Origin of the sequence: Streptomyces sp. NPDC057682 (assembly GCF_042799575.1) — a bacterium.
Classification (GTDB): Bacteria; Actinomycetota; Actinomycetes; order Streptomycetales; family Streptomycetaceae; genus Streptomyces.
The window spans coordinates 377,726-473,771 of the sequence record NZ_JBHVIN010000006.1; the positions used below are offsets into that span (position 1 = coordinate 377,726).

Sequence of the window (96,046 nt, forward strand, 5' to 3'; positions counted from 1 at the left end):
GCCGGTCCGGGCCCCGCCGCGCATCGGGCCGCCGCCGCCCGCGCCCGGCGCGCCGCCGGCGGGCGCCGCGGCCGCGGCCCGCGGCGCTTCCCGTCCGGTCGTCCTCGTCGATGCCGGCAGCGCCGCACCCCGTGGCGCGGTGGTCCGCGCCCCCACGCGCGCGCCCCACCTCTGTTGCCAGGTCATGCACGGCACCCGCGAGGGGGGACGGAGCATGTGACTGGTCCATGGCCTGCCGACTAGCCCTTCTTCGGGCGGGGGGTCGGAGGCGAGAGGAGCAGCGCGGAACCGCCGCCGAGGAGGGCGAGGTACGCGCACTCACGCGAGTCCCGGTAGAAGCCTTCGGCCTCGCCCGGGTTGAGGGCCTCGTCGAGGTCCAGCTCGATGTCGGTGGCAGTGGTTTCCGTGGTGTACATGGTGGTGCCCCGTCCTGTAGGAAATGGGGGTTGCCGTACGTTCCGAGTGGAATCCACGGAATGCGCCTCCGCAAATCGAAGGGCCCGGAACGTGGAGTTCTTCATTCAATTGAATGATGAATTCAGAACTCCGCGACAAGGCGCTGACCTGGGATGAACGCCCATTCCTCTCATCGGACAGGGGGTAGTGCGCGGGGCGCATTCAGCGTTTCCCGGCGCACTACCGACAGGTCCTTCAGAGCCGCTCGATGATGGTGACGTTGGCCTGGCCGCCGCCCTCGCACATGGTCTGGAGGCCGTAGCGTCCGCCGGTGCGCTCCAGTTCGTGCAGGAGCGTCGTCATCAGCTTGGTGCCGGTGGCGCCGAGCGGGTGGCCGAGCGCGATGGCGCCGCCGTTGACGTTGACCTTCTCCGGGTCGGCGCCCGTCTCCTTCAGCCAGGCCAGCACCACCGGGGCGAAGGCCTCGTTGATCTCCACCAGGTCCATGTCGTCGATGGACATCCTGGCCTTCTTCAGCGCGTACGCCGTGGCCGGGATGGGCGCGGACAGCATCCGGATCGGGTCCTCGCCGCGCACCGAGAGGTGGTGGATCCGGGCCCGGGGCGTCAGCCCGTGCTCGGCCACGGCCCGCTCGGAGGCGATGAGCAGCGCGGAGGCCCCGTCGGAGACCTGGGAGGAGACTCCCGCGGTCAGCCGGCCGCCCTCCACGACGGGCTTGAGTCCGGCCATCTTCTCCAGCGAGGTGTCGCGGCGCGGCCCCTCGTCCACGGTGACGTCCCCGTAGGCGACGGTCTCTCGGGCGAAACGCCCCTCGTCGATGGCGCGCAGGGCCCGCCGGTGCGACCGCAGGGCGAAGTGCTCCATGTCCTCGCGGCTGATCCCCCACTGCTCGGCGATCAGTTCGGCGCCGTGGAACTGGTTGACGGGGGCGTCGCCGTAGCGGGCCCGCCAGCCCTCGGAACCGGCGTACGGGCCCTCGGTGAGGCCGAGGGGTTCGGCGGCCTGCCGGCTGGCGAAGGCGATGGGGATCATCGACATGTTCTGGGTGCCGCCGGCGACGACCAGGTCCTGGGTGCCGGACATGACGCCCTGGGCGGCGAAGTGGACGGCCTGCTGGGAGGAGCCGCACTGCCGGTCGACGGTGGTGCCGGGCACCTCCTCGGGCAGGCCCGCGGCGAGCCAGGCGGTGCGGGCGATGTCGCCGGCCTGCGGGCCGACGGTGTCCAGGCAGCCGAAGACCACGTCGTCGACGGCGGCCGGGTCGATGCCGGAGCGCTCGACCAGCGCCTTGATGACATGGGCCCCGAGGTCGGCGGGGTGGACGGCGGACAGACCGCCCTTGCGGCGGCCGACCGGGGTGCGGACGGCTTCGACGATGTAGGCCTCGGCCATGACTGCTGCTCCTTGGATGAGGGGTGGTGAGGGCGGGGTCAGATGCGTGCGGTGATGCCGGAGAGCACCATCGACAGGTACTGCCGGGCGATCTCCTCCGGGCTGTGGGTGCCGCCGGGGCGGTACCAGGAGGCGGCGACCCAGACGGTGTCGCGCACGAAGCGGTGGACGAGCCGGACGTCGAGGTCGGCACGGAAGGCGTGTTCGGCCACACCGCGCTCCAGGGTGCGCAGCCAGGCGTTCTCGAACTTGTGCCGGGAGTCGGCGAGATGGGCGAAGCGCGGCTGCGCGGCCAGGTGTCGGAACTCCTTCTGGTAGATCGCGACCGCGGGTCCGTGCCGGTCGATCTGGCGGAAGGACTGGGTGACGAGTCCGGCGATGGTCTCCCTCGGTCCGAGCCGGGCGGCGAGCACGGTGTCGTAGCCGGTCCACAGCTCGTCCAGGAAGGCCGTGAGGATCTCGTCGAGCATCGACTCCTTGGAGTCGAAGTGGTAGTAGAGGCTGCCGGCGAGCAGGCCGGCCTCGTCCGCGATGCGGCGGACGGTCGTGGCGTTGTATCCCTGGGCGGCGAACACCCCGGCGGCGGTGGCGAGGAGTTCGGCGCGTCGCTCGGCGTTGGGGGTCGGGGTGATCGCCGTCACGCCCTCTGGCTGCTGACGGAGACGGTCTCCCCCGTCATGTACGAGGAGTAGCCGCTGGCCAGGAAGACGATGACGTTGGCGATCTCCCAGGGTTCGGCGTAGCGGCCGAAGGCCTCGCGTTCGGTGAGTTCGGCGAGGAGTTCGGGGGTGGTGACCTTCACCAGGTGGGGGTGCATGGCCAGGCTCGGGGCGACGGCGTTGACGCGGACACCGAAGTCGGCGGCCTCCAGGGCGGCGCAGCGGGTCAGGGCCATGACGCCCGCCTTGGCGGCGGCGTAGTGGGCCTGGCCGCGCTGGGCGCGCCAGCCGATGACGGAGGCGTTGTTGACGACGACGCCTCCGGCGGCACGGTCCTTGAAGTGGCGCAGTGCGGTGCGGGTGCAGCGGAAGGTGCCGTTCAGGGTGACGTCGAGGACCTTGGTCCACTCCTCGTCGGTCATGTCGACGAGGTCGGCGGTGCCGCCGAGTCCGGCGTTGTTGACGACGACGTCGAGGCCGCCGTGGCGTTCGACGGTGAGGGCGAACAGGGCGTCGACCTGGTCCTGGTCGGTGACGTCGCAGGCCAGCGCGGCGACACGGTCCGCGCCGAACTCCTCGGCGAGGGCGTCGGCGCTCTGCGAGAGGCGGCGCTCGTGGGCGTCGGAGATGACGATCCGGGCGCCCTCCTCCAGGAACCTGCGGGCGGTGGCCCCGCCGATTCCGGCGCCCGCGGCGGCGGTGATCACCGCGGTGCGTCCGTCCAGGAGGGAGTGGCCCGGCACATAGGGCGGCTGGGTGGTCACGGGCGGATCTCCTTGGGCAGGCCGAGGACGCGCTCGGCGATGATGTTGCGCTGGATCTCGTTGGATCCGGCGTAGATGGTGTCGGAGCGGGAGAAGAGGAACAGCCGCTGCCAGTCGTCCAGTTCGTACGGGGCCGCCGGGGCGGTCATGCCGCCGGCGCCGAGGACCGCCATGGCCAGTTCGCCGAGTTCGCGGTGCCAGGTGGCCCAGAAGATCTTGCCGATGGACGCCTCGGGCCCGGGGGCTCCGGCCGCGACGCCGTCGAGCATGCGCAGGGCGTTGCAGCGGATGGTCTCCAGGCCGGTCCACGCGCGGGCCAGGCGGTCGCGGATCAGCGGATCGTCGGCGGCGCCGTTGCTGCGGGCCACGTCGATCAGGGTCTCCAGCTCGCGCCGGAAGCCGACCTGCTGACCGAGCGTGGAGACACCGCGCTCGAAGCCGAGGGTGGCCATGGCGACCTTCCAGCCGTCGCCCGGCGCCCCGACCACATGGTCCGCGGGGGTGCGGGCCCGGTCGAAGAAGACCTCGTTGAACTCCGAGGTGCCGGTGAGCTGCTGGATCGGCCGGACCTCGACCCCGTCCTGGTCGAGCGGGACCAGGAGATAGGAGAGTCCGGCATGGCGGACCGATCCGGGTTCGGTCCGGGCGACGACGAAGCACCACTGGGACTCGTGGGCCAGTGAGGTCCAGATCTTCTGTCCGGTGACGACCCAGTCCCCACCGTCCCGTTCGGCCCGGGTCCGCACATTGGCGAGGTCGGAACCGGCGTCGGGCTCGCTGTAGCCCTGGCACCACAGCTCCTCCGCGGCGACGATCGGCGGCAGGAACCTGGCCCGCTGCTCGGGGGTGCCGAAGGCCACCAGGGTGGGCCCGAGGAGCTGTTCGCCGATGTGGTTGACGCGGGCGGGCGCGTCGGCCAGGGCGTACTCCTCGTGGAAGGCGACCTGCTGCTCGATGGTCGCGCCCCGGCCGCCGTACTCCTCGGGCCAGCCCACACAGGTCCAGCCCTCGGCCGCCATGTGCCGTTCCCAGGCGAGCCGTTCGGCGAAGGCCTCGTGCTCGCGGCCGGGTCCGCCGCGGCCCCGCAGGCCCGCGAAGGCACCCGTGAGGTGGGCGGCCAGCCAGCCGCGGATCTCGGTGCGGAACTCCTCGACGCTGCTCATGGGGGTACGTTAATCTACCAAACACTTGTTAGGGAAGGAGGGGCCGATGTCCGCTGCCCCCGACGAACCGGTGCGCTACGAGAAGCGGGGCCCGGTCGCGATCGTGACCATGAACCGGCCCGCGTACCGCAACGCGCAGAACTCCGCGATGACCTACGCCCTGGACCGGGCGTTCTACCGCGCGGCCGACGACGGCGAGGTGAAGGCCGTCGTCCTGGCCGGTGCCGGCGAGCACTTCTCCGCCGGCCACGACATCGGCACCCCCGAGCGCGACGCGCATCTGCCGTTCGAACGCCGGGCGGGCCTGTGGTGGGACCACTCCGACAAGGAGGGCGCGGAGAGCCGCTTCGCCCGGGAGTCCGAGGTCTACCTCGGCATGTGCCGCCGGTGGCGCGAACTGCCGAAACCGCTGATCGCGTCCGTGCAGGGCGCCTGTGTGGCCGGCGGGCTGATGCTCGCCTGGGTCTGCGATCTGATCGTCGCCTCCGAGGACGCCTTCTTCGCCGACCCGGTGGTCCGCATGGGCATCCCCGGCGTCGAGTACTTCGCCCACCCCTGGGTGATGCCTCCGCGCATCGCCAAGGAGTTCCTGTTCACCGGGGACCGGATGAGCGCCCGGCGGGCGTACGAGGTGGGCATGGTCAACCGGGTGGTGCCCCGGGCCGAACTGGCCGGGCACACCGAGGAACTGGCCCTGCGCATCGCCGAGATGCCGCGCCTGGGCCTCGCCCTCACCAAGCGCGCCGTCAACCAGGCCGAGGACCTCCAGGGCCTGCACACCGGCATGGACTCGGTGTTCGGCCTGCACCACCTGGCCCACGCGCACAACGCCGAGACCGCGCCCGACGCGCTCGGCGGCATGGACATCCGGGCGATGAAGAAGGCGAGCGGCTGATGGACCTGGCATTCGACGCGGCCGACGAGGCGTTCCGCTCCGAGGTGCGGGCCTGGCTTGCCGCGCACGTACCTGCCTCCCCCCTGCCGTCCCTGGAGACCGCCGAGGGCTTCGCCGCCCACCGGGAATGGGAGGGCGTGCTGGCCGGTGACCGCTGGTCGGTGGTCTCCTGGCCCGAGGAGTTCGGCGGGCGCGGCAGCTCCCTGCTGCACTGGATGATCTTCGAGGAGGAGTACTACGCCGCCGGCGCGCCCGGCCGGGTCAGCCAGAACGGCATCAACCTGCTGGCCCCCACCCTCTTCGAGCACGGCAGCGCCGAACAGCGCGCCCGGGTGCTGCCCCCGATGGCGCGCGGCGAGGTCATCTGGGCCCAGGCCTGGTCCGAGCCGGAGTCCGGGTCCGATCTGGCCTCGCTGAGGTCGCGCGCGGTGCGCACGGAGGGCGGCTGGCTGCTGAGCGGTCAGAAGACCTGGTCGTCGCGGGCCGCCTTCGCCGACCGGGCCTTCGGCCTCTTCCGCAGCGACCCGGACGCGGACAAGCCGCACCGGGGACTGACGTATCTGATGTTCCCCCTGGACGCCGAGGGGGTGACGGTCCGGCCGATCGGCCGGCTGGACGGCAAACCGGCCTTCGCCGAACTCTTCCTCGACGAGGTGTTCGTCCCCGACGAGGACGTCATCGGCGAGCCCGGCCAGGGCTGGCGGGTGGCCATGAGCACCACCGGCAACGAACGCGGGCTGACCCTGCGCAGCCCCGGCCGGTTCACCGCCGCGGCCGACCGGCTCACCGCCCTGTGGCACGCGCACGGCGACCCCTCGGACACGGCGCTGCGCGACCGGGTCGCCGACGCGGTGATCGGGGCCCGCGCCTACCGGCTGTTCTCCTATGCGGGCGTCTCCCACGTTCTGCACGGCGAGGGCGGGCCCGCCGGGGCCGCGTCCAGCCTCAACAAGATCTACTGGTCCGAACTGGACATCGCGCTGCACGAGACGGCGCTCGATCTGCTCGGCCCGTACGGCGAACTCGCCGACCACGCCGCCGAATCGCCCGCCGGCGGCGGCTGGGCGGAGGGCTACACCTTCTCCCTGGCCGGGCCCGTCTACGCCGGCACCAACGAGATCCAGCGCGACATCATCGCCGAGCGGCTGCTCGGCCTGCCGAAGGGACGCCGGTGATGCGCTTCTTCCCCGACGCCGAGCAGCGGGAGTTCGTCCGCTCCCTCGACGCCCTGCTGACCTCCGCCGGCACCCCGGCCGTGATCCGGTCCTGGGCCGCCGGAGACCACGCACCGGGCCGGGACCTCTGGACCCGGCTGGCCGGGGCGGGGGTGTTCGCCCTGGCGGTGCCCGAGAAGTACGACGGATTCGGACCCCTCCCCGTCGAACTGGCCCTCGCCTTCGAGGTGCTGGGCCGGCACGCCGTGCCCGGTCCGCTGGTCGAGACGGTGGCCGCCGCCGCCCTGCTGGACCGGCTCGGCGACGACGGCGAGGCCGCCGCGCGGCTGCCCGGCATCGCGGCCGGCACCGCGCTCGTCTCGCTCCGCCCGGCCGGACCCGGCCCGTACGCCCTGGACTCCGACGCGGCGGACACCGTCCTCGTGGTGGAGGGCGACACCCTGCTCCTGGCCGAGGGGATGGGGCCGGTACAGCCCTCGGCCGATCCGGCGCGGCGGCTCGCACGGCCCACGGGCGGCACGGTCCTGGCCACCGGGCCGTCGGTGACGGCCGCCGCCGCGCACGCGGCCGACGTCGCCGCGCTCGCCACGGCCGCCCAGTGCCTGGGGCTCGGCCGGACCCTGCTGGCCCGCACGGTCGCCTACGTCACCGGGCGCACCCAGTTCGGCGTGGCGATCGGCTCGTTCCAGGCGGTCAAGCACCGGCTGGCGGACACGCTGCTGGCGCTGGAGTTCGCCGAACCGCTGGTGCGGGGCGCCTCGCTGGCGCTCGCCGCCGGGGAGCCGGACGCCGGACGGGACATCGCCGCCGCCAAGGTCACGGCCGGCGAGGCCGCCTACGGGGCGGCCCGCGCCGCGCTCCAGCTGCACGGCGCCGTCGGCTACACCGATGAACTCGACCTGTCGCTGTGGATCCGCAAGGCCCGGCCGCTGCGGGACGCCTGGGGCACCCCGGCCGCGTGCCGGGCCCGCGTCCTGGCCCTCTGACCGCATGCCGAAGGGAGCAGCCCGATGAGACTGACGCAGGAGCAGGACGAACTGCGCGCCGCCGTGCGCGCGGTACTGGAGCAGCACCCGGGCAACGCCGCCTGGAAGCCGCTGGCCCGGCAGATCGGCGCGGCGGGACTGGCCGTGCCCGAGGAGTACGGCGGGGCGGGCGGCGGCGCCCGGGACGTGCACGTCCTGATGGAGGAGCTTGGCCGCGGCCTGAGCCCGCTGCCCTTCCTGGGCTCGGCGGTCCTCACCGCCGGGGCGCTGCTGTCCTCCGGGGACGCGGCGGCGTGCGCGCGGCTGCTGCCGGGCCTCGCCGAGGGCACCTCGGCCGGCACCCTGGCCTGGGCGGAGGAGGGGTCCTGGGAGACCGGGGCGGTCCGTGCCTCGGCGGTGCCGGGGCCGGACGGGGCCTGGCTGCTGACCGGGACGAAGGAGCACGTCCTGGACGGGCCGGAGACCGGGGTGCTCCTGGTCGCGGCCCGGACCGGGGCCGGGGTGTCGCTCTTCGAGGTGGCGCCCGGCGCCGCCGGGGTGCGCCGGGAGCCCGTCGTCACCATGGACGCCACCCGGGCGCTGGCACGCTGGGTGCTCGACGGTGCCGAGGCGCGGCTGCTGGGCACCGACGGCGACGGCGGACGCGTCCTGGAGCACGTACGGGACCTGGCCTGCACGGCCCTGGCGGCGGAGCAGGTGGGGGCGGCGGAGCGCTGTCTCGAACTCACCGTCGCCTACGCGCGGGACCGGGTGCAGTTCGGCCGGCCCATCGGCTCCTTCCAGGCCGTCAAGCACCGGCTGGCGGACGCCTACGTCCTGGTGGAGTCGGCGCGTTCGGCCGCGCTCGGTGCCGCGTTCGCGGCGGACGAGGACCCGGGCGCGCTGCCGCGGGCCGCGGCCGTCGCGAAGTCCGTGTGCTCCGAGGCGTTCTCGGCGGTGGCCGGCGAGACGATCCAGCTGCACGGCGGGATCGGGATCACCTGGGAGCACGACGCCCACCGCTACTTCAAACGGGCCCACGGGACCGGCGAGCTGTTCGGCCCGCCGGCCCTCCACCGCGCCCGGCTCGCCGACGGGCTCGGACTCGTCGCGGCGCGCTGACGCCCACCCCCGTTCCCGACAGAGAGGCTCCTTCACCATGGACATCGGCACCCCGCTGGACTTCACCGGGCGCGTCGTCCTGGTCACCGGCGGCACGAAGGGCATCGGTGCCACCATCGCCACGGCGTTCCTGGCGGCGGGCGCGGACGTGGTCGTCTGCGGGCGCTCCGCCCCGAAGGCCCTGCCCGAGGCGGCGGGGCGGCGCGCCGTCCTCGTCCCGGCCGACGTGCGCGATCCGGCGGCGGCCGGGGCGCTGGTGGACGCGGCCGTGGAGCGCTTCGGCCGCCTCGACGTGCTCGTGAACAACGCGGGCGGCTCCCCCGACGCGGACGCGGCGACCGTCTCGCCGCGTTTCGTGGAGAAGATCGTGGCGCTCAACCTCCTCGCCCCGTTCTATGTGGCCCAGGCCGCCCACCGGGTGATGGCCGGTCAGGACGGCGGCGGCTCGATCGTCAACATCGGCAGCGTCTCCGCGCACGACCCGCAGCCCGGGACCGCCGCGTACAGCGCCGCCAAGGCCGGACTGCTGGGCCTGACGAAGGCCCTGGCCCTGGAGTGGGCCCCGGCCGTCCGGGTCAACCACATCACGACGGGGCTGATCCGCACCGAGAGCGCGGCGTCGGTCTACGGCGCGGACGGCGGTGCCTCGGTGGCTGCGGTCGTCCCGATGGAGCGGATGGCGGTGCCCGGCGATGTGGCGGGCGCGTGTCTGTTCCTGGCGGGCGGACTGGCCGCGTACGTCAACGGGGCGGACCTCGCGGTGCACGGCGGCGGGGAGTTCCCGGCCCGCTATCTGGCGGCGAAGTCCGCCGACGGGGCGGTGTAGCCACCGCCGGACCCACCGCCCCCCGGCCGGTCCGGAGGGGGTTTTCCCCCGGCCGCGTCGACCGGGTGGCCCGATGGTGACGGGCCACCCGGACTCCTAGCGTCGTGCGCGTACCCCCGCCCGAACAGAGGAGCACGATGCGCGTCATCCGTCCGGCCACCCTGGGCCTCGGCCTCGCCTGTTTACTCGCGGGCGGCCTCCCCGCGTCCGCCGTCTCCGCCGAACCGGCCCGCCCGTCCCTGGTCTGGGGGCCCTGCTCACCGCAGCAGACGGAGTTGCGGGACGCGGGCGCCCTCTGCACGAAGGTGACCGTGCCCCTCGACCACGCCGACCCCGGGGGCCCGTCGATCGAGATCGCCGTCTCGCGCGTCGCGGCGACGGGGGCGCCCGGAAAGCGCCGGGGCATCCTGCTGTCCAACCCGGGCGGCCCCGGCGGCACGGGCCTGGCCCACACCCTGTATCTGCGGCCCGCGTTGGGGAGGGCCGCCGAGAACTACGATCTCATCGGCTTCGATCCCCGCTTCCTCGGCGAGTCCACGCCCGTCACCTGCGCCCCCGCCTCTCCCGCGCCCGCCCCCGGGCCCACCACGTCCCGGCGCGCCGAGTTCGACCGGTCCGTACGCGACGCCCGGGACACCGCCCGCCGCTGCCGGGAGCACGGTGACAACGCCCGGCTGCTGCCGCACGCCACCACCCGGGACGTCGCCCGCGACATGGACGCGATCCGCGCCGCGCTGGGCGAGCCCAGGCTCTCGTACTACGGCGTCTCGTACGGCGCCGATCTGGGCGCCGTCTACACCCAGATGTTCCCCCGCCGCGCCGACCGGATCGTCCTGGACTCGTCGACGGACCCCGCCGCCACCCAGTACGAACTGTTCCAGCGGGCCGGCCGCCCCTTGGAGGACGGGCTGGACGACTGGGCCAGGTGGACCGCGCGGCACGACGCGGTCTACCGGCTCGGCACCACACCCGCCGAGGTCCGCGCCCGGGTCCAGCGGCTGCTGGACGGGGCGGAGCGCCGGCCGGTCGTGGTCTCCGGTGTGCCCCTCACGGCACCGCTGGTGCGCCTGGTGCTGCGGCAGTTCGTGCAGCACACGGAGTACGACCCGGCGCTGGCCGCCACGGTCCGCGACCTGATTGACGCCGCGGCGGGCCGGCCGGTCGAGCCCGGACCGGACCTCGCCGCGATGCTCGGCCTGCTCTCCTCGCCCGACCTGGCGGACAGCATGCTCGGCGGGGCGCTCTTCATGTGCGGTGACCGGGGCTGGCCCGCCGGGGGCTGGCCGAAGGACCCGGAGACGTACTGGCGGAACATGGAGCGCAGCCGCGCGGACCAGCCCGTCTTCGGTCCGCTCGTGAACGGGATGACCGCGCCCTGTGCCTTCTGGACGAGCACGTCCCGCGAACCCGCCACGGTGATCGGCAACGGCGTGGACGTGCTGATGCTCCAGGCCCGGTACGACAACAACGTCCCGTACGAAGGGGCCCTGGCCCTCCACCGCCGGCTGACCGGCTCGCGGCTGGTCACGGCGGACATCCGGTCGCACGGCGTGTTCGGCCGGGGGCTCGACGGCCTGACGCCCATCCCCTGCGCCGACCGGGCCGTCGTCGCCCATCTGCGCGACGGCACGCTCCCCGCGTCCGACACGGTCTGCCCCCGGACCGAGGTGGTCCGGTGATCAGCCGACGCGGAAGCCTGGCCGGCGCGGCCGCCCTGCTCACCGGGGCGTCGACCGCCCCGGCCGCCGCGAACGGGCAGCGCGGGGGCGCCGGTGCGCGGAGCCGTCTCCAGCACGACGTGGACGCCGTCCTCGCCACCGGTGCCACCGCCGTCCTCGCCGAGGTGCGGGACGCGACCGGCCGGACGACGGCACGGGCGGGGCGCGCCGATCTGTCCGGACCGGCGCGCCCGGTGCCCCCGGACGCGTACTACCGCCTGGGCAGCGACACCAAGACGTACACGGCCGTGCTGGTCCTCCAGCTGGTCGCGGAGGGACGCCTCTCGCTCACCGACACCGTCGAACGGTGGCTGCCCGGCGCGGTGCGGGGCGCGGGGAACGACGGCCGCCGGATCACCGTGGCGCATCTGCTGCGGCAGACCAGCGGGCTCAACGACTACCTCGCCGTCTCCCCCGACGCCGCCGACGCCTTCACCCCGGACGGTTACCGCCGCGCCCGCTTCCGCTGCACCGCCCCCGCGGAGCAGCTGACGGCGGCCGTGTCCCGGCCCCCGCTCTGGCTGCCGGACGCCGCGCACCCCGAACGGGAGCGGCGCTTCGGGTACTCCAACACCAACTACGTGGTGGCCGGTCTGCTCGTCGAGCGGGTCACGGGCCGTTCCTGGGCCGAGGAGCTCCACGACCGGATCATCGAACCGCTGGGCCTGCGCCACACCCTGACCCCGGGCACCTCGCCCTATGTCCCGGAGCCCACCGCCACCGCGTACACCTGGTTCCCGGACGCCGACCGGCCCACCGACACGACCCTGGCGTCCGGCGGATGGGCGGACGGCGGGGTGATCGGCACCACCCGTGACCACACCGCCTTCCTGCGCGCGCTGATGGGCGGCCGGCTGCTGGGCCCGGCCCAGCTCGCCGCGATGAAGGAGACGGTGCCCGCCGACGACTGGATCGGGGTGCCCGGGGTCCGCTACGGGCTGGGCATCGCCTGGCGCCCGGTGGCGGGCAGCCGCGAGGGCGTCTGGTTCCACGGCGGTACGCATCTGGGGGCGGTGTCCGAGAGCGGGGTGACGCCGGACGGGTCGCGGGCCGTGGCCTGTGCGGTCTTCACCCTGCGCATGGGCGATCCGGCGCAGGACGCCCAGGACGCGGCCGGGCGGCGGCTGGTCGACCGGGCGCTGACGGGGCGCTGAACCGGACCCGGGCCGGGGCACCGCCGCTGGTGACGGGTGCCCCGGCCTCGGGTTATCCCCACCTCTGTTCCACCAGCGGTCGCCATGGTCCGGGCCCGGCGTGATCCGTAGCGTCGGGGTCATCGGCTCGGCGGATCACGAGAGGACGGACATGAGGAAGCGCGGCGGCGAAGGACGGCGGACGGACGAGGGGCCGGAGGCCCGGGAGGCCTCGGCGCCCGCCGTCGAACTGCGCGGGGTGCGGCGGCGGTACGGGCGCGGCTCCGGTGCGGTGCACGCCTTGGCCGGCATCGATCTGGTCCTGCCGCGCGGCACGTTCACGGCGGTGATGGGCCCGTCCGGGTCGGGCAAGTCCACGTTCCTCCAGTGCGCCGCCGGGCTCGACCGGCCCTCCGAGGGCTCGGTGCGCCTCGGCGGTACGGAGATCACCGGCATGGGCGAGACCCGGCTGACCGAGCTCCGCCGCAGCCGCGTCGGCTTCGTCTTCCAGGCGTTCAACCTGCTGCCGTCGCTCACCGTGGAACAGAACGTGCTGCTGCCCATGCGCCTGGCCGGGCAGCGCCAGGACCGGCGCCGGGCGGCCGATGTCCTGGCCCGGGTCGGGCTCGCCGACAAGGCGCGGCGCCGCCCCGGCGAGCTGTCCGGCGGCCAGCAGCAGCGCGTGGCCGTCGCCCGCGCCCTGGTCACCGACCCGGACGTGATCTTCGCCGACGAGCCGACCGGCGCCCTCGACACCGTCACCGCCGCCGAGGTCCTCGGTCTGCTCCGGCAGGCCGTCGACGCGCTCGGGGCCACCGTCGTCATGGTCACCCACGACCCGGCGGCGGCCGCCTGGGCCGACCGCGTGCTGTTCCTCGCCGACGGTGCCCTGGCCGGCTCGCTCGACCGTTCCCCGGCCGAGCGGATCGCGGCGCGCATGGCCACGCTCGCCCACCGCTCCGGCCCGCTCGCGGGGGTCGCGGCATGAGGTTCGGCCCCAACGGACTGGCCCGCGCGGCCGTCCGCTTCAAACCCGCGTCCTTCGCGGGGACCTTCGTCGCGCTCATGATGGCGGCGCTGATCGTCTCGGCCTGCGGCATCCTCCTGGAGACGGGCGTCCGCGCGTCGGTGCCGCCCCAGCGGTACGCGGGAGCGCCGGTCGTCGTCGCCGCGGACCAGTACGCCCGTCTCGTCACGGGCAGCGGTGACAGCCGGTCGGAGTCGGCGGTGCCGCTGCCGGACAGGGCCCGGGTGGACACCGCGCTGGCCGGGCGGGCGGAGCGCGTGCCGGGGGTCGCCGCGGCCGTTCCCGACCTCACCTTCCCGGTGCGGCTGGGCGAGGGCGCGCTGACCGGCCACGGCTGGGGCTCGCATCTCTTCACCGGGACCTCGCTGACGTCCGGCACCGCGCCCCGGGCGGGCGAGGTCGTGCTGGACGCGGCGGCCGCACGCGCCGCGAAGGCCGGTCCCGGGGACACCGTCACCCTCGAAACGGCGGCCGGGCGGGCGGACTTCCGCGTCTCGGGGCTCGCGGCCCCGGGTCCGGGCGAGACGGCCGAGGGGCCGACGGCCTGGTTCTCCGACGCCCGGTCGCCCGCGCTGGCCGGTCATCCGGGCCGGGCCGACGCGATCGCCGTCCTGGCTCAGGACGGTGGCTCCGCCGAGCGGGACACCGGTCTCGCCGCCGGGGTGCGCAAGGCGCTCGCCGGCACCGGGGCCGAGATCCGCACCGGTGACGGCCGGGGCGCCGTCGAGAACAGCGGACTGGCCTACGCGGAGGAGACGCTCACCGGTCTCGGCGGATCGTTCGGCGGGATCGCCGCACTGGTCGCCGTCTTCACGATGTCCGGCACCGTCGCGCTCTCCGTCGCCCAGCGCGCCCGGGAGTTCGCGCTGCTGCGGGCGATCGGGGCGACACCGCGCCAGATCCGCCGCGCGGTCGCCTGCGAGGCGCTGCTCGTCGCACCCCTCGCCGGGCTGATCGGCTGTCTGCCGGGGATCGGGCTCGCGCACTGGTGGTTCGGGCAGTTGAAGGAGCGCGGCGCGGTCCCGGACGCCGTGGAGCTGCGCGTCTCGTGGATCCCGCTCGTCGTCGCCGTCTCGGCGGGGCTGGTGACCGCGCTGGCCGCCGGCTGGGCGGCCGGTCGCCGGCCCGCGCGGATCAAGCCGGGCCGGGCGCTGGCCGAGGCCTCGGTGGAGCGGTCGCGTCCCGGCGTGATCCGTACCCTCATCGGGCTCGGCGCCCTCGTCGGCGGCGCGTTCTTCACGGTCTTCGCCGCCCGTTCGGCCGGGGACGACGCCGCGAACGCCGCACTCGGTGTCGTGATGCTGTTCATGCTCGCCGTCGCCCTGCTGGGCCCGCTGGTGGCACGGCTGTGCGCCGCGCTGCTCGGGCTCGCCCTGGACGCCCGCGGCGACGCCCCGGCCACGCTGGCCGCCGCCAACTCCCGTACGAACGCCCGCCGGCTGGCCTCCGCGATCACACCGATCGTGCTGGCCACGGCCTTCGCCTCGACGCTCACCTTCATGCACACGAGCGAGAGCCGCGTCGCGGCCGGACAGGTGCGCGCGGGCACGACGGCGGACCATGTCGTCACCCACCCCGCCGGGCTGTCCGCCGACGCCGTCGGCCGGGCCGCCCGCACGCCCGGTGTGCAGGCCGCCGTGGGCTTGCTGGACACGCAGGTGCTGGTGCCCGTCGGATCGGGCGGTGACCGCTGGCTGCAGGGTGCGGCGGCCCAGGGGGTCACCGGGTCCGGTGCCCTGCTCGGGCGGGTGCAGGACCTCGATGTGCGCGACGGCGGCCTGGACCGGATCGGCGCGGGACGGATCGCCGTCGACCGGATGCTCGCCCGGTCGGCCGGGGTGGAGGTGGGCGACCGGCTGCCGATGTACCTCCCCGACGGCACCCGGACCAGCCCCGAGGTCGTCGCGGTGTACGGCAGGGGCATCGGGCTGGCCGCCGTCACGATGGACCGGGCCGCGCTGGACGGACACGTCACGTCCGGCTTCGCCACCACGCTCCTGGTACGGGGCGGGGACGCGAAGGCCCTCGCCCCGCTGGGCACGGTCACGGACGCCTCCGGCTACGCGGTGGGGACGACGGCCGACCGCGAACTCAACGCCTGGGCCAACTACACGATGGCCGCGGTACTCGGCGGCTTCGCCGCCCTCGCCGCCGTCAACACCCTCGTGATGACCGTTCTGGACCGCCGCCGCGAACTCGGCATGCTCCGCCTCGTCGGCGCCACCCGGCGTCAGGTGATGGCCATGCTCCGCTGGGAGGGCCTGCTGGTGGCGGTGGCCGGCCTCGCGCTGGGCACGGCCATCGCCGCGGCCACCCTGTTCCCGATGGTGCGCGGTCTGACCGGGGAGTCCCCGTACGTCCCGCCGCTGGTGTACGGGTCCTTCGCCGCCGCCGCGGTGGGGCTCTCGCTCCTGGCGGTCCTGCTCCCGGCGCGCGGCGCGCTCCGCGCCCGGGAGGGCTGAGGGCTCAGACCAGGTTGTCCTCGACGGTGAGGCCGAAGGCGCCGCGCCCGTACATGGCCAGGGCCCGCTCCACGTCGTTGGCGACGTGGACACTGCCGGCGTGGGCGTCGCGCCAGGCGCGTTCGACGGGGTTGCCGCGCCGCAGGGCGTTGCCGCCGGCCGTCTTGAAGAGCAGGTCGATCGCGGCGACCGCCCGTTCGGTGCCCCGGACCTGGTCGCGCCGGGTGCGCAGCCGCAGTTCCATGGGGATCTCGTCGCCGGCCGCGGCCAGTTCGTACAGCTCGTGCAGATTGCGGTCCATCTGGAGGACGGTGGCGTCGATGTCGGAGGCGGCCCGAGCGATGGCGACCTGGGCGAAGGGGTCCTCGGTGAACCGCCCTCCGCCCAGGCTGAGCCGGACGCGCTCCTTCATCCGGGTCACGTACGAGGCGTAGCCGCCGGACACCGCCCCGATCACCGGGGCGGTCACGGCGCAGGTGAACACCGCGCCGAACGGCAGCCGGTAGAGCGGCCCGGGGTTGATCTGCTGGCCGGGCACCTTCAGCCGGGCCTGCTCGTAGTTGCGGAGCACCCGGTGGGCGGGGACGAACGCCGATTCGACGAGGATGTCGTTGCTGGCGGTGCCGCGCAGCCCGACCACGTCCCACATGTCCTCGATCCGGTAGTCGGAGCGGGGCACCAGCACGGTGAGGAAGTCCACCGGCCGGCCCTGGGCGCCGGTGACGAGGGCGCCCAGCATCGCCCAGCCGGCGTGCTCGCAGCCGGAGGAGAAGCTCCAGCGGCCGGTGAGCCGGTAGCCGCCGTCGACCGGTTCGAGCCGTCCGACCGGGGCGTACGCGGAGGAGATCCGGGTGTCCGGGTCCTCGCTCCACACCTCTTCCTGGGCCTCCTGCGGGAAGAGGCCGAGCTGCCAGGCGTGGACGCCGAGGACCGACGCCACCCAGCCGGTGGAGCAGCAGACGGCGGCGAGCGCCCGGACCACCTCGTAGAACCGGACCGGATCGGCCTCCAGCCCGCCGTAGCGGGCGGGCTGGAGCATCCGGAAGACTCCGGCGCCGGTCAGCTCGCGGATGGTGGCGTCCGGGATCCGCCGCTGCTCGTCCGTCGTCCCGGCCCGCTTCTCGATGGCCGGCAGCAGTGCGCGTACCTTCTCCAGGACCTCGTCGCTCATGGTCCGTCCTTCCTGCCTCGTGTCAGTGCGTCCGCAGGGCGGACTTGTCCACCTTGCCGGTGGCGTTGCGCGGAAGGGTCTCGACGACCACGACCTCGCGGGGGACCTTGAAGTTGGCGAGCCGGTCACGGCAGTGGCCGGTCAGCTCGTCCGGGCGGGTCCCGGCGCCCGGACGGAGGGTCACGTACGCCCGGCCGACCTCGCCGAGGCGGGGGTCGGGCACCCCGATCACGGCGGCCTCGGCGACCGCGTCGTGTCCGGCGAGCACCTGTTCCACCTCGGCCGGGTACACGTTGAACCCGCCGACGACGAACATGTCCTTGGACCGGCCGGTGATCATCAGGTTGCCCCGGTCGTCGAGCCGGCCGACGTCCCCGGTGTCCAGCCAGCCGTCGGCGTCGAGGGCCGCGGCGGTGGCGGCCGGGTCGTCGAGGTAGCCGAGCATCACGTGGTAGCCGCGCACCAGGATCCGGCCGTCGCGTCCGGCCGGGAGGGGCTGCCCGTCCGCGTCGGCGATCCGGACCTCGGTGCCGTCGATCGGGCGGCCGGCCGTCAGCGCGACGGTCTCCGCGTCGTCGTCGGCGGAGCAGACGGTGACGGTGCCGCAGGTCTCGGTGAGCCCGTACGCGGTGAGGACCTCGGGGAAGAGTTCGGCGCGCATCCGCCGGACGAGGGCGACCGGGACGACGGAGGCGCCGGTCACCGCGAGCCGGAGCGAGGAGAGGTCGTGGCGGTCGCGGCCGGGGGCGTCGAGCAGTTCGGTGTAGATCGTGGGCGGTCCCGGGAGCACGGTGATCCGTTCGTCCTCGACGGCGCGCAGCACCCGTTCCACGTCGAAGACCGGCTGGAGGACCATGGTGGCGCCGCGCAGCAGGCAGGCGAGCACCCCCGCCTTGTAGCCGAAGCAGTGGAACAGCGGGTTGACGACGAGGTAGCGGTCCCGACCGGTGACCCCGGTGCGTGCGCTCCAGGCGCGGTACGTCGTGAGGTTCTGCCGGTGCGTGGTGAGCGCGCCCTTGGGGCGGCCGGTGGTTCCGGAGGTGAAGAGCAGGTCGGAGGGGTCGTCGGGGCGGACCGCCCCGGCGCGGGCGCGGGCCTCCTCGTCCGTCACCGCCCCGCCCCCGCGCAGGAAGTCGTCCCACGGCAGGATGCCGGGGCGCTCGACGGCGTCGAGCGTCACCACGTGCTCCAGCGCGGGCAGTCCGGGCACCGGGCCGCCGTCCCCGGCGGGCCCGTCCCCCGCGCCGAGCAGCGCGAGGTAGTCCTTGCCGAGGAAGCCGTTCTCGACGAACAGCAGCCGCACCCCGCCGCGTTCCAGGAGCCAGCGGGTCTCCTCGCCCCGGTAGCGGGTGTTGACGGGGACGAGCACCGCCCCGGCCGAGGCGGCGGCGAGTGCGGCGACCACCCAGCGGTGGCCGTTGGGCGCCCAGACGGCGATCCGGTCGCCGGGGCGGACGCCGAGCGCGATCAGGCCCTTCACGGCCTCGTGCACATGGTCGCGCAGGTCCGCCCAGCCGAGCCGGACCCCGCCGTCCACGACCGCGTCCCGGTCGGGGTGGCGGTGGGCGGCGCGGGCGAGGGCGGCGGGGACGGTGAGGGGGTGCTCGTTCTCGGTCTCGCTCATCTGCTCTCCGGGAGGGACGGGCCGCGCGCGGGGCGCCGGGCCGGGGCGGCGGGGGCCGTTCAGGACGACGGGGGCAGGAGGCGCCTGGACGCCTCGTGGGCGCCGAGCACCAGGTCGGCGCGGGGGAATCCGCTGCGCTTGACCGCGGCCCCGTCGTTGCCGCCGGCCACCAGGACGGGGCCGTCGGCGAGGTGGGCGAGCCCTTCCCGGGCGACGTCGTCCGGTTCGGCGACGTTCAGTCCGGGCAGGTCCATCCGGAGTCCGGCGCGTTCCATGGCGGGGGTGCGGGTCACGCCGAGGACCAGTTCCAGGACGTGCACGCCGTGCGGGCGCAGCTCCAGCCAGAGGCCCTCGGCGAAGACCCGGCTGAAGGCCTTGGCGGCGGAGTAGACGCTGATCTGCGCCTGGCCGAGGTAGCCGGAGAGCGAGCCGACGAGCACGATGCCGCCGCGGCCGCGTTCCTTCATCCGGGCCCCGAAGTGGTGGGTGAGGGCGAGCTGGGCGGTGATGTTGAGGTCCAGGACGCCCTGGACGCGGTCCAGGTCGCCGGTGACGAACTCGTGGCCGTAGCTGTTGGCGCCCGCGTTGAAGATCAGCAGCCCGACCTCCAGGTCCTCGGTTGCGGCGCGAACGGCGTCCGGGGCGGCGGGGTCGAGCAGGTCGAGGGCGAGGGTGCGGACCTCGACGCCCCGCGTGCGGACCCGTGCGGCGGTCTCCTCCAGGGGGCCCGGCTTGCGGGCGATCAGGACGAGGTTGATCCCGGCGTCCGCGAGCTGTTCGGCGAACGAGGCGCCGACCCCTTCGGATCCTCCGGCGACGACCGCCCACGGCCCGTACACGCTCTTGTCGACCATCAGGTCCCTCTCTCGTTCCTCGGTGGTTCCGGCCGGCGGTGCGGCGACGGTAGATCGGTGCCCGGGGGCGGCGCCGCCGGGCATCCCACTGGCCGGGACGCGGCGGACGCACCCCGGACCAGGAGGTTTCAGCGGTGGCCCGCGGCGCGTTCGCGCATGTCGCGCACGGCCAGCGAGGCGAAGACCATGGCGGTGCCCAGGGGCACGCCGGGGCCCGGGTAGACCCGGCCGGTGAAGGAGGCGCTGGTGTTCCCGGCCGCGTAGAGCCCCTCCAGCGGCCGTCCTGCGGTGTCCAGGACGCGGGCGCGGGCGTCGGTGCGCAGCCCGCCCTTGGTGCCGAGGTCGGCGAGGACGATCCGGGCGGCGTAGTAGGGCGGCCGGTCGACGGGGACCAGGCAGGGGTTGGGGCCGGTGGCGCCCCGCCGGTCGGCGAAGAACAGGTCGTAGGGGTCCTCGCCGCGCCGGTGGTCGAGGTCCTTGCCGTCGGCGGCGAATCCGTTGAAGCGGGTCACGGTGTCGGTGAGGGCGTCGGCGGGGACGCCGATGAGCGCGGCGAGCTCGGGCAGGGTGTCGGCGCGGACCCAGGTGCCGGCGGCGAGCTGGGCGGCGGGGTCGCAGGGCGGCACGGTGATGGCGGGCAGGGCGCCGCCGTGCCGGGAGTCGAAGACCAGGTGGACGACGGTGTCCTCGGCCGCGGCGGCGATGGCCCGGCCCATCCGGTCGTAGGGCAGCGACTCGTTGGCGAACCGGCGCCCTGAGGCGTCCACGGCCAGTCCGCCGCGCAGTCCGAGGGTGAACGCGGCGGAGCCGTCGGGCAGTTCGGTGCCGGGGCACCACCAGGCCTCGTCCATGAGCGCGGTGGCGGCGCCGGCTTCGACGGCGGCGTTCAGGAGTTCGCCGGTGTTGGTGCCCCGGGGGGCCATGGTCCAGGCGGCCCGGCCGGGTACGCCGTGCGCGGTGCGCAGGGCGTCGTCGCCCTCGAATCCGCCGGCGGCCAGCAGCACACCGTGCCGGGCGCGGAGCCGGACGGTGCCGCCCGCGGTGCGGGCCTCCACTCCGGTGATCCGGCCGTCCTCGGTGACCAGGCCGGTGACGTGGTGGCCGGTGCGCACCCGGGCGTTCCCGGTGCGGGTGGCGGCCAGCAGGAGGCGGCCGATCAGGGCGCGGCCGGCGGACAGGGGCGCGTCGGGGTGGTCCTGTCCGGCCCGGTCCCGGTCGACCGCCGGGCGGACCAGCGGCAGCAGCTCGCCGAGTTCGTCCGCGTCGAGGTCGAGCGGGACGAAGGAGCGTCCGGCGTCCATGCGGCCGGGGGCGTCGACGTAGTCGGGGAAGGCCCGCCACTCGAAGGCGAGGGCGGGGTCCTCCTCCAGGCGGGCGACCAGCTCGGGCGCGTGGCCCAGGAAGGCGGCGCGCCGCTCCGGTTCGGCGTCGCCGGTCAGGGCCCGCAGATAGGCGTCGGCGGCCTCGGTGGAGTCGCCGAGCCCGGCCCGTTCCTGGACCCGGGTGCCGGGCAGCCAGCAGGCCGCGCCGGAGTAGGCGGAGGTGCCGCCGAGGCGGTCGGTGCGCTCCAGTACGGCGGTGTCGAGACCGTCCAGCGCGGCCACCAGGGCCCCGGTCATCGCTCCCGCGCCGGACCCGACGACGATCACGTCGTGGGTGGCGTCCCAGTCCTGCCGGCCGTCCCGCATGAGGTGCCCTTCCTGCCGCTCGGTGGTGTGCGGTGCCAGCTCATCGCGGACGGGGCCGGCGGGGCGGGCCCGGTCCCGCTGACCGGTACGGCGGGCGGGACGCCACCTGACGCGGGGCGGGGCCGGGCGTATTGTCTGAGCCGTTGTGGACGCCATCGATCCCCAGGAGGGAGAGCGTGCCCAGAATCGCCGAGGCCCGTGCCGGGGCCGAACCCACGTCGCCGCGGCAGCGCGCACGCCGGCAGAGCATCCTGGAGGTGGCCGCGGGCCTCGCCGCCTCGACGGGGCTGGAGCGGGTGCAGATGCACGAGGTGGCGAAGGGGGCCGGGGTGGCGATCGGCACCCTGTACCGCTACTTCCCGTCGAAGACGCATCTGTTCACCGCGTTGATGGCCGACCAGATCGAGGGCTTCGCGGCCCGGGTGCCCGAGCGCGCGCCCGGCACCCCGGCCGAGGAGGCGGTGTTCGAGACGCTGCGCAGCGCCACCCGCAATCTGCTGCGCCGTCCGGCCCTGGCCACGGCGATGATCCAGTCGGCGAACGCGGCGCGGGCCACGACCGTGCCGGACCTGGCCCGGATCGATTCGGGCTTCCTGGACCTGCTGCTGCGCGCCTGGGGCGTACGGGAGCCCACGGAGCACCACATCGCGCGGGTGCGGTTGCTGATCCTGCTCTGGTACGGGGTGCTCCAGTCCCGGCTCAACGAGCGGCTGAGCCCGGAGAAGGCCGACGCGGATCTGCGCATGGCGTGCACCCTGCTGCTGGCCCCGGGCCCGGACACGGTCTGACCGGGCCGGCGGGGTGCGCCGGCCCGGTCGGAATGCCCCCGGCCACCCGGCCGGTCTGCTGGTCGGCCGGTGTGCCGTTCAGCCGGTCTGCTGGGTGCCCGTCGTGTCGAGCGCGGCGACGCTGTAGGCGGCGTACGTGCGGTGCGGGTCGCGGCCGGTGAAGTACGGGGTCAGCTGCGCGTCCAGCTCCTCGGGGCTGAAGGTGCCGTCCGCCGCGGTGAACTTGTGCTCCACGGTCGGCGGGGCGAGCAGGGCGACCATGTCGCCGTAGACGACGAAGACCTGGCCGCTGATGGAGTCGGCGGCCGGAGAGGCCAGATGGGCGACGAGCGTGGCGACGCGTTCGGGCGCCATGATGTCGAGGCCGCCCGGTGCCGTGGCGCCCTCGCCGAACGCCTCGGCCGTCATCGCGGTGCGGGCCCGGGGGCAGATCGCGTTGGCGCGCACCCCGTAGCGGGCCAGGCCCTGGGCGGTGGCCAGGGTCAGCGCGGTGATGCCGGCCTTGGCGGCGGAGTAGTTCGGCTGGCCCGGGGCGCCGAACAGGAAGGCCTCGGACGAGGTGTTGACCACGCGCCCGTAGACCGGGGCACCGGCGGCCTTGCTCGCCGCGCGCCAGTGCACGGCGGCGGCGCGGGAGAGTCCGGCGTGCCCCTTGAGGTGGATGCGGATGACGTCGTCCCAGTCGGACTCGCTGAGGTTGAAGAGCATCTTGTCGCGGAGGACGCCCGCGTTGTTGACGACGATGTCGAGGCCGCCGAAGCTCTCCACCGCGGCCTCGACCAGCCGGTCCCCCATCGACCAGTCGCCGATGTCGCCGGTCACCGCGACGGCCCCGCCGCCCAGCGCCTTGATCTCGGTGGCGACGTCCTCGGCGGCGGGGCCGATGTCGTTCACCACCACATCGGCGCCGAGCGCCGCGAGTGCCAGTGCCTCGGCGCGGCCGAGCCCCGCCCCGGCGCCGGTGACGACGGCGGTACGCCCCTGAAGGGTCTGCGTCGCGCTCATGCTGCCTCTTTCCGTGTTCCGTCGAACCGTTGAAGGGAACGGCGCACCCCGGACAGGTCGTCGAGGTGCGCCGAGGCAGCAGAAACTAGTATTGATTTCAGTTTTGCGCGGGGTGGTGTCCCGTTCAGTGGACGGACCCGGCGGCCGCGTTCACGCGAAGGCGACCGAGACCGTTCCGAGCCCTTCGAACTCGGCGCGGAAGGAGTCGCCCGGCCCCACGTCCACGGCCGCGGTGCAGGACCCCGGCAGGACGACGTGCCCGGCCTCCAGGGTCACGCCGAAGGAGGCGACCTTGCGGGCCAGCCAGGCCACGGCCTCCGTCGGGTTCCCGAGCACCGCGCTGGTGTGGCCCCGGGCGACCTCCGTCCCGTCCTTGAACAGGACGGCCGCGATGTCCGCCGGGTCCAGGTCGGCGGGGCGGACGCGGGCGGCGCCGAGGATCACCCCGGCGGAGGAGGCGTTGTCGGCGACGGTGTCGGCCAGGCCGATCCGCCAGTCCTTGATCCGGCTGTCGATCAGCTCGATGCTCGGGACGAGGTACTCGGTGGCGGCGAGCACGTCCTCGGTGGTGCAGCCCTCGCCGGGCAGGGTGCGGCCGAGGACGTAGCCGATCTCGACCTCGATGCGCGGGGAGCAGTAGCGGGCGGTGTCCACGGGGGTGTCCTCGGCGAGCACCATGTCGGAGAGCAGATGGCCGTAGTCGGGTTCGTCGACGCCCATCATCCGCTGCATGACCTCGGACGACAGCCCGACCTTGTGGCCGCGCACGGTCCTGCCGAGGGCCAGTTGCCTGCGGATGTTGACGAGCTGGATCTCGTACGCGTCGGCCGCGTCCATCCCCGCGTACAGGGCGGTCAGCGGTTCGATCGGGGTGCGCTCGCACTGGGCGGTCCACAGCAGGTCGGCGGCCTCGGCGCGCCGGGCGGTGTCAAGCATGGCGGGTCTCCTGGGATGCGGTGGGGCCGAAGCGGACGCGTCCGCCGGACAGGGCCGTCCGGTCGCCGGCGGACGCCTCGAAGAGCAGGGCGCCGTCCTGCGGATCGTGCCACGCGCGGGCGTCGAGCCGGTCGCCCGGGAAGACCGGGGCGGCGAAACGGGCGTCGAGTTCCCGCAGGTCGGCGGGGTGGGCGCCGATCAGGTCGGCCAGCGGCAGCAGGGTCGCCGCGAGGGTGCACAGCCCGTGCAGGAAGGGCCGGTCCATCCCGGCGGCCCTCGCCGCCGCCGGGTCGATGTGCATGGCGTGCCGGTCGCCGAGCAGCCGGTAGAACGCGGCCTGGCGGGGGTCGGTGACGACGGTCGCGGTGCGGTCGGCGGGGCGGTCGGGGCGGCGCGGGGCGGAGGGGCCCCGTTCGCCGCCGAAGCCGCCGGAGCCGGGCGCGAAGATCGACCAGGTGGCGGTGAAGGCGGGGCAGTCCACCTCGACGTCGAAGACGGCGGCGGAGCCCTTGTCCCGGACCCGGGCGACGCGCGCCGAGGCGGTGAGTTCGCCCTCGGGCGGCAGCGGCTCGCGGACGACGAGGTGCTGACTGCCGTGCACGGCGGTGGTCGTGTCGAAGGCCCCCAGCGCCCCGAGGGCATCGGGCGCCCACTGGGCGAGGGTCAGGGCGAAGGTCGGCAGGACCCGCAGCCGCTCCTCGTACACGAGGTCGAGCCGGTCGGCGGGGGCGCCGACCGCCAGCGCGTAGAGGACCGCGTCGCGCGCCGCCCAGGAGACGGTGCGGCTGCCGAGCGCGCGCCCCTCCCAGGGGGAGACGGTCATCGGTCGGCCCCCAGGACCAGTCCGCTGGTGGGCACGCCCGTACCGGCGGTGACCAGGACGTGATCGGCCCGGTCGGGCTGGTTGCAGGAGGTTCCCCGGATCAGCCGGACGCCCTCCGCGATGCCGTTCATGCCGTGCAGATAGGCCTCGCCGAGCTGGCCGCCGTGGGTGTTGAGGGGCAGCCGGCCACCGAGTTCGAGATGGCCGTCGGCGATGAAGTCCTTGGCCTCGCCCGGCTTGCAGAAGCCCAGTTCCTCCAGCTGCGGCAGAACCAGCGGGGTGAAGTGGTCATAGAGGACCGCCGCGTCGATGTCGTCCGGGCCGAGTCCGCTCTGACGGTACAACTGCCGTCCCACCAGGCCCATTTCGGGGATTCCGGTGATGTCCGGCCGGTAGTAGCTGGTCATCATGTGCTGGTCGGCACCGAGCCCCTGGGCCGCCGAGCGGATCACGGCGGCCGGCCGGGGCAGATCGCGGGCGCGGGCGGCGGAGACGATGACGAGGGCCTGGCCGCCGTCGGTCTCCTGGCAGCAGTCGAGCAGCCGCAGCGGCTCCGCGATCCAGCGGGAGTCGCGGTGGTCCTGGAGGGTGATGGGGCGGCCGTGGAAGTAGGCGGCGGGGTTGTTCGCCGCGTGCTTGCGGTCGACGACGGCGACCCGGCCGAAGTCGTCCGTGGTGGCGCCGTACTCGTGGAGATAGCGGCGGGCGAACATCGCGACCCACTGGGCCGGGGTGTTCAGCCCGAAGGGCGTCATCCAGGCGTAGGCCGCGCGGTCGGCGCTGGTGTCCATGGGGCGGGCGGCCTGCCCGAGCCCGTACCGCTCGCCGGAGCGCTCGTTGAACGCCCGGTAGCAGACGACGACCTCCGCGACCCCCGTGGCGACGGCCATGGCCGCCTGCTGCACGGTGCCGCACGCCGCTCCCCCGCCGTAGCCGACGCGGGAGAAGAAGCTCAGCTCGCCCATGCCGGTGTTGCGGGCCACATGGATCTCGGAGTTGGTGTCCGCCGTGAAGGTGACCAGACCGTCCACGTCGGCGGGGGTGAGACCGGCGTCGTCGAGGGCGGCGAGCACCGCCTCGCAGGCCAGCCGGAGTTCGCTGCGCCCGGAGTTCTTGGAGAACTCGGTGGCGCCGATCCCGGCGACGGCCGCCGCTCCGGAGAGTGTCCCGTTCATCGGTCGCCCTCCGGAAGGCTGACGGTCACGGTGCCGGTGAGATGGTCGCCGAGCGCGTTGGCCCCGCGCACGGCGATCTCGACGAGCCGGTCCGGGTCCGAGGTCGAACGGACCGTGCCGGTGAACACCATCGTGTCGCCGGGGTGGTTGGGGACGCCGAGCCGGATGCGGAGGGACCGGACGACGGCGGCGGGTCCGGCCCAGCCGGTGACGTACCGGTCGACCAGTCCGTTGCTGGTCAGAATGTTCATGAAGATGTCCTTCGAGCCGCGTTCCCGGGCGAGCGCGGGATCGTGGTGGACGTCCTGGAAGTCGCGGCTCGCGAGTGCGGTGGCGACGATCAGGGTGCGGGTGATCGGGATCGACAGCTCGGGGAGTACGTCTCCCACGGCCACGTCCGTGTAGGCGCGGGTGCCGGGCCGGGCGGTCATGCCGTCGCCTCCTCGGCGGTGAGGAGCGTGCCGAGCCGTTCGAGGCCGGCGCCGGGGCCGCCCAGGGTGCCGGCGATCTGCTTGCCCCAGAGGAAGTGCCGGTGGACCGGGTAGTCGGTGTCGACGCCGATGCCGCCGTGCACGTGCTGGACGCGGTGGACGGTGGTGAGGCCCGCCTCGCAGGCCCACCACTTGGCGACCTGGGCGGCGCGGTCCGCGGCGACCGGGTCGAAGGGCTCGGCGAGCGCGTCCACGGCGTGCCACAGCGTGACCCGCATCGCCTCGATGTCGATGTAGCAGTCGGCCAGTTGGTGCTGCACGGCCTGGAACGTGGCGAGCGGGCGGCCGAACTGCTCGCGGCCGCGCAGATGCGCCGCCGCGTGGGCCAGCGCCCCTTCGGCCACGCCCACCTGCACGGCGGCCAGCGCCAGCGAGGCATCGCGGACGAGCGACGCCGCCGCGTCCCCGCCCACGGCTCCGACGGCCCGGCCGCGGGCCCCGTCGAGCGTGAGGTGACCGGCCCGGTCGTACGTGGTGGTCTCGGCGTACTCCCAGCCCACCCCGTCCGCCTCCGCGTCGACCAGGAAGAGGCCCGGCCCCCGGCTGGTCGCGGCGGTGACCAGGACGTGCCGGGCGCCGCCGGGCGAGGGCACCACGGCCTTGACGCCGCTGAGCCGCCAGCCGGGCCCGTCCTGCACGGCGACGGTGTGCGGCGCGAGCGGGTCGGCGGGGCCGAACTCCTCCAGGGCCACGGTGAGCCGGACGCGGCCCTCGGCCAGCCCCGGAAGCACCTCGGCCCGCAGTCCCCCGTCGCCGTGCGCGGCCAGGGCGAGGGCCCCGGTCAGGGCCGGCCACAGCGGGACCGGCGCCACCCTGCGGCCCTGCTCCTCCAGGAGCACACAGGCCCCGGCCGTGCCGAGTCCGGCGCCGCCGTCCCGTTCGGGCAGCACGGCCGCGATCAGCCCGGCGGAGGCCAGGTCCTCCCAGAGCCGCGTGTCGACGCGGTCCGTCGAGCGCTCCACCGCGCGCAGCCGCTCGGGCACGGTGTGGTCGGTGAGGATCTCCCGCGCCAGATCGCGTACGGCTTCGAGCTCTTCTCCCAGGGAGAAATCCATCAGGGCGCCTCCGTCGGGGCGGGCCGGAACACCGGCAGGGTCAGTTCGGGGTCGGCGTCGAGCCAGTCCAGGACCACCGGCATGCCGACGGTGACGTCCTCGGGGGCGACACCGGTCAGGTTGGTGATGAGCCGGGTGCCCTCGGCGAGTTCGACGACGGCCACCAGGTACGGGCTGTCGAAGGCCGGGTGCTGGGGATGGTGGCTCACGACGAAGCTGTAGACGTGGCCGGTGCCGGACGCCTCGACGGTGTCCCATTCCAGCGAGCGGCACGCGGGGCAGCAGGGGCCCGGCGGGTGGCGCAGTTCCCCGCAGCCGGCGCAGCGCTGGATCAGCAGCCGGTGCTCGGCGGCGCCTTCGAAGAAGAAGGCGTTGTCCCGGTTGACGGCGGGGCGGGGCCGCAGCGCGGCGGGAGGTGACGCGGGTTCCGGTACGGGTGCGGCGACGGGTTCGGGCGTCTCCTTCGCCGCCGGCCGGAAGCGCAGGGTCCGCCACCGCTGGGTGGCGACGGTGGCGCCGTCCGCGTCGGTGTACGTCTTCAGGGTGGTGACGAACCGTCCGGGGCCGAGCCCGGTCCGCTTCCGCGCCGAGACGGACTCCACGGTCTCGCGGACGGCGATGTGGTCGCCGGGCACCAGTTCGCGCAGGAAGGTGAACTCGGAGTCGGTGGCGACCACGGAGGTGTAGCCGCCCTCGTCGAGGAGGGCGACCAGTTCGGCGAAGCCGTCGGGGGCGGCGTCCGGCGGCGGTGCGACGGTGGCCGCGTAGCCGCGCATCGTCCACGCCTGGATCATCGAGGCGGGGGCCACCACTCCGTCGCGCCCGGTGGCGCGGGCGGCGTCGGCGTCGGTGTACACCGGGTTGGTGTCGCCCATCGCCTCCGCCCAGTGCCGGATCATCGGCCGGTTGACCGGGTCCTGGCCCGGTGCGGCGGCGCGCAGTTCGCGTCCGGCGAAGGCCCTCAGCCGCTCCTCGTACTCCGGGGTGTCCGGTCCGGGGCCGGTCATGCGCCGCGCCCCTTGCGCGGCAGGCCGAGTCCCTGGGTGGCGATCATGTCGCGCAGGACCTCGTTGACGCCGCCGCCGAAGGTGTTCACGATGCCCTGCCGGGAGAGCTGTTCGACCTGTCCGGCGAGGACCGCCCCGGGCGATTCGGGCCGGATGCGGCCGGCCGCGCCGAGGATCTGGGTGAGGGCGCGCTGGACGTCGATGTGGGTCTCGGTGCCGTACGCCTTGGCGGCGCCCGCGTCCGCGCCGGTCAGCTCGTCGCGGGCGACGGCCGCCGTCATCTTCCAGTTCATCAGGCGCATGGCCTCCAGCCGGGCGTGGGTGCGGGCGAACTCGGCGCGCACCCAGGGGATGTCGGCCGTGCCGTTGTCCCGGGCCCAGTCCAGGACGCGTTCCCAGAGCTGGATCATGCGGCCGCCGAGCGCGGCGAGGCCGATGCGTTCGTGGTTGAGCTGGGCGGTGATCAGCCGCCAGCCGGCGTCCACCTCCCCGACGACGTCCGTGGCGGGGACCCGCACGCCGCTGTAGTAGGTGGCGGTGACGGCCAGGCCGCCGACGGTGCGGATCGGGCTCCAGGAGAAGCCCTCGGCGGCGGTGGGCACGATCAGGATGGAGATGCCCTTGTGCTTGGGCGCCTCGGGGTCGGTACGGGCGGCGAGCCACACGTGGTCGGCGGTGTTGGCGCCGCTCGTGAAGATCTTCGAGCCGTCCACGACGAAGTCGTCGCCGTCGCGGACCGCCCGGGTGCTGAGCGAGGCCAGGTCGGTGCCGGCGCCGGGCTCGGTGTAGCCGATCGCGAAGACGATGTCGCCGGAGAGGATGCCGGGCAGGAACCGCTTGCGGTGCTCCTCGGAGCCGTGCGCCATCAGGGTCGGGCCGACGGTGTTCACGGTGACGAACGGGAAGGGCAGCCCGGCACGCTGGACCTCGTCGAAGAAGACGTACTGGTCCTCGGCCGGCCGGCCCTGTCCGCCGTACTCGGTGGGCCAGCCCAGTCCCAGCCAGCCGTCCTCACCGAACCGTTTGACGATCTCGCGGAAGCGGTAGCCGCCCACGCCCTCCTCGCCGGCCCGGCGGCGTTCGTCCTCGGGCATCAGGCCCGAGAAGTACGCCCGCAGTTCCCGCCGCAGCTCCTGGTGCGCGGCGCTCTCGCGCAGTTGCATAAGTGGTTCTCCTCGGATGTGGTCCGGTCGGGCGGTGCGGCTCAGGGCAGGAAGCGTCCGCGCCCGTTCGCCAGGAACTCCTCGCGCAGCGCCGCCTTGTCGTCGTCGCCCATCAGCGCGTACGTGGGCCGGCCCCGGCCCTCCCAGCGGTAGACGGGGTCGTCGGTGCGCCAGCCGTCGAGCTGCATCTCCTTCTTGCGGAGCTTGTTGGAGCCGGTGGTGGGCAGCGCGTGGGAGACCCGGACGAAGCGGGGGGCGCCCTTGGTGCCCAGGTCCTCCTGGCCTTCCAGGAAGGCGGGCAGGTCCAGGCCGTCGAAGGCGGTGCCCTCGGTGATCTCGACGGCGGCCATGACCTGGTCGCCGGAGCGGGGGTCGGGGACGCCGAAGACCCCGGCCGCGACCACGCCGGGGTGGCGGCGCAGGATGCGTTCGGTGAGCAGGGCGGAGATGTTCTCGCCGTCGACGCGGATCCAGTCGCCGGAGCGTCCGGCGAAGTAGAAGTAGCCGTCCCCGTCGACGTATCCGAGGTCGCCCGTCCAGTACCAGCCGTGCCGGACGCGTTCGGCGTCGGCGGCCTCGTTCTTGTAGTAGCCCTCGAAGCGGGCGGCGCCCTCGGTGTCGACGATCTCGCCGATGGCCTCCTCCGGGTTGCGCACCCGGCCGTAGGAGTCGAGTTCGGCGGGCGGGCAGGTCTCGCGGGTGGCGGGGTGGACGATGCGGACGCCGGGCCGGGCGGGCATGCCGAGCGCGCCGGTGGGGGCGTCGGGGACGCGCCTGAGCATGCCGGCGCCCTCGCTGGAGCCGTAGCCCTCGACGAGCCGGCAGCCGAAGCGCTCCAGGAAGCGGGCCGCGTCCTCGGGGGACGCCTCGGTGCCGAAGGCGTGGGTGAGCCGGTTGTCGGCGTCCTCGGGGGTCGCGGGGCGGGCGAGGACGTAGCCGATCGCCTTGCCGACGTAGGTGAAGTACGTGGCGCCGAAGTGGCGGACGTCGGGGAGGAATCCGGAGGCGGTGAACTTCGGCGGGAGGGCGATGGTGGCGCCCGCGGTGAGGGCGGGGGCCCAGAGCGCCATCAGCGCGTTGCCGTGGAACAGCGGCATCGGGCAGTAGCAGGTGTCGTCGCGGGTGATGTCGTACTTGGCGCTGTTGGCGGCGCCGAGCGCGGCCAGCCGGCCCTGGGAGCAGATCGCCGCCTTGGACACGCCGGTGGTGCCGGAGGTCAGGAGCAGCAGCATCCGGGTGGTGGCGGTGACGTCGGGTGCCTCGGCGGGGCGGCCGGTGTACGGGGCGAGCGCGGCGGCGTACGCGGGGGTGTCGACGACGAGGAAGCGGTCGGCGGCGACCCCGATGTCCAGTCCGTCGAGCAGTGCGGCGCCGGCCCGGTCGGTGACGAGGAGCGCGCAGTCGGTGTGCCGGACCTCCTGGGCCAGTTCGGCGCCGCGGCGGGTGGGGTTGATCCCGACGACGGCGGCTCCGGCCAGGGCCGCGGCGCCGAGCCAGAAGAGGTACTCGGGGCGGTTGTCCAGGAGCACACCGATGTGGAAGGGACCCTCGGTGCGCAGTTCGCGGGCCCAGTGGGCGCGGGCCGCGCTCTCCTCGACCACCTCGCCCCAGGTCCAGGAGCGCTCCCGGGTCAGGAGGCCGGGGTGGTCGTCCCCGGCGCGGGCGAGCAGCAGGTCGGCAATCGTCTCGTGTGGCAACGTCGGTCCCTCTCACCCGGTGTCCGGGTCTGCCGAAGTCGGTACGGAATCGGAGCGCGCGGGCGACGCGGCGCGGTCCGTGGGAAGGGCGGGGGCCGCCGGAAGGGGCGGGGCGGCGGTGGCCGGTCCGCCCGGACCGGTGCCGCGGGCCGGCGGGTCCCGGCCCGGCCGGCTCCGCGCCGGTGGCGACGCTAGGCCGTCCGGCCGGTCGCGGCCGGGGCGGTCCCGCTGACCGGGAGGCGGGCGCGCCGCCCCCGGTCAGCCGAAGTGGGCCTGGCCGCCGTCGAGCGGGATCGTGGCACCCGTCAGATAGCGGGCGTCCGGTCCGCAGATCATGGCGACCGCCCGCCCGATGTCCTGCTCGCAGTCGCCGACGTACCCGAGCGGGATGGAGGCGCAGAACTCCTCGGCCTCCTCGGGGTGCGCCTCCTGCCATCCGGCGTAGGCGGGCGAGGCGGCGTGCGGGGCCACGGCGTTGACGCGGATGCCGTCCGCGCCCCATTCGCAGGCGGCGGCCCGGGTCAGGGTGCGCAGCGCCGCCTTGGCGGAGGCGTAGGCCCCGTAGGTGCTCAGGTCCCAGCGGACCATGGCGGAGGTGACGAGGTTGACGATCACTCCCCCGCCGTTGGCCTTCAGGTGCGGATGCGCGGCCTTCATGAAGGCGAAGGCGGCGAAGGGCCCGCTGTCGAAGCCCCTGCGGAACTGGGCGTCGCCGAGCTGGAGCAGGGGCCCGTAGGCGCCGGTGTAGGCGTTGTTGACGAGGATGTCGATCCCGCCGAAGCGGGCGGCGGCCTCGTCCACCACCTCGGTGACGCGCGCGGTGTCGCGAACGTCCAGCACGAACGGCTCGGCCCGTACGCCGCGGGCGCGGAGCAGGGCGCAGGTGGTGTCCAGTTTCTCCGGGGTGCGGCCGAGGACGGCCACATCGGCCCCGTCGGCCGCCAGGGCGAGGGCGATGCCCTGGCCGACGCCCTGGCCTGCGCCGCTGACGACGGCAACCTTTCCGTCGAGGTGTCCCATCGGTCCTCCTCAGCTCGGCCGGGGCAGGTGCTTGTTGATGAACAGGCCCTCGGCCGTGACGCAGGTGCGGCCATCGGCGGTGATCTCGCCGACGGTGCGGATGCGCGAGCCGTCGACCGAGAGCTGCCGGCCGGTGACGGTCAGGGGCTCGAACAGCGGGGTGGGCCGCAGATAGCGCAGGGTCAGTTCGGCGGTCATGCCGGAGGTACCGCCCCAGTGGTTGGCGACGCCCAGGGTGTGGTCGAGGAGCAGCGCGGAGATTCCGCCGTGCACATGGCCGGGCGGTCCCTGGTAGGGCAGGTCGAGGGTGACGGTGCCCTCGACGGCGCCGTCGTCGCGGCCGTGCAGCCGCAGCGGCGGGGCGAGGGCGTTCTCGGGACCGGTGACGGGGTCGTGGCGGGTGACGCCCTCGCCGTGCCACATCTCGGCGAGGCGGGCGTCGCGGCCGGGGGCCCGTGCGGTCAGTTCGTCGGCGACGGCCTCCAGCCGGGCGGCGACCGACTCCATGTCGGCGCCGGAGCCGTCACCGGCGCGCAGCAGGGCGGCGACCACCCGGCGGGCGGCGGCGACGGCGGCGTCGACCCCGTCCTCGTGCGGTGCGGCGACGAGCCGGGGGCCGGTGGCGGTGGCCTCGTGGGCGGGGGCGTTCACGCGGTCACCGTCGCCGTGGCGTGGGTGAGCACGGGCGCGCCGTCGCGTTCCGGGCAGCCGGTGTGCAGCTTCAGCAGCCGCTCCCCGTCCTCGGTGGCGCCGTCGTGCCAGACGGAGGTCTCCAGGGTCTCGCCGGGGACGACCGGTCCGGCGAAGCGGACGGCGAGGCCGGTGAGGCGTCCGACGTCCCCGTCGAGGAGCCCGGTGACCAGGGCCTCGCAGAGCAGCCCGTAGGAGGCGAGTCCGTGCAGGATCGGCCGGTCGAAGCCGGCGGCGCGGGCGAACTCGGGGTCGGCGTGCAGGGGGTTGAGGTCGCCGTTGAGGCGGTACCAGAGGGCCTGCTGCGGGGTGGTGGCGGAGGTGAGGACGGTGTCGGCGGGGCGGTCGGGGGCCGTCCAGTCCTCCTCGGGGCCGGGTTCGCCGCCGAAGCCGCCCTCGCCGCGTGCCCAGATGCGCATGGTGGAGGTCCACAGGGGCGCGCCGTCGGTGTCCGAGGCGGTGGACTCCAGGACGATCAGTGCGGCCTTGCCCTTGTCCCATACGTCGGCGACCCGGGAGGCGAGGGTGGCGGTGCCGGAGGCGGGCAGCGGGCGGTGGACGCGCAGCCCCTGGCCGGCGTGGAGGACCGACCGGAGGTCGATGTCGATGCCGGGGAGGTGGAAGGAGGGCGGTGCGGCCTCGCCGGAGGAGATGCCGCCTCCGGCGACGAGGGCGAAGGCGGGGAGCACGCCGAGGTGCTTCTCGTAGGTGAGGTGCGGGGCGGTGGCGCCGAGGCTCAGGTGGTAGAGCAGCACGTCACGGGTGGTCCAGTGGATCTCGCGCACGGACGGTTCGGCGGTGAGCGCCTTGTCGCGGTCGATGGGCACGGTCAGCCTTTCTGGGTGGGCTCGGGGTCGCGGGGCAGGCCGAGCATGCGCTCGCCGATGATGTTGAGCTGGACCTCCGTGGTCCCGCCGGCGATGGACAGGCAGCGGGCGTTGAGGAACTGCCAGGTGGCGTCCAGGCGTTCGCCCTCGCCGGTGAGCGCGGCGGTGCCCTGCCACTCCATGCAGGTCTCCCAGACCCGCTGCTGGTGTTCGACGCCGAGGAGTTTGGCGACCGAGGCCTCGGGGCCGGGCTGCTGTCCGGAGACGGTGCGCAGCGTGGTCCGCAGGGCGAGGACGGCGCCGGTCTGGGCGTCGCAGAGGTGGCCGCCGAGCACGGTGAGCTGTTCGTCGTCGAGTCCGGCCGAGGCGGCGGCGATCTCCAGCAGGGCTTCGGCACCGGAGCCGACGGAGTCGTGGGAGAGGGCGACGCGTTCGTTGGCGAGCGTGGTCCGGGCGAGCTTCCAGCCCGCGCCGGGTGCGCCGACGAGGTGCGCGTCGGGGACGAACACCCCGTCGAGGAAGACCTCGTTGAACTCGGCCTCGCCGGTGATCTGGCGCAGCGGCCGGATGTCGATGCCGGGGCTCGTCATGTCGAGGAGGAAGTAGGAGATGCCCTTGTGCTTGGGCACGTCGGTGTCGGTGCGGGCCAGCAGGACGCCCCAGTGGGCGTCGCGGGCCATGGACGTCCACACCTTCTGGCCGGTGATCAGCCAGCCGCCGTCCGTCTTCTCGGCGCGGGTGGTGAGGGCGGCCAGGTCGGAGCCGGCGCCCGGTTCGCTGAAGAGCTGGCACCAGCGGATGTCGCCGCGCAGGCTGGGTGCGAGGAAGCGCTCCTGCTGGGCGGGGTCGCCGTGGGCGACGAGGGTGGGCACCACCCAGCCGCCGATGACCATGTCGACGGGGGTGAGCGCCGCGGCCTGCAACTCCTCGGCGATGACGAGTTGTTCGACGGGTCCGGCGCCCTTGCCCCAGGGGGCGGGCAGATGGGGTGCGGTGTAGCCGTGGTCGGCGAGGTGGGTGAGGCGTGCGTGGCCGTCGAGGGCGGCCGCCTCCCGCAGTTCGGCGCGGATGGCGGCGCGTACGGTCTCGGCCTCGGGCGGCAGTTCGACGCCGAGGGTGCGGCGGGTGCCGTCCAGGGTGAGCGCGGCGACCCGGCGGCGCCAGGCGGCGGCCGGGCCGAGCGCGAGGCGCAGGGTCTGGGCGCGGCGCAGCGCGAGGTGGGCGTCGTGCTCCCAGGTGAAGCCGATGCCGCCGAGGACCTGGACGCAGTCCTTGGCGGCGGCGAAGGCCGCGTCGGGTCCGGCGACGGCGGCGACGGCCGCGGCGAGGGAGGCTTCGCGGGGGTCGGCGGCGCCCGTGGGGCCGGCCGCGCGGGCGGCGTCCCAGGCGCAGGCGCGGGCCTGTTCGGCCTGGGCGAGCATGCGGGCGCAGCGGTGCTTGACGCCCTGGAACATTCCGATGGGGTGGCCGAACTGCTCGCGGACCCGGGCATAGGCGGCCGCGGTGGTCACACAGCGGTCCGCCAGTCCGGCGGCCTCGGCGGCGAAGAGCGTCGCGGCGAGATCGAGCGGGGTGCGGGGGTCGACGTCGAGCAGATCGCCGGCCGGGACGGGCACGGAGCGGGCGGTGACCCGGGAGGAGCGGCGGGTGAGGTCGTGGCTGCGGAGGTCGGTGGTGTCCACGGCGGCACGGGGCAGGACCAGCCAGGCGGTGCGTCCGTCGTCGGCTACGGGCAGCACGAACACATCGGCGAGGTGGCCGCCGATGACGAGTTCGGAGGTGCCGCTGACGGTGGCGGTGCCGTCGGCTGCCCGGGTCAGGGCGAGGGTGCCCGCGCCGAGGCCGACGGCGCCGAGGGTGGTGCCGGCGGCGAGCGGGGCCAGGTAGCCGGCGTGGCCGGCGGCGTGCAGCACGGCCGAGGCGAGGGCCGTCGGCAGGAAGGGGCCGGGGGCGCAGGCGCGGCCCAGTTCCTCGGTGACGACGGCGAGTTCGACGAGGCCGTAGCCGGCGCCGCCGTTCTCCTCGGGCAGGTGGAGCCCGAGGAGGCCCTGGGCGGCGAGTCCGTTCCAGTGCGCGGGCAGGGTCTCCTTGGCGGCGTCGGCGGCGGCGCGCAGGGTGTCCTCGGTGATGTGCCGGGTCGCGAAGGCGCGTACGGCGTCGCGCAGGTCGAGGTGTTCCTGGGTGAGTCCGATGGTCATGGCGCGCCCCTCAGATGCGTTCGATGACGGTGGCGGTGGCGTGCGCCCCGCCGGCGCACATGGTGATCAGGGCGGTGGACTTCCCGGTGCGTTCCAGTTCGTGCAGGGCCTGGGTGAGGAGCCGGGCGCCGGTGGAGCCGACGGCGTGGCCGAGCGCGATGGCGCCGCCGTTGACGTTGACCTTGTCGAGGTCGGCCTTGTGGACCTGGGCCCAGGACAGGACGACGGAGGCGAAGGCCTCGTTGATCTCGACGAGGTCGATGTCGGCGAGCGTCATCCCGGCCCTGGCCAGGACGCGTTCGGTGGCGGCGACGGGCCCGTCGAGGTGGTAGTACGGGTCGGAGCCGACCATGGCGGAGGCGACGATCCGGGCGCGGGGCCGCAGTCCCTCGCGGGCGGCGCGCTCCCGGCTCATGAGGAGGACGGCGGCGGCACCGTCGCTGATCTGGGAGGAGTTCCCGGCGGTGTGGACGCCGTCGGGGAGGACCGGCTTGAGGGCGGCGAGCGCTTCGGGGGTGGTGTCGCGCAGTCCCTGGTCGCGGGTGACGGTGACGGTCTCGCCGGTGGGTCCCTCGGGGCCGGTGACCGGGGCGTCGACGCCGATGATCTGTCCGTCGAAGCGGCCTTCGGCCCAGGCACGGGCGGCCTTCCGCTGGGAGGCGAGCCCGAGGGCGTCCGCGTCGGCGCGGGTGATGCCGCGGTGGCGGGCGATGCGTTCGGCGGCGGTGAACTGGTCGGGCATGTCGAGCGACCAGCTGTCCGGGACCGGGGAGCCGCTGCCGGGGGTGAGGGCGGCGCCGAGGAAGACCCGGCTCATGGCCTCGACCCCGCAGCCGATGCCGGTCTCGACGGCGCCGGAGGCGATGAGGCCCGCGACCAGGTGCACGGCCTGCTGGGAGGAGCCGCAGGCGCAGTCGATGGTGGTGCACGCGGTGGTGTGCGGAAGTCCGCCGTGCAGCCAGGCGGTGCGGGTGATGTTGTTGGACTGCTCGCCGGCCTGGGTGACACAGCCGCCGATGACCTGGTCCACGCTGTCGGCGGCGATCCCGGCCCGCTCCAGCAGGCCCTTCTGGGCGAACCCGAGGAGTTCCGCCGGGTGGAGCCCGGACAGGACGCCCCGGCGCCGGCCGACCGGTGTCCGTACGGCTTCGACGATGACGGCCTCGGTCATGGCTCTCCAAAAGGGGGTGAGGGGCCCGTGGGGGCCGGGACACTGTGCGAGGAAAACTAGAATTCGTTCTGGAAACTGGCAAGGGCCAGTCCCGCTCAGTGGCCGGCCGCCCCGGGGCGTGCCGTGAGGGTCCCGCCGGCGCTCAGATGTGGGAGCCGCCGTCCGCCCGGATCTCCGCGCCCGTCAGACAGGCCGCGTCGTCCGAGGCGGCGAAGGCGATCACCCCGGCGATCTGCTCGGGCCTCGCGGTGCCGAACGGGGCCCGGATCCGGGCGTAGTACGACACGTCGAGACCGGCGGGCAGCACGTGCGGCCCGGCCAGCGGGGTGGCGACGGAACCGGGTGAGACGGGCACCACCCGGATGCCCCGGTGCGCGACCTCGGCGGCCAGCGAGAGCGAGAACCCGATGACCGCTCCCTTGGAGGCGGCGTACGCGGTCATGTACGGATTGCCGTGCGAGGCGGCCGACGAGGCGACGTTGACGATCACGCCGGAGCCGTCCGGCAGACGGGGCAGTGCCTCCCGGCAGAACAGCGCGGTGCCGACCGTGTTGACGCGGAACAGCAGCTCCAGGTCCGCCACCGTCAGCCGGTCCACGGGGGTCGTGCGGTGGGTGCCCGCCACATTGGCCAGCACATCGATGCCGCCGAGCGAACCGGCCGCCTCGGCCACGGCCGCGACCACCGCGTCCTCGTCCGCGACATCGGCGACGTGCGCCGTGAAACCGCCCGGACCCGTCACCGCCCGCGCGGTCTCCGCCAGTCCCTCCGCCGAGAGATCGACCCCGAACACCGCCGCCCCCTCGGCGGCCAGGCGCAGCGCCGTGGCCCGCCCTATCCCCGATCCCGCCCCGGTGAGCAGGACCTTCTTCCCCTCGAAACGCCGCATGCCGGGCTCCTTCACGTGTGTGCCGTCGGACAGGGCGGCGGACTGTACGGGCGGCCGGTACCGGGGCGCGGGCCCGGTCCCACCGACCGGGACGGGCCCCGCGGCGGCCTCCCGCGCCCGGTACCGGTCAGTGGGACTCCCCCGCCCGCGCGCCCCGATCCGCGCCTAGCGTCCGGAACCCGGACGACGGTCTCGTACGTCCGGACCGGCCCGGCGCGGTCCGCACCCGAGGCCACCAGGCTCCTCGAAGGGGATGAGAGCAACGTGAGCGCAGTGGAGTCGGCACACGACGACGTCAGGGCCATCGAGGCCACCGCGGCACCCACCCGTTTCGCCCGGGGCTGGCACTGCCTCGGTCTGTCGGAGACGTACAAGGACGGCAAGCCGCACGCGGTGACGGCCTTCGGGCAGAAGCTCGTGGTGTTCCGGGCGGGCGACGGCACGCTCAACGTCCTGGACGCCCACTGCCGCCACATGGGCGGCGACCTCTCCCAGGGCACGGTCAAGGGCGACCAGATCGCCTGTCCGTTCCACGACTGGCGCTGGGGCGGCGACGGGCGGTGCAAGCAGATCCCGTACTCCAAGCGCGTGCCGCTGCGCGCCCGCACCGCGTCCTGGCGGACCCTGGACCAGGACGGGATGCTGTTCGTCTGGAACGACCCGGAGGGCAACCCGCCGCCCGAGGACGTCCGCATCCCCCGGATCGCCGGGGCGACCAGCGACGAGTGGACCGACTGGCTCTGGTACGAGACCGTCGTCGACGCCAACTGCCGCGAGGTCGTGGACAACGTGGTGGACATGGCCCACTTCTTCTACGTCCACTACTCGTTCCCGACGTACTTCAAGAACGTCTTCGAGGGCCACACCGCCACCCAGCGGATGCGCGCCACCGGCCGCCCCGACGCCCGCCCCCAGGAGGACGGCACGGAGCGCAAGACGATCGGCAGCACGTCCGTGGCCTCGTACCACGGACCGTCCTTCATGATCGACGACCTCACGTACCACTACGAGACCGGCGATGTGGACTGCGTCCTGATCAACTGTCACTACCCGGTGGACGCCAACCGGTTCGTCCTCCAGTACGGGATCACCGTGCAGCGCTCGCCCGCCATGGCGGGGGACGCGGCCGACCAGCTCGCCGCGGGGATGGCCCAGTTCATCAAGCTGGGGTTCGAGCAGGACATCGAGATCTGGAAGAACAAGGCCCGCATCGACAACCCGCTGCTGTGCGAGGAGGACGGCCCGGTCTACCAGCTGCGCCGCTGGTACGAGCAGTTCTACGTGGACGCGGCCGACGTGACACCGGAGATGACGGACCGTTTCGAGTTCGAACTGGACACCACCCGGCCGGTCGAGGCGTGGCAGAAGGAGGTCGAGGCGAATCTCGCCCGCCGGGCCGCCGCCGCCGGAGGACCGGCCTGATGCGCACCGACAACCGCCTTCTCGACGGCGCTCCGATGCGCCCGCTGGAGTGCGGGCGGTGTGCGGCGCGGGTCCTGGTGCGCAAGAGCAGCTGGCAGCAGACCAGTGTGCAGTGGGACGCCCGGTCCGTGGCCGCCTGCGCGGAGCGCGCGACGGCGGCCACGGCCTTCGAGGGCTGCGGCGCGCTGCGCGAGACGATCCGCGAGGCGGCGCTGAACGGCACGGTCGAGGTGGTGGACGGCGGCGAGGAGCGCACCGCCCAGACGCGTTGACCATCGCCGTCACGCCGTACGCCCCGAGGGCGTGCCCCGCGCCCCCGCCGCCGGGGCGCCGCGCGTCACCGCCCGGGGCGCGGGGCGCTTCCGGGGCCGGCGTCCCGGGCCGCGCACAGCGCATCGTCCACAAGCCGGTTCAGGGCCCCTTCCACGCGCAGGACGTCGTCGTCGGACGCGGCGAGCACACCCGAGAGCGAGACGATGACGGCGTGCCGGCCGTCCTCGGTGGCACCGGTCGCGGTGATCCACCCGGCGTCACCGCCCTCGTGCCCCCAGTACGCCCCGCCGCAGGAGAGCGGGCGCTCGAAGATCCCCAGCCCGTCGCGGGCCCCGGGCATGAACCGTTCGAACTCCGGACCGACCGGTACCGTCTCCTTCATCAGCGCCAGGTGGGCGGGCGGCAGCAGCCGGCCCCCGAGCAGGGCGCGGAGGAACCGGGCGAGGTCGGCGGTGGTGGAGATCATCCCCGCTTCCCCGTTGGTACCGGAGCCGATCTGTTCCGTGACGTCCACCAACGGCTCACCGGGGGCGAACCGCTGGTACGTGGTGGCGTGCGGCCGGGGCAGCGCGGGCGAGGGACCGGGGCCCGTGGTGTGCCGCAGTCCCAGCGGCCGGACGATCCGCCGCTCCACCTCCTGCTGCCAGGAGTTCCCGGTGACCCGCCGGACGACCATGCCGAGCAGCACATAGCCGGTGTTGGAGTACGCCCAGCGCGTGCCGGGCGCGAAGTCCGGCCCGTGGCGCATCGCCCGTGCGACGGTCTCCTCGGCCGTGTACCGGTCCAACCGGTGCTCCCGGTAGTCCGCCGCCGAGACGTAGTCCGGGTAGTCGTCGTGGAGCCCGGCGGTATGGGTGAGCAGCTGCCGCAGGGTGATCGCCCGGCCGTCGTTGCCGTTCCCGGAGACCGTTCCGGGCAGCCACCGCTCGGCCGCGTCGTCCAGTGAGAGCCGGTGCTCGGCGGCCAGTTGGAGGATGACGGTGGCCAGGAAGGTCTTGGTGACGCTGGCGATCCGGAAATGACCGGTGTCCGGGACCGGGCGGTCGGTCGCACGGTCGGCGACGCCCGCGGTGGCGGTGGTTCCCGTACCGCCGGCGGTGACGAGGCGGGCCTGGACCCCGGTGGCCCCGGCCGCGACGAGCGCGCCGGCGTCGCGCCGGAGCAGCTCCCGGACGTCCGGTGGACCGGGCCGTGCGGCGGCCGGACCGGAGGGCAGCGCGGTGGACAGGGTGGCGGCGAGGGCCGCGGCCAGGACGAGGGCGCGGCGGGTACGGGTCGGTGTGTGGGTCATGGCGCCGACGCTAGGCCGGGGCGCGGGGGCGGCACGATACCGCTCGCGGGCGGGGAAACAGGGGGGCCTGCTGTAGTGCCCGGCCGGTCCGCGCCGCCGACACTGGTGCGCATGAACGACCTTGTGCGCGGGCGGATTTCGGCGACGCCCCGGAGCCTGGGCTATCTGCTGGGCACGCTGGCCGCCACCGCCCTCACCCTGCTCGCCCTGCCGGTGTTCCTCGTCCCCGCGGCGGGCCGCGCCTGGGCGTTCCGGCACCGGGAACGCGCGGCCCGGCTGCTGCACGCGCCGCCCTCCGGGCCGGTGCGGTCCGGGACGTGGCGGGTGCTCGGCGGGCTGGGCGGCTGGGCGGTGACGGGTGCGGCGGCCGGACTGCCCGCGGTGGTGTGCGCGGCCAACGCGGTCACCACCGCCGTCACCGTACCGCTGTGGTGGGCCCTGCCCGAGGGCACCCGCGCGGGCGGCTTCGCCGCCGGGGCCCCGCTGACCGGCTGGGGCACGGCCCTGACCCTGGGCACCGCCCAGGCCCTCGCCTTCGCGGCCCTCGCGTGCGCGCTCGCCCCCGGGCCGGCCCGGCTGCACGCCCGTACGACCGTGGTGCTGCTGTCCCCGACGGCCGCCGAGCTGCTGGCCCGACGGGTCGCCGCCCTGACCGAGACCCGGGCCGGGGCGATGGACGCGCACGGCGCCGAACTGCGCCGTATCGAACGGGATCTGCACGACGGCGCGCAGGCCCGGCTGGTGGGCATCGCGCTGCGGCTGGACCTGGCGCGGGAGTCGCTGGGCGAGGACCCCGGGACGGTCGCCGCGCTGCTGAGGGAGGCGCACGAGGGGACCGAGGCGGCCATGGCCGAGTTGCGCGCGGTGACCCGGACGCTCTTTCCGCCGGTCCTCGTGGACCGAGGGCTCGCCGGGGCGCTGGCGTCGCTGGCCCCGGGTCCGGCCTCGGGCACCACGCTGGACGTCGGCGCGCTGGGCGAGGTCCCGGCCGCCGTGGAGGCCGTCGCCTACTTCACGGTGGCCGAGGCGCTCACCAACGCGGCGAAGCACAGTGGCGCCACCCGGACCGCCGTCCGCGTGGTGCGCGACGGCGGACGGCTACGGGTGGAGGTCCGCGACAACGGGCGCGGCGGCGCCGACGCGGGGCGGGGCACCGGGCTCACCGGCATCCGCCACCGCGTCCTGGCGCTCGACGGCGGCGTCCGCCTGACCAGCCCCGCCGGCGGACCGACCGTGCTCACGGTGGAGCTGCCGTGCGGGTCGTGATCGCGGAGGACAACGTCCTGCTGGCCCACGGGCTCGAACTGATGCTGACGGCCAAGGGGTTCGAGGTCGCGGCGGTCACCGGCGACGCCGAGGCGTTCGCGGCGGCCGTCGACACGCACCGCCCCGATGTCGCGGTCGTCGACGTGCGCCTGCCCCCGGGCTTCCGCGACGAGGGCATCCGCGCCGCGATCCGGGCCCGCCGCCGCCGTCCCGGACTGCCGGTGCTGGTCCTCTCCCAGTACGTGGAGCGGAGTTACGCGGGCGAGCTGGTCGCCGACGGCAGCGGCGGCGTCGGCTATCTGCTCAAGGACCGGGTCGGCCGGGTCGCCGCGTTCACGGACGCGCTGCGCCGGGTCGCGGCCGGGGAGACCGTGATGGACCCCGAGGTGATCGCCCAGCTCCTGGCCCCGCGCGCCCACGACCCGCTCGCCTCCCTCACCCCGCGCGAGGGAGAGGTTTTGGCCCTCATGGCGCAGGGCCTGGACAACACCACGCTCGCCGAGCGGCTCGTGATCACGGAGAACGCCGTCCACAAACACATCGGGAACATCTTCGCCAAGCTGGGCCTCTCCCCCGCCGACACCGGCCACCGCCGGGTCCTCGCGGTCCTCACCCATCTCAGTCACCACTGAACCCCCGTCGGCCCGGCAGGCGTTGGCACCTCGGGCGGGCCGGGGCGGGCTCAGCGGGTGACGGCGGTCTCGTGGTCGAGCCGCGCCAGCTTCTCGGGGTTGCGGACGGCGTAGAGGCCGGTGATGAGTCCGCCGTTCAGACGCACGGCCAGGACGGTGTCGATCGTGCCGGCCGTCCGCAGGACGAGCGCGGGATGCCCGTTGACCTGGGCGTGGCTCAGCGTCGACGCGTCGATCCGGCCGAGCACGGCGGCCACGGCGCGGGCGCCCACGACCGGTTCCGGGGCGGCGCGGACGACGCCCCCGCCGTCGGTGAGCAGGACGACGTCCGGAGCGATGAGGCCGAGGAGCGCCGTGAGGTCGCCGGTCTCGACGGCCTGCCGGAACGCGGTCAGGACGGCGCGGGTCCGGTCCGGCGGGACGGTCTCGCGGGGGCGGCGGGCCGCGACATGGGCGCGGGCCCGGTGGGCGATCTGCCGGACGGTGGCGGGCCTGCGGCCGACGGCCCGCGCGATCTCCTCGTAGTCGAGGGCGAACACCTCGCGCAGGACGAACACGGCCCGCTCGGTCGGGGCCAGGGTCTCCAGCACCAGCAGCATCGCCATGGACACGCTGTCGGCCAGCTCGATGTCCTCGGCGACGTCGGGGGCGGTGAGCAGCGGTTCGGGCAGCCAGGGGCCGACGTAGGACTCCTTGCGGCGGCGCAGTGTGCGCAGCCGGGTGAGCGCCTGGCGGGTGGTGACGCGGACGAGGAAGGCGCGCGGATCGCGGACGGTGCCCTGGTCGACGCCGGCCCAGCGCAGCCAGCTCTCCTGGAGGACGTCCTCGGCGTCGGCCGCGGAGCCGAGCATCTCGTAGGCGACGGTGAACAGCAGGTTGTGGTGGGCGACGAAGGCCTCGGTGGCCGGATCGGTCCCGGCGTGTCCGGCGGTCAGGTCCTCCGTCCCCGTCCCCGTCCCCGTCCCGCCGGCAGCCGTCGGGACGCTCCCCGCCCCGTCGTCCGCCGTCCGGCTGTTCCGTACCGGCTCGTGCATCGCCGTCTCCCGCCCGCTCGTGTCCCCTGTGCCTGTCACGCACGAGTCGCCGCCCGGCGCCCGTCCGTGACACCGCGTCGTGGTGGCCTTCGTCACAGTGCGGTCCTGTCACGGGGGCGGGGCGGGCGGCGACTCATGGGCATCGGAACGCAGCGCGGAGACGCCGCGCGGCACGACACCCCGTCAGAAAGGCCCCGAACCCATGGACACCCTCGCACAGCCCCGGCTGAACCTGTTCGCGCACGAGACCGGTGCCCGGATCGGCAGGCGGATCCACGCCGTGAGCCAGGTGATCCAGGCGTCGTCGCTGCCCGGACCCGTCCGGGAACTGGTGCAGTTGCGGGCGAGCCAGATGAACGGCTGCGGCTTCTGTGTCGACATCCACGCCAAGGACGCGTCGGCGGCCGGGGAGAGCGCGGACCGCCTCCATCTGGTCGCCACCTGGCGCCACTCCACCGTCTTCAGCGAGGCTGAGCGGGCCGCGCTGGAACTCACCGAGGAGGGCACCCGCATCACCGACGCCCACGGCGGCGTCCCGGACGCGACCTGGGACCGGGTCCGCGCGCACTACGACGAGGAGCAGTGCGTCGCGCTCGTCGCCCTGATCGCCATGATCAACGCGACCAACCGGATCGGGGTCATCCTCGACAACCGGGGCGGCGCCTACCGCCCCGGCGACCTCGGGACCGTCGCGGGCTGAGCACCGCCGCGCACGGCGACGGGCCGGCCCGGGTCGCACCCCCGGGCCGGCCCGTCGCCGTACCTCCTGCCCCAGTCAGGCCGTCGCAAGGGCGGGGGCGGCGGCCGCCGCGCGTCCGGCCCGGCGGCCGAAGAAGGTCCCGTCGCCGAGCGAGGTGCCGCTGACGTAGCCCTCGCCGTGGATCCCGGCCGAGGCCCGCCCGGCGGCGTACAGACCGGGCACCGGCGCTCCGGAGACGTGGAGGACCTCGCCGTCGGGCGTGGTGTGCAGCCCGCCCAGGGTGAAGCCGGAGGCACCGGTGCCGGCGGCGGCGCCCGGCTCGCCGCCCCGGTGGAAGCCGGCCCGGGGGTCGATCGCCGCGAACGGGCCGCGCAGCGGCCTGACCCAGCGCGGGTCCTTGTGGAAGTAGGGGTCCTCGCCCCGTTCCGCGTGGGTGTTGTACGTGGCGACCGCGGTCTCCAGCGCGCCCGGGGGCATGCCGAGTTCGGTCTCCAGCTCGGCCGGGGTCTCCGCGACGAAGCGCGGGACCACGCCCCAGCGCTCCCGTTCGGGGACGTCCTCGTAGCCCTCCTCGTCGACGATCACCCAGTACGGGGCGGGCCGGGTGAGGACGGCCGCGACGCTGTACAGGCCCGGGTAGACGTCCTCGTTGACGAAGCGCCGGCCGTGGGCGTCGACCAGCATGCCCCGGACCGCGAGCGCGGGCAGGGCGGTCAGCGCGATCTCGACCGTGCCCATGCGGCGGGTGGCCGCGCCGAGGGCGGCGGCCATCCGGATGCCGCTGCCGTCGTCGAGCCCGTCGCTGACCTTGCCGTGGCCGAGGAGGGCCGGGGCGTGGGCGCGCAGCATCTCCTCGTTGTCGACGAATCCGCCGGTGGTCAGGACCACGCCGCGCCGGGCCCGGTAGGTGAGGTCGCGGCCGTGGCGGCGGGCGGTGACGCCGACGACCCGGCCTTCGGTGTCCGTGACGAGCGCGGTGGCGCGGGTGTTGTCGTGGGAGACGGCGCCCGCGCCCCGGGCGGCGTCGACGAGCTTCGCCATGACCTCCCGGCCGCCGAAGCCCGGCACGGCGGGGCGGTGGCCGCGCGGGGCCGGGCGGGCGAGCTCGTTGTACGGCCAGGCGTTCTCGCCCAGCCACATCAGCCCGTCCCGGCTGGTCGGCATCCACGTCGGCGCGTCCCACAGCGTCGGTTCGAAGACCAGCCCGCGGTCCGTGAACCAGTCGAAGTGCGCGGCGCTTCCGTCGCAGTACAGGCGCAGCTTCTCCTCGTCGGTGTGCGGGCCGAGCGCGGCCCGGAGGTAGGCGAACATCTCGTCCGCGCTGTCCTCGAAGCCGCAGGCGCGCTGGACCGGGGTGCCGCCGCCGAGGTACAGCTCGCCGCCGGACAGGGCCGAGGAGCCGCCGGGACCGCCGGCCCGTTCCAGGACGAGGACGTCCGTGCCGGCCGTGGCCGCCTCGTACGCGGCGGCGGCCCCGGCGCAGCCGAACCCGACGACGAGCACATCGGTCTCGGCGTCGTACCGGGTGATGTCCTCGGCGCGCACCGGGGTCACCGGCGGTCCCGCGTTCACGCGGCGGGTCCGGGCGGGGTGAAGGCGGCCAGCGGCTCGGAGCCGGACCAGTCGTGGCCCCAGTAGCTGTCCGCGGTGATCTCCTCGGCGGTGTAGGACCGTTCGTCCACGCGCATGCCCTCGCAGCCGTACTCGACGTCCCAGCCGCCGGGGGCACGCACGTAGAACGAGACCATCTTGTCGTTGGTGTGCCGGCCGAGCGTGGAGGAGAGCGAGAAGCCGTGCTTCGCCACGTTGTCGAGGGCGCGGCCGACGGCGTCCAGGGTGTCGGCCTCGACCATGAGGTGGACGAGGCCGGGCTCCTCGCCGTGCGGCGCGGGCACCACGGCGAGGCTGTGGTGGCGTTCGTTGACGCCCATGAAGCGGACCCGGCGGGCCGGTCCGGGGGCGCCGGGTCCGCCGAGCCGCATCGCGCCGCGCGGCAGGAAGCCCAGCACCTCGGTGTAGAAGGCGACGGTCTCCTCCTGGCAGGTGGTGGGCAGCACCACGTGCCCCATGCCCTGGGCGCCGGTGACGAAGCGCTGGCCGAGCGCGGTCACCAGGGGGCTGTGGTCGAGGACGGGGGCGTAGAAGATCTCGACGCGGACCCCGGCGGGGTCGTCGAAGGCGATGGCCTCCTCGACGCCCCTGTCCTCCGCCTCCTCCCGGGTGAGGGCCTTGACGGCAGTGCCGGAGGCCTCGACGGCGCGGCCGACGGCGGCGAGGGCGGCGCGGTCGCGTACCTCCCAGCCGATCGACAGCACCCGGTCGCGGTCGCCGGGCAGCAGGACGAGGCGGGAGCGGCGCTCGTCCATGCGCAGGTAGAGGCCGTCGGGGTCGGGGCCCGTGCCGACGGCGAAGCCGAGGGCGTCCACGGCCAGTTCGCGCCAGCGGTCGAGGTCACGGGTCTGGACCCGGAGGTATCCGAGGCCGCGGATCTGGGTCATGGCTGTTCCTCTCTGAAGGGGGGCGTCCGGGCGGGGTCAGATCATCGACCGCATCGGGCCCTGCGGCGGGTCGATGCCGATCTGGGTGAGGGCGGAGGCGTGGAAGACCGAGCCGGGGACGTGGATGGCGTGGGCGAGTCCGGTGTGGGCGTCGCGCCAGAAGCGCTGGATGGGGTTGTCGAGCCGCATCGCGTTGCCGCCGGAGCGGGCCACGATCTCGTCGACGGCGCGGACCGCCCGCCAGGCGGCGGCGGCCTGGGTGCGGCGGCCGACGGCGCGTTCCTCGAAGGTGATCTCCCGGCCGGCCGCGACGGCGTCGTACATCCGGTCGATGTTGTCGAGCAGGGCGGCGCGGGAGGCGGCGATCTCGGCGGCGGCGTCGCTGAGGGCGTAGAGGACGTAGGGGTCGTCCTTGACGGCCTGGCCGGTGATCTGGACGCGGGTGCGCTGGTAGTCCAGGTGGTGGGCGAGTGCGCCCTCGCAGATGCCGATGACGGCGGAGGTGATGCCGAGCGGGAAGGCGGCGGAGAAGGGCAGCCGGTAGGCGGGGTTGGTGAGCCCGGACTCGGCGGCGAGGGAGCCGTCGACGACCTTGGTGTACTCGATGACGCGGTGGGCGGGCACGAACGCGTCCCTGACGATCACGTCCTTGCTCCCGGTGCCGCGCAGGCCGACGACGTCCCAGGAGTCCTCGACGATCTCGTAGTCGGCGCGGGGCAGGATGACGTGCACGGACCGCGGCGGGTTGATCCGGTCGCCGTTCTCGTCGGCGAGGAAGCCGCCGAGGAAGATCCACCGGCAGTGGTCGGTGCCGGAGGAGAACTGCCAGCGGCCGTTGAAGACGTAGCCGCCGTCGACGGGCCGCAGCAGGCCCATCGGGGCGTACGGGGAGGCGATCCAGGTGTCGGGGTCCTCTCCCCAGATCTCTTCCTGGACCCGGGGGTCGGCCATGGCCATCTCCCAGGGGTGGACGCCGACGACTCCGGCGACCCAGCCGGTCGCCCCGTCGAGGGAGGCGATCCGCATGACGGTCTCGGCGAAGGCGCGGGGGTGCAGTTCGAGGCCGCCGTGCGCCTTCGGCTGGAGCATGCGGATCGCGCCGACGTCGCGGAGGATCTTCGCGGTCTGGTCGTCGAGCCGCCCCAGGGCCTCGTTGGCGGGGCCGAGCGCGCGGATCTCGTCGGCGCGCTGCTCGACGGCTTCGATGACGGGATTGGACATGGCGGTACTCACTTCCCGGAAGAGTTCTTCTGTGCGGCGAGCGCGACGGCGATCTCGATGAGCTGGTCCTCCTGGCCGCCGACGAGCTTGCGGCGGCCGGCCTCCATGAGGATCTCGGCGCCCGACACCCCGTAGGCGTCCGCCTGGCGGGCGGCGTGCTTGAGGAAGCTGGAGTAGACCCCGGCGTAGCCCATCGTCAGGGAGAGCCGGTCGAGCAGGCATTCGCCGTCCATGACGGGCCGGACGACGTCCTCGGCCGCGTCGATGATCTTCAGTACGTCGATGCCGGTGCGGATGCCGAGCTTCTCGGCGACGGCGGCGAAGCCCTCGACGGGGGTGTTGCCGGCGCCCGCGCCGAAGCGGCGGGTGGAGCCGTCGATCTGGGTGGCCCCGGCGCGCACGGCGAGGACCGAGTTGGCGACGCCCAGGCCCAGGTTCTCGTGGCCGTGGAAGCCGACCTGGGCGTCGGTGCCGAGTTCGGCGACGAGTGCGGCGATCCGGTCGCTGGTCTGCTCCATGACGAGGGCGCCCGCGGAGTCGACGACGTACACGCACTGGCAGCCGGCGTCGGCCATGATGCGGGCCTGCCGGGCCAGGGCCTCGGGCGGGCTGCTGTGCGACATCATCAGGAACCCGACGGTCTCCAGGCCGAGTTCGCGGGCCAGCCCGAAGTGCTGGACGGAGATGTCGGCCTCGGTGCAGTGGGTGGCGATCCGGCAGATCGACGCACCGTTGGCGGCGGCCTCGCGGATGTCGTCCTGGAGGCCGAGGCCGGGCAGCATCAGGAAGGCGATCCTCGCGCGGCGGGCGGTCTTCACCGCGGCCTTGATCAGTTCCTGTTCCGGGGTGTGGCTGAAGCCGTAGTTGAAGGAGGATCCGCCGAGGCCGTCGCCGTGGGTGACCTCGATGACGGGGACGCCCGCGTCGTCGAGGGCGGCGACGATCGAGGTGACGTGGTCGACGGTGAACTGGTGCTGTTTGGCGTGCGAGCCGTCCCTCAGGGACGAGTCGGTGACACGGATGTCCAGGTCGGGGCTGAAGGGCATGACGCGTGTACTCCTCGGTGGGCGGGGGTCAGGCACCGGCGCGGCGGGCGGTGATCCGCTGGGCGAAGCCCTCGCCGACCCGGGTGGCGGCGGCGGTCATGATGTCGAGGTTCCCGGAGTACGGCGGCAGGAAGTCGCCCGCGCCCTCCACCTCGATGAACACGGCGACCCGGGCGAGCCCGCCGCTGACCGCGGTCGGTCCGTCGAACTGCGGTTCTGCGCGCAGCCGGTAGCCGGGCACGTACGCGGCGACGCGGGCGACGGTCGCGTGGACGGAGGCGGTGACGGCGTCCCGGTCGACGTCGGCGGGGACGGCGCAGAAGACGGTGTCCTGCATGAGCATGGGCGGTTCGGCCGGGTTGAGGATGATGATGGCCTTGCCCCTGGCGGCGCCGCCGATCGTCTCGATGCCGCGCCCGGTGGTGAGGGTGAACTCGTCGATGTTGGCCCGGGTGCCGGGTCCGGCGGACGGGGAGGCGACGCTGGCCACGATCTCCGCGTACGGGACCTCGGTGACCGAGGAGACGGCGTGCACGATCGGGATGGTGGCCTGACCGCCGCAGGTGATCAGCGAGACGTTCGGGGCGTCGAGGTGGTCGCCGAGGTTGACGGCGGGCACGACGGCCGGGCCGATCGCGGCCGGGGTCAGGTCGATGGCCTGGATGCCGAGCGCGGCGTACTTGGGCGCGTTGGCCCGGTGGACGTACGCGGAGGTGGCCTCGAAGACCAGGTCGGGCCGGTCGGGCCCGGAGAGCAGCGCGTCGACGCCGTCGGCGCTCGTGTGCAGGCCGTGGTCGGCGGCGCGCTTGAGGCCGGGGCTCTGCGCGTCGATGCCGATCATCCAGCGCGGCTCGATGGCCTCCGAGCGCAGGAGTTTGTACATCAGGTCGGTGCCGATGTTGCCGGATCCGACGATCGCGGCGGTCGCCATGGTCACTGGTTCGAACCTCATCCGGGTCGGGTGATGGGGGTACGGATACGGGGCGGCGTCAGCCGTCGTAGGAGATGAGCAGCCGGTCGCTGACCGGGCGCGCCTGGCAGGCGAGGATCAGTCCGTCGGCGAGGTCCTGCGCGTCGAGGACGTCGTTGCGCTCCATCGCGGCCTCGCCCTCGACGAGCACGCAGGCGCAGGCGCTGCAACTGCCCTCGCGGCAGGAGTACGGGGCGTCGACGCCCGCGGCGAGGAGCACGTCGAGCAGCGGGGTGTCCCGGGGCCAGTCGAGGCGGTGGCGGGTGCCGTCGAGTTCCACCTCGGCGGTGCTGACCGGTGCGCCGGAGGGCGGTGCGGGGGCGCGTGCGGCGAAGGGGTCGCCGGTCAGCGAGGTGAACCGCTCGACGGTGATCCGCCGCTCGGGCACGCCGAGCCCCGTGAGCGCGCCGGTGGCCAGCTCCATGAAGGGGCCGGGTCCGCAGACGAAGGCGGGGCGGTCGGTGTACGGGGCGGCCAGGCCCCGTATCCCGTCGGCGGTGGGCCGGCCCTGGACGGACTCCAGCCAGTGCACGACGGTCAGCCGGTCTCCGAACTCTTCGGCGAGCAGGGCGAGTTCGTCGCGGAAGATGACGGACTGCTCGTCGCGGTTGGCGTAGACCAGGGTGAGGTGCCCGGTCCCGGCGTGCAGGGCGGAGGTGAGGATGGACATCACCGGGGTGATGCCGCTGCCCGCGGCGAGCAGCAGGAAGTCACCGTCGAGCGAGTCGGGGACGAAGGTCCCGGCGGGCCGCAGCACCTCCAGGGTGTCGCCCTCGGTGACGTGGTCGCAGATCCAGTGCGAGGCGTAGCCTCCGGCGGTGCGTTTGACGGTGACCTTGAGGTGCTGGTCGCGGACCGGTGAACTGCACAGCGAGTAGCAGCGGGCGGCCCCGCCGGGGCGGTCGGACGGCACCCGGACGGTGAGGAACTGGCCCGGTGCGTAGGCGAAGGCCTCGGACCGGCCGTCGGCGGGTTCCAGGACCAGCGAGTGCGCGTCGGCGGTCTCACGGATCACCTCCAGGACGCGCACGGTCAGCGGTGCGGTGCTCATGACGCGCCGCCGGCGGTCGGTGCCCCGGCGGTGGTGGCGCGGGCGGAGGCGGCGTGGCGGGCGGCGACGTAGCCGAAGACCATGGACGGGCCGATCGTGGCACCCGGTCCGGCGTACTCGTTGGCCATCACGGAGGCGGAGGTGTTGCCGGTGGCGTACAGCCCGGTGATGGCCGTGCCGTCCTCGCGCAGCACCCGGCTGTGCTCGTCGCAGACCAGTCCGCCCTTGGTGCCGAGGTCGCCGACCTCGATGCGCACCGCGTAGTAGGGGGCCTTGTCGAGGACGTCGAGGTTGGGGTTCTTGAGCGTGGGGTCGCCGTAGTAGCGGTCGTACGCGCTGTCGCCCCGGCCGAAGTCCTCGTCCTTGCCGGTACGGGCGAAGCCGTTGAAGCGGGTGACGGTGTCGGCGAGGGCGTCCTCGGGGACGCCGATCTTCCGGGCGAGTTCGGTGATGCTGTCGGCGCGGTGGACGGTCCCGTTCTCGTAGAACGCCTTGGGGAAGGGGACGCCGGGCAGGATCTGGGCGAACGGGTAGCGGGCGCGGGCCTTGGCGTCCATGACGAACCAGGCGGGGAGGTGCCCGCCGGCGAGCTGGTCGTGGACGAAGTTGACGTACGGCGAGGACTCGTTGGTGAAGCGGCGGCCGTCGCCCGAGACGATCACGGACGGCGGGATGCACCGCTCGGAGACCAGCGGGATGGTCGCTCCGGCCGGGTGGTGGACGGACGGCATCCACCAGGCGTCGTCCATGAAGTCCAGCGCGGCGCCCAGTTCCCTGCCCGCGAGGATGCCGTCGCCGACGTTCTCGACGGCCCCGGCGCTGTGGACGGGGCGGCTGCCCTCGGGGAGGTAGGTCTCGCGCATCTCGCGGTTGTGCTCGAAGCCTCCGGTGGCGAGGAGGACGCCGTGCCGGGCGCCGACGCGCACGGACCTGCCCTCGCGTTCGACGACGACGCCGGTGACGGCACCCCGCTCGTCGGTGACGAGTCCGGTCATCGGGCTGCGCAGCCACAGTGGGACGGACGCGTCCTTCATGGCCATGCGGAGCCGGGCGACGAGGGCGCGGCCTCCGGTGGCCATGTGGCGACGGCGGACCAGATTGGACGAGACGCGCCAGGCGGCGGTCAGCGAGGCGCGGCGCCCCCGCCAGGTCCGCTTGACCATGGCGAGGTCGCGGTAGTCCTTGGCGGTGATCCAGAGTCCGAGGGGGCCCTTGAGGCTGTTGGGGCGCTGGTACTTCTCGTCCTCGCCGAGCTTGCGGGTGTCGAAGGGCAGCGCCTCGACGGACCGGCCGAGCGGGCGGCCCCCGTCGTACTCGGGGTGGTAGTCGGCGTAGCCCTTGACCCAGAAGAACCGCATCCACCGGCTCCTGCCGAGCAGTTCCATGGTGGCGGGGCCCTGGTCGATGTAGGCGTCGAGGCGGGCCGCGGGCACCCGGCCCTCGGTGAGCCGGTCCAGGTAGCGGCGGATGGAGTCGCGGCTGTCGTCGTGCCCCTTGGCGCGCAGCGTGGGGTTGTTGGGGATCCAGATGCCGCCGCCGGAGATCGCGGTGGAGCCGCCGTACTTCTTGCCCTTCTCGACCACGAGGGTGGTCAGTCCGCTGTCGGCGGCGGTGAGCGCGGCGGCCATGCCGCCGCCTCCGCTGCCGACGACGACGAAGTCGAACTCCTCGTCCCAGCCCTCCCGGGCCCCGGCGCTCACGCGGCGTCCTCGCGGGTGAGGAACGCGAGGACCGCGCTCTCCCAGGCGGCCTTCTGCTCGATCATCACCCAGTGCCCGCAGTCGGGGAACACGTGCAGTTCCGCGTCCGGGATGGTGCGCATCGGCAGGATCGCCATGTCGAGCGGGCTGACCCGGTCGTCGCGCCCCCAGGTGAGCAGGGTCCTGGCCTTCAGGCGGTGCAGCATCGACCAGTAGGGCGCCTCGTCGGAGGCCGCGGCGGCGGCAGCCTGGGCGGCGAAGGCCTCGCTGCCGTACATACGGCGGGCGCCGGCCAGGGTCTCCGGGTCGGTGGCCTGGGCCCAGCGCTCCTCGATCAGTTCCTCGGTGACCAGGGAGCGGTCGAACACCATGGAGTTCAGCCAGCGCACCAGCCCTTCGCGGGAGGGGGCGTCGGTGAACTCGGTGAGCAGCCGGATGCCCTCGCCGGGTCCGGGGCTGAACACATTGCGTCCGATGCCGCCGATCGTCACCAGCCTGCGGACGCGGTCGGGGTGGGCGAGGGCGAAGCGGGTGCCGACGATGCCGCCCATGGAGTTGCCGATGATGTCGACCCGCCGGAGCCCGAGCCCGTCCAGGAACCGGGTCACGGAGGCGGCGGCCGTCACCATGGGGTGTCCGTCGGCGGGGTCGCTCACGCCGAAGCCGGGGAACTCCAGGACGAGGCAGCGGAAGTGCGGGGCGAACGCGGCCAGGTTGTGGCGGAAGTTGCGCCAGCCGGTGACCCCGGGGCCGGAGCCGTGGAGCAGGAGCAGGGGCGGGCCGTCCCCGGCCTCGTGGTAGCGCAGCACTCCCTGATCGGTCGCGAGTTCGCGCACTGTGGAGTCATGACTCGGTTCCGTCATCATCCCTGCCTCGGTTGAGCTCGGTGTTCGGTGGGCTTCGGTGGGCCGTGTGCCGGCCCGGCCGGCCGCCCGCCGCGGGCCGGGGGCGGCCCATCGGTGGCGTGTGAACGGTTCCTGGACGGTAGCCACGGCGACGGAGGCGGGGCGGCGGGCGTCTCGGTCAGCGGGATGTCCGCGCGCGGCGGTGCGGGGGCGGCCCGCCGGGGCCCGAACGGCCGGTGCGCGCACGGGGGTTCGCGGCGGCGGGGGCGCCGTTCACGTTCCACTGATCGGGAACGGGGCCCCCGGGCTCCGAGGCGGTGTCCTAGCTTCGGCCCCCTGCCCGGTCCCGGGCATTCCACCGCACCGTCCCTGGAGGCCACCTCCCATGACCGCCGAGCCCCTGACCGCGACCGAGGCCGTCGAGGCGACCGAGCCGACCCCGCCGCGCATGCGGCGCGCCCTGGGGGACTTCGCCTCCGGGGTGACGGTGGTGACGGGCCTCGGCCCCGACGGGGTGCCGGCCGGTTTCGCGTGCCAGTCCTTCGCCTCGGTCTCCCTGGAACCGCCCCTGGTCCTGTTCTGCGCCGACCACCGCGGGCGCGCCTGGCCGAGGATCCGGGAGGCGGGGCGGTTCGCCGTGAACATCCTGGCCGAGGAACAGTCCGATCTCTGCGGCCGGTTCGGTTCGAGCCGGGGCCGGAAGTTCGAGGGGCTCGACTGGGAGGTGTCCCGCTGGGGCACGCCCTCGCTGCCGGGCGTGCTGACCCGGGTGCACGCCGAGGTCCACGAGGTGCACGAGGCGGGCGACCACGATGTGGTGGTGGGCCGGGTCCTCGCCCTGGAGACCGTGGCGGACAGTTCCCCGATGCTCTTCTTCCGGGGCGGCTTCGGGGTGCGCGGTGCCGAGACGACGGTGGACCCGTGGGCGTGGGGCGAGCTCTGGGGCTGAGGTCCCGCCCGCCGGGCCGCTCCCCCGCCGGGTCTGCGAGCGCGGTGCGGCCCGCGCCTCTGGAACGACACGGTCCCGGCCGCGCCCTCACGGGCGGGGCCGGGACCGTGTCGTTCCTACTGCCAGTCCCCGTACTGCCCGGCGGCGAGCAGCCGGTCCATGGCCTGCGGCGACCAGGTCTCCTCCGGTACGGCCGCCGGGCGGCGCGCCGCCCTGACCGGCCCGGTCTGCTCGGGGAACAGTTCCCGCGACACCTGCCGCGCCGCGTCCACGACCAGCGGGGCGACCTTCTCCAGCGGTGACCAGGCGTCGCCCACCAGGGAGATCGCGGCGACGGGACCCTCGGGTCCGCGTACGGCGGTGGCGACGCAGGCGATGTCCGGGAAGCACTCGCCGCGTTCGAAGGCCAGTCCGTGGCGCTGCCGGATGCGGTTGAGCTCCTGGTGCAGGGTGCCCAGGTCGGAGATGGTGCGCTGGGTGAGCCGGCCCATCAGCCCGGCCGACCGGGCCTCGACGTCCTCGGGTTCCAGCCAGGCGAGCATGGCCTTGCCGAGGGCGGTGGAGTGGGCGGGGGCCCGGCCGCCCACCCGGGAGGGGACGGAGGCGGCGAAGCGCCCGCCGACCTTGTCGAGGTAGTGGACCTCCGCCCCGTCCAGGACGGCGAGGTGGACGACGAGGCCGGTCTTGATCTGGAGCTGGTGCAGCCGGGCGGCGGCGGCCTCGCGGATCCTGCTGTGCGCGCCGTCCCCGCCGCCGAGCCCGAGGGCGCGGCGGCCGAGACCGTAGCCGAGGGCGGTGTGTTCGAGCCAGCGCAGCCGCACCAACTGGTCGAGGATGCGGTGCGCGGTCGACCTGGGCAGTTGGGTGGACCGGGCGACTTCCTCCAGCGACAGCCGCGCGGTGCGGCCCTCGAAGACGTCCATGATCAGCGTGACGCGCTCGACCATCGACGGTGGCAGTTCGCGACGGGCCGGCCCATGCGCGGGGGGAGCTTCACGGACAGCCGTCATGGCAGCCTCCAGTCACAGACTGAAATGAATTCTTGTTTTCCGGAATGTAACAGCGCCCCCCGAGGCGGGAGAAGGGTTGCGCACGGCCTGATTTCGACGCATCCGCCACCGACTCCCCTCGGCCGCCCCGCACGGGGGCGGAGGGATGGTCGGTTAATAATTTTGCCCGGAGCGCAAACTTGCATAGCATGCACCTTCATGAGTGCCGACGACCCCGCCCTCGGGCTGCGTGAACGCAAGAAGCGCGCGACGCGCGACGCCCTGGCGGGCATGGCGCTGCGCATGGCGGCGGACCGGGGCATCGAGAACGTGACCGTGGAGGCGGTCACGGACGCGGTGGGCGTCTCGGTGCGCACGTTCTTCAACTACTTCCCGTGCCTGGACGACGCGATCACCCGCCCCGTCCAGGAGAACGCCGAGCGCACCCGCCGGGCCGTGCTCAACGCACCGGACCATCTGACGGCGCTCGAAGCCCTCAGTGAGGCGCTGGCGCAGGAGTTCGCCCAGATCGAGGCGGGCCACGAACGCTGGGAACTGCAGATCGCGGTCCTCAAGCGGAATCCTTCGCTGCTCCCCGCGTTCCTCGCGGCCCAGGGCGCCGACGAACGCGCCCTGGTGGACGTGGTGGCCGAGCGTCTGGGCCTGGACCCGGAGACCGACCTCCAGCCCCGGCTGCTGGCGCACGTGGCGATCGCCGCCGTGCGCGCCTGCGTCGAGGTCTGGGCGTCCTCCGGCCGCACCCGCACCTTCCAGAGCCTGTACCGCGAGGCGTTCGCCGCTCTGGCGGCCGGGCTCAGGACCTGAGGCCGTCCGCCACCAGCACCACCAGCAGGAACCGAACCACCCCCGCACCACCCGCAGTACCCGAACCACCCGCACCAGCACAGAGAATGAGGAACGTCAGCCGATGACCGCTGCCGTCACACCCGAAGCCGGCACCGCCGGCGCGCCCGAGGGCGCCTCAGGCGGCATGACGCGCCGCCAGATACTCCAGGCCATGTCGGGCCTGATGGCCGGCATGTTCGTGGCCATCCTGGCCTCCACCGTCGTCTCCAACGCGCTGCCCAGGATCATCGCCGACCTGCACGGCACCCAGTCCTCGTACACCTGGGTCGTCACGGCCGAACTGCTCGCCATGACGGCGACCGTCCCGATCTGGGGCAAGCTCTCCGACCTGTACGACAAGAAGCTGCTGATCCAGCTCTCGCTGTCGATGTTCGTCGTCGGCTCGCTCGTCGCGGGCTTCTCGCACAGCGTCGGTCTGCTCATCGTGAGCCGCGTCGTCCAGGGCATCGGCGCCGGCGGTCTCACCGCGCTGGCCCAGGTCGTGATGGCGGCGATCATCCCGCCGCGCGAACTCGGCCGCTACTCCGGCATCTTCGGTGCCGTCTTCGCCGTCGGCACCGTGGCGGGCCCGCTGATCGGCGGGGTGCTCGTCGACACCTCGTGGCTGGGCTGGCGCTGGTGCTTCTTCATCGGCGTGCCGTTCGCCCTGCTCGCGATCGTGCTGCTCCAGCTGACTTTGAAGCTGCCCACGGTCCGCCGCGAGGTGAAGATCGACTACCTCGGCGCGGTCCTCATCATGAGCGGGGTCAGCTCGCTGCTGCTCTGGGTGACGCTGGCCGGCAACCGCTTCGACTGGGCGTCCTGGCAGACGGCCGCGCTGGTCGGCGCGGGCGTGGTCCTGCTGGGCCTGGCCGTCCTGGTGGAGTCCCGGGTCGCGGAGCCGATCATCCCGCTGGGCATCTTCCGCAACCGCACGGTGACCCTGACGACCGTGGCGAGCCTGCTCGTCGGTGTCGCCATGTTCGGCGGCACGGTGTTCCTCTCGCAGTACTTCCAGATCTCCCTGGGCAAGACGCCGACCGTCGCGGGCCTGATGAGCCTGCCGATGATCCTCGGTCTGATGATCTCCACCACGGTCGCCGGGCAGATCATCTCCGCCCGGGGCAAGTGGAAGGGCTTCCTGATCGCGGGAGGCATCATCATGACGGCCGGCATGGGCCTGCTCTCCACGATCAGCGCCGACTCCTCGTTCGGCCTGCTCAGCGTCTACATGGTCGTGCTCGGCGTCGGCGTCGGCATGCTGATGCAGAACCTGGTCCTCGCCGCGCAGAACGACGTTCCCGCCTCCGAACTCGGCGCGGCCACCTCGGTCCTGTCGTTCTTCCGCAGCCTCGGCGGCGCCATCGGTACGAGCGCGCTGGGCGCGGTCCTCGGCCACCGGGTGACCCAGGAGCTGGAGAAGGGCTTCGGCGGCGGCGCGGACAACGGCGGAGCCGGCCACGGCGTCCCCGACCTGAGCACGCTGCCCGAACCGGCCCGGCACGTGGTCGAGCAGGCCTACGGCGTCGCGACCGCGGACGTCTTCCTGATCGGCGCGCCGTTCGCCTTCCTCGCGCTGATCGCGGTGCTCTTCATCAAGGAGAAGCCGCTGCGCACCCAGAGCGGCATGGAGCGTCTGGCGGAGGAGAACGCGGCCGCGGCCGCCGCCTCCTCGCACTGACACCCCGCGTCACCGGAGCCCCGGCCCCCTTCCCCGCCCCGCGCGGGAAGGAGCCGGGGCTCCCCGCGTTCCGTATACGGACCGAACGCGTCACCACTGCACGGACCCGACTCGTCACCGCTGCACGGCCCCGACACGTCACCGCACCGCACGGTGCGCCCCGGCCGGGACGAGGAGCCGGCCCGCAACCTGTCATGGTGTCGCCATGACTCACCCCACCGCCTCCCCGGCCACGGACCGCTTCCCCCTCCGGTTCGCCCGGACCCACCGCTTCTCGCTGGGCGTCCCCCGGCTCTTCACCGTCTCCCCCGACGGCGAGCGGGTGCTGTTCGTCCGGGGCACCTCGGGCACGGATCCGGTGAGCCGGCTCTGGCTGTACGCGGACGGGACGGAGCGCCTGCTCGCCGACCCGCTCGCCCCCGCCTTCGCGGACGGGTCCCCGGAGCGGGTGCCGCCGGAGGAACTGGCCCGCCGGGAACGGGCCCGGGTGACCTCCTCGGGAGTCGTCTCGTACGCCGCCGACGCGGCGGTGCGCCTGGCCGTCCTCGCGCTGGGCGGCGTGCTGTGGGCCGTCCCCACCGACGGCAGTGCCCCGCGCCGCATCGCCACCGCCGGACCGGCCGTCGACCCGCGCCCCTCGCCCGACGGTTCACTGATCGCGTACGTCAGCGGCGGGGCGCTGCGCGTCGTACGGGCGGACGGGAGCGGAGACCGGGTCCTGGCCCGCCCGGAGGGCGCGGACGTCACCTACGGCCTGTCCGACTACGTCTCGCAGGAGTCCATCGGCCGTGCCCGGGGCTTCTGGTGGTCCCCGCGCGGTGACGCCCTCCTGGTCGCCCGGGTGGACACGTCCGGCGTCCGCCGCCGCTACCTCGCCGACCCCGCGGACCCGGAGCGCCCGCCGCGTGTGATCCCGTACCCGGCGGCGGGCACACCGAACGCGGAGGTCTCCCTGCACGTGGTGCGGGTGTCCGGCGGACGGACCGAGGTCCGGCTGCCCGCGGCGGCGGACGTGGATCATCCGGGCGGCGAGTGGACCGATCCGGCCTTCGAGTACGTGGTGGCGGCGGACTGGGACGCCCACGGGCCGCTGGTCACCGTGCAGACGCGGGACCAGCGCTCGGTGCACGTCCTCGCGGTGGACGAGGCCTCGGGCGCGGTTCGCACCCTGCACCGGGAGCACGATCCCGCCTGGGTCGCGCTGCGCCCCGGCACCCCGCTGCGGCTGCCCTCGGGGGCGCTCGTCGTCCCCGCCCGGCCCGGCGGTGACAGCCAGGGCCTGGACCTCGGCGGGGTCACGACGCCGCCGGGGCTGGAGGTGCGCGAGGTGCTCGGCGCGGCGGACGGCCGGGTGTTCTTCACCGCGAGCGACGAGCCGACCGAGATCCACGTCTGGTCGTACCACGCCGCGGACCCGGGCGACGGGTTCGTACGGGTCAGCGACGCGCCCGGGGTGCACGCGGCGGCGCTCGGCGGCCCGGCCCTGGTCCTCGACAGCCGGACGCCAGGCGGCCACCGCGTGACCGTCCTGCGCGACGGCGCCCCCGTCGGCACCGTCGCCGTGCTCGCGGAGGAACCCCTCGTCCCGGCGGCGCCGCTCGCCCTGAGCCTCGGCCGGCGCGCGCTGCGCAGCCACCTGCATCTGCCGTCCTGGCACCGGCCGCAGGACGGTCCGCTGCCGGTGCTCCTCAGCCCGTACGCCGGGCACGGGTTGCAGCTCGTCCTGAAGGCGCGCGGCTGGCCCGGGGCGGTCGCCCAGTGGTTCGCCGAGCAGGGCTTCGCGGTCCTGGTCACCGACGGGCGGGGCACCCCGGGGCGCGGGGACGCCTGGGAGAAGTCGGTGCACGGCGACCGGCTGACGGCGGTGCTGGAGGACCAGATCGACGCCCTGCACACGGTGGCCGCGGACCGCCCCGAACTGGACCTGGGCCGGGTGGCGATGCGCGGCTGGTCGTTCAGCGGATATCTGGCGGCGGCGGCCGTGCTGCGGCACCCGGAGGTCTTCCACGCGGCGGTGGCCGGTGCGGCACCGGCCGACCGGCGGCTCTACGACACCCATTGGGAGGAACGGTTCCTGGGCCACCCCGACGTGAGCCCCGAGGTCTACGACCGCAACTCGCTGCTCGACGAGGCGGCGGCCCTGACCCGGCCGCTCATGCTCGTGCACGGTCTTGCCGATGACAATGTCGCCGCGGCGCACATGCTGCGGTTCTCCGCGGCACTGCTCGCGGCGGGCAGGCCGCACACCGTCCTGCCGCTGCCGGGCGCCGGTCATCTCGTCTCCCGGGAACGGACCGCGAGCGGACTCCTGCTGCTGGAGCGGGACTTCCTCAGGGAGTCCCTGGGACGTCGATCGGAAAGTGAGCCGGAATGAGCACCACGCGGAACCCCGAGGCACCGGTCGGCCGCCGGAGGGTCGTCACGGCGGCCGGAGCCGTCTCCGTCACCGCCCTGCTGACCGCCTGCGGCGGCGCGCCACGAGCTGCGGAGACCGGGACCGGAGGCGGAGCCGGGGCAGGGGCCGGAAGCGGGGCCGGGGCAGGGGCCGGGGCGGGCAGCGGCGCGGGAGCCGGAAGCGGGGCAGGGACAGGGGCCGGAAGCAGGACCAGGGCAGGGGCCGGGGGCACGGTCCTCGCCAAGACGTCCGAGATCCCGGAGGGCGGCGGCAAGGTCTTCAGCGAGCAGGAGGTCGTGGTCACCCAGCCGGCTGCCGGAACGTTCAGGGCGTTCTCCGCCACGTGCACACACATGGGCTGCACGGTGGCCAACGTCTCGGACGGCACCATCAACTGCCCCTGCCACGGCAGCAGGTTCGACATGGCGACCGGCGGGGTCGCGGAGGGTCCGGCCACCGAGCCGCTGCCGCCCGCGGCGATCACGGTCCGGGACGGTGCGATCAGCCTCGCCCCGTAGTCCGCCCGCCCGTAGTCCGCCCGCCTGTAGTCCGCCCGCCCGTGCCGTTCGCCGCCCGCCGTCCCGATCCGCGCAGCCAGCAGGACACCAGGTCGTCGGTGGTGGTCACGGTGGCGACCAGGGCGAGCGTGTTGCGGATCATCGCGGGGGTGTAGTCGGCCGGCACCCCCGCGATCGCGTCTGACGGCACCACCGCGGTGTAGCCGAGGTTCACGGCGTCGAAAACGGCGTTGGGGATGGCCACATTGGCCGAGACTCCCGTGACGACGAGGGTGGTGCAGCCGAGGTTGCGGAGCAGCGCGTCCACGTCCGTCCCCGCGATCGGCGACAGTCCGTGCAGCCGGCGGACGACGAGGTCCTCGTCGGCCACCTCGATCGGCTCGGCGATCCGGACGGCGGTGCTGCCGGTGTGCTGCTGTACGGGGAGGCGGCCGGCGGCGCGGAAGAGCCGGGCGTTGCGGCTGGCACCCCGGCCGTCGGGGCGGCGCTCGGCCACAGCGTGCAGCACCTGGACGTTCGCCTCGTGCGCGGCGGCGACCAGGCGCGCGACGTTGCCGAGCGCCCCGGAGGAACGGGCCTCCGCGGCCAGCTCCGGCAGGGCGCTCTCCGGCCCCACCACACCCCGCTGGCACTCCACCGTCAGCAGCACGGTGGAGGCGGGATCGACGTGTTCGGCCAGCTGTTCCCTGGACGCCATGGCTGCCCCTCTCGATGTCGGGCCGGACGCGCGAGGCTAACGGCCATTGCGCGACGAAGGAAGAGCCCCCATGATTTCTGACACCTAGTCAGACGCTGTCCGGACAACGGGAGGGACCAGCCATGACCGTCACTCAACGACGGGGCCGCCGGGTCATGATGACGGAGGGGGAGCGCGACGCCTATCTCGCCGCCCAGCGCACGTGCCGGGTCGCCACGGTCGGCGACAACGGCCGCCCGCACGTCGGCGCGCTCTGGTTCTGCTGGGACGGCACCTCGCTGTGGCTCTACTCCATCACCCGCAGCCTGCGCTGGTCCCAGTTGCGGCGCGATCCGGCGCTCGCGGTGGTCGTGGACGACGGGGTGGAGTACGGGGAACTGCGCGGCGTGGAACTCTCGGGCGACGCGGTCTTCGTCGGCGAAGCCCCCCGTACCGGCGAGCCCTGCCCCGAACTCGACGCCCCGGAACGGATGTTCGCCGCGAAGTACTTCGGCATGGACGTGATGCCCCATGACGGACGCCACGCCTGGCTGCGACTGACGCCGGACGCGATCACTTCCTGGGACTTCGGCAAGATGACGCCACCGACGGCCGGCTGACCGCCTGCCCCCCTCGGCCCCCTACCCCATCGGATCGTTCAGCTCGGCTCCCGCGCGCCGCAGGGCCTCGACCGCCGCCCGGATCGAGGGGCGGCGGTCGGCGTCCGCGCGCCACACCGCGTGCACATGCCGGCGCATCCGCTGCCGCACGGGCACCATCCGCACCCCGTCCGGCACCGGCCCGCGCCCCAGCCTGGGCGTCACACAGACGCCCAGGCCCGCGGCGATGAGGGCGAGTTGTGTGTGGTGCTCACCGGCGAGATGGGCGATGCGCGGTTCGATGCCCTTCGAGCGCAGCGTAAACACCAGCCAGTCGTGGCAGAACTCGCCCTCGGGCCAGGACACCCAGTCGTCCTCGGCGAACTCCTCCAGGCCGACCTCGTCGCGCCCGGCCAGCGGGTGGTCCGCCGGCATCGCGATGTCCGGGGCGTCGTCCAGCAGCTCGGCACGGGCCAGCCCGCCCGGCACGGGCAGCCGCTTGTTGCTCCAGTCCAGCACCACGGCCAGATCGATGTCCCCCCGGAACACCCCCTCGATCCCGGCCTCCGGCTCCACCTCCAGGGTGCGCACCCGCAGCTCCGGATGGTCGGCGCGCAGGGCGAGCAGCGCGGACGGGAACAGTCCCCGGGCCGCCGTGGGGAAGGCACCGAGCCGGATCTCGCCGACGACCTGGCCCCGCTGGGCCTCGATGTCGGACTGGGCCAGCTCCACCTGGGCGAGGATCCGGGCCGCGTGATCGGCGAGCAGCCGGCCCGCGTCGGTGAGGCGGACCCCCCGCCCGCTGCGGGTCAGCAGCTGCTGCCCGACCTCCCGCTCCAGCTTCGCCATCTGCTGCGACACGGCCGAGGTCGTGACGTGCAGCCCCTCGGCCGCGCCGCTGACCGAGCCGAGCCGGGCGAGCGCGTCCAGCGTCCGCAGACGCTCCAGGTTCAACATGTAAGCGATGCTACGCGAACCACCCCACAAGATCTCACTTGTGCTACGAGATATCTGTGCCCCATCGTGGTGCGCATGAGCGCACCGACCACCCCCGCCCCGACGGCTCCCCCGGACGTCCCTGCAACCCCCGAGGCACCTCGCCGCCCCTCGGTGGACTGGCGGCTGCGCTTCGCCGCGCTCTCGCTCATCTGGGGCTTCAGCTTCCTCCTGATCAAGGTCGGGACGGACGGCTACGCCCCCTTCCAGGTCACCCTGGGCCGGCTCCTGTCCGGTACGGCGGTTTTGGCCGCCACCATGGCGGTGAAGCGCGAACGCCTGCCGCGCACCGCCCGCACCTGGGGCCATCTGGCCGTCGCCGCGTTCCTCCTCAACGCGCTCCCCTTCTCCCTGTTCGCGTACGCGGAGCTGACCATCCCCTCGACGCTCGCCGGGATCTGCAATGCCACGTCCCCGCTCTGGGGCATGGCCCTGTCCCTCGTCGCCCTCTCCGAGGACCGGCCGACCCGCCGCCGCGTGGCCGGACTGGGCCTCGGCTTCCTCGGCGTCCTCACCGTGCTCGGCGCCTGGCAGGGCTTCTCCGGCCTGGACTTCCGCGGTACGGCGATGGCGCTCCTCGCCTCCCTCAGCTACCCGATCGGCTGGATCTACGTCCGCCGCACCCTCGCCGGCACGGGCGCGTCGACCCTCTCGCTCACCGGCAGCCAGCTCTTCCTCGGCACCGTCCAACTGGCCCTGGTGACACCCCTCTTCACCTCCGCCCCCAGCGGCTTCCCCCTCTGGCCGACGCTCTCCGTCATCGCCCTCGGCGCCCTCGGCACCGGCCTCGCCGTCCTGCTCCAGTACGGCCTGGTGACCGAGGTCGGCCCGACCACCGCCCAGATGGTCACCTACTTCATCCCCGTCATCGCCACCGCCGCCGGCGTCGCCGTGCTCGGCGAACACCTCAGCTGGAACACCCCCGTGGGCGCCCTCATCGTCCTCACCGGCGCCGCCCTCACCCAGAGCAGACCCCGCCCCACCCCACGCACGTGAGCCCGGAGCGGCGCCGGCTCAGAACCCGGCCATGGACTTGTCCAGCACCCCGCCCACCGCGCCGTAGACACTGCACCGGACCGAGTGCCTCGCTCTGCGGCGCAGGACGAACCCCACAACGAACGACAGTGTGAAGAGCCCGCCCAGCACCAGTGTCGCCACCGGGTTGTACACGACGTACGCCGCGCAGCCGATGCCGGTCCACACGAGGATCGGCAGCAGCGAGCCGCGCACCACCACCCAGAACCCGATCCGTCCGGGAACCGAACGCAGCACCCGGTCGTGCCACACCTCGATGTGGTTCCTGGTTCCACAATGTTCGGGTTTCACGTCCACTCCTTCCGACTGTCGGCCGCCACCGCTTCCGGTGATGAAGTTCGTATGCTCGGGCGCCCACGGGACCACGAACCCGCGCCCCACCCGAAAGCCCACCCTCGCTCCGCCTCACCCATAACTCAACGGCTTCACCGGCCCCACCGCCTCCGCCACCGCGTCCGCGAGCGGGGTGATGTCGGCCTCGGTGAGGGTGGAGACGGTGAGGCGGATGCCCTGGGACGAGGCGAGGCGGAAGCGGGCGCCCGGGGCGGCGGCCCAGCCGGCGTGGAGGAGGCGGGCGATGGCACCGGTTTCGTCGGTGACGGGGACCCAGACGTTCATACCGCTGCGGCCGTGGGCCTCGACGCCCCGGTCGGCGAGGGCGCGGACGAGGGGGTCGCGGCGGCGGCCGTAGGAGCGGGCGACCTCGGCCGGGTCGACGGCTCCCGTGGTCCAGAGGTGGACCAGCGCCCCCTGGAGAAGCCGGCTGACCCAGCCCGGCCCGAGCCGCTGCCGGCCCGACACGCGGTCGGTGGTGACCGGGTCGCCGGTGAGCACGGCGACCCGCAGATCGGGGCCGTACGCCTTTGCCGTCGAGCGGACGAACGCCCAGCGGTCGGTCGCACCGGCCAGCGGGTGGACCGGCTGGTCGACGATGGCGTGCCCGTGGTCGTCCTCGATCAGCAGGACGCCGCGGTGCCCGGCCAGGACCGCCCTGAGTTCGATCGCGCGTCCCGCACCGATCGCCGCCCCCGTCGGGTTCTGCGCCCGGTCGGTGATCACGGCCGCCCGCGCGCCCGATCTCAGCGCCGCGTCCAGCGCGTCCGGCACCGGGCCGTCGTCGTCGACCGCGACCGGAACGGGGCGCATGCCCAGCGCCGGGACCAGGTCGAGGAGCCCGCCCCAGCCCGGGTCCTCGACGGCCACCGCGTCGCCGGGGCGCAGATGCGCGACGAGCACGCGCTCGATCGCGTCCAGCGACCCCGAGGTGGCGACCATCTGGCCGGCCGGAACCCCGTCCGCCTCGAACGCCGCACGGGCCAGCTCCGCGAACTCCGGGACCACCGCCGGCTGCGCGTACATCCCGGGCTCGCGCGCGTACGCCTGTGTCACCACCGCGAACGCCTCACCCAGCGCCGGAAGCAGCGCCGCGTCGGGATTGCCGTCCCCCAGGTCCCGCACGCCCGGCGGGGCCTCCACCCGCAGGGAGCCGCGTGCCGTGCTCGCCGGTCGCGGCCGGACCCGGCTGCCCCGGCGCCCGGCGGTCTCGATCACGCCCCGCTCCCGCAGGGTCCGGTACGCCGCCGCGACCGTATTCGGGTTCACCTCCAACTGCCGGGCCAACTCCCGCATGGGAGGCAGCACTTGACCGGGCGCCAGCTCCCCCGAGCCGACCGCCCGCTCCACGCTCGCGGCAATGTCCGATGCACGCCGCCCACTGATCCGATACTCTCCTAGCACAAAGCAAAGTATGCACTAGAGCAATGGAGTACGCAATGCCGGAGACCGCGCCCCAGCAGACCACGGCCCCGGACCCGGCGACGGTCTACGCGCCGACCGGACGCACGGTTCCGACCCGGTCGCGCGAGCGGGCCTCGTACGACCGGGAGCAGGTCCACTCGATACTCGACGCCGCCTACGTGTGCCACCTCGGCTTCGTACGGGACGGCGCCCCCGTCGTGCTGCCCACGCTGTTCGGACGGGTCGGTGAACGCCTCTACGTCCACGGCTCGACCGGCTCCCGTCCGCTGCGGGCGGCAAGCGGGAGCGACGAGGGACTCGCCGTGTGCCTGACGGTGACGCATGTCGACGGGATCGTGCTGGCCCGCTCCGCGTTCCACCACTCGCTCAACTACCGCTCCGTCGTGGTCCACGGCATCGCGCACACGGTGACCGACCCCGAGGAGCGGCGCACCGCCCTGGACGCGATCGTGGACCAGGTCGTGCCCGGCCGGTCGCGGGACGCACGGCCCGCGGACGAGAAGGAACTGGCGGCCACGGCCGTGATCCGGCTCGATCTGCGGGAGGTCTCCGCGAAGATCCGCACCGGCGGCCCCAACGACGACGACCGCGACCTCGGACTGCCCCACTGGGCCGGTGTGGTCCCGCTCGTCCGGAGCCACGGCACCCCGGTGCCCGCGGCCGACCTGGACCCCGCGATCCCGGTCCCGGACTATCTGGGGACCCGCTGATCCGCTCCGGGGCGGCGAGCCGGTGACCGCCCGCCGCCCCGGGCCGCTCAGACGGCCGCGACGGCCTCCTCGCGGGCGCCGACCGCGCCGCGCGTCTCGGCGACGGCCAGCCCGGCCACCGCCGTGAGCAGGAGCAGCGTCCCGACGACCGTGGCCGGGGTGAGCGGTTCCTCCAGCACGGCGACCGCGATGACCGCCGCACTGACCGGCTCCAGCAGCATGACGACGGACACGGTGGCGGCGCGCACGGTCGCGGCGCCGGCGAAGTAGAGCGCGTAGGCGAGGGCGGTCGGGACCGACGCCATGTACACGAGCAGGACGACGACCCGGACGGGGTGCTCCGTGTGCGGGACGAAGCCCTCGACCGCCGCCATCGGCAGCATCACGAGCGCGGCGACGCCGAACGCCCAGGCGCTGGTGGCGAGCGGGTCCGCGCCGCCGCCGTCGCGGCCGAGCCACCGGGTGAGCAGGGCCATCCCCGCGTAGCCGGCCGCGGAGAGCAGCGCGAAGGCGATCCCGGACGGGCGGACGGTGGCCGCGTCGCCGCCGAGCACGAGGACGGCGAGGCCCGCCAACGCCCCGCCGACCGCGGCGATTCCCCCGAGCCCGAGCCGCTCCCCCATGGTCAGCCGGGCGCCGACGGCGATGAGGACGGGCCCCGCGCCCAGCGTGACCACGGTGGCGACGGCGAGGCCGGTGGCCTGGACGGCGGCGAAGTAGGCGGTCTGGAAGGCCGCCAGGCCGAGGCCCGTTCCGAGGATGCGCAGCAGTCGGCGGCGCCGCGACTCGGCCGGTGCCGGGCGGCGGGTCCGCAGGGCGAGCGCGCCGAGCAGCAGCACCAGGCCGCCCGCGCAGCGCCAGAACGAGAGCGCGAGGGGCCCGAGATCGCCGGCCGCGAACAGCAGCGAGGCGGCGGCCCCGGCCGTGCCCCAGGCGACTCCGGCGATGATCAGATAGCAGAGACTCCGCCCGGCGGACAGGCCGGAAGCAGGATTCGACACGTGACTTCTCCATGGGAAGACAGGAAGGTGGTCGCTCGGCTCGGCACGCGGGCAGCGACGGACCGCTCGGGGACTGCCCGAGCCCGGTCTTCGTCAGGTGTGGCGGCCCGCGTCAGGCGGCAGGCGGCGGAAGTACGGTCGAGTGCATGGCCGCGACTCTAGAGGGCGACCCGGCGGGCCGACAACTCGCTGCCGGCCGCCTCCGGTTCCCCGCCCGGCCCGCTCGCGACCGGTCCCGAGGGCGCCGAGGGAGTCGACGACTGGGCGATGAGAGCGCCCCCCAGCACCAGCACGCCGCCGATGAGCTGCGGGGCGGCCAGGTGCTCCCCCAGGAGCACCCAGGCGAGCACGGTGGCGACGACCGCTTCCAGGCAGGCGACGACGCCCGCGACGGCGGGTGACAGCAGCCGGACGGAGATCACGCCGGTCACGTACGCGACGACGGTCGCCAGAAGCACGATCCAGACCAGCAGCAGCCAGGCCGGTACCTGGGCGCCGTTCATGCCGGTGTCGCCGCCGAGGACGGACCACTCCATGGTCCACGGCCGGGTCACGGCGGTGAGGACGACGGCCCCGACGAGGAGCCCGTACGCGATGACGCCGACCGGGTTCGGGGGTTCGGCCCTCCTCGCCGCGTCGGTACCGCTCCGGCCGGGGGCCGGACTCCCGCCGCCCTGGTCGGAGAGGACGAAGTAGCCGACCTGGCAGCAGGCGGCGCCGAGGGCGAGCAGAAGACCGAGGGCGTCGAACCCGAGGCCCGCCCAGACCTCGACGACGCAGGCCAGTCCGCCCACCGCGAGGACGACGCCGACGGCGGCGGCCCTGGTCACCGGCCTGCGCTGGACGAAGCGGACCCAGCCCAGGACGAGGGCGGGCGCCAGGTACTCGACGAGGAGGGCGACGCCGACCGGAATGCGGGAGAGGGCGGCGAAGTAGCAGGCCTGGACGCCCGCGACGGCGAGGAGTCCGAAGCCCAGGAGCAGCACGGGGCGGGTGCGGACCAGGTGCCGGTGGCGCCAGGCCACGGGGAGCAGGACGAGCGCGGCGCCCGCCACCCTGAGCCACACCACGTGGAGCGGGTCGAGCCCCGCCTCGATGAGTGGCTTGGCCGCCACACCGGAACCGCCGAATGCGAAGGCCGAGGCCAGGGCGAGTCCCAGACCGGCGCTTCTCCCCTGAGACGCGTGCATCGGCACATCATGACAGCTGCCGTCAGGAGCGTCACCCCCGAAGCACCTGTCGCGGTTCGCACTCCGGCGGCGGGAGGGACGCTCCCCCCGCTCCGGCCCGTCAGCTCGCGGCGGCCGGGGACTTCGAGGCGATCGAGGCGCCCGCGCGGCCGACGGCGAGCGCGTCCATGTAGTCCCGCATCCGGGCGATCAGCCCGTCGCGGACCCGGACGACCAGCAGCCCGGGGACGGCGAACCGTTCGCCCCGCGCGGACTCCACGACGGCCACGTGCTCACCGACGAGGGTGCCGGCCTCGGCGGCCTCGTGGACGACCACGTCCGCGATCTCCACCATCCGCAACGGCGAGGCGCCCCAGGCCGCCCGGTATCCGGCCCGGACCGCCTCGCGCCCCTCGAAGCGGCCGGGGAATCCGGGCGTGGTGAACGGGAACTCGTGCGTGCCGTCCTCCGCGTACAGATCGGCCAGGTCGTCGGCCGCCATCTCCCGCATGGCCCGGTGGTAGAGGTCGAGGACCTCGCGCGGCGTACGGCCGGCGTCCGCACCGCTCGTCTTCGTCATGGAACCCACTCCGTTTCCTCGGCCGGCGTCCCCGCCGAAATTCACTCAACAGACGTTGAGTGAATGACGATACGAGCCGCCGGGGAACGGGTCAACGGATTCGGTCAACGCATGTAGAGTCCGGCTGTGACGACGCACCCCACCACCCGCGCGGACCGCCGCCGGGCCACCGAGGCCCGCATCCTGGCGTGCGCGCGGGAACTGTTCGCGGCGAAGGGGTTCGACCGCACCACCATCCGCGCCGTGGCGGCGTCGGCCGGGGTCGATCCGGCCCTGGTGATGCAGTACTTCGGCTCGAAACGGGAACTGTTCACCCACGCCGCACAGGCCTCCCCCGCTCCCGCGCCCGCGGCGGACGGCGAGGCCCTGCTCGACCATCTCCTGACCGGTCTCGGCGTCAAGCTCGGCGGCCTCCCCGACGGGGCGCGGGCGATGCTGCGCTCCATGCTCACGGACCCGGCGGCGGCCTCACACGTGCGCGAGGGGCTCGACGAGCAGATTGCGGGCATCGGCCGGGCCCTGACCGCGGGCGCGGCCGGGGACGAGGGGCACTCCCACGGCCAGGCCCCGGACCCGGACCCCGACGCGGACCTGCGCGCGGCGCTGATCGTCACGACGATGGTGGGCGCGACGCTCGGTCATCAACTGCTCGGCCTCAGCGCACTGCGGGACGTTCCGGCCGACCGGATCACCGCCTTGCTCCGCCCGGCCCTGGAGGCGCTCGTCCGCCCGGCCGGCTGAGCCCGGCGGCTCAGCACCACCCGGCGGCCTGCCCGGCCCTGCCCGCGAGCGACCCGGTGTCGACGCCCGCCCGTTCCAGCACCTCGACGGCCCGGCACTCCCGGTCGTCGGCCAGGACCGCGAGCAGATCGACCCCCTCGGCCCGCTCCCGGCCGAGCGACCTGGCGCGGGCGCACGCCTCCGCCATCGCGGACGCCGCCGAGGGCGACCAGCCGTCGGCGGCCGCGTCCGGCACCACCGGGACCGCCCCGGTGTCCTCGACCGTCCCCTGCCAGCGGAGCCCGTACCCGATGCTGCGCTGGACGAGGTAGCCGAGCACCCTGGCGAGCTGCGGGCCGCCGTCGAAGGCGGACCGCACCTCGGGGTCGGACTCGATCAGGGAGTGCAGGAGATGAGCGGTGTCGATCTGCCGGTCGCCGTCCCGAAGGGCCCGTCTGCGCGCACCCGACACCACCGCGCCCAGCGCGGCACCGAATGCGGCGTCGAACTCGGCGCGGTGGTGCGCTGCGGGCTGCTGGGGGATGCGCGGCGTACGGTTCTGCACCCTTCCACCCCATCAGTCCGGGAGCCCGGAAGCGTCCCCGCGGAGTCCCATCGCCGCATCCGCCCCGAGTTGTGCACAGGGGAGCGGGACCTCCTCCTTACGGATGAGATCGGGCCGTTTCGGGAACACGTTAGGGAACCCGGCGCGCGCCGCCTTGCCTCGCGCTCCCGGAGCAACCGCGAACCTCCCCGCACACGTCCCACAGCACGAGGCACCGGTACGGCGGGAAGGAGGCGGTTGCGGGGATGAGCTGGCTGGTCTCCCTGCCCGCACTGGACGGGCGCGACTACGTCTACCGGGTCCACGCCCCGCCCGACGCCCTGCCCGCCGATCTGTTCTGGGCGGCGTTCCACTGCCACGACGACGGACCCCATCCGCGCGCCTCCGACCGCTTCGACGCGGCGGAGATCCGCCGGGCCGGGACGGATCAGGACCCCGGCCAGCATTTCTGACGGTTCATCAGTATTGAATGTTCACGCCACTGCGGCTACGTTCCGCGACACCGTAACCCGTCGAGAAGGGGTGGTCGCATGGCCGAAGTCAGTGCAGAGGCGCGCATCGAGGCACCGGCCGAGAAGGTCTGGGCCCAGCTGACCGACTTCAGCGCGTACGGGGAGTGGAACGCCACGCACACCAGCTTCCCCAAGGGCGGCCCGGACACCCTCGAACTGGCCGCCACCTACGAGGAGAACATGAAGCTCATGGGCTTCCCGGCCGAGGTCACCTGGACGGTGGCGGAGCTGGAGACGGGCCGGCTGCTCACGACCACGGGCAAGGGCCCGATGGGCGTGAACCTGAAGATGCGGTACGCGCTGACGCCGGACGGCGATGCCACTGCGCTGCGGATCGACGGCGAGTTCACGGGCGCGGCGGTCTCGCTGATGGCCGGCAAGCTCAAGGACTCGGCCACGGCGGCGCTCGTCGAATCCCTGCGCAAGCTGGACGGACTCATCGTCGCCTGACCACCGCGCGACGGGTACGTCGAAGGGCCCCGCGGCTCGGCCGCGGGGCCCCGGTGCGCACCTCTCCTCATATGTCCCACCGAACGGGTCAGCCCTCGTCGGCGAGGATGAGGTAGAGCTTCCTGCGGGCGTCGTTGATCACCGACAGCGCCTTCTCGCGCTGCTCGGCCGAGCCGGTCTTCCAGACCTGGCCGAACGCCTCCATCATCCCGAAGCCCGCCTGCCGGACCTCGTTGAGGCTCTCCCAGTCGACGCCGCGGCCGGCTTCCTCCCAGGGCGCGTTCGGCCCGGACTCCGCCTCGGTGCGACCGGCCTCGGTGAGCGTGAACAGCTTCTTGCCGCCCTCGCTCTCGCTGACGATCAGCCCCTCGTCCTCCAGCATCTGAAGCGTCGGGTACACCGAGCCGGGACTGGGCCGCCAGGCCCCGCCGCTGCGCTCGCCGATCTCCTGGATCATCTCGTACCCGTGCATCGGGCGGTCCTTCAGCAGAGCGAGGATCGACGCGCGCACATCACCGCGCCGCGCCCTCCCCCGGCCACCGCCCCGGCCGCGCCCGCCGAACGGGCCTCCCCCGAAGGGTCCTCCGCCGAACGGCGGCCCGAACTGCCCGAAGGCCGCCCGACGCCCTTCGAAGTCCCCCTGCTCGTGCCGACCGGGCCCACAGGGGCCGCGACCGTGTCCATGTCCGTGGTCGTGTGCATGCATGGTCGTACTCCTTCTCGTATCAATCTTGGTATCGCTGCACTGTCGCGATGCTTCGACGATATATCGGAACCGCTCGCTTGGCAAACATGCAGGCCGGGGCGGCGGTGCCCCTCGACGCGGCGGCCCCGTCGGTCGCCCTCGCAGCTGCCGACCCGCGGCCCATCCGGCGGAATCCCGGGACGAGCGGCACACGGATCACCCATCGCAGCGCGGACGGCGTCCGCACACCCGGAAGCGGCCCGACTCGACCGGCCGCTGTCCGGCCGCCGTCGATGTGTTCCTCGCCGACCGGACCGAGACGAACCGGGCCTCTGTCCGGACCGCGTACCTGGCCTTCCCCGAGACACAGCGCCGGTACGCCGGGCGACATGGACCTCAAGGACCGGCCGCCGCGGATCCTGGTGGCCGGACCCGGCGGCCTGGACCGGCTGCCGTTCGGCGAAACCGAAACGGCGAGGCAGGAGGACTACGACGCGGCACTCACGTACTTCGAGGAGCGGGCGCACCGGATCACCGAGCGGGCCGCCCGCGTCCCGGCGGACTGACCGGAGGGCGCGCGGGCCCCGGCGCTCCGCCTCCGGCACTCGTATCCGAACAAGCCCGCGCCGCAGCCCGGAAGGCTCGGCCTGCGCCACGACCACCCGGCGCCGATCACCGTCGGGGACACGGACTACCCGTCCGTCGCCCATGCCTACTGGGCGCTCTCGATCACCGAGCCCGGGACCCGGCACGCGGTCGCGACGGCCGTATCCGCGGCCGAGGCACGAAGGCCGGCGGCCGAGGCCCCTCGCCGGGAGGACCGGGAGCACGTCAGGACCGGTCACCGGGCCGGCCCCGATGTGAACGCGGAGGGGGTCAGCCGATCGGCGGGGCGAGGTACTCCAGCGCGTATCCCTCACCGGAAGGTGTGACGCGTGCGATGCCGGGTGAGTCGAGGTGCGCGCCGGCCACGAAGTGCCCCGGGCGCGTCAGCTGTTCGAGGAGGGTCGCTCGCGCGGTGCGGGCCATGGGCCGGTCGGCGTCGAACTCCCAGGCCACCCGCGGCCGGCCGAACTGGAGTGTGGGGACGTGCACGGTGTCGCCCCAGAGGAGCAGGCGGTCTCCGGTGCCGCTCTCGACGGCGTAGACGACGTGGCCGGGTGTGTGACCGGGCGTCGGGAGCGCCACGGCCCAGTCGTTGATCGCGGTCCGCTCCGACACGGGGACGACCCGGTCGCGGACCGGGGCGAGACGGCCCGTGAACACCGAGGCGTCGGCGGCTCCGATCCACACGCGTTCGAGACCGGGGAACGCCTCCGAGCCGTCCGGCGCGATCAGCCCGCCGACATGGTCCACGTGCCGGTGGGTGACGGCCACGTCGGTGAGGCTCGAGCGGTCGATCCCCGCTTCGTCGAGCGCGTCGTAGATCAGTCCCATGGTCGGTTCGTGCCAGGCGTCGGACGCACCGGCGTCGACGAGGAGGGACCGCGTCCCGTCGGTGACGAGGAAGGCGTTGACCGACAGCCGCAGGTTGCCGCCGGGCAGCGGGACGGCGGCCGGCAGTTCACCGAGCGGGCTCCCGTCCTCGTCGCGGAGCCGGGTCGGCGGCATGTCGAGGTACCCGTCCCGCAACGAGGTCACCCGCAGGTCGCCGAAGGCGAAGGTGGTGTGGTGCCTGCCGCTCGAGATCACGCGCATGGAGCCTCCGTCGTGTCGGGTGCGGACGGCACCCCGTACGCCTCGGTGTCGCGTCGGATGCCGCGCGGGCTGTTGCGGCCGTCTCCGCAGCACGGGGCGGAGTACGCGGCAGGACCGGCCACGGCCACGCAGGACCGCGCCGAGCCGATTGTAGGATCACTCCTCGACCGGTTTCACGGAGGGGAGTTGGCCGACGATGATGCCCCCGTCCTGCGCGATGTGCCGGGCGTCCCGCGGGGACCATCCCTTCGACTTCTTCACGCTCGTGTACTTCCGCCGCATCGAGCCTCCCACCGACCGCGACGGGCATCCCCAGAACGCCGTCTGGTTCTGCGCGGACCACGTCCGGTTCACCGAGGGCAAGACCCATATGAGCGCCATGGTGGCCATGGTCCACATACGCGCCGCCGTCCGGCGCGCCCGCCCGAGCATCTGGCCGCTCACGAGCATCCCCTGAGCCGCCCGGGGCAGGTCCGTTCGGCGTCCAGGGGCCGCCGATGCGGAATTGGCCTTGGCCCGCCGCCCGGCCGCGCCCCTACGGTCGGCCCATGAGGATTCGAATCGTCGATGCGTTCACCGACCGCCCCTTCGCCGGCAACCCGGCCGGGGTCCTGCTCCTGGGCCCGGACGGATTCCCCGGGGACAGCCGCCTCCAGCAGATCGCCGCGGAGCTGAACCTCTCCGAGACCGCCTTCGCCCACCCGCTGCCGCCCGGCGGCGACGCCGACTGGGCGCTGCGGTGGTTCACCCCGGCCACCGAGGTGGACATGTGCGGCCACGCCACGCTCGCCACCGCCCACATCCTGCACACCACCGGGACCGCGAGCGGTACGGTCCGGTTCGCCGCCCGGTGCGGTGTGCTGACCGCACGCACCACACCGGACGGCGCGATCGAGCTGGACTTCCCGACCGCCCCGCTCAGGTCCGAGACCGCGCCGGACGGGCTGGCCGCGGCCCTGGGCGCGGAGCCGGTGTCGGTCCACGACACGGGGCCGCACGTGGGCGATCTGCTGGTGGAGCTGGCGGACGAGGCGGCCGTGCGGGCGCTGACGCCGGACTTCGCGGCCCTGGCCGGCCTCTCGCGGCGCGGCGTCATCGCGACGGCGGCGGCCGCCGATCCCGCGGGCGGCTACGACTTCGTCTCGCGCGGCTTCTTCCCCGGCGTGGGCATCGACGAGGACCCGGTGACGGGCAGCGCCCACACGGCCCTCGCCCCGTTCTGGTCGGCCCGGCTCGGCCGCGCCGAACTGACCGGTCTCCAGGCCTCCGCCCGCTCCGGACTGGTCCGCACCGCGCTGCGCGGCGACCGCACCGTCCTCACCGGGCACGCGGTGACCGTCGTGGACGGCGATCTGCTCGTCGCCCCGTAGGAGGTTCCGGACCACCGCGGGACGACGGAAGGGCGGCCGCGGTACGGCGGGGGGCGGGCGTCCCTGTGGCGCGGCCGCCCCTCCCGTGGCCCGGTCACGGCGTCGGGAGCCAGTCCACCTTTCCGGCGAGCAGCGCGTATCCGACGAACGCGCCGATGTCGAGCAGCGCGTGCGCGGCGACCAGCGGGCCCACCCGCTGCCAGCGCCGGTAGAGGAGGACGAAGACGACACCCATCGCCATGTTGCCGAGGAAGCCGCCGATGCCCTGGTACAGGTGGTACGAGCCGCGCAGCACCGAGCTGGCCACCAGGGCGGCCATCGGCGTCCAGCCCAACTGCCCCAGCCTGCGCAGCAGATAGCCGACGACGATCACTTCCTCCACCACGGAGTTCTGGATCGCCGAGAGGACGAGAACGGGGAACTTCCACCACACGTCGGGGAGCGACTCGGGGACGACCGTGAGGTTGAAGCCGGAGGCGCGGGCGACGAGGTAGAACGCCAGTCCCGTGCTGCCGATGCCCGCCGCGACGAGGGTGCCGCGGCCGAGGTCCTGCCAGGGCCGGCTCCGGTCGAATCCGATGGCGCGCAGGCCCGTGCCCTCCCGGAGGAGGAGATGGGCGACGAGGGCGACGGGGACCAGTGCCGTGGAGATACTGAAGAGTTGCCACGCGAGATCCAGCCAGGGCCGGCCCGGTGCGTAGGAACTGTTGAGGGTGGCCGCCTGATCCTTCAAACCCCCTGGTTTCGTCAGCGATCCGACAAAACTGATCAGGGCAGACACTCCGCTGGCGCCCAGCGAGAGCGCCAGAACCAGCACCGTTTCGGACCGCAGAATCCGCTGTGACACGGCCTCCCGAGGAAAAGATTCAGCCACGTGCCCTGCCTCCACCTGTACACCTGCCCTCAGTTGTGCATTCCCGTCCCATGCCGCTCCCCGTGCCGCTAGGGTCTCGAATGCAGGTACGAAGATCATGCGCGACAGGCCGGGGGACGAGCACCATCGCCGATGGTGTGGTCCCCCTTTTCCTTGTTCATCCTCAAGGAGGGGCACCACCGACATGGGACGTCACAGCTTGCCGGACGACTACGCGGCGGACGGAAGCGGGGACCGTCCTCCGCGCCGCCGCCGTACCGTGGTCATCGCCACCATGCTCGTTCTCGCCGTCGCCGGGGGAACAGCGGTCGCGGCACAGGGCGGCCTGCTGTCGTTCTCGAAGTCGTGCGACGACAGCGCCGTACACCTGACCATGATGTCCTCCCCGGACATCGCTCCCGCCGTGCGTGCCGTCGCCGACCGGGCACGCAAGGACAACCTGAAGTCCGACGGGCACTGCGTGGACGTGGAGGTGGTGGCCCGCGACTCGTACAAGGTCGCGGACGCCCTCGCCCGCGGCACGAAGACGCCCGACTACCAGATGTGGCTCCCCGACTCCGAGCTGTGGCTGACCCGGGCCAAGGGCAACGGCGACGCCGTACCGATCACTCCGGGCGACTCCGTCGCCTCGTCGCCGGTCACCGTGGCGATGGTCCCCTCGGCCGCCAAGAGCCTCGGCTGGCCGAAGAAGCAGTACAGCTGGGCCGAGCTGACCGCCGCGGCCATGGAGTCCGACAAGGTACGGCTGGGATCGGCCGACCCGGCGCGGAGCGCCACCGGCCTGCTGGCCCTCACCAGCATCGGGATCTCCTCCGACAAGCAGGGCGGGGACAGCGACACCCGCGTCGCGGCCACGGCCAAACTGCTGGCCCAGCGGATGTCCGACGGCGACACCCAGGTCGCCGGGACGCTGCCGCAGGACAGCTCGGGCGCCGAACAGGGAAATCCGGCGCGCAACCAGGCGGTGCTCCTCTCCGAGCAGGCCGCCTTCGCCCACAACGCCGAGTCCACCGACGGCGGGAGGCTCAACCTCTTCTACCCCGAGGACGGCACCCCTCTCCTCGACTATCCCTTCGCCCTGGTCAACGAGGAGGAGCAGACGACGGACCAGAGCCGGGCCGCGCTCCGCTTCATGACGCTGCTGTCCGAGGACGCCTCCCAGCGCACCCTGCGCGAGCACGGCTTCCGCACCGTCGACGGCACCCCGGACGAGGCCATGGTCGCCGCCGCCGGTGCCAAGTCGCCCCAGCCGTACGCCACGGTGCCCGGCTCCGCCCTCCCGGACGAGGCCCTCCAGCAGACGCTGGGCATGTGGACGATCACCGTGCAGAGCGCGCGGCTCACCACGGTCGTCGACGCCTCGGGGTCGATGGCCACGATCGTGCCGGGCCGCAACCAGTCGCGGATGGACGTGACGAAGGCCTCGCTGATCCAGGCGCTCAACCAGTTCACGCCGAACGACGAGATCGGGCTCTGGGAGTTCGCCACCACGCTCGACGGCGACAAGGACTACCGCCAGCTGGTGGCGACCGCGCGGCTCGGCGACGCCGCCAAGGGCGGCGGCACCCACCGCGAGAAGCTCGCCGCCGCCTTCGCCGGGCTGAAGCCCGTGCCGGACGGTGCCACCGGTCTGTACGACACGACGCTGGCCGCGTACAAGGAGGCCCAGCGCACCTATGTGAAGGACAAGTTCAACGCGGTCGTGATCCTCACGGACGGCTCCAACCAGGACGAGCAGTCGATCTCGCGTTCCGCCCTGATCGCGGAGCTCAAGAGGATCAGCGACCCCGAGCGGCCCGTTCCGCTGCTCGCCATCGCGGTGGGCCCGGAGGCGGACCGCGACGAGCTGAACGACATAGCCAAGATCACCGGGGGCGGCGGCTACCAGGTGAACGACCCGGCGGAGATCCAGGCGGTGATCCTCCAGGCCGTGATGACCGCCGGCCAGAACGGCCGCGCGGCCGAGGAGGAGTAGGACACGGGGCGACCGGGCCCGACGGGATCCTCCGGGGTTCCCGCCGGGCCCGCCTCATGCCGCCGGGATGTCCGCGGGCCAGGTGTGCACCGGCTCACCGGCCTGCATCAGTTCGCCGTACCGCCGGGTCATCGCGGCGAGCGCGTCGCCCCGTGCGAGCCCCGCGCGACGGGCCCGGTGATAGGCCTCCGCCTGCCAGGACGCCCCGTTCGTCCGCCGCCGGCAGCGCCCCTCGATGATCCCGAGATAGTGGTCCCGGTCGGCGGCCTCGACGTTCCAGGCGTCGAGCCCCGCGGCGGCCAGCGGCAGCAGTTCGTCCCGTACGAGCTTCACGGCCGGCACCCGGGTCAGCCCGCCGGAGCGTCCGGGACGGGGCCAGAGCAGTTCGGCGTCGATGCCCAGCCGGCAGGCGTTCTCGAAGTTCTCCGCCGCCGCGGCGAACGGCATCCTGGTCCACACCGGTCGCGGCTCCTCCGCCAGCGACCGGACCAGCCCGTAGTAGAGGGCCGTGTTCGCCATGACGTCGGCCACGGTGGGCCCGGCGGGCAGGACCCGGTTCTCCACGCGCAGATGCGGTACGCCGTCCACGAGCCCGTACACCGGACGGTTCCACCGGTAGACGGTGCCGTTGTGGAGGACCAGCTCGTGGAGGTGGGGCACCCCGCCGTCGTCGAGGACGCGCAGCGGATCCTCCTCGTCGCACAGGGGCAGCAGCGGCGGGAAGTAGCGCAGGTTCTCCTCGAACAGCTCGAAGGCCGAGTCCACCCACTTCTCGCCGAACCAGGTCCTCGGCCGCACGCCCTGGTTCTGCAGTTCGGGCGGCCGGGTGTCCGTGGCCTGCTGGAAGAGCGGCGGCCGGGACTCCCGCCACACCTCACGGCCGAACAGGAACGGGGAGTTGGCCCCCAGCGCCACCTGCACCGCGGCCACGGCCTGGGCCGCGTTCCAGACGTCCGCGAAGCGCTCGGGGGTCACCTGGAGATGCAGCTGCACGGAGGTGCAGGCGGCCTCCGGAGCGATCGATCCGGAGGTGCAGACCAGTCGCTCCACGCCTTCGATATCCAGGGAGAAATCCTCGCCCCGGGCCGCCACCATTTGATCGTTGAGCAGGGCGTAGCGGTCCACGTCGGAGAGGTTGGACCGGACCATGTCGGTGCGTCCGAGCGTGGGGAGTATTCCGATCATCATGATCCCGGCGTCGACCTCGGCGGCCTTCCGGTCGGCATATCCGAGCCCGGCCCGCAGCTCCTCGGCCAGTTGATCGAGAACGCGGCCCGACAGATGATGGGGAACTATGTTGACTTCCAGATTGAACATCCCCAGTTCCGTCTGGAAATCACGGCTGGCGATACGGTCCAGTACCTGTCCGTTCAACATCTTCGGCATACCGTCGGCACCGGCCAGATTCAGTTCGATCTCCATCCCCATGAGGTTGCGGGGACGGTCGAACCTCCGGTCCGCCAGAAGTCTCTCCAGCCCCTCCAGGCACTGGTGGAGCTTGGTCCGATACCGCTGCCGGTCGGACAGGTCAAAGGCGTCCGCCACGACCTTCTCCCCCATCGAAGGGTCCCTCCTCAAGTGGGCGGCCCGCGGCCCAGACCGCTCGCGTCAGGGTCGATAATGCCCAGACGGAGAGATCCGTAACGCCCCGCGGACGGCATGCGGCCGCTAATCTGAAGAACGAGGCCCGAGGCACATTCACTCGGCATGCCGCATCCCACAGTTTCCCGATCGGCATACGGGGAATGCACCGGCACGTTTCGGCCGACCGCGACGCGGGAAAAACCCGAGGCGGTGACTGCGCCGCGCGCATCGAATCAGCGTAATCTCCGCATAATAAAGTCCGGATACCGCCTTGTCGGCAATCACCACGACGGCTAGTGGAAACACCGTGTGAACACGTGTCGTATAAACTCCGCGGACGAGGCAGAGAGTTGACGCACCGGCCCAGTCACCGGCCTCCTCTGGCCCCGCACGCCGACACCGCCGTCTGCACCCGCCCACGCACCACCGTGTCTCCGAAGTGAGAGGCGACCCACTATGCCGCTGCATGTTCCCCCGGCCCCCGCGCCCGCCCTGCGCAGCGTTCTCGCGGCCCTCGGTTCACCGACCGCCGTCCGCGAGGCCCGCACACCAGCACTGCGGTCCGCCCAGGAACCACTGAGCCCCGATCACCCGCTCCCCGTCCATGTGCTGGACCGCCTCGCACCGGGAGCCCTCGCGCCGACCACCCGCCTCATCGGCTGGCGCTTCCTGATCCGCGGCACGGAACGGGCCGTCGCCGCGGCCGACACCATGCTCACCCCCGACGGCTGGGCGTTCTCGCACTTCTTCGAGGGCCCGTACCTCGCCTCGACCGAACTCGCCCTGCGCCAGGCGGAGGCGGCCCCCACCCCGTACCAGCCGCGGCTCCTGTCCATCCCCGAGCTGTACATGCTCGCGCTCTGGCTGCACGGCGACATCACGGCGGACGCCTCCCTCGGCGCACCCGCCCCTGCCGATCTCCTCGTCCCGCTCGCTCCCGCCCCACCGGGTATCGCGGCACACCGTCCGCACCGGGTCGCCGATCTGCTCCCCGTGATCACCACCCGTATCGCACCCGGTCCCGGCCCCCTGCTGGGCTCGCCCGCCTGAGCCCCGCTCCCCCACGTCTCATGCGCGGCGCCCCGTCACCGGCACCCCGGCGGCGGGGCGCCGCGCATGCCCGCGGGAGCCGGGGGTCCATCCGGACTAGCCCCATCCGGCCACCCCGAACCACCCGAAGGGACAGTGCAGTTGCGCTGAACCGTCCGGCTGGGTGACGCGTCATGAGAGGAGAAGGAGCGCTGCTGCGAAATCCCTGCGGAATGACGTCCGTGGGGCAACACTGGGATCGGACCGATCGATACGGGGGAGCGGTCATGAACACCTCGTCCAGCCGCAGGACATTCAACTCGACGCAGCGAAAGAACCCATCCATGTGCCAGCACCAGCCACCCTGCCCGACAGCCGACTCCGCCGACCGGGAAGCCGCCCGCCTGGTGGCCCATCACCCGGAACAGGGCTGGAGCCTGCTGTGCAACGGCGTCCTGCTCTTCGAGGACACCGGTGAGCTGCTTCCCGACGGACAGATCATCGCCCCGCACCGGCCGTTGGGCACCGGCCGGGTGGCGAAGGCGGCCTGAGCCGCAGGTACGGAAAAGGGGCCGGCCCGGAGAGATCTCCGCACCGGCCCCCACGCGTGTCCGCGTCACGCCGCCCGTTCGCGACGCCGCCCCCGGATCAGTCGTCGTACGCGTCCAGCGGCGGGCACGAGCAGACCAGGTTGCGGTCGCCGAAGGCGCCGTCGATGCGGCGCACCGGCGGCCAGTACTTCTCGGCGGGCGAGACCCCGGCCGGGAAGACCGCCGTCTCGCGGCTGTAGGCGTGCGCCCACTCCCCGCCCAGCGCGGCCGCGGTGTGCGGAGCGTTGGCCAGCGGGTTGTCCTCCCCGCTCCACTCGCCCGAGGCCACCTTCTCGATCTCGGCGCGGATGGCGATCATCGTGTCGCAGAAACGGTCCAGCTCCGCCAGGTCCTCGCTCTCGGTCGGCTCGATCATCAGCGTGCCGGCGACCGGGAACGACATGGTCGGCGAGTGGAAGCCGTAGTCGATGAGGCGCTTGGCGACATCGTCGATGCTGACACCGGTGGCCTTCGACAGCGGCCGCAGGTCCACGATGCACTCGTGCGCGACGAGACCCGCCGGGCCGGTGTACAGGATCGGGTAGTGCGGCTCCAGCCGCTTGGCGATGTAGTTGGCCGCGAGTACGGCGACCTGCGTCGCGCGCTTGAGGCCCTCGCCCCCCATCAGGCGTACGTACGCCCAGGAGATGGGCAGGATCCCCGCCGAGCCCCAGGGCGCCGCCGAGATCGGTCCGACGCCGGTCTCCGGGCCCGCGGCGGGCTGCAGCGGGTGGTTCGGCAGGTACGGCGCAAGGTGGGCGCGCACACCGACCGGGCCGACGCCCGGACCGCCGCCGCCGTGCGGGATGCAGAAGGTCTTGTGCAGGTTCAGGTGGGAGACGTCGCCGCCGAAGCGGCCCGGCTTGGCGAGACCGACCAGCGCGTTCAGGTTGGCGCCGTCCACGTACACCTGGCCGCCGGCGTCGTGGACCTCGGCGCAGATGTCGGCGACGTGCTCCTCGAAGACACCATGGGTCGACGGGTAGGTGATCATCAGCACCGCGAGCTCGTCGCGGTGCTGCGCGATCTTGGCGCGCAGGTCCTCGACGTCGACCTCGCCGTCGTCGGCGGTCTTCACCACGACGACCTTCATCCCGGCCATCACGGCGCTCGCGGCGTTGGTGCCGTGGGCCGAGGACGGGATCAGGCAGACGGTCCGGTTCTCGTCACCGTTGGCGCGGTGGTACGCGCGGACGGCGAGCAGCCCGGCGAACTCGCCCTGCGAACCCGCGTTGGGCTGGAGGGAGACCGCGTCGTAACCGGTGACCTCGGCCAGGCGCTCCTCCAGCTCGTGGATGAGCGTCAGGAAGCCCTCCGCCTGCTCGGCCGGGGCGAACGGGTGCAGCGCGCCGAACTCGGGCCAGGTGATGGACTCCATCTCGGCCGTCGCGTTCAGCTTCATGGTGCAGGAGCCGAGCGGGATCATGCCGCGGTCCAGCGCGTAGTCCTTGTCGGCGAGGCGGCGCAGGTAGCGCAGCATCGCGGTCTCGGAGCGGTGCTGGTGGAAAACCGGGTGGGTCAGGATCGCGTCGTCGCGCAGCAGCCCCTCGGGCAGCGCGTCGGCGGTCGTGGCGTCCAGCGCCTCCACGTCCGCCTCGACGCCGAAGGCGGCCCAGACGGACTCGACCAGGGCGCGGGTGGTGGTCTCGTCGCAGGCGAGGGAGACGGTGTCGGCGTCGACGAGGCGGAGGTTCACCCCGCGGGCGCGGGCGCCCTCGACGACCGCGGCGGCCCCGCCCGGGACGCGGACGGTGAGCGTGTCGAAGTGGGCGTCGCCGACCACCTCGACGCCGCCGTCGCGCAGCCCCCGCGCCAGGATGGCGGCGTAGCGGTGGGTGCGGCGCGCGATGGTCCGCAGCCCTTCGGGGCCGTGGTAGACCGCGTACATGCCGGCCATGACGGCGAGCAGCACCTGCGCGGTGCAGATGTTGCTCGTGGCCTTCTCACGGCGGATGTGCTGCTCGCGGGTCTGGAGCGCCAGCCGGTAGGCCTTGTTCCCGTCCGCGTCCACGGAGACGCCGACGAGGCGGCCGGGAAGGCTGCGGGCGAACTTCTCGCGGACGGCCATGTAGCCGGCGTGCGGTCCGCCGAAGCCCATCGGGACACCGAAGCGCTGGGTGGTGCCGACGGCGATGTCCGCGCCCAGCTCGCCGGGCGAGGTGAGCAGCGTGAGCGCCAGCAGGTCGGCGGCCACGGTGACGATCGCGCCCAGCTCGTGGGCCTGCTCGACGAGGGGGCGCAGATCGCGCACGGCTCCGGAGGCGCCGGGGTACTGCAGGAGCACGCCGAAGACGCCGCGCTCGGCGAGGTCGGCCGGGATCCCGTCGCTCAGGTCCGCGACGACGACCTCGACGCCGGTGGGCTCGGCCCGGGTCTCGATGACCGCCACGGTCTGCGGCAGGGTGTCGGCGTCGACCAGGAAGACGCCCTGCTTGACCTTGCCGACGCGCCGCGCCAACGCCATGGCCTCGGCGGCGGCGGTGCCCTCGTCGAGCAGCGAGGCACCGGAGGTGGGCAGCCCCGTGAGGTCGGCGACCATCGTCTGGAAGTTCAGGAGGGCTTCGAGGCGGCCCTGGGAGATCTCGGGCTGGTACGGCGTGTACGCCGTGTACCAGGCGGGGTTCTCCATGACGTTGCGGAGGATCACCGGCGGGGTGAAGGTGCCGTAGTAGCCGAGCCCGATCATGGGGGCCAGCACCTGGTTGCGGTCGGCGAGCGTGCGCAGCTCGGCCAGGACCTCGGCCTCGGTACGGGCGTCCGGCAGGGCCAGCGCCTCGGCGCTCTTGATCACGTCGGGCACCGCGGCGGCGGTCAGCTCGTCCAGCGAGCCGTAGCCGACCTGGGCGAGCATCTTCGCCTGGGCCTCGGCATCGGGACCGATGTGGCGCTGCTCGAACGGGATTCCCTGTTCCAGCTGGGCGAGCGAAGGGCGACGGGGGGTCATGATGGAGGCCTCCTGGTCTGTCACGACCTGCGAGGGGCACCACGGCGCGGGGTGCCCGAACGGCCTCCCCCTCTGTCATCTCAACCTGAGAGCTTCACCGGTGCCCGCGGGGCGCACCGGTTTTCACCGTCGGTGAGGGAGGGACCCGGCACGGCTCACGCCGTACGGAACCCGCCCTGCTTTCCAGAGTGACCTCGTCCGTGCGGTACGGGGGCCTGAGAGATTCCGGGGAGGATTTGCTCCTTCGGCGCCCTCCGGAGGGCTTCCGGAGGACTCTCCCGCACGGGGTCAGCAGCCGTATCCAGCCTACCAGCGGGGTCCCCGGCTCCCTTCCCGAGTGGCCGGGACCACGATTGTGGACTTCTGTAGTGCCTGTGGAGTAGCCGCGACCAGTGGGAGGGACCGTGCAGACCGACATCGATCCGCGCAGCCTGATCGGCCGCAAGGCGTTCGACCGCAAGGGCACCAAGATCGGAACCGTCGACGAGGTGTACCTCGACGATGCCACCGGTGTGCCGGAGTGGGCGGCCGTCCGCACCGGACTGTTCAGCCGGGACGCCTTCGTCCCCCTGGAGCCGAGCGAACTGGTCGACGAGACGCTGCGCGTCCCCTTCGACCGCTCCCTGATCAAGGACGCCCCCGACTTCGGCGTGGGTCGCCATCTCTCGCCGGAGCAGGAGCTCCAGCTCTACCGGCACTACGGTCTGGACGCGGCGCCCGACGCCGGCGGCCCCGACCGTGACTTCGGCAGGCTGGCCGGCCACGAGGAGTAGTCCGCCGGATCGCTCACGAGCGGCAGGGGCTCGGCGGGCCGCAGCTGCGGGTCGTCGATCCGGAACGTCCGCACCCGGCCCGGCCGCGATTCCGGTTCCTCGAACCGCACGGTGACGCGGCCGACCCCGCTCCCCTGCACCCAGCCGTGTCCGTGTGCCTCGTGGTGCACGTCGTGCCCGGCCGGCCAGCGCCGCGCGGCCCGCTGCTCGGGGCTCTCCTCGCTCTCCCCGCCGTCGGGCGCAGGACGGCCGTCCCCGGGCTCCCTCGGTGCGCCCTCGGGCCGGTGGGGCCCGGCGGCCTCGGCGGCGGCCCCGGCGGCCGCCGCGCGCTCTCCGGCCGCCTGCGCGAAGAGATCCTCCTGGGTGAAGTCGGCCAGCCCCGTGACACCGACGCCGAGCAGCCGTACGCCCCCGGTGGTGTCCACGCCTTCCAGGAGCCGCGCCGCGGCCTCCCTGACCACTGTGGGGTCGTCGGTGGGCCCCCGGAGCGTCTCGGAGCGGGTCAGCGTGGAGAAGTCGTAGCGCCGCACCTTCAGGACCACCGTGCGCCCGGAGCGCCCGGCCCCCTTCAGCCGGTGGACACAGCGGTCGGCGAGCCGTTCGACCTCGGTCCTGATCCGGACCCGGTCGTGCAGATCCGCGTCGAAGGTGTCCTCGACGGAAACCGACTTGGCGTCCCGTTCCGCGACGACGGGCCGGTCGTCGTGGCCCAGGGCCATGTGGTGCAGCGCGGTGCCGTGCGCCTTGCCCAGCAGCCGTACGAGCTCCGCCTCACCGGCCTCGGCGAGGTCGTCGACCGTGGTCATACCGGCCCGGCGCAGATGGTCGGCGGTGGCGGGTCCGACCCCGGGCAGGGTGCGCACGGGCATGGGCGCGAGCAGTTCCCGTTCGGTACCCGGTTCGATCAGCAGGATACCGTCGGGTTTGGCCTCCTCCGACGCGATCTTCGCCAGCATCTTGGAGCCGGCCAGTCCGACGGAACCGCTGAGTCCGGTCACGGCCGTGATGGCCGTGCGCAGCTGGCGGCCGATCTCCAGGGCGGAGGCGCTGTCGTCCGCCGTCCCGCCGGCCTCCAGGTCGACGAAGGCCTCGTCCAGGCTGAGCGGCTCCACCAGCGGGGACAGCTGACCCAACAGCGCCATGACCTGGTCGCTCACCGTGCGGTAGAGGCCGAAGCGCGGGACGAGGTAGGCGGCGTTGGGCGCGAGTCTCCGGGCCTGGGCCATGGGCATCGCCGAATGCACCCCGAAGCGCCGGGCCTCGTAGGAGGCGGTGGCGACGACCCCGCGCGGCCCCAGCCCGCCCACCACGACCGGTTTGCCGCGCAGGCTGGGCTTCGCCGCCTGCTCCGCCGAGGCGTAGAAGGCGTCCATGTCCAGATGCAGGATGGTGGGCGCGGCTCTCACATCACCCGATGGTGCCCTACGGCACTGACAGTCGCCCCGTCACGACGACGGCCACGCGCCGGATCCTCCGGTGCGTGGCCGTCCTGCCGTACGGGAGCGGTCAGCCGGCCCGGTTGCGGCGGCGGGCCAATTCGTCGGTGGGGTTGTTGCCGATCAGTGTTTCGCCGGTGTCGACGCGCTCCCCGTGGAGCTGGGAGAGGGCGGCGTCCACATCGCGCCAGACCACACCGACGGCGATCCCGAAGACGCCCTGACCGCCCTGGAGCAGATCGACGACCTCGGCGGGCGAGGAGCATTCGTAGACGGTCGCGCCGTCGCTCATCAACGTCATGCGTTCGAGGTCCTGGAAGCCGCGGGCCCGCAGGTGCTGCACGGTGGTGCGGATGTTCTGGAGGGCCACGCCGGTGTCCAGGAAGCGTTTCACGATCTTCAGCAGGACGACGTCCCGGAAGCTGTAGAGCCGCTGGGTGCCGGAGCCGTAGGCCGGGCGGACGCTCGGCTCCACCAGCCCCGTACGGGCCCAGTAGTCGAGCTGCCGGTAGGTGATGCCGGCGGCGGCGCAGGCCGTCGGTCCTCGGTAGCCGATGTCGTTGGCCGCTGTCACGCCGTCCCCCGCCACGGCGGCCGGTGCGACCGGCTGCCTGATGGTGTGGCCGGCCGTACTCCCCTGCTGCGGATACGGCGCGCCCGCTGCCGTACCGTCGCCGCTGTTTCTCACGCCGACCTCCGTCCTTGACCTGCCCACTCGAAGGTAGGCAGTCACTCGGGGTGCGTCAACGATCGCCACACTCGGCACGCCGAGTGATAATCACCCTGAGGGTGGTTTCCCGTGCCGTTCGACCGGGAAAGGCTTGTCGGATGCGCGCCCCGGGGACGTCACTGGCTGTTCGTACCGAAGTCCTCCGGTGAGATCTGGTCGAGGAACTCGCGGAACTTCTCCACCTCGTCCTCCTGCTCGTCCGGGATCGCGATCCCGGCATCGTCGAGCACCCCGTCACTGCCGTAGATCGGCGTTCCGGTGCGCAGGGCGAGCGCTATGGCGTCGGAGGGACGCGCGCTCACCTCGACCCCGCTGGCGAAGACCAGCTCCGCGTAGAAGACCCCTTCCCGGAGATCCGTGATCCGGACCTCGGTGAGCTCCTGGCCGACGGCCTCGAGCACATCCTTGAAGAGGTCATGGGTCAGCGGTCTGGCGGGGGCCATGCCCTGCTGAGCGAAGGCGATCGCGGTCGCTTCACCGGGACCGATCCAAATGGGGAGGTACCGGTCGCCTCCCACTTCACGCAGGAGCACGATCGGTTGGTTGGAGGGCATTTCCACCCGGACACCCACAACGTCGAGCTCGTTCACACAGCAACCCTAGGACGTGCTCGGCAGGTTTGGGTAGTCGGGCACCGTCCGGATCAGTGGAGACGGATCTGCAGGGCGGTCTGGACGAGCGCCGCGTGGAGCCGTACGGACAGCTCCGCCAGCTCCCTCGCGGTGGCCTCCGCATGGGCTCTGGTCTGCGGATTCCTGTGGCGGCGCAGAGGCGCGACGACCTGCTCGATGAGCCCGGCCTCACGGTCCGCGGCGGCCCGCATCGCGCGAAGATGCCGGGGTTCCAGACCGAATCGCCCCAGATCCGCCACAAGCCTGGCGACGTTGACCATCTCGGAGTCGTAGCCGCCCTCGGCCGTCGGCGCGACGAGCCCGTACGCCTCCCAGGCGTCCAGATCGCTCTCGGTGACCTCCGCGGCGGCCAGCAGCTCCGCCCGGCCGATACGGGCCGCGGTGGCCCGCCCCGATCCCGTGGTCCAGGCGCACTCGCCCTGCTCCCGTTCCCCGCCCGGGGACGGCAGCGCGACCTGCTCGCCCCGGGCGAGGGCGTCCAGGTGCTCGCGGATGACTTTCAGCGGAAGATAGTGGTCCCGCTGCATCCGCAGCACCTGCGCGAGGCGCTCGACGTCCTCGGCGTGGAACTTGCGGTATCCGGAAGGGGTGCGCTGCGGTTCGACGAGCCCTTCGGCCTCCAGGAAACGAATCTTGGAGATCGTGACCTCGGGAAACTCGTCCCGCAGCCTCAGGAGCACCGTGCCGATGCTCATCGGCCGGTCGTCGGCGGTGGCGGTGCCGTGTCCGGCACCGCCCGTCGGTGTTCTCAGCATGGCCCTTCCTGGGGGTCCCCCGAACGGAGTCGGGGGCGGATCAGATACCGCGCTGGCTCGCGTAGAAGACCAGCCGGTACTTGCCGATCTGCACTTCGTCGCCGTTGGACAGCGCGACGGAGTCGATGCGCTCGCGGTTGACGTACGTGCCGTTGAGGCTCCCCACGTCCCCCACGGTGAAGCTGCCGTCGGCGTTCCGGCGGAACTCCACGTGCCGGCGCGAGACCGTCACGTCGTCGAGGAAGATGTCGCTCTGCGGGTGGCGGCCGGCCGTGGTCAGCTCGCTGTCCAGCAGGAAGCGGCTTCCCGAGTTCGGCCCGCGGCGCACCACCAGGAGCGCCGAGCCGAGCGGCAGGGCGTCCACGGCCGCCTGGGCCTCGGGCGAGAGCGACGGCAGAGCCGTCTGCCCGGTGGCCTCCGCCTCGTAGGCCTCCAGCCCCGAGATGGAGATGGTCGACGTGGTCTCCGAGGCGCGCTCGGGGACTCCGCCCCGCAGCGGCGCACCGCAGTTGGAGCAGAAACGGCTCGCTTCGGTGTTGCGGTGACCGCACCTCGTACAGACCGGCATGGACGAAGCCTCCTGCCCCGGGGCGAACCCTCCACCCGTACTTGAGGTTGACGGTGCTCCGAAACCTATGCGGCCGGCACCGGCAGGGTCAACAGACGACGCGCCGGAACCACCCGAAATGTCACCCCCCGAACCTGCCACCTGATCGCGGAAGAGCGGGCGTTCGCCGCCCTGCTCCTCGTTCTGGCCGTGGCGCGGTGCGCGATGGCGTGCGGCGTCATCGCGTGCGCTCTTGCCGAACAACTTCCCAAACAACTTCACGGGCGATTCCCCTTGACCGAAACAGACCCGCCCGTGGGGCAGGACGAACCCTGAATGAACACACCTGCCGACCCGGACATCTTCACAACGTCCGTAGCCACTCGACAGTTTCCACCACGCACCACCGATACGGTGCGGCGACCCCCCGCAACCTCCGGCCCGTGTCCCCCGACGCCCTCACGCCCCCGGTTCACTGGGCCGATGATCGAGCGTAGTCAGGCCGCTCCGCCGGTCGCAAGGCGTCGACGACAATGTCGTCGGACTGTGCCACATGCACGGTGGCCTGCTCCTTCTCCAACGTCTGCACCACACCACCGGGGATGTTGAGCGCCGGTTCCAGATCCTGCGGCTTGCCGATGACCTTGAAGACGTACGGGGCGGAGATCTTGCGGTCGTCCACCTCGACGGCACCGCCGTCACCGGAGAAATACGTATGGGCCACCACACGCACGCCGTTGACCTCGATCGCCTCGGCACCGGCCGCACGCAGCTCCTGGAGCGCGTCGAGCAGCATGTCCGCCTGCACGGCGTCCCCCGGATCGTTGATCGTCAACGTGATACCCGGGCCGTGCACCGCAACGGTACCCGCGAGGATGCCGAGTTGACGCTCCTTCTCGACCGTCTGCTTACGGGCCTCCTCGGCCTGGTCGGAGCTGTTCTCCAGCTCCGTGCGCTGGTCGTCGAGACGCTGCTTCTCGTCCTCCAGCCGCTGCGTACGGTCGTCCACCTCGTCGAGGATGCGGACCAGGTCCTCCTGGCGGGCACCGCGCAGCGCGCTGTTGTCGCTGTTGGACCGCACCTGGATCGCCAGGCCCAGTCCGAGGACGAACAGCAGCAGCGCAACGATGAGTTGGGCGCGGGTGACCCGGGGCGGCCAGAGGCCTGCCACCAGCCGCTGACGCCCGGTGAGCGGCCGGGGCGCCGGTGCGGGCTCCCCGGCCTCCGCCGCCTCGTCCGGACCCTTGTCGTATGCGTCGTCGCTCATCGGCCTCAGGCCCGGAAGACGTGCCGGCGGATGGCGGCGGCGTTGGAGAAGATGCGGATGCCGAGGACGACCACGACCCCCGTGGACAGCTGCGCGCCGACGCCCAGTTTGTCGCCCAGGAAGACGATCAGCGCGGCGACGACCACGTTGGACAGGAAGGAGACCACGAAGACCTTGTCGACGAAGATCCCGTCGAGCATGGCCCGCAGGCCTCCGAAGACGGCGTCGAGGGCGGCCACGACGGCGATCGGGAGGTAGGGCTCCACCACCGCCGGCACTTCGGGCCGGACCAACAGTCCGACCACGACTCCCACGACGAGGCCCAGTACGGCGATCACGATGTGCCCTTCCCTGTGTGTGCCGCGCCACTGCCCGTGTCCGCGGCCTTGTAAGGCTCTGCTGTGCGTACGGTCAGGCTGGGAGCGGCCGGGAGGCTCACCTTCTCCTCGGCGGAGAGGCTGGTCCTGATGTCGAAGGTCTCCTTCAGCGCCTGAAGGTACTGGCCGTCGTCACTGTCCCGGAAGGCCGCGGCGAGCTTCTTCCCGTCCCCCACCGCGAGCACCGTGTACGGCGGCACCAGCGGTTTGTTGTCGACCAGTATGGCGTCGCCCGCGGCACGGATGGCCGACAGGGCGGTCAGCCGCTGGCCGTTGATGGCGATCGCCTCGGCGCCGGACTGCCACAGCCCGTTGACCACCCGCTGCATGTCCCGGTCGCGGACGCGCCCGGTGTCGGAGAAACCGCTGCTCTCCCGGGGTCCGCCGCCTCCCTGGTCGGAATCCTTCGCGTCGTCGACGACGAGCTTGACCCCCGGACCCTGCACGGGTGTCGCGCCGGAGAGCAGCGCGACCAGTTCGGCCTGGTCCCCGCCGTGCTTCTCCAGTGCCTTGCGCTGCCGCCGGTTCACGTCGTCGCGGACCTCCTCGACCTGTGCTTCGAGGGTGTCGGCGGCGTCCGTCTCGGCGTCGATGCGGTCGATCAGCTCCTCGCGCTCCTTCGCGAGGACCGGCGCCGCGACACGTGCCTGCGCGGCCCCGAGCGTGACGACGAGGGCCGCCAGCACCAGGCACGCGGCGAGCCCCAGCTTGGCCTTCAGCGTCCGGGGCATCCCGGCCCGCCCGTCGGCGTCACGACGCGCTGCGGCCTCCGCATAGCCGTCGTCCAGGCTGTGGTCCATCACATTGGTCAGCAGCGACATGGACGCGTCGGGGCGCGCGGCCGGTGGCGCGGTACTACTCCGATCGGGGGGCTGCTGCGACATGCCGCACATAGTCGCACGTCGTGGGGGCTAGCGCCGAATGGCCCCACCGATGCGCAGCACGGTCCGGCCCGCCCTGCCCGGACCGCACCGGCCCGCGCGGACACGGTCCGGCGGCCGGGCGGGAGCCTCGCCCCCGCGCCGGCCGCCGGTCACCTCACTGACCTGCGCTCTCGACGACGGCGGCCCACTCGTCCAGGAGCGCCTGCGCCGAGGCGTCGTCGGGGCCCTCGGCCCACAGATGGGTGACGGCCTCGGCCCGGTCGGGCAGCACCATCACCCAGCGGCCGTCGGCCTCGACCACGCGCACGCCGTCCGTCGTGTCGACGTCGCGGTCGCCGGCCGCCTCCACGACGCGGCGCATCACCAGTCCCTTGACGGCCCACGGCGTCGCGACGTCACGCCGCAGCACATGGGCGTGCGGAATGCGCGCGTCGATCTGGCTGAGCGTGAGCTGGGTCCTGGCGACCAACCCGATGAGCTGGACGAACGCGGCGGAGCCGTCGAAGACGCTGCTGAACTCGGGGACCATGAAACCGCCCCGGCCGTCGCCCCCGAAGATCGTGCCCTCCTCCCGCGCGACCCGGGTGAGGTCGTCGGGCGATGTCGTCGTCCACTCGACCTGCGTCCCGTGGTACGCGGCGACCTGCTCGGCGATCCGTGTGGTCGTCACGGGCAGTGCCACCCGGCCGCTGCGCCGCTCGGCGGCGACGAGGTCGAGCATGACCAGGAGAGCCCGGTCGTCCTCCACGATCCGGCCGCGCTCGTCGACGAGGGAGAGCCGCTCGCCGACCGGGTCGAACCGGACGCCGAAGGCGGCCCTGGCCGAGGAGACGATCTCGCCCAGCCGTACCAGACCGGAGCGTCTGGTCTCGGCCGTCTCCGTCGGCCGGGACTCGTCGAGGCCCGGATTGATGGTGAGCGCGTCCACGCCGAGCCGTCCGAGCAGGCTCGGCAGGACCAGTCCGGCGCTGCCGTTGGACGCGTCGACGACGACCTTGAGCCCGGCGTCGGAGATGCCCGTGGTGTCGACGTTGCGCAGCAGCGAGCCGGTGTACGAGTCGAAGACGCTGGACGGGAAGTGCAGGTCCCCGATCTCGCCGGGGAAGGCCCTGCGGTACTCCTGGCGTGCGTAGACGCGGTCCAGCTTGCGCTGGCGCGCCTGGGAGAGATCGGCTCCGCGTTCGTCGAAGAACATGATGTCGACGGAGTCGGGCACACCGGGCGAGGTGCGGATCATGATGCCGCCGGCACTGCCGCGCGCCGTCTGCTGCCGGGCGACGGGCAGTGGGACGTTCTCCAGGTCGCGTACGTCGATGGCGCTCGCCTGGAGCGCCGAGATGACGGCGCGCTTGAGCGCGCGGGCACCGCGGGAGTGGTCGCGGGCGGTGGTGACGGTGGCGCCCTTCTTGAGCGTCGTCGCGTACGCCCCGGCGAGCCGGACCGCGAGTTCCGGGGTGATCTCGACGTTCAGGATCCCGGAGACGCCGCGTGCGCCGAAGAGATGGGCCTGTCCGCGCGACTCCCAGATCACCGAGGTGTTGACGAAGGCACCGGCCTCGATGGTCTTGAAGGGGTAGACGCGCACATTCCCCTGGATGATCGATTCCTCGCCGACGAGGCATTCGTCGCCGATGACCGCGCCGTCCTCGATCCGGGCGGCCCGCATGATGTCGGTGTTCTTGCCGATGACGCAGCCGCGCAGATTGCTGTGGTCACCGATGTACACGTTGTCGTGGACCACGGCCTTGTGCAGGAAGGCGCCGCTCTTCACGACGACGTTCGATCCGATGACCGTGTGTTCCCGCAGTTCCACACCGGCTTCGATCTTTGCGTAGTCACCGACGTAGAGCGGCCCGCGCAGCACCGCGTCCGGGTGGACCTCGGCGCCTTCGGCCACCCAGACTCCCGGCGAGATCTCGAAGCCGTCGATCTCGACGTCGACTTTGCGTTCGAGGACGTCGGCCTGGGCCTTCACATAGCTTTCGTGGGTTCCCACGTCTTCCCAGTAGCCCTCGGCGACATAGCCGTAGATCGGCTTGCCTTCCTTCATGAGCTGCGGGAAGACGTCTCCGGACCAGTCGACGGAGACGTCCGCCTCGACGTAGTTGAACACCTCGGGTTCCATCACGTAGATCCCGGTGTTCACGGTGTCCGAGAAGACCTGGCCCCAGGTCGGCTTCTCCAGGAAGCGTTCGACCTGGCCGGCCTCGTCCACGATGGTGATGCCGAATTCGAGGGGGTTCGGGACACGGGTGAGGCAGACCGTGACCAGGCCACCCTTTTCCTTGTGGAAGGCGATGAGGTCGGTGAGGTCGAAGTCGGTGAGCGCGTCACCGGAAATCACCAGGAAGGTGTCGTCCTTCAGTGCCTCTTCGGCATTCTTGACGCTGCCCGCGGTGCCGAGCGGTTTCTCCTCGTTGGCGTAGGTGAGCTCCATTCCGAGCTCCTCGCCGTCCCCGAAGTAGTTCTTGACGAGAGAGGCCAGGAACTGGACGGTCACGACCGTCTCATTGAGCCCGTGCCGTTTGAGCAACCGAAGCACGTGCTCCATGATCGGCCGATTGGCGACGGGAAGGAGCGGCTTGGGCATGCTTGAGGTCATGGGGCGAAGACGTGTGCCTTCGCCGCCTGCCATCACGACGGCCTTCATGTCGGAAACGTCCTCCTTGAAGAGACGACGGTTAGCCGACTTCGCCCGTCAGGGCAGCATCTGTGTCATCAGCCGCGGGCCGGCCACGTTGCGCGGCACCGCATCAGCGAGCTCAATCGGCTACTGCATCCGCCTTGACCAGCCGGCGGACCTGAACCACGTAGAGGATCCCTGCCCACCAGTAGAGCGTTGTACCCCATCCTGCGAACGCCCATCCGAAAACGGTGGCCAACGATGCAAGCCAACCACTTCCGTCACTGAGCAGCAACAAGGGAAAGGCGTACATGAGGTTGAACGTGGCCGCCTTGCCCAGGAAGTTCACCTGAGGGGGCGGATAGCCGTGACGGCGCAGGATTCCCACCATCACGAGAAGCATGAGTTCACGAGCGAGCAGCGCTGCGGTGAGCCAGAGGGGAAGGATCTCCCGCCAGGTCAGACCGACGAGCGTGGAAAGAATGTAGAGACGGTCGGCAGCCGGGTCAAGAAGCCGTCCCAGACTGCTGATCTGGTTCCAGCGGCGGGCCAGCTTGCCGTCGAGGTAGTCGCTCACGCCGCTGAACATCAGAACGAGCAGTGCCCAGCCGTCGCTCTGGGGCCCGCCGAACTCCGGGCGGAGAATCAGCCACAGGAAGACAGGTACGCCGACGAGGCGCGCCATGCTGAGGATGTTGGGGATGGTGAGTACCCGGTCCGTCTGAACGCGAGTCTCCTGGACCTCCACCCGGGGGCCTCCTGTGAAGAACGTGCCAATGATGCCCCCTGACCCTACCCTCAGCCCCGGCCGGCGGGTGCACAGGGGTACGACTACACGCCCCGGCGACGAGATGCAACCGGACCGGAAACGCAGAAAAGCCCCGTGCCAACGGCACGGGGCTTTCCCACAAAGATTGTTCGGCGGCGTCCTACTCTCCCACAGGGTCCCCCCTGCAGTACCATCGGCGCTGAAAGGCTTAGCTTCCGGGTTCGGAATGTAACCGGGCGTTTCCCTAACGCAATGACCACCGAAACACTATGAAATTAACCAACACCGGACAACAACACGGCCGTTCGTTATTTCAGAACAAACACAGTGGACGCGAGCAACTGAGGACAAGCCCTCGGCCTATTAGTACCAGTCAGCTCCACCCGTTACCGGGCTTCCACATCTGGCCTATCAAC

The 96,046-nt window shown here is 73.2% G+C and carries 92 protein-coding genes, 2 rRNA genes and 1 riboswitch; of the genes, 34 read left to right on the forward strand and 60 right to left on the reverse strand.

Annotated elements, in window-relative coordinates; translation table 11 throughout:
* Positions 1-220, forward strand: a 220-nt coding sequence (locus tag ACFVDM_RS13800; RefSeq protein ID WP_383637743.1) for a hypothetical protein, incomplete at its 5' end; no start/stop codon positions are given.
* Between the two features lie 19 nt (positions 221-239).
* Here the strand turns inward: ACFVDM_RS13800 and ACFVDM_RS13805 are convergent.
* The 5 genes from ACFVDM_RS13805 to ACFVDM_RS13825 all read right to left on the reverse strand — a co-directional run bounded on the left by ACFVDM_RS13805 (position 240) and on the right by ACFVDM_RS13825 (position 4,395).
* Positions 240-416, reverse strand: coding sequence for a hypothetical protein (locus ACFVDM_RS13805; RefSeq protein ID WP_219569054.1), 177 nt, complete (start codon positions 414-416; stop codon positions 240-242).
* Between the two features lie 235 nt (positions 417-651).
* The gene (locus ACFVDM_RS13810) at positions 652-1,809 is read right to left on the reverse strand and encodes an acetyl-CoA C-acetyltransferase (protein ID WP_383637746.1); all 1,158 of its coding nucleotides are present in this window, start codon (positions 1,807-1,809) and stop codon (positions 652-654) included.
* Between the two features lie 38 nt (positions 1,810-1,847).
* On the reverse strand, positions 1,848-2,441 hold the full coding sequence (locus ACFVDM_RS13815; protein WP_383638040.1) for a TetR/AcrR family transcriptional regulator: 594 nt from the start codon (positions 2,439-2,441) through the stop codon (positions 1,848-1,850).
* Positions 2,442-2,446: 5 nt separating this feature from the next.
* The gene (locus ACFVDM_RS13820) at positions 2,447-3,232 is read right to left on the reverse strand and encodes an SDR family oxidoreductase (RefSeq protein ID WP_383637749.1); all 786 of its coding nucleotides are present in this window, start codon (positions 3,230-3,232) and stop codon (positions 2,447-2,449) included.
* Complete coding sequence (locus tag ACFVDM_RS13825; protein WP_383637752.1) at positions 3,229-4,395, reverse strand: acyl-CoA dehydrogenase family protein; 1,167 nt, start codon at positions 4,393-4,395, stop codon at positions 3,229-3,231. The genes ACFVDM_RS13820 and ACFVDM_RS13825 overlap by 4 nt, the downstream gene beginning before the upstream one ends.
* 46 nt (positions 4,396-4,441) lie before the next feature.
* On the opposite strand from ACFVDM_RS13825, the gene ACFVDM_RS13830 reads away from it, so the two are divergent.
* From ACFVDM_RS13830 to ACFVDM_RS13870, 9 genes are all read left to right on the forward strand, one after another.
* Positions 4,442-5,290 carry an enoyl-CoA hydratase gene (locus tag ACFVDM_RS13830; protein WP_383637755.1) on the forward strand — a complete coding sequence of 283 codons (849 nt, stop codon included), beginning with the start codon at positions 4,442-4,444 and terminating at the stop codon, positions 5,288-5,290.
* On the forward strand, positions 5,290-6,465 hold the full coding sequence (locus tag ACFVDM_RS13835) for an acyl-CoA dehydrogenase family protein (RefSeq protein ID WP_383637758.1): 1,176 nt from the start codon (positions 5,290-5,292) through the stop codon (positions 6,463-6,465). The genes ACFVDM_RS13830 and ACFVDM_RS13835 overlap by 1 nt, the downstream gene beginning before the upstream one ends.
* Entirely contained in the window at positions 6,465-7,451 is a 987-nt protein-coding gene (locus tag ACFVDM_RS13840; protein WP_383637761.1) for an acyl-CoA dehydrogenase family protein, read from the forward strand. Before ACFVDM_RS13835 ends, ACFVDM_RS13840 begins: the two co-directional genes overlap by 1 nt.
* Positions 7,452-7,475: 24 nt before the next feature.
* Positions 7,476-8,552: an acyl-CoA dehydrogenase family protein gene (locus ACFVDM_RS13845; RefSeq protein ID WP_383637764.1), complete on the forward strand. Its 1,077-nt coding sequence runs from the start codon at positions 7,476-7,478 to the stop codon at positions 8,550-8,552.
* Positions 8,553-8,589: 37 nt separating this feature from the next.
* Positions 8,590-9,378: an SDR family oxidoreductase gene (locus ACFVDM_RS13850; protein WP_383637767.1), complete on the forward strand. Its 789-nt coding sequence runs from the start codon at positions 8,590-8,592 to the stop codon at positions 9,376-9,378.
* 137 nt (positions 9,379-9,515) lie between these two features.
* Positions 9,516-11,057 (forward strand): alpha/beta hydrolase, encoded by a 1,542-nt coding sequence (locus ACFVDM_RS13855; protein WP_383637770.1) that lies wholly within the window; start codon positions 9,516-9,518, stop codon positions 11,055-11,057.
* Positions 11,054-12,250, forward strand: coding sequence for a serine hydrolase domain-containing protein (locus ACFVDM_RS13860; protein WP_383637773.1), 1,197 nt, complete (start codon positions 11,054-11,056; stop codon positions 12,248-12,250). Before ACFVDM_RS13855 ends, ACFVDM_RS13860 begins: the two co-directional genes overlap by 4 nt.
* 151 nt (positions 12,251-12,401) lie before the next feature.
* On the forward strand, positions 12,402-13,217 hold the full coding sequence (locus tag ACFVDM_RS13865; protein ID WP_383637776.1) for an ABC transporter ATP-binding protein: 816 nt from the start codon (positions 12,402-12,404) through the stop codon (positions 13,215-13,217).
* On the forward strand, positions 13,214-15,718 hold the full coding sequence (locus tag ACFVDM_RS13870) for an FtsX-like permease family protein (RefSeq protein WP_383637779.1): 2,505 nt from the start codon (positions 13,214-13,216) through the stop codon (positions 15,716-15,718). Before ACFVDM_RS13865 ends, ACFVDM_RS13870 begins: the two co-directional genes overlap by 4 nt.
* A 4-nt stretch (positions 15,719-15,722) precedes the next feature.
* Here ACFVDM_RS13870 and hsaA read toward each other — a convergent pair whose 3' ends face one another.
* From hsaA to ACFVDM_RS13890, 4 genes are all read right to left on the reverse strand, one after another.
* Positions 15,723-16,889: a 3-hydroxy-9,10-secoandrosta-1,3,5(10)-triene-9,17-dione monooxygenase oxygenase subunit gene (gene hsaA / locus ACFVDM_RS13875; RefSeq protein ID WP_383637782.1), complete on the reverse strand. Its 1,167-nt coding sequence runs from the start codon at positions 16,887-16,889 to the stop codon at positions 15,723-15,725.
* A 22-nt stretch (positions 16,890-16,911) separates the two neighbouring features.
* Positions 16,912-18,513, reverse strand: a complete 1,602-nt coding sequence (locus ACFVDM_RS13880; protein WP_383637785.1) for a FadD3 family acyl-CoA ligase — start codon at positions 18,511-18,513, stop codon at positions 16,912-16,914.
* Between the two features lie 59 nt (positions 18,514-18,572).
* Positions 18,573-19,367 carry an SDR family NAD(P)-dependent oxidoreductase gene (locus tag ACFVDM_RS13885; RefSeq protein ID WP_383637788.1) on the reverse strand — a complete coding sequence of 265 codons (795 nt, stop codon included), beginning with the start codon at positions 19,365-19,367 and terminating at the stop codon, positions 18,573-18,575.
* Positions 19,368-19,495: 128 nt separating this feature from the next.
* Positions 19,496-21,055: an FAD-dependent oxidoreductase gene (locus ACFVDM_RS13890; protein WP_383637790.1), complete on the reverse strand. Its 1,560-nt coding sequence runs from the start codon at positions 21,053-21,055 to the stop codon at positions 19,496-19,498.
* A gap of 176 nt (positions 21,056-21,231) precedes the next feature.
* Here ACFVDM_RS13890 and ACFVDM_RS13895 point away from each other — a divergent pair, with 176 nt between their 5' ends.
* Positions 21,232-21,843: a TetR family transcriptional regulator gene (locus ACFVDM_RS13895; RefSeq protein WP_383637793.1), complete on the forward strand. Its 612-nt coding sequence runs from the start codon at positions 21,232-21,234 to the stop codon at positions 21,841-21,843.
* A 78-nt stretch (positions 21,844-21,921) separates the two neighbouring features.
* Here ACFVDM_RS13895 and ACFVDM_RS13900 read toward each other — a convergent pair whose 3' ends face one another.
* From ACFVDM_RS13900 to ACFVDM_RS13970, 15 genes are all read right to left on the reverse strand, one after another.
* Positions 21,922-22,848 (reverse strand): 3-oxoacyl-ACP reductase, encoded by a 927-nt coding sequence (locus ACFVDM_RS13900; protein WP_383637796.1) that lies wholly within the window; start codon positions 22,846-22,848, stop codon positions 21,922-21,924.
* A 150-nt stretch (positions 22,849-22,998) separates the two neighbouring features.
* Complete coding sequence (locus tag ACFVDM_RS13905; protein ID WP_383637799.1) at positions 22,999-23,784, reverse strand: 2-keto-4-pentenoate hydratase; 786 nt, start codon at positions 23,782-23,784, stop codon at positions 22,999-23,001.
* Complete coding sequence (locus ACFVDM_RS13910) at positions 23,777-24,607, reverse strand: MaoC/PaaZ C-terminal domain-containing protein (RefSeq protein ID WP_383637802.1); 831 nt, start codon at positions 24,605-24,607, stop codon at positions 23,777-23,779. The genes ACFVDM_RS13905 and ACFVDM_RS13910 overlap by 8 nt, the downstream gene beginning before the upstream one ends.
* A complete protein-coding gene (locus tag ACFVDM_RS13915) occupies positions 24,604-25,782 on the reverse strand; it encodes a lipid-transfer protein (protein WP_383637805.1) in 1,179 nt (392 codons plus the stop codon). The genes ACFVDM_RS13910 and ACFVDM_RS13915 overlap by 4 nt, the downstream gene beginning before the upstream one ends.
* The gene (locus tag ACFVDM_RS13920; RefSeq protein ID WP_383637809.1) at positions 25,779-26,213 is read right to left on the reverse strand and encodes a MaoC family dehydratase; all 435 of its coding nucleotides are present in this window, start codon (positions 26,211-26,213) and stop codon (positions 25,779-25,781) included. Before ACFVDM_RS13920 ends, ACFVDM_RS13915 begins: the two co-directional genes overlap by 4 nt.
* Positions 26,210-27,328: an acyl-CoA dehydrogenase family protein gene (locus ACFVDM_RS13925; protein WP_383637812.1), complete on the reverse strand. Its 1,119-nt coding sequence runs from the start codon at positions 27,326-27,328 to the stop codon at positions 26,210-26,212. The genes ACFVDM_RS13920 and ACFVDM_RS13925 overlap by 4 nt, the downstream gene beginning before the upstream one ends.
* Entirely contained in the window at positions 27,328-28,335 is a 1,008-nt protein-coding gene (locus ACFVDM_RS13930) for a bifunctional MaoC family dehydratase N-terminal/OB-fold nucleic acid binding domain-containing protein (protein WP_383637815.1), read from the reverse strand. Before ACFVDM_RS13930 ends, ACFVDM_RS13925 begins: the two co-directional genes overlap by 1 nt.
* A complete protein-coding gene (locus ACFVDM_RS13935; RefSeq protein ID WP_383637818.1) occupies positions 28,332-29,498 on the reverse strand; it encodes an acyl-CoA dehydrogenase family protein in 1,167 nt (388 codons plus the stop codon). Before ACFVDM_RS13935 ends, ACFVDM_RS13930 begins: the two co-directional genes overlap by 4 nt.
* Before the next feature lie 41 nt (positions 29,499-29,539).
* Complete coding sequence (locus tag ACFVDM_RS13940; RefSeq protein WP_383637820.1) at positions 29,540-31,195, reverse strand: AMP-binding protein; 1,656 nt, start codon at positions 31,193-31,195, stop codon at positions 29,540-29,542.
* Positions 31,196-31,453: 258 nt separating this feature from the next.
* Positions 31,454-32,215, reverse strand: coding sequence for an SDR family NAD(P)-dependent oxidoreductase (locus ACFVDM_RS13945; protein WP_383637822.1), 762 nt, complete (start codon positions 32,213-32,215; stop codon positions 31,454-31,456).
* A 9-nt stretch (positions 32,216-32,224) separates the two neighbouring features.
* Complete coding sequence (locus ACFVDM_RS13950; RefSeq protein WP_383637825.1) at positions 32,225-32,866, reverse strand: PaaI family thioesterase; 642 nt, start codon at positions 32,864-32,866, stop codon at positions 32,225-32,227.
* Positions 32,863-33,732: a MaoC/PaaZ C-terminal domain-containing protein gene (locus ACFVDM_RS13955; protein ID WP_383637828.1), complete on the reverse strand. Its 870-nt coding sequence runs from the start codon at positions 33,730-33,732 to the stop codon at positions 32,863-32,865. The genes ACFVDM_RS13950 and ACFVDM_RS13955 overlap by 4 nt, the downstream gene beginning before the upstream one ends.
* Before the next feature lie 2 nt (positions 33,733-33,734).
* Positions 33,735-35,930: an acyl-CoA dehydrogenase gene (locus ACFVDM_RS13960; RefSeq protein WP_383637831.1), complete on the reverse strand. Its 2,196-nt coding sequence runs from the start codon at positions 35,928-35,930 to the stop codon at positions 33,735-33,737.
* A gap of 10 nt (positions 35,931-35,940) precedes the next feature.
* Positions 35,941-37,101: a steroid 3-ketoacyl-CoA thiolase gene (locus tag ACFVDM_RS13965; protein ID WP_383637834.1), complete on the reverse strand. Its 1,161-nt coding sequence runs from the start codon at positions 37,099-37,101 to the stop codon at positions 35,941-35,943.
* 142 nt (positions 37,102-37,243) lie between these two features.
* Entirely contained in the window at positions 37,244-37,990 is a 747-nt protein-coding gene (locus tag ACFVDM_RS13970; RefSeq protein ID WP_383637837.1) for an SDR family NAD(P)-dependent oxidoreductase, read from the reverse strand.
* Positions 37,991-38,254: 264 nt separating this feature from the next.
* Here ACFVDM_RS13970 and ACFVDM_RS13975 point away from each other — a divergent pair, with 264 nt between their 5' ends.
* A complete protein-coding gene (locus ACFVDM_RS13975; protein ID WP_383637839.1) occupies positions 38,255-39,412 on the forward strand; it encodes a Rieske 2Fe-2S domain-containing protein in 1,158 nt (385 codons plus the stop codon).
* On the forward strand, positions 39,412-39,684 hold the full coding sequence (locus ACFVDM_RS13980) for a ferredoxin (RefSeq protein ID WP_383637842.1): 273 nt from the start codon (positions 39,412-39,414) through the stop codon (positions 39,682-39,684). The genes ACFVDM_RS13975 and ACFVDM_RS13980 overlap by 1 nt, the downstream gene beginning before the upstream one ends.
* A gap of 65 nt (positions 39,685-39,749) precedes the next feature.
* Here ACFVDM_RS13980 and ACFVDM_RS13985 read toward each other — a convergent pair whose 3' ends face one another.
* Positions 39,750-40,976 carry a serine hydrolase domain-containing protein gene (locus ACFVDM_RS13985; protein ID WP_383637845.1) on the reverse strand — a complete coding sequence of 409 codons (1,227 nt, stop codon included), beginning with the start codon at positions 40,974-40,976 and terminating at the stop codon, positions 39,750-39,752.
* A 111-nt stretch (positions 40,977-41,087) separates the two neighbouring features.
* On the opposite strand from ACFVDM_RS13985, the gene ACFVDM_RS13990 reads away from it, so the two are divergent.
* Both ACFVDM_RS13990 and ACFVDM_RS13995 read left to right on the forward strand, forming a co-directional pair.
* Positions 41,088-42,242 (forward strand): sensor histidine kinase, encoded by a 1,155-nt coding sequence (locus ACFVDM_RS13990; protein WP_383637848.1) that lies wholly within the window; start codon positions 41,088-41,090, stop codon positions 42,240-42,242.
* Positions 42,230-42,874, forward strand: coding sequence for a response regulator transcription factor (locus tag ACFVDM_RS13995; RefSeq protein ID WP_383637851.1), 645 nt, complete (start codon positions 42,230-42,232; stop codon positions 42,872-42,874). The genes ACFVDM_RS13990 and ACFVDM_RS13995 overlap by 13 nt, the downstream gene beginning before the upstream one ends.
* A gap of 50 nt (positions 42,875-42,924) precedes the next feature.
* Here the strand turns inward: ACFVDM_RS13995 and ACFVDM_RS14000 are convergent, their stop codons facing one another.
* Entirely contained in the window at positions 42,925-43,908 is a 984-nt protein-coding gene (locus ACFVDM_RS14000; protein WP_383637854.1) for an RNA polymerase sigma-70 factor, read from the reverse strand.
* Between the two features lie 202 nt (positions 43,909-44,110).
* Between ACFVDM_RS14000 and ACFVDM_RS14005 the strand changes: the two genes are divergently transcribed.
* Positions 44,111-44,608, forward strand: coding sequence for a carboxymuconolactone decarboxylase family protein (locus ACFVDM_RS14005; RefSeq protein WP_383637857.1), 498 nt, complete (start codon positions 44,111-44,113; stop codon positions 44,606-44,608).
* A 75-nt stretch (positions 44,609-44,683) separates the two neighbouring features.
* On the opposite strand, the gene ACFVDM_RS14010 is transcribed toward ACFVDM_RS14005, so the two are convergent.
* Genes ACFVDM_RS14010 through ACFVDM_RS14045 form a run of 8 tightly spaced genes read right to left on the reverse strand, consistent with a single transcriptional unit; the run spans position 44,684 to position 53,930 of the window.
* Entirely contained in the window at positions 44,684-46,180 is a 1,497-nt protein-coding gene (locus tag ACFVDM_RS14010; RefSeq protein WP_383637860.1) for an FAD-dependent oxidoreductase, read from the reverse strand.
* A complete protein-coding gene (locus ACFVDM_RS14015; RefSeq protein WP_383637862.1) occupies positions 46,177-47,106 on the reverse strand; it encodes a VOC family protein in 930 nt (309 codons plus the stop codon). Before ACFVDM_RS14015 ends, ACFVDM_RS14010 begins: the two co-directional genes overlap by 4 nt.
* A 36-nt stretch (positions 47,107-47,142) precedes the next feature.
* Positions 47,143-48,327 (reverse strand): acyl-CoA dehydrogenase family protein, encoded by a 1,185-nt coding sequence (locus ACFVDM_RS14020; RefSeq protein WP_383637865.1) that lies wholly within the window; start codon positions 48,325-48,327, stop codon positions 47,143-47,145.
* A gap of 8 nt (positions 48,328-48,335) precedes the next feature.
* Positions 48,336-49,373 carry a 4-hydroxy-2-oxovalerate aldolase gene (gene dmpG / locus ACFVDM_RS14025; RefSeq protein ID WP_383637868.1) on the reverse strand — a complete coding sequence of 346 codons (1,038 nt, stop codon included), beginning with the start codon at positions 49,371-49,373 and terminating at the stop codon, positions 48,336-48,338.
* A 28-nt stretch (positions 49,374-49,401) separates the two neighbouring features.
* Positions 49,402-50,325 carry an acetaldehyde dehydrogenase (acetylating) gene (locus tag ACFVDM_RS14030; RefSeq protein WP_383637871.1) on the reverse strand — a complete coding sequence of 308 codons (924 nt, stop codon included), beginning with the start codon at positions 50,323-50,325 and terminating at the stop codon, positions 49,402-49,404.
* A 37-nt stretch (positions 50,326-50,362) separates the two neighbouring features.
* Positions 50,363-51,394 carry a 2Fe-2S iron-sulfur cluster-binding protein gene (locus ACFVDM_RS14035; RefSeq protein WP_383637874.1) on the reverse strand — a complete coding sequence of 344 codons (1,032 nt, stop codon included), beginning with the start codon at positions 51,392-51,394 and terminating at the stop codon, positions 50,363-50,365.
* Entirely contained in the window at positions 51,391-53,094 is a 1,704-nt protein-coding gene (locus tag ACFVDM_RS14040) for an FAD-binding protein (RefSeq protein WP_383637877.1), read from the reverse strand. The genes ACFVDM_RS14035 and ACFVDM_RS14040 overlap by 4 nt, the downstream gene beginning before the upstream one ends.
* A complete protein-coding gene (locus ACFVDM_RS14045) occupies positions 53,091-53,930 on the reverse strand; it encodes an alpha/beta fold hydrolase (RefSeq protein ID WP_383637880.1) in 840 nt (279 codons plus the stop codon). Before ACFVDM_RS14045 ends, ACFVDM_RS14040 begins: the two co-directional genes overlap by 4 nt.
* A 394-nt stretch (positions 53,931-54,324) precedes the next feature.
* Here ACFVDM_RS14045 and ACFVDM_RS14050 point away from each other — a divergent pair, with 394 nt between their 5' ends.
* Positions 54,325-54,888, forward strand: coding sequence for a flavin reductase family protein (locus ACFVDM_RS14050; protein WP_383637883.1), 564 nt, complete (start codon positions 54,325-54,327; stop codon positions 54,886-54,888).
* A gap of 116 nt (positions 54,889-55,004) precedes the next feature.
* Here ACFVDM_RS14050 and ACFVDM_RS14055 read toward each other — a convergent pair whose 3' ends face one another.
* Positions 55,005-55,835 carry an IclR family transcriptional regulator gene (locus tag ACFVDM_RS14055; protein ID WP_383638043.1) on the reverse strand — a complete coding sequence of 277 codons (831 nt, stop codon included), beginning with the start codon at positions 55,833-55,835 and terminating at the stop codon, positions 55,005-55,007.
* A gap of 261 nt (positions 55,836-56,096) precedes the next feature.
* On the opposite strand from ACFVDM_RS14055, the gene ACFVDM_RS14060 reads away from it, so the two are divergent.
* The 4 genes from ACFVDM_RS14060 to ACFVDM_RS14075 all read left to right on the forward strand — a co-directional run bounded on the left by ACFVDM_RS14060 (position 56,097) and on the right by ACFVDM_RS14075 (position 61,317).
* Positions 56,097-56,702, forward strand: coding sequence for a TetR family transcriptional regulator (locus ACFVDM_RS14060; protein WP_383637886.1), 606 nt, complete (start codon positions 56,097-56,099; stop codon positions 56,700-56,702).
* A gap of 103 nt (positions 56,703-56,805) precedes the next feature.
* On the forward strand, positions 56,806-58,404 hold the full coding sequence (locus ACFVDM_RS14065; protein WP_383637889.1) for an MDR family MFS transporter: 1,599 nt from the start codon (positions 56,806-56,808) through the stop codon (positions 58,402-58,404).
* A 205-nt stretch (positions 58,405-58,609) separates the two neighbouring features.
* Positions 58,610-60,778 (forward strand): prolyl oligopeptidase family serine peptidase, encoded by a 2,169-nt coding sequence (locus tag ACFVDM_RS14070; protein WP_383637892.1) that lies wholly within the window; start codon positions 58,610-58,612, stop codon positions 60,776-60,778.
* Complete coding sequence (locus ACFVDM_RS14075) at positions 60,775-61,317, forward strand: Rieske (2Fe-2S) protein (protein WP_383637895.1); 543 nt, start codon at positions 60,775-60,777, stop codon at positions 61,315-61,317. The genes ACFVDM_RS14070 and ACFVDM_RS14075 overlap by 4 nt, the downstream gene beginning before the upstream one ends.
* Here ACFVDM_RS14075 and ACFVDM_RS14080 read toward each other — a convergent pair.
* Positions 61,301-62,014, reverse strand: coding sequence for a cysteine hydrolase (locus ACFVDM_RS14080; protein WP_383637898.1), 714 nt, complete (start codon positions 62,012-62,014; stop codon positions 61,301-61,303). The two genes, ACFVDM_RS14075 and ACFVDM_RS14080, sit on opposite strands and share 17 nt — an antisense overlap.
* Positions 62,015-62,136: 122 nt before the next feature.
* Here ACFVDM_RS14080 and ACFVDM_RS14085 point away from each other — a divergent pair, with 122 nt between their 5' ends.
* Positions 62,137-62,613 (forward strand): pyridoxamine 5'-phosphate oxidase family protein, encoded by a 477-nt coding sequence (locus ACFVDM_RS14085; RefSeq protein ID WP_383637901.1) that lies wholly within the window; start codon positions 62,137-62,139, stop codon positions 62,611-62,613.
* Between the two features lie 21 nt (positions 62,614-62,634).
* Here the strand turns inward: ACFVDM_RS14085 and ACFVDM_RS14090 are convergent, their stop codons facing one another.
* A complete protein-coding gene (locus ACFVDM_RS14090; RefSeq protein WP_383637904.1) occupies positions 62,635-63,549 on the reverse strand; it encodes a LysR family transcriptional regulator in 915 nt (304 codons plus the stop codon).
* 75 nt (positions 63,550-63,624) lie between these two features.
* Between ACFVDM_RS14090 and ACFVDM_RS14095 the strand changes: the two genes are divergently transcribed.
* Entirely contained in the window at positions 63,625-64,584 is a 960-nt protein-coding gene (locus ACFVDM_RS14095; RefSeq protein WP_383637907.1) for a DMT family transporter, read from the forward strand.
* Between the two features lie 18 nt (positions 64,585-64,602).
* Here ACFVDM_RS14095 and ACFVDM_RS14100 read toward each other — a convergent pair whose 3' ends face one another.
* Together ACFVDM_RS14100 and ACFVDM_RS14105 are read right to left on the reverse strand one after the other, a co-directional pair.
* Positions 64,603-64,914 carry a hypothetical protein gene (locus tag ACFVDM_RS14100; protein WP_383637910.1) on the reverse strand — a complete coding sequence of 104 codons (312 nt, stop codon included), beginning with the start codon at positions 64,912-64,914 and terminating at the stop codon, positions 64,603-64,605.
* Between the two features lie 114 nt (positions 64,915-65,028).
* Positions 65,029-66,360 carry an aminotransferase class I/II-fold pyridoxal phosphate-dependent enzyme gene (locus ACFVDM_RS14105; RefSeq protein WP_383637913.1) on the reverse strand — a complete coding sequence of 444 codons (1,332 nt, stop codon included), beginning with the start codon at positions 66,358-66,360 and terminating at the stop codon, positions 65,029-65,031.
* Positions 66,361-66,395: 35 nt separating this feature from the next.
* Between ACFVDM_RS14105 and ACFVDM_RS14110 the strand changes: the two genes are divergently transcribed.
* Positions 66,396-67,091, forward strand: a complete 696-nt coding sequence (locus ACFVDM_RS14110) for a pyridoxamine 5'-phosphate oxidase family protein (RefSeq protein WP_383637916.1) — start codon at positions 66,396-66,398, stop codon at positions 67,089-67,091.
* A gap of 47 nt (positions 67,092-67,138) precedes the next feature.
* Here ACFVDM_RS14110 and ACFVDM_RS14115 read toward each other — a convergent pair whose 3' ends face one another.
* From ACFVDM_RS14115 to ACFVDM_RS14125, 3 genes are all read right to left on the reverse strand, one after another.
* Positions 67,139-68,092 (reverse strand): DMT family transporter, encoded by a 954-nt coding sequence (locus ACFVDM_RS14115; RefSeq protein WP_383637919.1) that lies wholly within the window; start codon positions 68,090-68,092, stop codon positions 67,139-67,141.
* A gap of 158 nt (positions 68,093-68,250) precedes the next feature.
* Positions 68,251-69,282 carry a DMT family transporter gene (locus ACFVDM_RS14120; protein WP_383637922.1) on the reverse strand — a complete coding sequence of 344 codons (1,032 nt, stop codon included), beginning with the start codon at positions 69,280-69,282 and terminating at the stop codon, positions 68,251-68,253.
* Between the two features lie 100 nt (positions 69,283-69,382).
* A complete protein-coding gene (locus tag ACFVDM_RS14125; RefSeq protein WP_383637925.1) occupies positions 69,383-69,841 on the reverse strand; it encodes a nuclear transport factor 2 family protein in 459 nt (152 codons plus the stop codon).
* 126 nt (positions 69,842-69,967) lie between these two features.
* Between ACFVDM_RS14125 and ACFVDM_RS14130 the strand changes: the two genes are divergently transcribed.
* Positions 69,968-70,582, forward strand: a complete 615-nt coding sequence (locus tag ACFVDM_RS14130; RefSeq protein WP_383637928.1) for a TetR/AcrR family transcriptional regulator — start codon at positions 69,968-69,970, stop codon at positions 70,580-70,582.
* Positions 70,583-70,592: 10 nt separating this feature from the next.
* Here ACFVDM_RS14130 and ACFVDM_RS14135 read toward each other — a convergent pair whose 3' ends face one another.
* Positions 70,593-71,126, reverse strand: a complete 534-nt coding sequence (locus ACFVDM_RS14135) for a Clp protease N-terminal domain-containing protein (protein ID WP_383637931.1) — start codon at positions 71,124-71,126, stop codon at positions 70,593-70,595.
* 245 nt (positions 71,127-71,371) lie between these two features.
* Between ACFVDM_RS14135 and ACFVDM_RS14140 the strand changes: the two genes are divergently transcribed.
* The gene (locus ACFVDM_RS14140; RefSeq protein ID WP_383637934.1) at positions 71,372-71,578 is read left to right on the forward strand and encodes a hypothetical protein; all 207 of its coding nucleotides are present in this window, start codon (positions 71,372-71,374) and stop codon (positions 71,576-71,578) included.
* A 78-nt stretch (positions 71,579-71,656) separates the two neighbouring features.
* On the forward strand, positions 71,657-72,088 hold the full coding sequence (locus tag ACFVDM_RS14145; RefSeq protein WP_383637937.1) for an SRPBCC family protein: 432 nt from the start codon (positions 71,657-71,659) through the stop codon (positions 72,086-72,088).
* An 88-nt stretch (positions 72,089-72,176) separates the two neighbouring features.
* Here the strand turns inward: ACFVDM_RS14145 and ACFVDM_RS14150 are convergent, their stop codons facing one another.
* The gene (locus tag ACFVDM_RS14150; RefSeq protein WP_383637940.1) at positions 72,177-72,794 is read right to left on the reverse strand and encodes a PadR family transcriptional regulator; all 618 of its coding nucleotides are present in this window, start codon (positions 72,792-72,794) and stop codon (positions 72,177-72,179) included.
* A 368-nt stretch (positions 72,795-73,162) separates the two neighbouring features.
* On the opposite strand from ACFVDM_RS14150, the gene ACFVDM_RS14155 reads away from it, so the two are divergent.
* The gene (locus ACFVDM_RS14155) at positions 73,163-73,339 is read left to right on the forward strand and encodes a hypothetical protein (RefSeq protein WP_383637943.1); all 177 of its coding nucleotides are present in this window, start codon (positions 73,163-73,165) and stop codon (positions 73,337-73,339) included.
* 310 nt (positions 73,340-73,649) lie between these two features.
* Here ACFVDM_RS14155 and ACFVDM_RS14160 read toward each other — a convergent pair whose 3' ends face one another.
* Positions 73,650-74,471 carry an MBL fold metallo-hydrolase gene (locus ACFVDM_RS14160; RefSeq protein WP_383637946.1) on the reverse strand — a complete coding sequence of 274 codons (822 nt, stop codon included), beginning with the start codon at positions 74,469-74,471 and terminating at the stop codon, positions 73,650-73,652.
* Between the two features lie 196 nt (positions 74,472-74,667).
* On the opposite strand from ACFVDM_RS14160, the gene ACFVDM_RS14165 reads away from it, so the two are divergent.
* Both ACFVDM_RS14165 and ACFVDM_RS14170 read left to right on the forward strand, forming a co-directional pair.
* Positions 74,668-74,928 carry a hypothetical protein gene (locus ACFVDM_RS14165; RefSeq protein ID WP_383637949.1) on the forward strand — a complete coding sequence of 87 codons (261 nt, stop codon included), beginning with the start codon at positions 74,668-74,670 and terminating at the stop codon, positions 74,926-74,928.
* Positions 74,929-75,019: 91 nt separating this feature from the next.
* Positions 75,020-75,841: a PhzF family phenazine biosynthesis protein gene (locus ACFVDM_RS14170; RefSeq protein WP_383637952.1), complete on the forward strand. Its 822-nt coding sequence runs from the start codon at positions 75,020-75,022 to the stop codon at positions 75,839-75,841.
* 94 nt (positions 75,842-75,935) lie between these two features.
* Here the strand turns inward: ACFVDM_RS14170 and ACFVDM_RS14175 are convergent, their stop codons facing one another.
* Complete coding sequence (locus ACFVDM_RS14175; protein ID WP_383637955.1) at positions 75,936-76,715, reverse strand: CPBP family intramembrane glutamic endopeptidase; 780 nt, start codon at positions 76,713-76,715, stop codon at positions 75,936-75,938.
* 184 nt (positions 76,716-76,899) lie between these two features.
* Here ACFVDM_RS14175 and ACFVDM_RS14180 point away from each other — a divergent pair, with 184 nt between their 5' ends.
* Positions 76,900-78,690 carry a substrate-binding and VWA domain-containing protein gene (locus ACFVDM_RS14180; protein ID WP_383637958.1) on the forward strand — a complete coding sequence of 597 codons (1,791 nt, stop codon included), beginning with the start codon at positions 76,900-76,902 and terminating at the stop codon, positions 78,688-78,690.
* Positions 78,691-78,744: 54 nt separating this feature from the next.
* On the opposite strand, the gene ACFVDM_RS14185 is transcribed toward ACFVDM_RS14180, so the two are convergent.
* A complete protein-coding gene (locus tag ACFVDM_RS14185) occupies positions 78,745-80,250 on the reverse strand; it encodes a glutamate-cysteine ligase family protein (protein WP_383637961.1) in 1,506 nt (501 codons plus the stop codon).
* A 480-nt stretch (positions 80,251-80,730) separates the two neighbouring features.
* Here ACFVDM_RS14185 and ACFVDM_RS14190 point away from each other — a divergent pair, with 480 nt between their 5' ends.
* Both ACFVDM_RS14190 and ACFVDM_RS14195 read left to right on the forward strand, forming a co-directional pair.
* Positions 80,731-81,324, forward strand: coding sequence for a hypothetical protein (locus ACFVDM_RS14190; protein WP_383637964.1), 594 nt, complete (start codon positions 80,731-80,733; stop codon positions 81,322-81,324).
* Positions 81,325-81,647: 323 nt separating this feature from the next.
* Positions 81,648-81,854, forward strand: coding sequence for a DUF5999 family protein (locus tag ACFVDM_RS14195; protein ID WP_383637967.1), 207 nt, complete (start codon positions 81,648-81,650; stop codon positions 81,852-81,854).
* Between the two features lie 97 nt (positions 81,855-81,951).
* Here ACFVDM_RS14195 and gcvP read toward each other — a convergent pair whose 3' ends face one another.
* Positions 81,952-84,837, reverse strand: a complete 2,886-nt coding sequence (gene gcvP, locus ACFVDM_RS14200) for an aminomethyl-transferring glycine dehydrogenase (RefSeq protein ID WP_383637970.1) — start codon at positions 84,835-84,837, stop codon at positions 81,952-81,954.
* A 193-nt stretch (positions 84,838-85,030) separates the two neighbouring features.
* Positions 85,031-85,128, reverse strand: a riboswitch (glycine riboswitch).
* 113 nt (positions 85,129-85,241) lie between these two features.
* Between gcvP and ACFVDM_RS14205 the strand changes: the two genes are divergently transcribed.
* Positions 85,242-85,610 (forward strand): PRC-barrel domain-containing protein, encoded by a 369-nt coding sequence (locus tag ACFVDM_RS14205; protein ID WP_383637973.1) that lies wholly within the window; start codon positions 85,242-85,244, stop codon positions 85,608-85,610.
* Here the strand turns inward: ACFVDM_RS14205 and ACFVDM_RS14210 are convergent.
* From ACFVDM_RS14210 to ACFVDM_RS14265, 12 genes are all read right to left on the reverse strand, one after another.
* The gene (locus tag ACFVDM_RS14210; RefSeq protein ID WP_383637976.1) at positions 85,535-87,016 is read right to left on the reverse strand and encodes a DNA polymerase IV; all 1,482 of its coding nucleotides are present in this window, start codon (positions 87,014-87,016) and stop codon (positions 85,535-85,537) included. The two genes, ACFVDM_RS14205 and ACFVDM_RS14210, sit on opposite strands and share 76 nt — an antisense overlap.
* Before the next feature lie 100 nt (positions 87,017-87,116).
* Positions 87,117-87,734, reverse strand: coding sequence for a MerR family transcriptional regulator (locus ACFVDM_RS14215; RefSeq protein WP_383637979.1), 618 nt, complete (start codon positions 87,732-87,734; stop codon positions 87,117-87,119).
* Positions 87,735-87,892: 158 nt separating this feature from the next.
* Positions 87,893-88,366 (reverse strand): bifunctional nuclease family protein, encoded by a 474-nt coding sequence (locus tag ACFVDM_RS14220; RefSeq protein ID WP_006123076.1) that lies wholly within the window; start codon positions 88,364-88,366, stop codon positions 87,893-87,895.
* Positions 88,367-88,419: 53 nt separating this feature from the next.
* Positions 88,420-89,163 carry a MerR family transcriptional regulator gene (locus ACFVDM_RS14225; RefSeq protein WP_383637982.1) on the reverse strand — a complete coding sequence of 248 codons (744 nt, stop codon included), beginning with the start codon at positions 89,161-89,163 and terminating at the stop codon, positions 88,420-88,422.
* A gap of 40 nt (positions 89,164-89,203) precedes the next feature.
* Entirely contained in the window at positions 89,204-90,121 is a 918-nt protein-coding gene (locus ACFVDM_RS14230; RefSeq protein WP_383638046.1) for an FHA domain-containing protein, read from the reverse strand.
* A gap of 61 nt (positions 90,122-90,182) precedes the next feature.
* Complete coding sequence (locus ACFVDM_RS14235; protein ID WP_383637984.1) at positions 90,183-90,977, reverse strand: DUF881 domain-containing protein; 795 nt, start codon at positions 90,975-90,977, stop codon at positions 90,183-90,185.
* Between the two features lie 5 nt (positions 90,978-90,982).
* Positions 90,983-91,315, reverse strand: a complete 333-nt coding sequence (locus ACFVDM_RS14240; protein ID WP_003970459.1) for a small basic family protein — start codon at positions 91,313-91,315, stop codon at positions 90,983-90,985.
* The gene (locus ACFVDM_RS14245; protein ID WP_383637987.1) at positions 91,312-92,238 is read right to left on the reverse strand and encodes a DUF881 domain-containing protein; all 927 of its coding nucleotides are present in this window, start codon (positions 92,236-92,238) and stop codon (positions 91,312-91,314) included. Before ACFVDM_RS14245 ends, ACFVDM_RS14240 begins: the two co-directional genes overlap by 4 nt.
* Positions 92,239-92,392: 154 nt before the next feature.
* The gene (locus ACFVDM_RS14250) at positions 92,393-94,888 is read right to left on the reverse strand and encodes a sugar phosphate nucleotidyltransferase (RefSeq protein WP_383637990.1); all 2,496 of its coding nucleotides are present in this window, start codon (positions 94,886-94,888) and stop codon (positions 92,393-92,395) included.
* A 112-nt stretch (positions 94,889-95,000) separates the two neighbouring features.
* Positions 95,001-95,609, reverse strand: coding sequence for a CDP-alcohol phosphatidyltransferase family protein (locus tag ACFVDM_RS14255; protein WP_266776362.1), 609 nt, complete (start codon positions 95,607-95,609; stop codon positions 95,001-95,003).
* Between the two features lie 168 nt (positions 95,610-95,777).
* Positions 95,778-95,894: ribosomal RNA gene (rrf, locus tag ACFVDM_RS14260) — 5S ribosomal RNA — on the reverse strand.
* A 79-nt stretch (positions 95,895-95,973) separates the two neighbouring features.
* Positions 95,974-96,046, reverse strand: a 23S ribosomal RNA gene (locus ACFVDM_RS14265); the annotation flags it as partial.

What these genes read in the sequence shown, in the direction of transcription:
- ACFVDM_RS14020 (WP_383637865.1), bottom strand. Translation starts at nt 48,327, where the DNA reads ATGTCCAATCCCGTCATCGAAGCCGTCGAGCAGCGCGCCGACGAGATC.
- ACFVDM_RS13985 (WP_383637845.1), bottom strand. Translation starts at nt 40,976, where the DNA reads ATGACCCACACACCGACCCGTACCCGCCGCGCCCTCGTCCTGGCCGCG.
- ACFVDM_RS13920 (WP_383637809.1), bottom strand. Translation starts at nt 26,213, where the DNA reads ATGACCGCCCGGCCCGGCACCCGCGCCTACACGGACGTGGCCGTGGGA.
- ACFVDM_RS14245 (WP_383637987.1), bottom strand. Translation starts at nt 92,238, where the DNA reads ATGTCGCAGCAGCCCCCCGATCGGAGTAGTACCGCGCCACCGGCCGCG.
- ACFVDM_RS14055 (WP_383638043.1), bottom strand. Translation starts at nt 55,835, where the DNA reads ATGGTCGAGCGCGTCACGCTGATCATGGACGTCTTCGAGGGCCGCACC.
- ACFVDM_RS13850 (WP_383637767.1), top strand. Translation starts at nt 8,590, where the DNA reads ATGGACATCGGCACCCCGCTGGACTTCACCGGGCGCGTCGTCCTGGTC.
- ACFVDM_RS14015 (WP_383637862.1), bottom strand. Translation starts at nt 47,106, where the DNA reads ATGACCCAGATCCGCGGCCTCGGATACCTCCGGGTCCAGACCCGTGAC.
- ACFVDM_RS14000 (WP_383637854.1), bottom strand. Translation starts at nt 43,908, where the DNA reads ATGCACGAGCCGGTACGGAACAGCCGGACGGCGGACGACGGGGCGGGG.
- ACFVDM_RS14065 (WP_383637889.1), top strand. Translation starts at nt 56,806, where the DNA reads ATGACCGCTGCCGTCACACCCGAAGCCGGCACCGCCGGCGCGCCCGAG.
- ACFVDM_RS14075 (WP_383637895.1), top strand. Translation starts at nt 60,775, where the DNA reads ATGAGCACCACGCGGAACCCCGAGGCACCGGTCGGCCGCCGGAGGGTC.
- ACFVDM_RS14090 (WP_383637904.1), bottom strand. Translation starts at nt 63,549, where the DNA reads ATGTTGAACCTGGAGCGTCTGCGGACGCTGGACGCGCTCGCCCGGCTC.
- dmpG (WP_383637868.1), bottom strand. Translation starts at nt 49,373, where the DNA reads ATGCCCTTCAGCCCCGACCTGGACATCCGTGTCACCGACTCGTCCCTG.
- ACFVDM_RS13915 (WP_383637805.1), bottom strand. Translation starts at nt 25,782, where the DNA reads ATGAACGGGACACTCTCCGGAGCGGCGGCCGTCGCCGGGATCGGCGCC.
- ACFVDM_RS13930 (WP_383637815.1), bottom strand. Translation starts at nt 28,335, where the DNA reads ATGACCGGCCCCGGACCGGACACCCCGGAGTACGAGGAGCGGCTGAGG.
- ACFVDM_RS14185 (WP_383637961.1), bottom strand. Translation starts at nt 80,250, where the DNA reads ATGGGGGAGAAGGTCGTGGCGGACGCCTTTGACCTGTCCGACCGGCAG.
- ACFVDM_RS13810 (WP_383637746.1), bottom strand. Translation starts at nt 1,809, where the DNA reads ATGGCCGAGGCCTACATCGTCGAAGCCGTCCGCACCCCGGTCGGCCGC.
- ACFVDM_RS13980 (WP_383637842.1), top strand. Translation starts at nt 39,412, where the DNA reads ATGCGCACCGACAACCGCCTTCTCGACGGCGCTCCGATGCGCCCGCTG.
- ACFVDM_RS14030 (WP_383637871.1), bottom strand. Translation starts at nt 50,325, where the DNA reads ATGAGGTTCGAACCAGTGACCATGGCGACCGCCGCGATCGTCGGATCC.
- ACFVDM_RS14180 (WP_383637958.1), top strand. Translation starts at nt 76,900, where the DNA reads ATGGGACGTCACAGCTTGCCGGACGACTACGCGGCGGACGGAAGCGGG.
- ACFVDM_RS14035 (WP_383637874.1), bottom strand. Translation starts at nt 51,394, where the DNA reads ATGAGCACCGCACCGCTGACCGTGCGCGTCCTGGAGGTGATCCGTGAG.
- ACFVDM_RS14085 (WP_383637901.1), top strand. Translation starts at nt 62,137, where the DNA reads ATGACCGTCACTCAACGACGGGGCCGCCGGGTCATGATGACGGAGGGG.
- ACFVDM_RS13835 (WP_383637758.1), top strand. Translation starts at nt 5,290, where the DNA reads ATGGACCTGGCATTCGACGCGGCCGACGAGGCGTTCCGCTCCGAGGTG.
- ACFVDM_RS14095 (WP_383637907.1), top strand. Translation starts at nt 63,625, where the DNA reads ATGAGCGCACCGACCACCCCCGCCCCGACGGCTCCCCCGGACGTCCCT.
- ACFVDM_RS14235 (WP_383637984.1), bottom strand. Translation starts at nt 90,977, where the DNA reads ATGAGCGACGACGCATACGACAAGGGTCCGGACGAGGCGGCGGAGGCC.
- ACFVDM_RS13865 (WP_383637776.1), top strand. Translation starts at nt 12,402, where the DNA reads ATGAGGAAGCGCGGCGGCGAAGGACGGCGGACGGACGAGGGGCCGGAG.
- ACFVDM_RS14155 (WP_383637943.1), top strand. Translation starts at nt 73,163, where the DNA reads ATGGACCTCAAGGACCGGCCGCCGCGGATCCTGGTGGCCGGACCCGGC.
- ACFVDM_RS14005 (WP_383637857.1), top strand. Translation starts at nt 44,111, where the DNA reads ATGGACACCCTCGCACAGCCCCGGCTGAACCTGTTCGCGCACGAGACC.
- ACFVDM_RS13900 (WP_383637796.1), bottom strand. Translation starts at nt 22,848, where the DNA reads ATGAGCGCGACGCAGACCCTTCAGGGGCGTACCGCCGTCGTCACCGGC.
- ACFVDM_RS14250 (WP_383637990.1), bottom strand. Translation starts at nt 94,888, where the DNA reads ATGAAGGCCGTCGTGATGGCAGGCGGCGAAGGCACACGTCTTCGCCCC.
- ACFVDM_RS13890 (WP_383637790.1), bottom strand. Translation starts at nt 21,055, where the DNA reads ATGCGGGACGGCCGGCAGGACTGGGACGCCACCCACGACGTGATCGTC.
- ACFVDM_RS13845 (WP_383637764.1), top strand. Translation starts at nt 7,476, where the DNA reads ATGAGACTGACGCAGGAGCAGGACGAACTGCGCGCCGCCGTGCGCGCG.
- ACFVDM_RS14050 (WP_383637883.1), top strand. Translation starts at nt 54,325, where the DNA reads ATGACCGCCGAGCCCCTGACCGCGACCGAGGCCGTCGAGGCGACCGAG.
- ACFVDM_RS14165 (WP_383637949.1), top strand. Translation starts at nt 74,668, where the DNA reads ATGATGCCCCCGTCCTGCGCGATGTGCCGGGCGTCCCGCGGGGACCAT.
- ACFVDM_RS14120 (WP_383637922.1), bottom strand. Translation starts at nt 69,282, where the DNA reads ATGCACGCGTCTCAGGGGAGAAGCGCCGGTCTGGGACTCGCCCTGGCC.
- ACFVDM_RS14110 (WP_383637916.1), top strand. Translation starts at nt 66,396, where the DNA reads ATGCCGGAGACCGCGCCCCAGCAGACCACGGCCCCGGACCCGGCGACG.
- ACFVDM_RS13885 (WP_383637788.1), bottom strand. Translation starts at nt 19,367, where the DNA reads ATGGTCGACAAGAGCGTGTACGGGCCGTGGGCGGTCGTCGCCGGAGGA.
- gcvP (WP_383637970.1), bottom strand. Translation starts at nt 84,837, where the DNA reads ATGACCCCCCGTCGCCCTTCGCTCGCCCAGCTGGAACAGGGAATCCCG.
- ACFVDM_RS14190 (WP_383637964.1), top strand. Translation starts at nt 80,731, where the DNA reads ATGCCGCTGCATGTTCCCCCGGCCCCCGCGCCCGCCCTGCGCAGCGTT.
- hsaA (WP_383637782.1), bottom strand. Translation starts at nt 16,889, where the DNA reads ATGAGCGACGAGGTCCTGGAGAAGGTACGCGCACTGCTGCCGGCCATC.
- ACFVDM_RS14060 (WP_383637886.1), top strand. Translation starts at nt 56,097, where the DNA reads ATGAGTGCCGACGACCCCGCCCTCGGGCTGCGTGAACGCAAGAAGCGC.
- ACFVDM_RS14225 (WP_383637982.1), bottom strand. Translation starts at nt 89,163, where the DNA reads ATGCTGAGAACACCGACGGGCGGTGCCGGACACGGCACCGCCACCGCC.
- ACFVDM_RS13855 (WP_383637770.1), top strand. Translation starts at nt 9,516, where the DNA reads ATGCGCGTCATCCGTCCGGCCACCCTGGGCCTCGGCCTCGCCTGTTTA.
- ACFVDM_RS14070 (WP_383637892.1), top strand. Translation starts at nt 58,610, where the DNA reads ATGACTCACCCCACCGCCTCCCCGGCCACGGACCGCTTCCCCCTCCGG.
- ACFVDM_RS13910 (WP_383637802.1), bottom strand. Translation starts at nt 24,607, where the DNA reads ATGACCGTCTCCCCCTGGGAGGGGCGCGCGCTCGGCAGCCGCACCGTC.
- ACFVDM_RS13905 (WP_383637799.1), bottom strand. Translation starts at nt 23,784, where the DNA reads ATGCTTGACACCGCCCGGCGCGCCGAGGCCGCCGACCTGCTGTGGACC.
- ACFVDM_RS14125 (WP_383637925.1), bottom strand. Translation starts at nt 69,841, where the DNA reads ATGACGAAGACGAGCGGTGCGGACGCCGGCCGTACGCCGCGCGAGGTC.
- ACFVDM_RS13825 (WP_383637752.1), bottom strand. Translation starts at nt 4,395, where the DNA reads ATGAGCAGCGTCGAGGAGTTCCGCACCGAGATCCGCGGCTGGCTGGCC.
- ACFVDM_RS14160 (WP_383637946.1), bottom strand. Translation starts at nt 74,471, where the DNA reads ATGCGCGTGATCTCGAGCGGCAGGCACCACACCACCTTCGCCTTCGGC.
- ACFVDM_RS13830 (WP_383637755.1), top strand. Translation starts at nt 4,442, where the DNA reads ATGTCCGCTGCCCCCGACGAACCGGTGCGCTACGAGAAGCGGGGCCCG.
- ACFVDM_RS14145 (WP_383637937.1), top strand. Translation starts at nt 71,657, where the DNA reads ATGGCCGAAGTCAGTGCAGAGGCGCGCATCGAGGCACCGGCCGAGAAG.
- ACFVDM_RS13935 (WP_383637818.1), bottom strand. Translation starts at nt 29,498, where the DNA reads ATGCAACTGCGCGAGAGCGCCGCGCACCAGGAGCTGCGGCGGGAACTG.
- ACFVDM_RS13945 (WP_383637822.1), bottom strand. Translation starts at nt 32,215, where the DNA reads ATGGGACACCTCGACGGAAAGGTTGCCGTCGTCAGCGGCGCAGGCCAG.
- ACFVDM_RS13960 (WP_383637831.1), bottom strand. Translation starts at nt 35,930, where the DNA reads ATGACCATCGGACTCACCCAGGAACACCTCGACCTGCGCGACGCCGTA.
- ACFVDM_RS13965 (WP_383637834.1), bottom strand. Translation starts at nt 37,101, where the DNA reads ATGACCGAGGCCGTCATCGTCGAAGCCGTACGGACACCGGTCGGCCGG.
- ACFVDM_RS14150 (WP_383637940.1), bottom strand. Translation starts at nt 72,794, where the DNA reads ATGCATGCACACGACCACGGACATGGACACGGTCGCGGCCCCTGTGGG.
- ACFVDM_RS13870 (WP_383637779.1), top strand. Translation starts at nt 13,214, where the DNA reads ATGAGGTTCGGCCCCAACGGACTGGCCCGCGCGGCCGTCCGCTTCAAA.
- ACFVDM_RS14170 (WP_383637952.1), top strand. Translation starts at nt 75,020, where the DNA reads ATGAGGATTCGAATCGTCGATGCGTTCACCGACCGCCCCTTCGCCGGC.
- ACFVDM_RS14195 (WP_383637967.1), top strand. Translation starts at nt 81,648, where the DNA reads ATGTGCCAGCACCAGCCACCCTGCCCGACAGCCGACTCCGCCGACCGG.
- ACFVDM_RS14080 (WP_383637898.1), bottom strand. Translation starts at nt 62,014, where the DNA reads ATGGCGTCCAGGGAACAGCTGGCCGAACACGTCGATCCCGCCTCCACC.
- ACFVDM_RS13805 (WP_219569054.1), bottom strand. Translation starts at nt 416, where the DNA reads ATGTACACCACGGAAACCACTGCCACCGACATCGAGCTGGACCTCGAC.
- ACFVDM_RS13925 (WP_383637812.1), bottom strand. Translation starts at nt 27,328, where the DNA reads ATGGATTTCTCCCTGGGAGAAGAGCTCGAAGCCGTACGCGATCTGGCG.
- ACFVDM_RS13990 (WP_383637848.1), top strand. Translation starts at nt 41,088, where the DNA reads ATGAACGACCTTGTGCGCGGGCGGATTTCGGCGACGCCCCGGAGCCTG.
- ACFVDM_RS13970 (WP_383637837.1), bottom strand. Translation starts at nt 37,990, where the DNA reads ATGCGGCGTTTCGAGGGGAAGAAGGTCCTGCTCACCGGGGCGGGATCG.
- ACFVDM_RS13840 (WP_383637761.1), top strand. Translation starts at nt 6,465, where the DNA reads ATGCGCTTCTTCCCCGACGCCGAGCAGCGGGAGTTCGTCCGCTCCCTC.
- ACFVDM_RS13880 (WP_383637785.1), bottom strand. Translation starts at nt 18,513, where the DNA reads ATGAGCGAGACCGAGAACGAGCACCCCCTCACCGTCCCCGCCGCCCTC.
- ACFVDM_RS14140 (WP_383637934.1), top strand. Translation starts at nt 71,372, where the DNA reads ATGAGCTGGCTGGTCTCCCTGCCCGCACTGGACGGGCGCGACTACGTC.